Origin of the sequence: Haloarcula salina (genome assembly GCF_049603855.1) — an archaeon.
Classification (GTDB): domain Archaea; phylum Halobacteriota; class Halobacteria; order Halobacteriales; family Haloarculaceae; genus Haloarcula; species Haloarcula salina_A.
Map to the genome: position 1 here is coordinate 1871732 of NZ_CP187146.1, position 112744 is coordinate 1984475.

Here is a 112744-nt window from a genome sequence, read left to right on the forward strand (position 1 = left end):
CCTCGGCAGTTCTTTCCGGTTCCGGTGCGGTCCGAGGTCAGCGAGCGTGTCGCTGGGAGCCTACCGTGGTCCGCCGACCACTTCCCGCAGCCGATCGGCGACGACCGACGAGTCCTGTGGCGACGCTCTCTGCTTGTATCATAAAAAAACGAGCTGCCCTGACGGACAGCGATCCCTCTCCGCGTGCATAACGACAAACGGCCCACAGCACGCGCTGTGCTGTGGGCCGTGTAGGTATGAATGGTGGCGGCGAACCGGTTTTCCCAGAGGCTCGCGCACTCCAGTACTCGCCGGAACGCTGGCGGGCTTATCTTCCGTGTTCGGGATGGGTACGGGAGGCAACCCCGCCGCTATGGCCGCCTAACGCCGAGTCGCGGAATCGAACCGCGAGATTACCAGTCTCGGTTGGTCTCCACCGTGTGTTCGTGCGATCCAGTTTGCGCCTGGACTCGTTCAGCGACGAGTAAATCGTCGGTGAATGAGTCACAGTGCGTATGAATGATGGCTTGGTCTGTTAGTGCTCGTGGGCTTAACGTCTCGTTACCTCGACGCGCACACCCCGAGTCTATCGACCCCGTCTTGTACGGGGGACCTCAGCGGTGTCTCTTTTCCAGGTGGGTTTCGAGCTTAGATGCGTTCAGCTCTTACCCCGTGTGGCGTGGCTACCCGGCACGTGCTCTCTCGAACAACCGGTACACCAGTGGCCACCAACCGTAGTTCCTCTCGTACTATACGGTCGTTCCCGTCAGACACCTTGACACACCCAGTAGATAGCAGCCGACCTGTCTCACGACGGTCTAAACCCAGCTCACGACCTCCTTTAATAGGCGAACAACCTCACCCTTGCCCGCTTCTGCACGGGCAGGATGGAGGGAACCGACATCGAGGTAGCAAGCCACTCGGTCGATATGTGCTCTTGCGAGTGACGACTCTGTTATCCCTAGGGTAGCTTTTCTGTCATCAATTGCCCGCATCAAGCAGGCTAATTGGTTCGCTAGACCACGCTTTCGCGTCAGCGTTCCTCGTTGGGAAGAACACTGTCAGGCTATCTTTTGCTCTTGCACTCGTCGCCGGGTCTCTGTCCCGGCTGAGATAGCCATAGGGCGCGCTCGATATCTTTTCGAGCGCGTACCGCCCCAGTCAAACTGCCCGGCTATCGGTGTCCTCCTCCCGGAGTGAGAGTCGCAGTCACCGACGGGTAGTATTTCACTGATGTCTGGGTGGCCCGCTAGCGCGGGTACCTCTGTAATGACTCCTACCTATGCTGCACATCGGCGACCACGTCTCAGCGACAGCCTGCAGTAAAGCTCCATAGGGTCTTCGCTTCCCCCTGGGTGTCTCCAGACTCCGCACTGGAATGTACAGTTCACCGGGCCCGACGTTGGGACAGTGAAGCTCTGGTTAATCCATTCATGCAAGCCGCTACTGATGCGGCAAGGTACTACGCTACCTTAAGAGGGTCATAGTTACCCCCGCCGTTGACGGGTCCTTCGTCCTCTTGTACGAGGTGTTCAGATACCCGCACTGGGCAGGATTCAGTGACCGTACGAGTCCTTGCGGATTTGCGGTCACCTATGTTGTTACTAGACAGTCCGAGCTTCCGAGTCACTGCGACCTGCTCCGTTCCGGAGCAGGCATCCCTTATTGCGAACGTACGGGACTAACTTGCCGAATTCCCTAACGTCGGTTGCTCCCGACAGGCCTTGGCTTTCGCCGCCATGGACACCTGTGTCGGTTCTCGGTACGGACACCACACTCCCTTTTCACGGGCCCCAGGTTGAATCACGTTTCCCTATCTCGCCGTTCGTCCGCTTCGTGCCATTACGGCTTCCACGGAGTTTGACGATTCGACCGGGCGAAGGCCCGGCGTGATCGACCCCAGGGCGTCGGTTTCACTGTGTGGTGGCACGGGAATATTAACCCGTTTCCCATTTTGTCTCAGTCGAGTTGCGGTGAGACTTAGGACCGGCTAACCCTCAGCTGATCAGCAGTGCTGAGGAACCCTTATCCATTAGGCCGTCGGGGTTCTCACCCGACTATCGCTGCTACTATGGCCAGGATTTTCGTCACTCATCGGTCCACAGGAATTCTCACCCCTGCTTCCATCCAATGAGAGCGCCAATCTACTCGATTGCCCTGTAACGGGCACGGACAGGTCTCGGTGGTGGATTTGAGTCCCGATCATTTTGGGCGCCTCAAACCTCGGCCGGTAAGCTGTTACGCTTTTCTTAGAGGGTAGCTGCTTCTAAGCTCACCTCCCGGCTGTCTAGGGCTCGAGACCACCTTCAGAGGATTACACTTAATCCACACTTGGGGACCTTAACCTATCTCTGGGTTGTTCCCCTCCTGGTACACAGGCTTACCCCGCGCACCGGAATCCCCGCGTCAAACGGCGTCTGTAAGTTTGGAGTTTGACAGGTGTGCCGACTCCTCTCGGAGGCGGTCACACCAATCGGTCGCTCTACCTCACAGACTACCTCGGCGGAGGTCATGCTTCGACATGTTTCGATTGGAACCAGCTGTTGCCGGACTCGATGGGCCTTTCACCCCTACACGTAGATCACGAGAGGGTATTGTAGGACACCAACTCTAACAGGCTTCCACGTGCCTTTCGGCACGCTTCACCTTGTCCACGCGTAGATCGTCCGGATTCGGGTCGTGTCCACATGGCTCCCCGCGCTTGAACACGGCGGCCCTCGGGCAAAGCCCTGCGGCCATGTCGGTTTCCCTGTGCCTCCCCGGATACTCCGGTTAGACTTGCCATATAGACACACTCCCTGGCTCGTTTTTCAAAACGTACGATAGAACATCGGCTTCCCGTGAGTCTTACTGGAGACTCGCGTCTCGGTCATTCGTCAGGGGACCTTGTATGCCCTATCGCTCGATCGCCAGCTGAGTTCATGCTCTATTTCGCCTCCCTTCTGAGGGTACTTTGCAGCGTTCGTTCACACTACTTGTTCGCTATCGGTCTCAGGTCGTATTTAGCCTTCGCAGTCGATGCCTGCGACATTCGCGAGGGATATCCAACCCCCGCTACTCTGGAACTACCGCACAGCGTACTGGTCTCGAGTACGGGGTTGTCACCCTGTATCACGCTCTGTTCCAAGAGACTTCGTCGAGACGGTCGGCTGATGAGTGGTAGCCCTGACACCACATTGCCCGTGAGGGCTTCGGTTTGGGCTGTATCGCGTTCACTCGCGGTTACTAACGACATCACGTTGCGTTTTCTGTTCCGCCCGATACTGAGATGTTTCAGTTCTCGGGGTTCCTCATTGCGCGAAGCAATTGCAGAGGAGATTCTCATTCGGAAATCCACAGTTCTTAGCCTCCGTGCGGCTCCCTGTGGCTTATCGCAGCTTGGCACGTCCTTCATCAGCGCCTGAGCCGAGCAATCCACCAGCTGGCATAGTAGCCAACGTCATTGTGACTCGTTAAACTGAACGAGTCCAGTGGACGCCTGGATCGCACGTACACACGGTTTCATATTCGCCCCCAAGGTGGGAGTGGTGGGCGAATCGACCCTTCCCAAGCGCGGTTTGACCCGGCTTGGTGCATCTGTCGTCGTACCATATCCCATCGCCGTCCCACACTTAAGGGGCACGGTTCGGGACCGGCACGAGGTACGGACCTGTCGGGAGTTGCACCCGACCTCCCCGCGAGGGGATATCCGCCTCGGATAGGTCTCGTGAGCCCAGCGGGCCCATGCAATAGTCGGCGCTTGCCGACTCGCGGTGACTTGTGGTCACCAATCAGTGTAAGGTGGGTTGGGGCAGAGCCCCAATCCCGGTCAGTAGGAGGTGATCCAGCCGCAGATTCCTCTACGGCTACCTTGTTACGACTTAAGCCCCCTTGCGAAGCCCAGATTCGACCAGCGCATGCTGGCCTCATCCGGACCTCACTCGGGTGCTTTGACGGGCGGTGTGTGCAAGGAGCAGGGACGAATTCACCGCGCGCTTCTGACACGCGATTACTACCGAATCCAGCTTCATGCGGGCGAGTTTCAGCCCGCAATCCGAACTACGACTCCGTTTCGAGATTAGCTTCGCCTCTCGGCGTCGCATCCCTTTGTCAGAGCCATTGTAGCCCGCGTGTTGCCCGGTCCATTCGGGGCATACTGACCTACCGTTGCCCGTTCCTTCCTCCGCTTTAGCAGCGGCAGTCTCCGTAGTGTACCCAACTACCACGTGGGTATTGCTGGCAACTACGGATGCGGGTCTCGCTCGTTGCCTGACTTAACAGGACGCCTCACGGTACGAGCTGACGGCGGCCATGCACCTCCTCTCAGTAGCGTCGGGTAAAGTCGTCAACCTGACCGTCATTACTACTGTCGGGACCGGTGAGATGTCCGGCGTTGAGTCCAATTAAACCGCAGGCTCCTCCGGTTGTGGTGCTCCCCCGCCAATTCCTTTAAGTTTCATCCTTGCGGACGTACTTCCCAGGCGGCTCGCTTATCGTCTTCACTACGGCACATCACGTGCTCATGGCACGTGACATACCTAGCGAGCATTGTTTACAGCCAGGACTACCCGGGTATCTAATCCGGTTCGAGACCCTGGCTTTCGTCCCTCACCGTCGGGTCCGGTCTCTCGACGTGCTTTCGCCATTGGTGGTCCGTCCAGGATTACAGGATTTCACTCCTACCCCGGACGTACCCGTCGAGTCTCTCGGCCCCAAGCTGTGCAGTTTCCACCGGACGCCGACCAGTTGAGCTGGTCGATTTCCCAATGGACTTACACAGCAGGCTACGGACGCTTTAGGCCCAATAATATCGGCCATCACTTGGACTGCCGGTATTACCGCGGCGGCTGGCACCGGTCTTGCCCAGTCCTTGTTCCTGCACCACCTTACGGTGCAGAAAAGCGAGGGCTATATGCCCTCGCACTCGGAGTCCCCCTATCGCACTGTCGTGCAGTGTAAAGGTTTCGCGCCTGCTGCGCCCCGTAGGGCCCGGTATCTTGTCTCAGATACCGTCTCCAGGCTCTTGCTCTCACAACCTGTACCGATTATCGGCATGGTGGGCCGTTACCCCACCATCTACCTAATCGGCCGCAGCCACATCCTACAGCGCCGGAACGTTTCCAACTCTCGACACTCCAGTCTGAGAGTCGTATCCGCTATTAGCCTCAGTTTCCCGAGGTTATTGCGGTCTGTAGGGTAGTTTGGCCACGTGTTACTGAGCTATATGCCACGAGTATGAACTCGTGCGACTAGCATGGCTAAATCGGACTCCGATAGCAATGGCCTCCGGCAGGATCAACCGGAATGTGCTGATATACATCAGCGGCGGAAGTGGTTGCACTCCGTCGGAAGCTAACCCATCGATTCCTACGTCGATGGTGACTACTGCATGGGTCCGTGGGCTCACATCAGATTCCATCTTGACGGCGGACCGCAGGGGTGGAATCCTCATGGGGTGAGCAGTCGCCAGCCCCAGACGGGGAAGGCGACGAACTCTCGTAGCCCGATCGGCCAGGTGGCCGATTGGGCTGTGTCGTCCCGGGCACGCCGCCCGGTGCGACCTTCGCATTCATTCGGATGGGTGGGGTACATATAAATGAATCGTCTCGCAGCCGCCCTGTGTTGGTTGCACACGACGCATACGTAACGTGATGCCCACACACACGAAATCGCAAGACTGCGACCAGATAGTGACAGGCCGACACACATACATTCTCGATATCTTTCACATTAGTTCTGTCGTCAGCGGCGTGGCGGCATTACATATCAATAGGTAGCGGTATTGAGTGGGCAGGTATCAGGGAAATCGTGTGCGCGTGGCGGATCGCTACGCGTCACGAAACTCACGGGTAGTCGCGGAGAAGCCGCACCGGCGTGGCGTTCGTCGGTCGATACGAGTCAGTACAGCGTGACTATGCGGTCAGGGAGTCGATGTGGCCCTCGGCCCGGAGCTGGTCGGCGTCCTGGCCCTTGTAGCGCCACTCGATGTTGGCCTTCTCGTCCTGCCAGTCCCAGGGCTCTGCGAGAACGATGTCGTCCTCGTTGATCCAGGTTCGGAACTTCATCCGGCCCGGGATTCGTCCCATTCGGGTCTCTCCGTCCTCACAGAGGATTCGGACGTGATTGCCGCCGAGGTGTTCTGTGACCACTGCAAACAGTTCGTCGCTTGTAGGCATGCGGAGATTCCGCCGCCCTGTATCATCGCTCACAGAATAAATACGTGCGCCCGCTGTATAAGTTGTTTGAGAGTTACGATAGCGTGTGGCATGCATTGGGCGAGCTGCGAATCGAGCGCCGATACACGAAAGCAGCCATTGAACTTCAGGCACGCACGATCGCAGGACTGCAGTGCGATCGAAAAGCCACTCTGTCAATTGGTACTGTAGCTAATCGAAGAAAACGAAACGTGTGGAAAGGAGAATCGTCGGAGAGAGTCGATCTGCGGACGAACGACGTCAGTCGGCCGCCATCGGGCGGGGCTCGTCGGTCGCCTCGGCCATCTCCGTCGTCAGTTCATTTGCGAGAGCGAAAACAGCGTCCTTGTGGTCAGTTTTCGACTTGTGAATCGATGTCGGTTTGACACCGAGGTCGGCGTATCGATCGTGTTCGACTTCAGAATCGGCTTCGGCCTCGTAGTGGTGCTGTACCTGTGCGAGAAGGCTATGAAGGTGAATGAGCTCTTGTTTCTTCATTAGTGTCCAACCCTTGTAATTGGAGGGTAATAGTACTACCTTGCCAACGGTTATCACGTTACTTCGCCGATATTTATTCTAAAACCAGTATCAGAATGAAAGAAGCCCCCTCTAAATCATCGTACTTAGCGGCTATACCTCCTCAATGTTTATTTCTATTTTTAATATTCCCTACACAGTAAGTGATATTAACCGAACGTTCAGATACGTAGACAGGATCGCGGCGCGCAACGAAGCGTCCGAGAGTTGCGACGGAGGGGATCCCCGGCGGCGCGCGCGAACAGGAAAAGAGCGGCGTTCATCGGCGTAGTGACCGGGATAGGTGGCAGCTACCATGTCGAGTGCCAGGGCTACCCTCAAGAGATCGTCCGAAGGCTGACTGACGTGTTGTGTATCACGGCACGATCGATGCCCGTACACCGATAGGTGTACGACTCGCTCGGATGGGGATCCCAGTGAGGCGCATTTCTCTCGAAGAGTCGCTGCCACGCCGCAGGATAGGCTGTGTTGGAGACGTTAACCGAGACCGTCGCTGCAGTCGGAGCGTCGCCGGCCTTCGGCGAGACGAGTGTCTCGTCCCGAAGCGACGTCTCCAGGGTCACGCGATTCGCCGCGGAGAAGTTCGTCTGGCCCGTGAGCGTAAGGACTGAGAGATACGCGCTGTCGGGACTACACCTGAACGACGGCTCTCGGGAGACGACCAGCCCTTCTGGTTGCACTCTGAACACCGCCCCACTGGTGTAGACGATGTCGCTCCCGCCGTCGGTCTCGCGGACGAGCGTTCGACTCTGAATTATCGTCGAGTCGCCGTCGACCGTCACGTTGAGGGCAGACGATCGCTGGGAGAGACCGTGCCCCTGTAGCTTGATGCTGGTCGTTCGACGCGGCGCGCCGTCGCGAATGTGGTCGCTCGTGGTCTCGGCGAATCCGACCATCGTCGTCTCCGCGACGTCGACCGCGGCCCCGCGTTGCACCGTCTCGAACGCGCCGAGGCCGCCGAGGGAGACCAGTGCGATCCCACCCACGATGATGCTGAACGTCAGGGTGAACGCGAGCAGGTCAGAGACACCGCGCTCACCGCGGGCGATCTCGTTGTCCCTCATCCGCGGACCACCTCCATGCAGTCGGTGGTCGCGTTGTACCTGACGATCATCGGCCCGCTGCTGGCGAAGGACCGACAGACTGCCGTCTCGTTGTCGAACCGGACGACCGCGAACCGATCCATCGCCGTCGCGTTCACGTAAACGCGCGTGCGCGAGGCGTCGGCGGTCACCTCGACGTTGTACGTCTGGTCGGCGATCCGATCGGGATATGTCGCCCGGAAAGCCACCGAGCCGTTGAGATCCGACGTGGCGAACGCGTCGAGGCGGAGCAAGTCCCTCGCGACACCGTCGCCGACGTTCTCGAGCGCTTCCTCGGTCACGCGCTCGCGCTGGGACTCGACCATCTGGCTCCCGCCGATGAGGAGCCCCGTCACCAACAGCGCAGTGATACCGATCGTCAGCGCCTGCGTCACGGCTGGCGAGACGCCGCGGTCGTCCCGACGGAATCCGTCGATCACGTGCTGTTCACCTCCACGAGGACCGTCCGATTGTAGCTCGCCGACGGCGTGTCGTACGTGGTGTCGACCGCGGGGACAACCGGGTAGGGAGCAGTGTCGCCGGCGTCGTAGCTCGTACCGGGGAAGTCACCGATCGCGGCGAACCGATACGACCCGCGCACTCGGTTGCCCTTCTCGATGCGAACGGTGTAGGGGGCGTCGAGCGTCGACGTGAAGGGCGCAAACGTGCCCGTCGTCCCGTCGATCGAACAGGTACCCTCGAGCACGTCGATCTCGGCGTCGCCGGTGTCGGCACACGCGCTCGGCCCGCCGTTGACGGTCACGTGCTTGACGGCACCGGGGTTCGTTTCCGTCACGTCCATCGTCCAAGTCCCGCCACCGTCGCCCTCGACGACGAGAGTGAACGGCGTCCCGGCACCGGGGACGTCCTTGACGGTCAGATTGAAGACGACGATGCGAGGGGCGTCCGAAGCGATCGTCCAGTCGACGTTCGATCCGGTTCCACCGGGTCGCGTGAACCGTGCCGATCCCGTCTGATTGACCTCGGTCCCGAGCGAGGCGGTCTCGTTCAGCGTCGCGTTGAGGTACGTCCCGTCACGGCCGCCGACGACCCGGTTGTGGGTCACCGTGTAGTTCACGAGGGCGTCCCGATAGCGCGTCTCGTACCCGTCGAGGTCGTCCCCGCGAGCCTCCACGGCCAGCCGTTCGAGGTCACGGTTCACGGAGGCTTCGCGATCAGCAAGTCGCTCGATGCTGTGAGCGCTTCCCGTCGTCGCGATCGCGTCGGTGACGGCCAGACTGTGGGCGAAGAGGATCGTACTGAACACGACGATGGCGATAGCGACCCCGCCGATCAGCAGTAACTGTCCGCGGTCGCGCGCTACCATACGACCAGACGCACCTCCACGACGTTGTAGACGATCGAGTCCGGCCTCGCGTCCGGGGCGAAGTAGTCGCCGACGGCAGAGAGCGGCGGGCCGGTGCCACTACAGTCGCCGATTCGGGTCGGCATATCGTCGGTCAGGGTGACCGTCTCCGTCGCGACGGCCGCGTCGGCGGGATTGTCGGCGGCGTTCTGATTCGCCGCCTGCGAGACGAGATCGGTTTTCCTGTCGTTCGCGTCCCGGTCCCAGTAGCTGAGATAGACGTTGTACTCGTCGCCTTGCCGGTCGAACGTGTAATTCAGCATTCGCTCGAACTCGGTCGAACTCCCGGTCTGGTTCCCGTTGAGCGTCGGGGCACCGACGCTGTAACACCGCGTCGCGTTCTGCAGTGCCCCGGTCTCGGCAGCCAGCGAGAGGAGGTCCGCCGCGCGCGCGTCGAGCTCGGCCGTCCGCTGCTCCGCACCGGTCTGGAACGGGCCGGTGTCGACCGCCGAGAGTCCGTAGACCGTCGCCGTCACGACGACAATGGCCGCGAGCACGCCCTCCAGCGTGTACGCTTGTCCCCGCATGTTACCACACCCGTACCACGAGCCAGCACACCGGGTCGCACTGGTCGGTGTTGGTCAGTTTCACGACGCGGGTCGCTCGCGCGACGTTCTGTCTGTCCGTCGAGTCGGGTCCCCAGGCGAGCGTGTCACCGTCGTCGACCGCCGGCTCGCGTGTGCCCTCGTAGAGCGTCGACGCGTTGATGATCGTCACGTTCACGCGCGGATTCGCCCGTCGGTCGGTCGCGACGAGGAGTCCCGCGTCCGCTTTCAGCGCGTCGAGTTCGGCCGTGTCCGCGTCGAGCGACGCGTTGATCCCGCCGGTCGTGTTGTAGGCGAGGTGGTTTCGCGTCCCCTCGACCGTGAAATTCTCGACCAGGTAGGTCGCAGTACGGTCCGCGATCGGTTGGCTGCGCTGTACGTCCGGGGACTCGTACACGGCGATAGCACTGCCCTGTACGAACGCTAACACCCCGATTATCGTCACGAGCAGGACGCTCACCCCGACGGCGAAGTCCTGCGGAGTTTGTGCTCTTGTATCCATATCCCACACACCCTATTTTCCGTCTGATACGTCTGCTGTCGAACCGCGGGGCGTCCGTTACCCCACGGCGATCCACACCACCAGTGCGATCGTCGAGAGGATGACCGCGAATTTGACGCCGGCGACGAGTTTCACCTCGCGGATGTAGCCCGCGATGAACGACGACAGCAGCGCCTGCAGCGTCACCGCGTGGAAGAACAACATCGACAGGAGGTCCGTGTCGACGCTGCCCCCGAAGTTACCGCCGGGCGCGCCGCTGCCGCTCGATCCCGAGGCCTGCGTGGCGAGTCCGGCCATCACGTCGAGGAACTGCGTCTTCAGCAGCGCCATGACGCCGAGCAGCGTCAGGTACGTCATGATGATGATGACCGTCTGCATGCGCGTCCGCGACTTGCGCTCGCGCTCGATGTCGTCCTGGTTCTCCGAGGCCTGTGCGGCCGTCGAGAGCACGTCCTGAATCTGGCTGGAGGCTTCCTGGGCCTCCGCGATGAGCTTCACCGTCCGGGCCAGCCGCGGGACGTGATACTTGTTGTTGAACTCTCGGAGCGCGTCTTTCAGGCTCGTCCCGTAGTTCACCTTCGCGTGGATCGTCTCGAACTCGTCGGAGAGCTTGCCCGCGGAGGTCTCGGAGACGACCTTGATCGACTCGAGCAGGGTCATCCCGGTGTCGTTTGCGGACGCGAGCTTGCGGAGGTTCTCCGAGAGGTTCCCGATGATCGCCTTCCGCGAGCGGAGGTTCCACTCGTAGAAGACCATCAGCGGGACGAAGTTGATGTACATCGGGACGTACACCCAGAAGAACGTCGAGCGGACCGGAACCGCGATCATCCCGTCCAGCGAGAGCGGTGCCCACCCGAGGACGATGGCGACGACGATCGCGAGTATCGAGGTCGGGATCGTCAGCCCGAGGACCAGCAGCGGGTGGTCGCGGAAGAACAGGTCCGGGCGCTTGAGGATCTCCATGAGTTCGTAGGTCCCCTCGCGACGCTTGATCCGGTCGAAGACGCCGTAGGTCCCGGCGTAGTTTTCGATGAGACCGAGGTTGAACACGCCGACGCCCTCGTCGACGACGAGCTCCTTCTCGCCGGCGTTCGACCGGAGGTAGCCGTCGCCGATTGAGTCCTGCGTGACCGTCGAGACGAGCACGAGAAAGCCCAGGCCGGTCAGCGGGATCAGCCCGTAGACCGTCCCGTAGATGAGCGACTGCTGGGCGTTGCCCATCATCGACATGATGACGAGGATGATGATGAGAAGCAGCGGGAACAGCGAGAGCGTCATGTACATCTCGCCGAACAGCTCGAGCGTCTCCAGCTGCTTGTTCTGCTCCTGTCTGGCGGTCCGCATGTGCTTTTCCTTCTGGTCTTCGAGGAAGGAGGTCATGTCCCCGCCGGAGTTGATGATCGAGAGCATGTCGGTCAGGAACTGCGACAGCTCGTCAGAAGGGGTCTGAATCGCCTGATTGCGGACCGCGGTCCGGTAGTCGGTGTCGAAGTACTCCGTTTCGAGGACGATGGACTGGAACTCCTTTGCAACCTCGCCGTAGGTGTCCTCTGCCTGTCCCATCGCCTGCAGAATTTCGAGTTGATTGAGCCCACCGACCGACAGCGCGTACATGAACGAGACGGCGTCGGAGAGGAGGACGTTGATCTCACGCTTTCGGGCGCTCGCCCGGAAATATGGGATGGAGACGAGCGAGCCGAACCCGATGGCGAACCCGATCGCACCGAATATCACGCCGGTCACAAGCACCAGGAACGGGATCTTCAGCACGTCGAGGATGGCGGAGACGTTCTCCGGGACCGGAATGCCGATCAGCGTCGGCGCTTCGCCGCCGGCGAAGAGCAACTGGACGAGGAGGTAGCCGAGCAGCGTCCCGACGAGCCACAGCGCGAGGCCAGCGATGACGCCCACGGCGAGCGCACGCGCGAGGAACATCTCCACGTTGTCCGCCATCCTGGCCTGGGCCAGCTTGTTCTCGACGCTGTCGACGAAGTCGCCCTCCTCGTCGAACACCATTTTGTACACCGGGTAGAACGTGTCGCCGAGCGCACCGCCGCTCCCGAGCTGTTTCTGTCCCGGTGTGTCCATGCTCATTCGCTATCTGCCTCCGCGCCGGCCTTGGGAACGAACTGGCCGAAGTCGATGCCGTCGTCCTCGCCAGTGCCGTCGGCATCCGCGTCCCCGTCCATCAACGCCGAGACGATGTCCGGCGTCTCGCGGCTCTTGTAGGTGTCGAACAGCGGCTGCGCGTTGTCGAGGACCTGCTTGGTCTCCTCGACCATCTCCGGCGGGGCGTCGGGCCGCGGGACCATCTCCTCTTTCTCGGGCTCGATGTCGATCTTGACGGACTCCATCTCGCGGAGGTCTTCGAGCGACAGTTCGAGCTGCTCGTTCGCGATGAGCGTCAGGATGGTCTCGGGGTCGTTGACGAACGCCTGTACCGTCGCGGCCACCTGCGTGTACGTGTTCAGCCCCTGCTCGATGAGATACGCCAGGACGACCTTGCGCTTGAACAGTTCCTCGTCGAGCTTCTCCTGTGTCCAGCCCCGGTCGAACTTGATCTCCTCTAAGGTGTTCGAGTTCCCCATCTGGATGTACTCGTCCGTCTCGGCGCGCCACTCGTAGACGTCCCTGACGTTGATCTCGTCGTTCTCGGCGGAGTACTCGTTGATCTCGGTCAGCGACTTGTTCCGGCGCACCTTGTTGCCGTCGACCCGGGTCTGGGTCTGGATCGAGACGAGGTCCAGCGCGGTGAACAGCGTCTTCGAGACGTTGATCGGTTCGGTCGTGAACCGCTTGATGACCTCGCCCACGGAGTCGGCGTGGAAGGTCGTGTACGTGGTGTGGCCAGTTGACATGACCTGGAAGAGGGTCCGCCCCTCTTCACCACGGATCTCACCCATGACGATGTAGTCGGGCCGCTGGCGAAGCGCGGCCTCCAGCAGGTCGAACTCGTCGACGTCGCCCTTGTCGTCCTCCCCGAAGGAGGGGCGAGTGACGCTGGCCACCCAGTTTCGCTGGGGGAGTTCGACCTCGCGCGTGTCCTCGATGGAGACGATCTTGGAGTTCGACGGAATGAACAGCGACACCGCGTTCAGCGAAGTGGTCTTCCCGGACGCCGTCCCGCCGGCGAAGATGAGGCTCTTGTTGTTCTCGATACAGAGCCAGAGGAACGCCATCTCGTCTAAGCTAAAGGTGTTCCAGTTGATGAGGTCGATTGGGGTAAAGGGCACGTCCTTGAACTGACGGATGGTGTAGTTCGTCCCGTGATCCGACACCTCGCGGCCGAGGGTCAGCTGGGCGCGTGAGCCGTCCGGCAGGGTCGCGTCCACCTGCGGCTGGCGCTTCGAGATGCCCTTGCCCGAGCGCTGGGCGAGTTTGACCACGAAGTCGTCTAGTTCGCCCTTGCCGTGCTCCACGTTGGAGATGATTTGCTCGTAGTCAGTGTGGTAGACGAACACCCGGGAGTTGTATCCGTCACAGGAGATGTCCTCGACGTTGATGTCGTGTTTGACCGCGTCGATGCGGGCGTAGCCGACGAAGTCCCGCTTGAGCATGTAGAGCAGTTTCTCGACCTGGTACTCGTTCAGTGTCGACTTGTCGTCCTCGATGACGGCCGGCTCCGGGCGGGTCGAGAGACCGGTCAGTGGTCCCGTCGTCTCGTCGTCGTCGCTCTCGTCGAGACCGAACAGTTCCATGACCTGACCAAAGACGCCCTCGCTCCCGCCGCCGGCGTTGACCGGTCCGTCGTAGAGGTCGTACCGCGAGAGGAGCTGTTCGGCCTCGCGCTGGATGACTTGCGCACGGTCCGCGTCCGTCCCCTGAACGATGACGTCGTCCTCGGAGTATTTGATGGCGGTCTTGAGTTTGCCCGAGAGGAACTCACGGAGGTCGATCTCGATCGCGTTGAGGTACGGTTCGACGACGTAGTACTTCTTCTCGTTCTCCTTTCGCGAGTGGAAGATGACGACGCAGGCGTAGGGTTTGTTCACCCAGTAGCGTTCGAGTTCAGAGAAGTGGGTCTTCTTCGACTGTGGGACCGCCTTCTCGAGGTCGTATCGGTTGACGACCGTCGTGTGTCCCTCGCGCGTCGAGAAGAACTCGTCTTCGTCGAGGTCGGGATTCACGTCGACCGTGTTCTCGTCGACGTACTCGTGGAGTTCGCTGGCAATGTCCTCCGCGGCGGACAGTCTGTGTTCAGTGTGATCCGGGTCGAAGCCGAGGTACTCGCTGGCGTCGAACGGTACGACCGCGCCGTCGCCGTCGCGCGGGCGACTGCCGTCCTCGTAGTAGTACTCCCGTTTGAAGTGCTCCCACGAGTAGACGTCCTTGGCGACAGGGGTGGTCTTCGGATCCAGAAACTGTTGAAAATGGTCGTCGAGTGTCTTTCCGGCGCTCGCAGCGTCTTCGAGGCGGTTGGGGAGTTCTCGGGGTTCGAACCCGAGGTACTCGCTTCGATCGAACCGGCCGCCGTCGTGGAGTTCACGGCGGAGGTCGTCCCAGGTGTACTCGCCGACCCGGGCCGAGCGGTCAGTCAGGCCGCCCCCACTGACCTGATCCGAACCGCCCCCACCGGTATCATCGATAGCCATTGTTATTCATCTCCTTGTACGCAGGAAAAAACTTTACCCCCGATAAGTGTATGATAATATATACGTTTCGGCGAGTGCATCGCGATCTGTCTACAGTAGTAAGTCAGCCATACTGAACGTTTCGGCGAGAGTAACGGGTTCCTACTACGCGATGAATCTCTCGATCCGGGCCATCGCTTCCTTGAGATCGTCGAGTCCGGTCGCGTATGAGACGCGGAGATGGCCCTCGCCGCCCGCGCCGAAGGCCGACCCCGGGACCAAGGCGACCCGCTTCTCTTGTAAGAGTGCCTCCGCAAACTCGTCGGCGTCCTCCCACGGGCACTCCGGGAACGCGTAGAACGCGCCGGCGGCGGGGAAACAGTCGATCCCCATCTCCTCGAAACGGGTGAGGACGTACTTCCGTCGGCGGTCGTACTGGGCGGTCATCTCGGTGACCTCGTCGCGGCAGTTGTCGAGTGCCTCGATCGCGGCGTACTGGGCCGTCGTCGGGGCCGACAGCATCGAGTACTGGTGGATGCGGTTCATCGCCTCGATCGCTTCGGGCGGGGCCATCGCGTAGCCCAGACGGAACCCCGTCATCGCGAACGCCTTCGAGAAGCCGTTGAAGACGACCGTTCGCTCACGCATCCCGGGGAGCGACGCGATCGAAGTGTGGTCGTGCTCGTAGGTGAGGTCGGCGTAGATCTCGTCGGCGAACACGACGAGGTCGTTCTCGCGACAGAACGCGGCGACCTCGGCGATCTCGTCGCCAGTCATCGTCGCGCCGGTCGGATTGTTCGGGTAACAGTAGACGAGCGCGTCGGCGTCGGCCGCACCAGACGACTCCAGCACGTCGCGTGTGAGTTTGAACTCGTCCTCGGCGCGAGTCGGGACGTCGACCACGTCGACGCCCGCGAACGTCGCGCCGGGCACGTAGGAGACGTAACAGGGCTGGGCGATGGCCACGCTGTCGCCGGGGTTCAGCAGCGCCCTGAACGCCAGGTCGAGCCCCTCGCTCGCACCCGCGGTCACGAGAATTTCCTCGTCGGGGTCGTACTGGAGACCGTGGGTCGCCGCTTCGTAGTCGGCGATGCGTTCCCGCAGCTCCCGCTTCCCGCGGTTGGCGGTGTAGGACGTCCGCCCGCGTTCGAGAGAGGCGATAGCCGCTTCGCGGGCAGCCCACGGCGCGGAGAAGTCGGGCTCGCCGACGCCGAGCGAGATGATGTCGTCCATCTCCTCGGCCAACTCGAAGAAGCGCCGAATCCCGGACGGGGGGACGCTGTCGACGCGTTTGGCCGGTTCGAGCGTCATGGTGAGACCGACAGCCTGTCGTCGTCGTCGTGGTCGTCGAACTCCATGCCCTGTTCCTTGTAGGACTCCATGATGTAGTGGGTCACCGTCTGCGTGATCTCCGGGATCGGAGCGATCTTGTCGCTGATGAAGTGCGAGACCTCCCGCATCGAGTCGCCCTCGACCTCCAGATCGAAGTCGTAGTCACCGCTGACCAAACGGAGCGAGGTCACCTCCGGGAACTTCGCGATGCGTTCGGAGATGTCGTCGTAGCCCGTCTCGCGGTCCAGCGTGACGTTGAGTTCGACCGTGGCGCGGACGCGCTCCTCGTCGGTCCCGACGGCGTTCCAGTCGACGACCGCCTGATAGCCGCGAATGACGCCTGCCTCCTCGAACTCCTCGATGATCTCGGCTACCTCGCTCTCGGAGAAGTCCGTCAGCCGAGCGATGTCCTCGGTGGTGTAGCGAGCGTTCTCCCGTAGCAGGTCCAGTATCTCGCGGCGACTGCTCATACAGAGGTGGCGGAGCGAGGCGGACAAAAGCCTTGCTCAATGGTGAGAGAGTGTCGCATCCGGGCCGTAGATGGTTTTAATACCGTTCACGGTAAGGATCGGGTAATGTTCGAAGAGGGTGAACGACGCAGCGACTCGCAATCGGGGTGGGCATTCATCGCCGCGTACGACGGGGCCGCGGCGGTGATCGACGCGGTACTCGAACTCGATCCGACCGAGCGGTACACGAAGACTGAACTGAGCGACGAGGCAGGCGTCCCGCTGAAGTCGCTGTATCTGGACGGCACGCTCGAAGAACTGGTCACCGTCGGTCTGCTGGAGAAGCACGGAGACGAGGGCGAGGAAACGGTGTTCTCCGTGGACGACGGGAGTCCAGTGTTCGAGGCGGCTATGGCGTTCGACGACGCGGTCCGGGACCAGCAGTCCGACGCCTGAGGGCGACCGCCCGTCCTGTCGGCGACGGTACTATCCGTGGGATTTTATTCGGGGCGACCGAAATCACGGCCGATGGTCTCACTCGACTCGGAATCCGACGTGCTCCAGCGCGGTGACGAGGCCCCGTCGTTCGAACTCACCGGAACAGACGAGGAAACGCACTCGCTGGCCGAGTTCACCGACAACGAGGCCCTGCTCGTCGTGTTCACGTGTAACCACTGTCCGTACGCGAAGGCCAAGATCGACGAACTGAACCGTCTCGCGGCGGACTACGACGACCTCGCCGTCGTCGGGATCAATTCGAACGACCCCGAGGAGTACCCGGACGACTCCTTCGATCAGATGCAGGAACTCGTCGAGCGCGGCGAGATCGACTACGACGCGTACCTCTTCGACGAGTCACAGGAGGTCGCGGCGGCCTACGGCGCTCGCTGTACGCCCGACCCGTTCCTGTTCCGCAACGACGGTGGGACGTTCAAACTGGCCTATCACGGCCGCCTGGACGACGCGCCGAACCCGGACGACGACCCGAGCGAACGGGAAATGGCGGCCCACATCGAGACGCTGCTCGCGGGCGAGGACATCACCGCCGCCGAGAAGCCGTCACGGGGCTGTTCGATCAAGTGGAAACCCGGGAACGAACCGGACTACTGGGACGCCTGAGTCGGCGTCACTCGATCTCGTCGAGCGAGTCGAACCCGCTCCAGCACTCGCAGTCGAGGTCCTCGATCGACGTGACCTCGTCCGGGAGCGAGGAGATCGGCATCCCGTCGTCGAACTGGTCACACCCGTCGGCGTGGATGGAGAAGTCGTCGCTCGCCATGACCGGCATGTCCGTACTGTTCGCGTACCCTCGCAAAAATCCTCTGTCTCGCGCCAGAACTGCGCCGCCCGCGTCCGGTCGGTCGGCGAATTCGGCGCGCTGAGATCTGTCGTCGTTGCGTGAGGGGGCCCTCCCCGGAAAATTCCTGCCCGAAGCGAACCGGCATCCCCGTGTGAGTCATGAACGTTCCGGTAGTGTTGCCTGTGAACACTGAACAATTAGATGTCACGAACCCCGAACTATTTTTGATTGATGGGTTTATGGTTGCTGGTACGATACAATATCCAATGACCGGCGGGTCAGAGACACCGAACGAGTTCATCGACAGCGCGTCTTCGGTCCTGTTACTGGCACGATCTGGGAGCAACGCCGAGTGCGAGGGCTGTACCAGCCTCCTGTCCGAGCACGGACTGCGCGAGTCGAGAGCCATCTGCGTCACGATGGCGGAGTCCCCGGACTCACAGCTCTCACTCTGGCAGCAGCAACTTGACGACGAGATGCCGGAGGAGGCAGTCATCCTCGACGCGGGAAGTCAGCTCCCGGCCGAATCCCAGGCTGCCGGATCGGGCGCGTTTCCCTCACTGACGCTCGAAACGCTCCAGTCGTCCGTCGAGCCGATCGACATCGGGCTCGCAGTCGCCCGTCACCTCGGACGCTGGGAGGCCGCAGACGGCCCGTCGGTCCTGTGTCTCAACTCGCTCACAGACCTCCTGAACGAGTGGGAGCGCGACCGCGTCATCTCGCTCGTGACCGCGCTCAACAGACAGTGTAGCGAGATGGGCGTGATGTGTCACCACCACATGGACCCGGAGGAGAGCACCGAGGAGACCATCGAGATGTTTCGCCCGCTGTACGACGTGGTCTGCGAGTACATCCCGGACCACGGCTGGACGATAACTGGCTCCCCGAACGACGACGCGCCGACGTTCCGGGACTCGGTCGCACCGCCGGGCGGGGTCGCGAAGGGCAACCCGCAGGAACCGGAGACCATTCCGATCCCCTACTCCTTCGATCAGGTGCTCGAACTGATCTCCTCGCCCCGGCGCCGCTGTCTGCTCTATCACCTGAAAGACCGCACGGAACACACCATGGACCTCGACGAACTCGTCGAGCGAGTGTACGAGCGCGAGAAGTCGATTCCCGCGCGCAGGACGCCGAAGTCACGCGACGAGGTCAGCGTGTCCCTGGCGCACAATCACCTCCCGCGACTGGACGACCTGGGAATCCTCTCGTACGACGCCGACGACAACACGGTCGAGTACTACCCGAACCCCGCGCTAGAGTCGGCGATGCGGTACGTCGAGCGTCTCGAACTCGGATAGTCGCCGCCAGTCGTACCTTTATGTCACCGCTGGCGGCATACACCGACATGGACGAGACACCGCTACCGGCGGTCACCGAGCAGTTCGCCAGAACCATCGCCCCCGACGCCGACGACGTCATCACGGAGATGGACGCGAAGGCCGACCGCGAGGGATTTCCGACGGTCGGCCCGGCGGTCGGCGGTTGGCTCCGCCTCGTCGCGCGGATGGTCGACGCCGAGCGCGTCTTCGAGTTCGGGTCCGGGTTCGGCTACTCCGCGTACTGGATGGCTCCCGCGATCCCCGACTTGGGACGCATCGTGCTGACGGAGATCGACGCCGACGAACTGGACGAGGCGCGCGAATTTCTGGAGCGCGGGGGCTTCGCCGACCGGGCGGCCTTCGAACACGGCGACGCGATAGCGATCGTCGAGGACTACGACGGCCCCTTCGACGTGGTCCTCATCGACAACGAGAAGCACCGCTACGCCGAGGCGTTCGAGGCCGTCCGTGAGAAGGTCCCCGTCGGCGGAGCCGTCGTCGCGGACAACATGATCGAGGCCGGCCCGCTCGACTTCGAGGCGGTGCGCGCGCTCCTCGACGGCGAAGACGTCGACGCCAACGAGATGAGCCACGGCATCGCCACCTATCTCGAACGCGTGGGCGAGGACCCGGCCTTCGAGACCGGCCTGCTGCCCCTCGGCGAGGGCGTCGCGGTGAGCGTCCGCGTCGACTGAGCCGGCATTCGACTAGGCGCGACGGTGTACCCAAATGCTATGGTCGTTCGTTAACAACTAGCGTGCACTATGGCGAACGCCGACACCGGGACGGCAGCGACGGAATCGGGGCTCGACAGCGCCGTTATCGAGCGTGCGTCCGAGTGGGCCGGCGTCGACGAGAGCGACCTGTGCGACGCGCTGGTCGTGCTCCACGCCGACCTCATCGGTCGACACGGCCGGTTCGAGCGGACGTACGACTACGTTACCGTCGACGGGACCCGAGCATACCGTGTCGCCGACGAGGCCTGGGAGGAACTCCTCGGGGAGTTCGAGTTCGAGGGCGCGGTGGCCGACGCGGCCAGGCTCGCCCACACCGAACAGGCGAAGTTGCTGTTCGCGTCGTCGGTGCGGGGCGACGACAACTTCGATGCCGACGAGAGCGGGATCGTCATCGGAATCGACACGGCCGAACAGTTCTGACGCGCTCGCGGTCCGTTCACGGGCCTCCGATTCTCGTCTGCGAAAATGCGGGTGCATAGCTTATGTAGGAGGCAGGGTAACTGAGGGCCAACGGCTAGTCCTAACGCATGAGTCTGATGATAGATATACGGAAGCTCGGGTTGTTCAATCAGATGGCAAAGGAGGGCGGAAACACCGTCGCGAACCACCTGAGCCAGATGACGGGGATGGAGACGGAGATGGAGATCACCAAGATCAATTTCATCGACATCCCCGACATCAAGACCCACGTCGGCGACCAGAAGCAGATCGGTATCAGTATCGAGATGGTCGAGAAACCGCACGGTCACATCCTCTTTCTGTTCAACGCCGCCAGCGCGAAGGACCTCGCGAGCGGGATGATCGGCGACATGGGCGAGACCGACCCCAACGCCAGCGGCTTCACCGACATGGAACGCTCCGCCATCCAGGAGATCGGCAACATCATGACCAGCGGCTTCATCGACGGCTGGGCGAACGTCCTCGATACGACCATCGACATCTCGACGCCGAACTTCACCTTCGGACCGGGCAGCGGCATGGTCGACCAGCTCGTCGGCGACCGCGAGAACGAGATGGCGTTGATGTTCGACTCGCGCGTCCACGCACTGGAGTCCGACATCAACGTCAAGGTCTACACGTTCCCGGAGCTCGAGGAGCTCGTAGATCTGATGCAAGAGATCGAAGTGTAGGAATCGACCCACCGATAAACTCTGTTTCCCTCATGAACAATTTAGCAGGACTTCATGTATCATGCGCCCATGGAGCACGGTATGCCAGGAGGTTCTCCCCAGCAGCTGCGACCGTTCCTGTGGCGCGCCGAGCAACTGTACCCGGACACGGAGATCGTCTCGCGGACCAACGAGGGACTCGTCCGGTACGACTACGCCGAGTACGGTGAGCGGACGGCACAGTTAGCCAACGCCCTCGACGCCGCCGGGTACGGCGACGGGGAGCGCCTCGGGACGTTCTGCTGGAACACCAGCCGACACTTCGAGACGTACTTCGGCGTCCCCGGGATCGGCGCGCAGCTACACACGATCAACCCGCTCCTCCCGGACGAACACGTCCAGTACATCGTCGAGAACGCACAGGACCGGATTATCTTCGTCGACGTGTCGCTGTTACCGAAACTCGAAGGAGCCGTCGCCGACGACCCCGAGCCCTTCGACTCGGTCGAGCGGTACGTGGTGATGAGCGACGACCTACCGGAGACGGACCTCGACGCGGTCGCCTACGAGTCGTTCATCGCGGACCAGCCCACCGAGTACGACTGGCCGACGCTCGACGGAGACCGACCCGCCGGCCTCTGTTACACGTCGGGGACGACCGGCCGCCCGAAGGGCGTCGAGTACACCCAACAGATGCTCTGGGCGCACACGATGGGTATCCAGTCACCGCAGGGCATCCCGCTGGCCGACGACGACGTAGTGATGCCCGTCGTTCCGATGTTCCACGTCAACGCCTGGGGGTTGCCGTTCTCGGCGACCGCCGGCGGCGCGAAGCACGTCTACCCCGGCCCACAGCCCGACCCGGGGGACCTGGCCCAGCTCATCGAGGAGGAGCGCGTCACGGTCACCGCCGGTGTCCCGACGGTGTGGCTCGGGCTGATGGAGTACGTCGAGGAAAACGACGTCGACCTCTCGTCGCTCGAGCGCCTCGTGGTCGGCGGCAGTGCGGCCCCGGAGGCGATGATCCGCTTGTTCGACGACCGCGACGTGGAACTCGTCCACGCGTGGGGGATGACCGAGACGGCACCCGTCGGCGCGGTGGCGACTCTCAAGAGCGACCTACAAGATGCCGACTACGAGACGCAACTGGCCAAGCGCTCGAAGCAGGGACTCGTCTCGCCCGGACTGGAGTTCCGCGTCGTCGACGACGACGGCAACGAGGTCCCGCACAACGGCGAGGACTTCGGCGAACTGTACATCCGCGGGCCGTGGGTGACGACCGAGTACTTCGAACGCCCCGACGCAACCCGGACGGACTTCGAGGACGGCTACCTGAAGACCGGGGACGTGGTCACCGTGGACGAGGACGGGTACATGGAGATCGTCGACCGCGCCAAGGACGTCATCAAGAGCGGCGGCGAGTGGATCTCCTCGGTCGAACTGGAGAACGAACTGATGGCCCACGAGCACGTCGCGGAGGCGGCGGTCATCGGCGTCCCCCACGAGCGCTGGCAGGAACGTCCGCTCGCGATGATCGTGCCGACGGCGGACGCCGACGAGGACGCGCTCGGTGACGAACTCCGCGCGCACATCCTCGACTCGTATCCGAAGTGGTGGGTCCCGGACAACTTCGTCGTCATCGACGAGGTGCCCAAGACGGCGACGGGGAAGTTCGACAAGAAGGCCCTCCGCGAAGAGTACGGCGACGAGTCGCTCGTCGAGGGGCACGTGCCCGACGATGCCGCACCGGAGTGAGCAATCGGGGAGCGGCGGCCGAGAGTGCACCGCTGGGTCGGCGCGGTTACTGGACGCCGGCGACGAGCCCTCTGATCTCGGTCCGGTACGCCTCCGGTTCGAGGCCGAGGTCCACGTCGACGGTCACCGTGATTCCCTCGCTCAGGGAGTTCTCGACGACCTGGTCGAAGTTCTGGGCCGGATAGGCACCGCCGGAGATGAGGACGTAGTCGCCGTGGTGCCAGACGGCGAGCAGCGCCGAGATGTCGATGTCGGCCGGCGGAATCTCGACGGACTTGTCATCTGTCACGTCGAAGCTGATGCCCTGGAAGGGGTAGGCGGCCGAGAGCCGGATGGTCTCCGCCGTCTCGCCGGTGTCGATGTCGATCGTCCCCTCGCCGGACTTCTCGATGTCGGTGAGTCCCTGGTTCCGCATCTGCTGTTCGAAGGTCTCGCGGGCGTTCGACTGCACCTGGCTCAGGAGTTCTGCCCGTCCCGCCCCGGCGGGGAGGTTGTCGAGGTTCGGACTGAAGTCGACGCGGGTCGCGAAAAACACCGACAGCGCGGTCTGGACCTGATCGAGCGTGCGGCTGGTGACGCGCTCCTGTAACTGCTCGTCGACGTACTGGACCGTGTTCGACACCGCTTCGATGGTGACCGGGCCGTAGCTTCGCTCCAGCACCGTCTCCGAGGCCTGGTTCGTGCGCGTCCAGCCGCCGTCGTCGAGTCGCTGTTCCGGGACGTTCGGCGCAGGTGTCGCGGCGGCGGCCAGGAACGAACAGCCGGCGAGTCCGGCCGTTCCGAGGCTCGCGCCGGTGAGGAGATAGTCACGACGGTTCATATCCGACCCTGGCTACTGGCACGCAAAAGCGTGCTGGCCGATTATCAGCAATTTTCCGAAAACAATTTCGTCGTGGTTTGTCCGAGTTTCACGAATTATATGCCAGTTCGAGCCATGATGGAAATATGGAGCTACTGTCCGAGACACTCGTCCCGGAGCGCGCACGCGAGGTCAAGCGAGCCGCCCGCGAGTTCGCGACGGAACACATCGAACCCGCGGCGGCCGAGTACTACGCCTCCGGCGAGTACCCGTGGGAGGTCCTCGAAGCCGGCATGGACGCCGGACTCGTCGCACAGGACATCGGCGAGGAGTGGGGCGGCCGCGGCTTCGACCTCCACCAGGTGCTGGCCATCGCCGAGGAGTTCTACAAGGCCGACGCGGGCATCGCGCTGACGCTCCAGCTCGCCAGTTTCGGGGCGGAAATCGTCGAGGACCACGGCGACGAGTGGCAGAAGGAGGAGTTTCTGCGTCCAGTCGCGGAGAACGACCAGCTCACCGGGCTCGCGGTCTCCGAACCGGAGACCGGAAGCGACCTCGCCGGGATGTCGACCACCGCAGAGAAGGACGGCGACGAGTGGGTCCTCGACGGCGAGAAGTACTGGATCGGCAACGGCGTCGAGGCGGACTGGGTCACGCTGTACGCCAAGACCGGCGACGATCCGAACAATCGCTACGGGAACTACTCGCTGTTCATCGTGCCGACCGACGCCGACGGCTACCACGCCGAGCACATCCCGGAAAAGATGGGTTTTCGGGCGTCCAAGCAGGCCCACATCGTCCTCGACGACTGTCGCATCCCGGAGGAGAACCTCATCGGCGTCGAAGGGGCTGGCTTCTACATGCTCGCGGAGTTCTTCAACCACGGCCGGATCATCGTCGGCGGGCACGGCGTCGGACTCGCCGCCGCGGCCATCGAGGAGGCCTGGGCGTTCGTCCACGACCGCGAGGCGTTCGGCAAGACCGTCGACGAGTTCCAGGCCGTCCAGCACAAACTGGCCGACATGCAACTGGACTTCCAGTCGGCCCGGACGCTGACCTGGCACGCCGCCGACCGCGTCGCCGAGCAGGACAACGCCGGCTACTGGGCGGCCCTCGCGAAGACGCAGGCGACCGAGGCCGCCATGGATTGTGCCGAGCGCGGGATGCAGCTCCACGGCGGCCGCTCGGTCCTGACGGAGAATCGCATCTCCCGTGTGTACCGCGACGTTCGCATCCCGGTCATCTACGAAGGGGCCAACGACATCCAGCGGAACCTCATCTACAACCAGGCGCCCCAGTGACGGGCCGGATCGCGGGGGCGAATGGGACACTCCCGCCCGTGGAACGTGGTGTCCTCACACACCACGCTGCAAGTGTTCCTGGTCGCCGACGTATCGGCCGTTGAAATCGCTGAGACACCACCCTGCAAGTGTTTCTCGCGGACATCGGTGGCTCATGGTGACAGTCCCAGTCCCCGAGCCCGAAGGGCGCTCCCAGTCAGACACAGAACTGACCGGTGCACCGGGCCACACCACCTTGCAAGTGTTTTCCAGTGGGTTCGTGACGACTCTGTCGGTCTCGTCACTCGTACCCGAGAGCGAGGGACACCACCGTGCAAGTGTTCCGCAGGGCTGGTATCGCCCCCGTGTCACACCCTGAACCGCCGAGTTCCGGGACCACACCACCCTGCAAGTGTTTTCAGTGATATCAGGAGAAGTCTCGTTCCGTCCCGACGTGGGCCAGCCACCAGACACCACCCTGCAAGTGTTTCCACAGGTAATCGGGCCGCTAGCATGGAATTTCTTCGAGGAACGAGTTCACGAACAGCACAAAGACACACCGGCCTGCAACTGTTCTCCGTCGCGATAGCCCCTGGTACTACCGGTGGCTGACGGACACCCACACACCACGCTGCAAGTGTTCTTCGGTCCTGCGACGGACCGTCCACAGGTGAACTGCCAGAGATTCTGTTCGTGCTCAGGTGAACTGCCAGAGATTCTGTTGCTCGTCGTCGGTCGTGTCCGGCGCTTCGAACTCGGTCGCTTCACCCTCCAGATAGTGTTCGAGGATGCCGTCGACGTTGCTCGGAACGGCGTCGCTGTAGGAGGACTGGAGCGCGGCGCTGATGATGTCGGCCGGGTCGTCGGTGACCTCGTAGATGTACTTGCGGCCACCCTTCCGACCGAGGTTCCGCTCGGCGGAGCGGACGAGCCCCTGCATCGAGAGCTGATCGAGGAACTCGTAGATCTTGCGCTCGGACTTGACCCGACGGCCGCTCGATTCCGCAATCGAGGAGTAGAGGTTGTAGATGCGCTTCGTCGACGCTTCGTGTTTCGGTTCGATAAGCGCCAGCGTCGTCGCCAGATAGGTCAGCGCCTGCTGGGAACTGAGGTCGTGCTCGAAGTAGTCGAGGAGTTCGTCGGTCTCGATCGTGTCTGTCGCGCGGCGCGTGTGAGCTTCCGTCACGCCCTCCGCACCCTCCATCCGGGCGTACTCGCCGGCCTTCTCGAGAATTCGGAGTCCCTGGCGCACGTCACCGCGCTCCTGTGCAGAGAACGCGGCCGCCAGCGGGACGACCTCGTCGCCGAGGACGCCGTCCCGGAACGCGATGTCGGCGTAGTAGCCGAGAATGTCCCGCAGTTCGTTCGCATCGTAGGGACCGAACTTGATCTCACGTTCTCCAAGTGTCGACTTCACCTTCGGTTCCAGCACGTCGACGAACTTCAGGTCGTTCGAGATACCGATGAGCCCGACCTTCGCGTCCGTGATCGGCGTGTTTTCGTTGGCCTCCGCCCGCGGAAGCTCGTAGAGGAAGTCGTTTCGGGCTTCTGCGGGGATGTTGTCGATCTCGTCCAAGATGATGAGGACGTTCCCGCCGACAGCCTCGATCTCCTCGTAGAGAAACTCGAAGACGCTGTCCGTGCTGTAGCCGCTCTCCGGAAGCTGGTCCTCGGGGTCGCGGAACTCGTTGACGAGCGTGTTGACGAGTGCGTAGGCCGACCGGTAGTTCCGGCAGTTGATCGGGCCGACGACGGTGAGCGGAATCTCCTCCGCGTCGGCCTTCTCTTCGAGTTTGTCCCGGACCCACTTCGTGACGGCGGTCTTCCCGACGCCGGTGGGGCCGTAGACGAAGACGTTGTTCGGGTCGTGGCCGACGATCACGTCCTGCAGCGCGTTGATGTAGAACTCGATCTCCTCGTCGCGGTGAAAGATCGTGTCGGGAGTGAACGTGTCCTTCTTCAGCGGCTGCTTCCGCTCGAAGATCGCGTCGGTCCCGTCGAAGGGGTTCTCGTTCACGTCGACCATCCGTAGGCAGTCTTCCGGACGATGGTATATAAAGCCCTCGACCACCGTTCAAGTGTTTCAAGTGTTCTAGACAGGGACAACCACACACCACCCTGCGAGTGTTTTCCGGAGACGAGGTTTCGACAACCCCTCAGAGAATTGCTCTATCGGAGAGCACGAGTCACGACACTTCAGTCCTGTGATTTCTCGCTACGACGGACGAAGGAGAGGTCTTTGAATATATAGTTTATTTCTTTTGGTAGAAGAATATTCAACCGCTACCGTAGAAACAGGGACCAAACGTACGATAGTGGATGAGGGCTATATCCCTGCCGAAATCGACCATCTAACATCCATCTCGCAGAGACGGGTCACAGGAGAGGCCGACGGCAGGACCAGGATTTATATATGGACCTGCGCACGGGGGCCGCGTCTCCCCACCCCCCACCACTCTGACGCGGAGAACACTTGCACGGTGGTGTGTGCGTCCGGCCCAACGAGACGGGGCGGGCGGACCGAATCACCAGTGTAGATCAGACGACGGCGCGTACACAGGACCGACGCTGCGAACGGAGCGTCCGCTCACTGTTCCAGATAGCCGTAGGTCGACTCCAGGTAGTCGATGATCCAGTCGACCGTCGACTCGTCGTAGGTCCAGAACCCGTAGAACTCCCGGGGCTCCCGTTCCTCGGCCAGCAGCGCGCACTTCTGTCGGGGGTCGCCACCGCCGTCGAAGACCACGAACCACGAGTCAGCGATCTCCTGACTCCGTTCGAGATGGAGAGTGAACGCGCTCGATTCCGGGGGTTCGGTGTCCGGGACGGCGTAAGCGTGGACCGAGACGTCCGTCTCCCCGAGTCGCTCGTACAGGTCGAGTTCGCCCTGCAATGTCGAGAGCGTCTGGAAGCCCGCGTGTAACGACCCGTAGCCGACGCGCCACGCGCGGTCTTCGATCTCGCGGGAAGCCGCGACCATCCGTTCGATGGACCACGAGGTGAACATCGTCTCGTCCAGGTGGTCCAGAATCGACCGGTAGGGACTGCTGTCGCGCGTGATGTAGCGCTCGCCGTCCGAGAGTGTCTCGGTGAACGAGTCGAGGCTCGCGGCCGCGACCACCTCCTCGCCGTCGCTGAGCGTGATGAACTCCCCTGGGCGTCCGCTCTCTGTCCGCTCTGGCAGCACCCGTACGTTTCGGTCGGCGAAGCGCTCGCGCAGGTCGTCCACGACCGACTCCCCGGCGTTGAAGACCGTCAGCGTCTTCTGGTGGTCCTCGACGCCGGCGATGAGTTCCGTTAACGACATCCTCGACTAGACATCGGTTCTCACTGTGTTAGTCGTTCCGACGACTCTCATCGAGAGTCACCCGACGCGTCGTGGATCACGGGCACTGTGAGCGACATATTGCGGCTATATTCTCCACAAAATCGCGGTATTCTCCGACATACCACGGCGAGACGTTCCGAAAATCGAAATCCGGCCCGTGAGCGCCTGAGCCGAAAGATAACGATTAATGAACGGTGATGTAGTGGAAAATCTTTAGTCACGGCCCTCCAATTGGCGAGATACGGCACCAGAGCTGGGGCCGAGGATTTCACCATGACAGACAACGAACTAATCTGGCGCATCGCTGGCGGTTCCGGTGACGGGATCGACTCGACGAGCCAGAACTTCGCGAAAGCCTTGATGCGGTCGGGGCTTCACGTGTTCACACATCGCCACTACCCGTCGCGCATCCGTGGCGGCCACACGTACGTGGAGGTACGCGCGAAAGACGAGCCGGTACAGTCACGCGGTGACGGCTACAACTTCCTGCTCGCGCTGGGCGACTCCTTCGCCCGGAACCCGCAGGAAGAGGCCTATTACGGGAAGGAAGAGCTGAAGCCGCTGTACGAGAACTTCGACGACCTCCGCGAGGGCGGTGTCCTCCTCTACGACGAGGGGCTCCTCGACGAGGAGGACGTCGAGGAGATCGAACTCGAAGAGGCCGCCGAGGAGAACGGCTGGCACGTCGTTCCGATGGATCTTCGGGGCATCGCCAAGGAACACGGTCGCGAGATCATGCGGAACACCGCCGGTATCGGCGCGACCGCCGCCATCCTCGACATCGACACTGCGGAGTTCGAACAGCTCATCGAGCAGAACATGAGCGGCGACATGCAGGAAGCGAACCTCAACGTCCTGCACGACGCCTACGAGGCCGCGGCCGAACTCGACATCGACCACGATATCGAGGTGCCCGACAACTCCCACGACGAGGAGCAGGTCATCCTCTCGGGTTCGAACGCCATCTCCTACGGCGCACTCGACGAGGGCTGTCGGTTCATCTCGGGCTACCCGATGACGCCGTGGACCGACGTGTTCACGATCATGTCTCAGCACCTGCCGGAGTTCGGTGGGATCTCCGAGCAGGTCGAGGACGAGATCGCGGCCGCCGCGCTCGCGCTCGGCGCGTCTCACGCCGGCGTGAAGGCCATGTCCGGGTCGTCCGGCGGTGGCTTCGCGCTGATGTCCGAGCCGCTCGGACTCGCCGAGATGACCGAAACGCCGATCGTGCTGGTCGAAGCGATGCGTGCCGGTCCCTCGACCGGGATGCCGACCAAGCCCGAGCAGGCCGACCTCGAACACGTCCTGTACACCTCACAGGGCGACTCCGCTCGCGTCGTCTTCGCGCCCGCGAACATCCGCGAGTGCTACACGCAGACGCGCTCCGCGTTCCGCATCGCCTACGAGTACCAGATTCCGGCCATCGTCGTCTACGACCAGAAGATCCAGGGCGAACTCCGGAACCTCCCGGCCAGTCACTTCGACGAGGAGCCGAACGCCGACCCCGGATCCGTCCTCACCGAAGAGGAGATCCAGGAGGCCGCACACCACCCCTCCGGGAAGTTCCAGCGCTTCCTCCACGAGCCTGAAGACGGCTCGAACGTCAGCCCGCGCTCCGTGCCGGGCCAGAAGGACGGGCGCTACCTCGCGACCGGCAACGAGCACAACCCCTCGGGCCACATCAGCGAGGACCCCGACAACCGGATCGCGCAGATGAACCGCCGGCTGAACAAGCTCGACGACATCCGCGCCGACCTAGACGAGAACGCGGCCCACCAGACCTACTACGGTCCGGAGGACGCAGACCACGGACTCCTCGTCTGGGGGAGCCAGCAGGACACGGTCTTCGAGGCAGTCGACCGGCTCAACGAGAACGGTCACTCCGTGAAAGCGCTGGGCGTCTCCGATATGATGCCCTACCCGGTCGAGGAAGTCAGCGAGTGGCTCGAATCCGTCGACGAAGCGCTCGTCGTCGAGATGAACGCCACCGCCCAGTTCCGCGGGCTGACCCAGAAGGAACTCGGCAGGTACGGCGAGAAGCTCTCGAGCCTGCTCAAGTACAACGGCAACCCCTTCGAGCCCGCCGAGATCGTCGACGGGTTCGAGTCCAGTATCGACGGCGAGGAACTCGCCGCGAGTAACATGAAGTTCGTACCCGCGGCAGGTGACTAACCCATGAGTGCATTCAGTGCAATCGGCGAAGAGCGAGAGATCGACCGCGACGAGTTCACGCCCGGCATCGAGCCGCAGGCGACCTGGTGTCCCGGCTGTGGCGACTTCGGCGTCCTGAAGGCGCTGAAACAGGCCATGCCGGAAGTCGGCCGCAACCCCGACGAGATCGCCCTGTTCACGGGCATCGGCTGTTCCGGGAAGCTCAACAGCTACTTCAACAGCTACGGCTTCCACACCATCCACGGCCGCTCGCTGCCCGTCGCCCGGGCCGCGAAGCTCGCGAACCCCGAACTCGAAGTCATCGCCGCCGGCGGTGACGGTGACGGCTACGGGATCGGTGGGAACCACCTCATCCACACGGCCCGTGAGAACCACGACATGACGTACATCGTGTTCAACAACGAGATCTTCGGGCTGACCAAGGGCCAGACCTCGCCGACCTCGCCGAAGGGCCACAAGTCCAAGACCCAGCCCCACGGCTCGGCGAAGTCGCCGATCCGCCCGCTGAGCCAGTCGCTCAACGCCGGTGCGACCTACATCGCTCGCACCGCCGCCGTGAACCCGAACCAGGCCAAGGAGATCATCGCCGAGGCCATCGAACACGACGGCTTCGCGCACATCGACTTCCTGACCCAGTGTCCGACCTGGAACAAGGACGCGAAGCACTACGTCCCGTACACGGACGTCCAGCAGTCCGACGATTACGACTTCGACCTCTCGGACCGCGCGGAAGCCGCCGAGATGATGCGCCAGACCGAGGAAAAGCTCTACGAGGGCGAAGTACTCACCGGGCGGATGTACGTCGAAGACGCGCGCCCCTCCTACGGACAGGAGAAGCGCCAGATCGGCGAGATGCCCGAAGAACCGCTCGCGGAGCGGTACTTCGACGAGGACGCGGAGTGGGAGCGGACCTACGACAACCTCCTCGAGCATCACAAATAAGGGTCCCGTCGGCTCGGTCGACGGCTTCCCGAAACCGGCTTTCCGGTTCGGAAGATATTTTTTCATGCACCGAAAAGATAGCTCCATGAGTTCCGAGTCTACGGAGCGTCGAATTCTTTCGGTCCTCGAAGAGGACGCACAGGCTTCGTACGCGGAGATCGCAGAGCGTGCAGAGGTGTCGAAGCCCACGGTGCGCAAGTACATCCAGAAGCTCGAAGAGGAGGGCGTCATCGTCGGCTACTCCGCCGACATCGACCCGAAGAAACTGGCGGGACAGTCTATCGCGCTCGTCGGCATCGACGTGGCGAGCGAGCGCTACGTCGAGGCGACGCGCCAGCTCAAGGACATCCCGGCGGTCGAGGAACTGTACACCTCGAGCGGCGACCACATGCTGATGGCCGAGGTCCGCGCGCTCGACGGGGACTCCCTGGCCGAGGTCATCGAAGACAAGATCCTCTCGCTCGACGGGGTAACGGCGGCCCATCCGTCTTTCCTCCAGGAACGGCTGAAATAACGGGATTTTAGGCGCTCCAGAGCCGACTGCGAGTATGCTTTCTCGGCTGGTGCTCGGACTCGGGCCGACGGCGCGAACGCTCCTCGATCAGGTTAGCGACGACGCCGGCGATCTCGTGGTCGTCACCGACGACGAGCACCGGGCCGAGACGCTCCGCGCGTCAGGGATCGACGTCCACGAGGCCGACCCGACCGATCGGAGCGTCCTCTCTGCGCTCGAATTCGAACCCGAGAGCGTCGTCGTCGCCGACGAGGACCCGGCACGGAACACCGCGGCGGCGACCCTCGCGGCCGACCTGTTCCCCGACACGTTCCGACTCGTCTATGCCGGGACCGGCGCGACGGCGGACCAGCGCGAACGTCAGGAGGCCGTGGCCGACCGCGTTGTCGACCCCGACGCGGTCGTGACCGAGCGGCTCCAGCAGATTGTCGGCGACGAGGGGACGCGCGCACGAAAGCTCCAGCAAGTCCTCCGGGACGTCGACGACCACCTTGCGGTGGTAACGCACGACAACCCCGACCCTGACGCCATCGCGAGCGCCGTCGCGCTCGGTGAACTCGCCGAGCGGGCCGGCTGCGAGGTGACGATCTGTTACTACGGCGAGATCTCCCACCAGGAGAACCGCGCGTTCGTGAACGTCCTGGAGTTCGACCTCACGAACCTCGACCCTGCGGACCAGGATGCGCTGGAGCCGTTCGACGGCTTCGCGCTGGTCGATCACTCCCGACCCGGCGTCAACGATCAGCTCCCGGAGGAGACCCCGATCGACATCGTGATCGACCATCACCCCCCGCGCGTGCCCGTCGAGGCGCGTTTCGTCGACCTCCGAAGCGGCGTCGGGGCGACGAGCACGCTACTCGTGGACTACCTCCGTCGGTTCGGCGTCGACATCTCCGGGCCCATCGCCACGGGCCTGCTGTTCGGCATTCAGGTCGACACGAAGGAGTTCCGGCGCGAGGTCGTCGCGAAGGACTTCGAGGCAGCCGCCCACCTCGTCACCGACGCGGACATGGAGGCGCTCCAGCGCATCGAGAACCCGAGCGTGAGCGCCGAGACGCTCTCGGTCATCGGGCGGGCGATAACGAACCGACAGCGGGAGGGGTCGGTACTGTCGAGCGGTGTCGGCGTGATCGGCGACCGCGACGCACTCGCGCAGGCGGCGGACCGGCTCCTCAACCTCGAAGGGGTGCAGGCGACGATGGTGTACGGCGTCATCGACGGCGTGATCTACGTCTCGGCGCGCGCCCGAGGGGCCGACATCGACCTCGGTGAGGCGCTGCGGGACGCCTTCGGCCAGATCGGCTCCGCCGGGGGCCACGCCGACATGGCCGGCGCGCAGATCGAACTGGGACTGCTGGAGACGGTCGACGACCGCGAGGAGTCCCTCGAAGCGGTCGTCGAGTCCATCGTCTCGGACCGCTTTCTCGACGCCGTCCAGTCGCGGTCGAATCGACTCCTCGGGCGGATGTACGGTCGCGCGGGCTACGACGGCGAAGCCTTCGCGGAGGCGACGGGACTCGGTCGAACCATCGACGGGGACCGCGACGGATCCGAGAGTGCGACGGACGACCCCGATGCGACCTCGGACGACGACGGAACCGACGCCACGGTCGACAGCACGGCGGAAGAGGCGGCCGACGACTCCGATGCGACCGAGGAACTGGCCGACGCCGAGCCGGACCGCGACGCCGGGTAGGCGAGCCTTTTTTGCCGTCGGTCGAGAACCCATCGGCGATGGACGAATCGAGTCGACCGACGGTCGGTGATTACATGAGCCGCGAGGTTGCCACCGTCGAACTCGACGATACCGTCGGCGAGGTGGCCCGACGTATTGCCGATAACGACCACTTCAGCGGCTTCCCGGTGACCGACGGCCGGCGCGTCGAAGGGTTCGTCAGCGCCCGCGACCTGTTGCTCGCGGAGGACCACGAGCCGATGTTCCGCGTGATGACCGAGGACATCCTCGTGGCCCACCCCGACATGGCCGTCCAGGACGCCGCGCGGGTCATCCTGCGCTCGGGCATCCAGAAGCTCCCGGTGGTCGACGACGCCGGCCACCTCGTCGGCATCATCTCGAACGCCGACGTGATCCGCTCGCACATCGAGCGGGCGACGCCCGGCAAGGTCGACAAGCTCAGCCGGACGCTGGAGAACATCCACGGCATCACCACGCACGAGGGCAGGCGCGAGGTGAAGCTATCTGACCTCACACCGACGCAGACGACGGTGTACGCCGACGAACTCGAAGGACGGGTGTACGAACTCGAACGCGGGCTGGCCGAACCGCTGGTCGTCATCGACAACGGCGGGGACCTCCTGCTGGCGGACGGCCACCACCGGGTGAAGGCCGCCGCGCGCCTCGGCATCGAGGAGATGGACGCCTACGTCATCGTCCTCGACGAGACGGTCGAACTGGGGATGGCCGAGACGGCCGCAAACTCCGACCTCGAATCCATCGCGGACATCGAAGTCGTCGATTACGCCCACCACCCCCTCGTCCAGACGACCGAACGTCTCCAGGAGTAGCGCCGCCGCGAGTGCCCACGTGAGTCAGTGATCGACGGCGTTCCGCTCGACCGCCCGAACCTTCTTGCTAAATCGTGACATACTCGCACACATGTACGACGAGGCGGACCTCCAGCGGATCCGCGAGCAGCGCGAGGAGTGGGAAGCAGAGACCCTCGATCCGGTACTGGACGCCTACGGCGAGCGCGACGACCGCTACGCGACGGTGTCGAACCACGAGGTCGATCGGCTGTACACGCCGCTGGACGTGGCGGACCTCGACTACGACGAGGACATCGGCTTCCCCGGCGAGGAACCGTACACCCGCGGTGTGTACCCGACGATGTACCGCGGTCGGCAGTGGACGATGCGGCAGTTCGCCGGTTTCGGGACCGCCGACGAGACCAACGAGCGCTTTCACTACCTCATCGACGAGGGCCAGACCGGCCTCTCGACGGCCTTCGACATGCCGACGCTGATGGGCATCGACTCGGACGACGCGATGGCCGACGGCGAGGTCGGCAAGGAGGGCGTCGCCGTCGACACGCTGGCGGACATGGAGCGGCTGTTCGACGGCATCCGCCTCGACGAGGTGTCGACCTCGTTCACCATCAACCCCAGCGCGCCGGTCGTCTACGCCATGTACATCGCGCTCGCCGACCAGCAGGGCGTTCCGCGCGAGGAGGTGCGCGGGACCCTGCAAAACGACATGTTCAAGGAGTTCATCGCACAGAAGGAGTGGGTAATCCCACCGGAGCCGTCGCTGAAGCTGGTCACCGACGTAGTCGAGTTCGCCTGTCGTGAGACGCCGAAGTTCAAGCCCGTCTCGGTCTCCGGCTATCACATCCGCGAGGCCGGCTCGACCGCGATCCAGGAGCTCGCGTTCACGCTCGCCGACGGGTTCGCCTACGTCGAGGACTGCCTGGACCGTGGCCTCGACGTCGACGAGTTCGCGCCACAGCTGTCCTTTTTCTTCAACTCGCACAACTCAATCTTCGAGGAAATCGCGAAGTTCCGGGCGGCGCGGCGCATCTACGCCCGTATCATGGACGAGTGGTACGGCGCGGAGGCCGACGCCAGCAAGCAACTGAAGTTCCACACCCAGACCGCCGGGCAGTCGCTCACCGCCCAGCAGCCGCTCAACAACGTCGTCCGCGTGACGATTCAGGCGCTCGCGGGCGTCCTCGGCGGCACCCAGAGCCTCCACACCAACAGCTTCGACGAGGCGCTCGCGCTCCCATCCGAGGACGCCGTCCGCGTCGCCCTGCGCACCCAGCAGATCATCGCGGAGGAGTCCGGGGCCGCCGACATCGTCGACCCGCTCGGCGGGAGCTTCGCCGTCGAGGCGCTGACCGACGAGGTCGAGGAGAAGGCGATGGCCTACATCGAGCACGTGCGCGAGGAACTCGGCGACGGGTCCGTCCGCGACGGCGTACTCGCCGGCATCGAGGGCGGGTACTTCCAGCGCGAGATCCAGGACGCCGCCTACGAGTACCAGGAGCGCGTCGAGACGGACGAGGAGGTCGTCGTCGGCGTCAACAAGTACACCGTCGAGGAGGACACCGAGCCGGAGATTCTGACCGTCGACGAGGACGTCCAGGAGCGCCAGCGCGACCGGCTGGCCTCGGTGAAGGCTGACCGCGACGACGCGGCCGTCGAGGCGGCGCTCTCCGACCTCCGCGACGCCGTCGAAGCCGACGACAACGTCATGCCGGCCATCGTCGACGCTGTCAAGGCGTACGCGACGATGGGCGAGATCATGGCCGTCTTCGAGACAAAATACGGGACGTACCAGGAGACGGCGAGCGTGGCCTAGTTCGCGGCCGCGTCGTCGAACCGCGCGGAGACGTACATCACGAGCGCGAGGAGCGCGCCGAGGCCGACGCCGACAGTGACGAGCCCGTAGATCGCGACGCCGAACGGCGTCGGCGGCAGTGCGACCACGCCAAAGAGCTTCGGCTGGAGGTTTTCGGGGCGAATGCTCCCGAGCACGAATCCCATCACGCCCGCCAGCGCGACGATACTGACGTACAGCCGGACGACGATCTGCTGTCCGGAGCGGCCCGCCACTCGCTGGGTCATACTGGACGGAAGGGTCCGAGACGATTAGCCTTTTTCACTTCGACCCCGTAGTCTGCGTATGTCCCAGAAGGAACTGCTGTTTCTCGTTCTCTCGGGTATCGCGCTCATGATGTTCGTCACCGCCATCGTCCTCGTCTCGGGCGCGAGCTAGGTCGGGACAGCCGGTTCCGCTCAAGCCGGTCACAGCACTGCTATCGGTTAGGTCCGAACGAGAGAAACCGCGGTCGAAAAATGGCCGCCCGCTTACGAGTCCGTCTGGTCTTCCTGGCCGCCGTCGGCGAGCAGCGACGGGTCGCGCTCGTGTTCGTCGGCTTCGAGCTGCTCGTCGAACCACTGGAACTCGCGGTCGAGCATCCCGTCGCGCTCGAGGTTCCACGGGTCGCCGTCCTCGACCTTCGGGCCTTCGAGCCAGGACTGGACGAGGTTCCAGACGAAGATGAGCTGGCCGACCAGCAGGATGACCGCGCCGACCGTCGCCAGCTGATGGAACGTCGTTACCTGGGCCAGCGGCGCGATGGCGCCGTCGAACTGGTAGGTGGCGTACCGGCGCGGCATCCCGAGATAGCCGAGCGCCAGCATCGCGAAGAAGGTGAGGTTGGTCCCGACCATCGAGAGCCAGAAGTGCGCCTTCCCGAGGGTCCGCTGGTACATCCGGCCGGTGAAGACCGGGAACCAGTAGTAGATGCCGGCGAAGGTCGCAAAGCCGATGGCACCCATCACGATGTAGTGGAAGTGACCCACGACGTAGTAGGTGTCGTGGAGGATGAGGTCGACCGGGACGGCGGCGAGGAACACGCCCGTGACGCCGCCGATGATGAAGTTCGAGACGAAGCCGATACAGAACAGCATCGGCGTCGTCAGGCGGAGCCGACCGTTCCACATCGTCGTGATCCAGTTGAACGTCTTGACGGCGCTCGGGATGGCGATGGCGAGCGAGACGGCCATGAACGAGGCACGCAGTCGCGGGTCCATGCCCGTCGAGAACATGTGGTGGGCCCAGACGCCGAAGGAGAGGACGCCGATGGCCAGCGTGGAGTAGACGACGAACTTGAAGCCGAACAGCTTCCGACCGGAGAACTTCGGCAGGATGAGGCTGACGAGCCCCATCGGCGGCAGGACGAGGATGTACACCTCGGGGTGGCCGAAGAACCAGAACAGGTGCTGCCACAGCAGCGGACCGCCGCCCTCGACGGCGAAGAAGGTCGTCTGGAGGTTCCGGTCCATCAGCAGCATGACGAGCGCGCTCCCCAGCAGCGGGAACGCGAAGAGGATGAGCGCGGACTGGGTGAGGATGGTCCACGAGAAGATGTCGAGGTTCGCCCAGCTCACGTCACTGTCGCGCTCGGTGAAGATGGTCGCGATGAAGTTGATCGCCCCCATGGTCGCCCCGACCCCGGAGAGGTGGAGTCCGAGCAGCATCAGGTCGACGCCGGGGTTCGTCTGCTCGACCGAGAGCGGCGTGTACATCGTCCAGGCGGTCCGGGCCGGCTCGATCATGTTGTCGGTCACCGGCGCGAGGAAGAACCCACCCCAGATGAGAAGCGCGGCGGGCGGGAGCACCCAGAACGCGATGGCGTTGATGCGCGGGAACGCCATGTCGTCGGCCCCGATGAGCAGGGGAATGAAGTAGTTCGCGAACGCCGCGATGATGGGCGTCCCGAACAGGAACAGCATCGTGATGCCGTGGCTCGTCAGGATGGAGTTGTAGGCGTTGTTGCCCAGGATCGCCCCGCCGGGCGTGACGAGCTGGACGCGGATGAGAAACGCCATGATGCCGCCGACCGCGAAGGCGATGATGGCGTACAGCCCGTACAGCATCCCGATGTCCTTGTGGTCGACGGTTGTCAGCCAGCGAATGATACCAGCGGGTTTCTCTCGATGAACCACGGTCTCACCCGTGGCGGTCCCGCCCCCGGCGAGGGGCGTATAGGACCGCCAGTTCTCGATGCGCGTGAGAAGCGCGGCGATGCCGACGAGGAGGACGGCCATGAGCCCCGTCAGCACAATATCTCCTGCTACCATGGACGAGTCTCAGGACTGGGCCATAATGAAAGGGTCGATTCACGCGTCACGTGCGCCCGCCGTGGCCCGCCGGGACCGGCACACAGCACTGGCGTGTGGACGCCGCCGTCGCCACTTTCCGGGGTGTCGCTGGAGTGGAATTCGCCGAACCGTAGAAAGGCTCTCGTGGGTCCTCTGGCGACCGGGTATCGGTCACTTCTGGGTCGCTTCGCCGTCCTCGAGACCGGTGACTTCGCCTGGCGGTTCCTCGACGGCCGTCGCCTCGTCGACGCTCTCCTGTCGTGCCTCGGCGTTCTCGATGGCGCGGCCCGCGTAGTACGTCAGGACGGCGAGCAGCAGGAACATCGAGACCATCAGCGCGAACTGCATCCCGGAGAAGACGGGGTCCGTTCCGAAGGCCGGGAACACGGCGAACGCGGCGATGAAGAAGAGGATGATACCCAGCGGAATGACGTTCACAGTGAGGTCGAGCAGGGTGTCTTTTTCGAACCCAAACAGTGCCATGGCTGGGCCTTTGTAGAGGCCGGTAAATAGGCTGTTGGTTTCGCTCAGGCCGCGGTCTGTTCGAGGAGCGACGCGACGCTCCCCATCGCGGCCATCACGAGGCCGGCGACGGCGACGGCGACGAGGCGGGTCAACAGCGGCCCTTCACCGACGTTCGACAGCGCGATGTCGGCCAGCGGAATCTGCCAGAGTGCCAGCGCTGCGGCGAGCACCGTCAGCACCGTGCCGACACCGAGCAGCGTCGGCCACGGGCGCTCGGCGTAGCCAGACTCGGTCAGAATCCCGGCGACGCTCCCGCCGAACAGTATCAGCCCGAAGACGGCGACCGGAAAGAGCCCGATGAACACGCCGATTTCGGACAGCGTCAGCCCGAGAGCGACGAACAGCGGCCACGGGCTCGCGGTCGGATACTGGTCGCTCAGTCCCGGCTCCTCTGCCTCTGCCATACTGTCACTTGCGACCGCCCGGTGATATGTCCATCGGACCGCCGGCACGCCGGTGGCTCTGACCTGGTCCCGACAGAGCCGACTCACGGCGGTCTTCGGGAGCTACTTACGAACGCCAGGCCCAGCAGCCATGTATGCCGCCCTTCGTCGACCCCGCGTCCGGGGACCTCAACGTCGCACAGATCCTCTCGGAAGCCCGACCGCTCGCGAAGCTCATCGGCGCGTTCGCCGCCGTCGCCCTCGTCCCGTACGCCCTCGTGTACACAGCCTTCGGGAGTTCCCCGCTGGGTGCCGTGCTGGCGTTGCTCGGTCAGTTCGTCCTCGCTGTCGGGACCGGAATCGTCCTCATGTACGTGGTGGCCCGCGGCCGCTACCTGTCCGACTCCTGACTGCCGTCCCGATCCGTTTCGGGCCCGATAGCGCGCCTCGCCGACCGAATCGGGGTCCGTAACGTGTTCCGACCCGGGCACAAACTATTTGTCTACCATCCGGCTTGAGTGAGGTAATGAGTACACGCACGGTCGAGCGGATCGACGGCTGGGAGTCGGTCCCGTTCGAGGGCGGGTACGCGGGCCTGCAGGCCCTCGCCGGGGAGGAATTCTCCGGCGCGGTGACCGCCGGCCCCACCCGTCTGTTCATGTTGAACGGGACGGTCGTCGGCGTCCTCGACGGCGACATCGAGGACTTCGAGGCCGCCGAGGGGACCGCCAGGCGCGCGCCCCACGAGGCCCTGGCCCTCCTCGCAGTGATGCAGGAGCGCGCCGACGAGGTCAAGGCGAAGTACTACACCGAGGACACGCCGCTCTCGGAGGTCGACCGGACGCTGAGCGACGGCAGCTTCACCGGGTTCATCGAGCTCTCCGAGAACGTCCTCTCCGGGGACTACTACACTGTCTATCACCAGGGTCGCTCGATGAGCGTCGCGTGGGTCGGCAACGCGGAGAACCTGCTCACCGGGGACGAGGCCTTCGAGACGGCCGACGACGAAGTCGGCATCTACGAGGTCATGCCGGTCGACATCGACCCGGTCGAGATCCCCGACCCCGTCGACGACGATCCAGCCGACGCAGCGGCCGCCGGGCACGACAGCGACGAGAGCGGTGCGGCCGATGACGCCGATGACGCCGCTGCAGCGGCCGCTCCGGGAGACGACGAGCCAGCCGACATCACCGACGACGCGACCGACCCCGACGAGTCGCCGAGTGACGCCCAGTCGGCAGCGACAGAGCCGACCGATGGGACGGCGGACGACGAGCCAGCGAGCCGAGAGCCCTCCGAGCGCGGATCGGGAGGTGCGGCCGGAGGACCCCCGGGGACGAAGGGGACGAGTCCGAGCGCCGCGCGCCAGCGCACCGCGGACGACCGGGCGGACGCGGCGGCGTCGACCGACCGGACCGCCGACGCGACCGGAGCGTCCCCGGCTACGGACGACTCGGAGGACGATGTGACCGAAGGCGCCGGCTCCTCGTCACGGGTCGGTCCCGACCCAGAATCGGACAACGAGCAGCCGGACGCCGGACAGCCGTCGAGCGCGCGCGAGCAGTCCGACGTGCGACCGTCCCGTGACTCGGCCCCGGACGCAAAGGACACGCATGATCGCGTGCAGGAGAGCGAGTCAGACCGTACCGCCGCTGGCGCAGACGCGGAGCGCGGTGGTCGAACGCCGAAGCAGCACCGCGAACCGCGGCAGCCCCCAGAGCGAGCCGACTCGGCGGCGGCCGCGCCGGAGCCGTCGAGCGCCGATCTGGAGACCCGCTCGATCCCGTCGCTCGACCCCGGCAAGTCGGCAAGCGCGCGCGAGCAGTCGGGAGGTGGGACACAGATCCCGCCGGCGGCGGGGACGACCGCGACACCGCGGCGAGACCAGTCCGCCGGAGAGGCGAACGCGAGCGCGTCCCAGTCGTCGGCCGCAGGACCGTCCCAGGACCGGCCCCCGCAACGCGAGACGCCGACTGCTGCCGAGGGGCGCGCCTCCGAACCGGCGGCCGTCGAACGGGACCCACAGCCGACGGAAGCGGCCGAACAGGAGTCAGAGCCCCAGCCGACACCCGACCGTAGCGAACCATCCACCGGTGCCGACGAGCGCGTGGCGGAACTGGAGACGGAACTCGAAGCGCGTGCCGAGGCAGTGTCGGAACTCGAATCGGACCTCGCGGACCTCGAAGCGACGAACGAGGAACTGCGGGCCGAACGGGATCGACTGGAGTCGGAACTGGCCGACGCACGGGCTGAAATCGAGCGACTCGAAGACCGCCTCGCCGAGCAGGCCGGCGACGGAGCCCAGGAGGGGCCGCGACTGAGCGTCGCCGAGGCGATCAACGGGACGAACCTCTTCGTCAGGTACCACTCCAAAGGGAAGGCGACGCTGGAGAAGGCCCGCGACGGGGAGGCGACCCGCGAGCAGGTCGAGGAGAACCTTCGACTGGAACACCACACGCAGTTCGAGGCTGAGGGCGCGACGGTCGACGGCACGCCGTTCGAGGAGTTCCTCTCGGAGAGCATCCAGTACCGCTTCGTCAACTGGCTCGTCCGAAACCTCCTCTACGAGATCGCGAGCACCGGCCACGCCGGTTCGATGAAGGATCTCTACGAGGGACTGCCAGAGATCGACCGCGCGGAACTGAACGGCCAGGTCTCGGTGACCTACACGGAAGACGGCCAGGAGACCCGGTCGCAGGAGCGCTTCGACGTGGTCGTCCGCGACCGGATGGGGAACCCGCTGGTGGTCGCGAACATCAACAACTCCCGCGATCCGGCGACCGACAGCCAGATGACCGACCTGGTCACCAACGCCGAGCGGGTCGGGAACGCCTCCGATTCGCTGGCCGCGGCGTTCCTCGTCACCAGTAGTTTCTTCGAACCCGGGGCGCTCGAAACCGCCACGGAAGCCACGTCGAGCGGTCTGTTCAGTCGTGATAAGCGAAAGAGCTTCGTGAACCTCTCGCGCAAGGAGGGATTTCACCTCTGTCTGCTAGAAGCGAGAAACCAGGAGTTCCACCTGGCGGTCCCGGAGCTCTGAACGGAGAAGAAGTTAGCCTTCGATCTCGGCCGCGTCTTCGATTTTCATGCCTTCGAGCTTCTCGATGATCTCGTCGATCTTCTCGTCGAGGTCGTCGACGAACTCACCGGTCTGCTCGGTGGTGATCGCACCCTGGCTGGAGGGTTCGATGAGGTTCTCCTCCTCGAGGACGCGGAGGGAGTAGCGCACCTTGTGGTGCGGGTATCCCGTCTCGTTCGACATCTTCACGATACCGATAGGCTCGTTCTCAATAACCATGCGCAGCACCTGCAAGTGGCGCTCCAGCATGTCGACTTCCTTTTCAAGCCTGTCTATCATGGCAATTGTTAACTTGTGTTTGCGGGATTTAAATGTTCCCCTCACATACCCGCCTTTGCCGGTTTTTACTTCGAACAGGTGTGTATTAAAGGCGTCGTAACGGTTCACATGGGTACTGCTGGCGAGGGTGACGTGTGCGGACCGTAATCTGTTTATCACGGAGGCTGGAAGGTCCGTGCGATGACCGTAACCATCGTCGGCTCACAGCTCGGCGACGAGGGGAAGGGCGGCATCGTCGACCTGTACGGCGACGACGTAGATGTCGTCGCGCGCTATCAGGGCGGCGATAACGCCGGCCACACCGTCGTCCACGAGGGCGAGGAGTACAAGCTCTCGCTGGTTCCGAGCGGAGCCATCCGCGGCAAGGTCGGCGTGCTCGGCAACGGGTGCGTCGTCAATCCGCGAACGCTGTTCGACGAGATCGACACGCTGCAGGACCGCGGCCTCGACCCCGACGTCCGCATCGCCGAACGGGCCCACGTCATTCTCCCGTTCCACCGGGTGCTCGACGGCATCGAAGAGGAGGTCAAGAGCGAGTCAGACCAGGAGGTCGGGACCACCGGCCGCGGCATCGGCCCGACCTACGAGGACAAGGCCGGCCGTCGCGGCGTTCGCGTCGGCGACCTGCTCGACCCCGACGTGCTCCGCGAGCGCCTCGAATACGTCGTGCCCCAGAAGCGCGCCGTCGTCGAGGACGTCTACGGCCTCGACATCGAGGACCTGGAGGACCCGGACGCCCTCGACGTGGACGCACTCTTCGAGGAGTTCCGCGAGTTCGGCCGCCGCTTCGAGGCCGAGGACATGACCGTCAACGCGGGCGCGTACCTCTCGGCCGCGATCGACGAGGGCCAGAACGTCATGCTGGAGGGCGCACAGGGGACGATCATCGACATCGACCACGGGAACTACCCCTACGTCACCTCCTCGAACCCGACCGCGGGCGGCGCGGCGACCGGGACCGGACTCAGCCCCGGCGTCGTGGGCGGCGGCGAGATCATCGGTATCGTCAAGGCCTACCTCACGCGCGTGGGCAGCGGCCCGCTCCCGACAGAACTCGGCGGCGTCGTCGGCGACACGCCCGGCTACGACGAGCAGGGTGAGGGCGAGAACGAGGAACTGGCGAACTACATCCGCGAGGAGGGCGGCGAGTACGGCACGGTCACCGGCCGGCCGCGCCGGGTCGGCTGGCTCGACCTGCCGATGCTCCGGCACTCGACGCGGGTCTCCGGCTTCACCGGTATCGCCATCAACCACCTCGACGTGCTCGCCGGCCTCGACGAGGTCAAGGTCGGCCACACCTACACGCTGGACGGCGAGGAGCTGGCGTCGATGCCCGCGACCACCGAACAGTGGGCGCGCTGTGAGGCGAACCTCCGCTCGTTCGACGGCTGGCCCGAAGCCGACTGGCAGGCCATCGCCGACGAGGGCTACGACGCGCTCCCGGAGAACGCGAAGGCCTACGTCGAGTACATCGAGGACGAACTCGACACGCCGGCGTACGCAATCGGCGTCGGCCCCGGTCGCGGCGAGACCATCGTCAGAGAACAGCCGTTCTAGCCGCAAAGCGCTTTTCTATCGGTTCAACACGTCGTCTTCGAGATTCGAGACCGCCGACAGCACCGCGTCCCGGTCGGCCGCCGAAACGCCCGCCGACCGGAGCGCGTCGTCGAGGTGCCCCGCCACCGCCTCGAAGTCGCCCGCCGAGAGGTCGAGGTGGGCGTGGGCCGCCCGCATGTCGTCGCCGTCGTAGGTCGCCGGCCCGCCGGTAACCATCGACAGGAACGACCGCTGGTGCTCGCGCAACGCTTCCACGTCGGTGTCGTCGAAGTACCCGCGCAGGTCGTCGTCGGCCAGCACGCGCTCGTAGAAGTCGTCGACGACCGCTTCCAGTCCCTCATCCCCGCCCAGTCGGTCGTACAGGGTGTCCTCGGTCATACCTGAGCGGTCTCTCCTCCGGGAGATAATGCCTGCTGATGGCGGCAAAGCGTCGACGAGACGGTCAGTATATGGGGTCGAACCGCCGATTCGGGGAACACGCGGCCACGAGTCACGGGAGAGCGGCAGACTTTTGCGACCGCCGGACCTGGCCCAGCGTATGAAAGAGGACCTGATGGAGATTATCTGCTGCCCTCTGGACAAACACGACCTCGACCTGGACGTGACCGAGCGCGAGGACGGCGAGATCATCTCGGGCGAACTGGTCTGTACCGAGTGCGGCGAGGTGTTCCCCATCGAGGACGGCATCCCGAACCTGCTCCCGCCGGACATGCGCGACGAAGCACCGGCATAGGGCCGGGGACTGCGCTCCTCCGCTCCGGGGGCGACAATCGGTTCGAAGCAAGACAGTCAACAGTATGAACCTTTTTCTCCTCGCCCCGTGCAGACAGGTCCGTGCCTGACTCCCTGCCCGTGCACGTCAATCGGACCGGTATCCACAGCCTGGAGGTCCCACACGAGTTCGACGCGACAGGGAGTTTCGACGTGGACATCGTGAACCACGGCGAGTCCCTCCACGTCCATCTCCACCTCGACGACGCGCTCTCGTCGGTCGCGTCCATCGACGCCGCGAACCACCACATCGAGGCCGACAGCGAGCGCCGTATCCGCGTGACCGTCCACGATGACGGACCGGTCCGCGGGAAGCTCAAGATCGTGACCGCCTACGGCGCTGAGACGCGGTACGTCGACATCGTCGTCCCCGAGGGCGGGCCCGAGAACGAACCGGTCATCGTCGACGAGGACCTGGCGAAGCCCCAGCCGAAGACCGAGACAGAGTCCGAACCGCTCCTGGAGGTGCTATCGACCGAGACGCTGTTCGCCGCCGGTGGCGGCATCGTCGCGCTCGTCGTCGGCCTGCTGACGCTGGCACTCACCAGTAATCTCCTTCTCACCCTCGGCGCACTGGTCGCCGTGGCCGGCGTGCTGGGTGCGCTGTATCTCGCCGTCGTGCAGTGAGCGCGGACCGCCGCGCGAGACCCTTCCCACCGCCGCACCCGCTCAGTCGTCCGTCTCCACGCCAGCGAGGTTCCCGTCATCGTCGAACAGCTTCGCGCGGAGATACCGCACGCGGTAGCGGTTCGCCCCCTCGTAGATGTCCGCCTCGCGGATGTCGTCGGCCTCGCCGTCGGCGACGGCGTCGATGACCGCTTCGAGTTGCTCCTTCTCGCTCGGCGTCAGTTCGAACTCGTAGGTCCGCGTCTCCTCGCCTTCGAGCTTCGTCCACTTGCGGGCCGCGGCGATGACCAGCGAACAGGGCTCGCGACAGGGGAACGCGCCCGACCCGCCATCCACGTCGAGGTCCGTCTCGTCGTCGTACTGCCACTCGCGGCGCTTGAGACACTGGGAGTCGTCACAGCAGGCCTCGGCGACCCAGTCGACGTGCTCGTGGCCGTCGCCGCGGTCCCAGGTGTCGATGACGCCGTAGATGCCCGTCTGCCGGGAGACGGTGTCGCGCCAGTGGCTCACGTCGAGGTCGCCCTCGCGCTCGCGGTGCCAGTTCGTGACTGTCGCCGGGTAGAACGCGTCGACGGTCGCGACGAGCTCGTCGGCGGTCAGGCCGGGAAACGCCCAGCCGGTCCGCAGGGACGGCGCGGTCTTGAGCGGGCGATACTGCCCGTCGTCGTCGTGTTTGGCGATCTCGCGCGCGTCGAGCGGATCGTCGTACGCGTCGAGGTCGTCCGAATCCGTCTCGGCGTCGGCCACGTGGCGGACCTGGTACCGTCGCGCACCGTCGGTCAGCGCGACGCGCAGGTGGAGCTGGCCCCACGTCGCCGCGACGCCGTCGGCCAGCGCGTCGTACCGCTCGGCGACGCCGCGCTCGTCGGCGCCTTCGAGCCAGCGGAGGAACGCCCAGCGGTCGTCTTTCTGCGGGGCGACGGCGTGCCAGAAGTACCAGTTGCGGACGTACGGCGAGTCCGTTGCCGCCTCCCGGAGCGTCTCCTCGTCGATGCCGCTTCGCTCCGTCTCGGGCGTTCGGAACGTGTAGCCGTCGGGCTCGCGGTCCACGTGGAGGTCGTCGAAGTCGATACCGTCCGGGGCGGTGTCCACCAGCGCGTCCACGTACTCGCCGTCCATACCCGAAATCGGGGCTCGGCGGGCAAAAGTCGGCTGGTTCCGCCTCGTGCTGCCGGGAGCTGGCGACGTGGCCCGGCGGACGGACAGCGGACCGTCTCAGTCGCCGGTCGCCGGCCGCGCGCCGCCGGTCTCCTCGCGGACCTGCTCGATGGCGGCGCTCACGTCGGCCCCCGCGTCGGCGGCGCGCTCCAGTACCACGTCGGCCATCAGCGGCTCCGTGCCGACGGCTCCGGCGTACCAGATGTCGTGACCGTCGACGGTCGTCGGCACGTCGTAGCCGGTCCGGTAGTCGTCGGTCAGCCCCATGTCTTCCGGGATATCCTCCTGCGTGTGGAAGCCGTCGGCGATGAACAGCGGGACGACGACGATGTCGTCGCTCTCGAAGTGATCCGTCACGTCGTCGACCTCCGGCTCCTCGTCCATGAACAGGGACTGGACCTCGTCGAAGCGGTCGCGCTCGCGGATGCGGTCCGCGTGGTACTGGATGGCCTTCGCGGAGTTCTCGTTGCGCTCGGTCCCGTGGCCGACGACGGCCAGGCCGAACCCCTCGCCCACGTCGGAATTACCCGTGACGGACTGGGCCCGCTGGACGATGACGTCGCTCATCGTGTCGTGGGTCCCGACCGGGCCGCAGTAATGGACGGTCTGGCCCGTGTCGGCGGCGGTCAGCGTCGCGTTCGTGGCGCTCGTGCCGTCGGAGTCCCACAGTTCGGGGTCCCAGCCGTCGAGGCGGAACTCCCGCGGGATGACCTGCTCGGTGAAGTAGCCCTCGGAGATGAACAGCGGGACGAGATACACCTCGTCGGCGTCGACGGTCCGCAGGACCTCCCGGAACGACGGCTCTTCCTTCCAGAACGACTCGCGCACCTCGGCGAACGCGCCGGTCGCACGGATGGTGTCCGCGTGGTCGTAGGTCGGCGTACTCGACTCGGCGTTCAGGTGGGAGCCGTGGGCCGCGATGACGAGCGCGTGGTCCATACGCTCGGTTGGGACGAGCCGGTCTTAGGGCCTTCGCTGGCGGCATCTGGGCACGTTTTTATCCGCCGGGCTCGCGGCTTCGGATATGTCACTCGCAGCCGCCACCCGCGAGGCCGTCCGCGAGCGCCCCGTCCTCTACGACGCGCTCCGGGCCGGCGTCGTCAACTACACCGCCGCCGCGCGCACGCTCGACGTGGACGGCGATGAGGAGGCCATCGCGACCGCTCTCAGACGCTTCGCCGAAGAACTGCCCGACGGTCCGCCCCACGACGCGGACGCTCGGGTGTCGATGCAAAGCGGGCTGGGTCGAACGGACGCCGCCGAGTCGACCGACGAGTGGGTGCTTGCTGTCGGCGACGCCCGGTTCGCGGCGGACGCCGGCTCGCTGACCGGTATCGTCGCCACCGGCGACCTCGGTCCGGCGGCACTGGGGGACGTGCTCGGCCGATTGCGGGCCGCCGACGTGTCCGTCGAGGCGGCCGGCGTCACCGAAGCGTCGCTCGTCGTCGTCGTCACGCGCCGCGACGGGCCCGACGCGCTCCGTGTCGTCGAGGGCGCGGTCGGCCGGTGAGTCGGGGACCGACGAGCCGTTCCGACGCCTTGAAGCGGCCCGGCGCAGTCTCGTTCGACAATGACGCTACGCGTGACGAACACGCTGACCGGCGAGAAAGAGCCGTTCGAGCCACGCGACCCCGACTCCGTTCTGCTGTACTACTGCGGCCTGACGACCTCCGACCCGCCGCACCTCGGCCACGCCCGCGGCTGGGTCCACGTCGACGTGATGTGCCGCTGGCTCGACTGGCTCGGCTACGACGTCCGCCACGTCGAGAACTTCACCGACGTGAACGAGAAGATCGTCGCTCGCGTCGGCGAGGACGGCGACAGCGAGGCCGAAGTAGCCCGCCACTACGTCCGCCAGGTCATCGAGGACATGCGCTCGCTCAACCTCGACCGCGCCGAGGTGTACCCCCGCGTCTCCGAGCACGTCCCCGAGATCATCGACCTCGTCGAGCGCCTGCTCGACCAGGGCCACGCTTACGAGGCCAACGGCTCCGTCTACTTCGACGTGACCAGCTTCGAGGACTACGGGAAGCTCTCGAACCAGTCCGTCGAGGACATCGAGTCCCAGGGCGAGGAGAGCGAGGGGGAAAAGCGCCACCCCGCGGACTTCGCGCTCTGGAAGGCCGACGGCGTCGCGCCCGAAGACATCGCCGACCACCAGCACCCCGGGGCCGCACCGGCCGAGGAGGCCTGCGCGACCGCCCAGACGTGGGACTCGCCGTGGGGCGAGGGCCGGCCGGGCTGGCACATCGAGTGCTCGGCCATGTCGATGACACATCTCGACGAGTCCATCGACATCCACGTCGGCGGACAGGACCTCGTCTTCCCGCACCACGAGAACGAGGTGGCCCAGAGCGAGGCCGCGACCGGCGAGCAGTTCGCGAAGTACTGGCTCCACGTCCGCCTGCTGGAGACCGACGACGAGAAGATGTCCTCATCGCTGGGGAACTACTTCACCGTCAGCGACGCCGTCGATGAGTTCGGCCCCGACGTGCTCCGAACCTTCCTGCTGTCGACGGCCTACACCTCGCGGGCCACCTACAGCGACGAGACCATCGCCGAGGCACGCGAGCGCTGGGACCGCCTCTCGCGGGGCTACGAGCGCGCCGTGGCGGCCTGCGACGACGTGGACGCCTACGCGAAAATGACTGACGAGACGCTCCGGGATGCCGTCGACGCCGCCCGAGACGACTTCGAGGCCGCGATGAACGACGACTTCAACACTCGCGAGGCGACGACGGCGCTGCTCGACCTGACCGCCGCGGTCAACACGCACGTCGACGACCACGAGGAGTACGACTACCGGGGCCTCCGGCGCGCCGTCGAGACCTTCGAGGCGTTCGGCGGCGGGGTGCTGGGGCTGTCCTTCGGCGACGAGGACGGCGGCGACGTCTCGCTCGCCGGCGACGTGATCGACCTCGTGCTCGAACTCCGCGAGCGCGAGCGCGCGGCGGGCAACTACGACCGCGCCGACGACCTCCGGGACGAACTGGAGGCCCTCGGCGTCGAGGTGCAGGACACCGACGACGGGCCGACGTACCGTATCTGAGGACCTGTTTCTACACCGTCACTAACGGCAGACATCCTTTTCCCCTCGCATACACTCGGTAGGGGTACGATGCGCAAGGGGATACTATCGGTACTGATCGGGCTACTCGTCGTGTCGGCCGGCTGTTCGAGCCTGTTGACCGGAGAGACACTGACCTTCGAGTCCTCGCCGGCGGCAGTCGGCGACGGCGCACTCGAGGAGACCGGCTACGAGGAGACGGTCGCGAACGAATCGACCATCGAGCGGACCGTGACCGTCGCCGGGCAAGAGCGAACGGTCCGCATCACGAACCACATCCGGCAGTACCAGCGCGGGATGGAACTGGGGCCGGTCGGCGAGGTCACCGCGGGCCAGTTCATGGTGCTCTCGACGCCGAGCGCCAGCGTTGCCGGGCAGTCGCTGAACCCCGCGGCGAGCTGGTCGAACCAGCGGCTCGTCCGGGAAGTGGCGAGCCGGAGCCGCGGCGTCAGCGACGTCCAGTTCGAGCGCAACCGGACGGTCCAGACGCTCGGTGACTCCCGCGAAGTCTCGGTGTTCTCGGGGACCACTACCATCGAGGGTCAGGAGGTCGACGTACTGGTCCACCTCGCGAGCTTCGAACACGAGGGCGACGTAGTCATCGCGGTCGCCGTCTACCCCGAGGAGGTCGACGAGGAGGGTCGGGTCGACACGCTCCTGTCCGGGCTCACCCACTCGGGGAACTGAGCGCCGCGTGGGACACTGTTTTCTCTCGGGCCGGCGATAGCGGAGTCATGAATCGGGTGTTCGCCGCGGGCGCGGGACTGACGCTCGCGGGTATCGCGGGCTACCTGCTCGGCGTCGTCGCCGCCTATCCGGGCCGCTCGCTGTCGGTGACGGCGGTCATGGTCGGGCTGACGGTGGCCGCCGTGGGATACTCCACGCCGACGGAGGGATCGACGTGATCTCCGCACTGGTGTATGCGGACAGACACGCCGAGGAGTACGACGATCTGACGGCCGCCCGGACGGCGGTGGGGACCACGTGGGTCCACGTCGGGAACGCGAACGCCGAGGAGATCGACGCAGTCCGGTCTGCGTTCGACCTCCACCCGCTCTCCGTCGAGGACGTACAGAACGACGTTCGAGCGAAGGTCCAGGAGTTCGATGCCTACACCTTCGTCCTCGTCAAGTCCGCGTCGCTCACCGCCGGCGACACGACTTTCGACAAGGAGGTCAGGACGACGCCGCTCGGCGTGTTCGTCGGCCGCGACTGGGTCGTCACGCTCTCGACGGGCGAGGTGCGGCCCGTCAAGCGAGTGATGGACGCCGCCGCCCGCGGCGACGAACGCCTCCTTCACCGCGGCCCGGACTTCACCGCCTACCGGGTCATCGACGTCATCGTCGACGCGTACTTCGACCTGCTCGACGAGGTCGAGACGGACATCGAGGCCATCGAGGAGGAGGTGACCGTCTCGACCGACATCGAGACGCTCGAACGCATCAACGACGTGCGTCGGGACCTGCTGTCGTTCCGCAAGCAGGTCTGGCCGGCCCGCGAGGCGGTCGGCGTCCTGGCCCGCGGCGACCCCGACCAGATCCAGCCCCAGACGGAGAAGTACTTCCGCGACGTGTACGACCACCTCGTCCAGATCGTCGACCTGACCGAGACCTACCGCGATCTGGTTGCCGGCGCGCGCGACATCTACCTGAACACCGTCTCGCAGTCGACGAACGAGGTCATGAAGGTGCTCACCGTCGTCGCGACGATCTTCATCCCGCTGACGTTCGTCGTCGGCGTCTACGGCATGAACTTCGCCGACAGCCCCTACAACATGCCGGAACTGGGGTGGCCACTGGCCTACCCCGCAGTCATGCTCGGGATGGGGCTCATCGTCGCCGTCCTCCTCGCTCACTTCCGCCAGCGCGGCTACCTATAGCGCCAGCGGGACGAGCAACACCCCCATCAGCGCGGCCCGCCGGGAGCCAAAGCGGGGCGGCAGGTGGCCCACCGCAGTCGCCGCCCCGAAGGCCCCCACGCCGAGGAGTCCGGCGAAGAGCGCCGAGAGACAGACGAGCAAGCAGACGACGGACAGCGAGAGCCAGCGCGGGTCCAGCCGGCCGACCGTCCGGAGGTAGCGGTCGCCGAGAACGGGAACGAGCACCGCGCCGGCCGCCGCTGCGACGACGACCGCCGCGAGCAGCGCCGGCAGGACGAGCGGAACGGCTGCGCGGTCGAGCGCCACGAGGACGCCCGTTCGCGGCGTTCCGAGCGCGATCAGCGCGAAGAGCGCGAACACTGCCGTCGCCGTGTTGACGCCGCTCGTCGTCACGACGAACGCCCGCGGCCCGCCGTCGGCGACGAGGCCGAGCGCCAGCGTGGCGGCGACGGCGCTCGACACGCCGGGGAGATAGCCGACCGCGCCGCCACAGAGCGTCCCGACGCCGGCGAGCGCGAGGACCGTTCGCGGCGGCGTGGTCACCGCCGCGTCGGCCTGGGCCGGGACACCGGCCCCCTCCAGCGCGGCGAGCAGCACCGGCGCGCCGAACAGCCCCGAGAACAGCGGGACCAGCACGTCAGAGACCGGCAGCGGTCCGGAGACGGGCGCGTCGAGCAACGCGATCCCGAGCAGCCCGCTCGCGGCGAGCGAACAGCACGCGCCCACCTTCCGACGGAGCCCCCGTTCAGTGACCACGAGTAGAGCGGCGATTCCCAGCAGAACTACCGAGAGCCAGCGCTGGAGCAGCGGGTACAGCGCTTCCATCGCCATCGTCAGCGGTACGGCCAGGGGAGCGGCGAACGCCACCGCGAGTCCGCTTCCCAGCGCCGACAGGCGGAGCGCCTCGCGACCCCGGCCTTCGATGACGAGGCGGTGGCTCGGGAGCGCACCGGCCGCCATCGCGGGGTCGGGGACACCGAGTGCCAGCGCCGGGACCACGTCGAGGAAGGTGTGGGTGACCCCGGCAGCGAGCATCGCGACGCCGACGTAGAGCCGGGGCCCCGGGAGCGCGCTCGCGGTGGCGGCGAGCAGGAGCGCGAACGTGTTGGCGTGCAGGCCCGGGACGAGCCCGCTGACGGTGCCCAGCGCGACGCCGCCGCCGACGGCGAGGAGGAGGGCGAGCGTCCCCGCGAAATCGACGGTCGGCGTCACCGGGAGCATACCGGGTCGTCGCCGCCTCCCCGTATTTGAAGGTCAGCACGGGACGGGGAGACAGCGGTCGCTCACTATCGCGTTCGCGTCACTCCGCCGGAACGACCGTCCTCACTCGGCCGAACTGTCGTACAGCTCGTCGAACGTCCGTTCGCCGCGGATCAGTTCGTCGACCCCGTCGGAGAGCGTCACCTCGCCGAAGACGGTCGCCCGGTAGTACGTGTACAGGCCGTCCCGGTCCCGCTCCGTCCGCTGGCGTTTCTCGACGAGGCCGGCGTCGACGAGTTCGTTGAGGTGGTAGTGGAGCGTGCTGTCGTCGATCTCCATCGCGGCCGCCAGTTCCGTCGGACTCGTCTCGCCGCCGTGAACCAGCCGGTAGAGGACCTCGTATCGAGTCCGGTGGCCGACGGCGGCGTGCATCGCCAGGTACTCGTCGAGAGAGAGCACGCTGTCGTCGGGCAACAGTTCGGACGGGTCGTCCGGGAACTCCCCGTCGAACGGACGCGTGTGATCCGTGGCCATCTCGTCCTGTCGTACGAGCGGGGCACTCTTAGCAGTTATCAAGCCGATAAACGCTGAAAACACGTTCTTTTATATATTCGTGTGCGATACGAGACACTATGTCGACCGCGATCACGCGCGATCTCATCACCGACCGGGTCGGGGCCGTCACGTACGACCGCTTTCTCTTCTATCTGATGGGGCCGTACAAGTCGTTCAATCTCAACTACGTGCTCAGCGAGGAGGAACGACGGGACATCGAGGTCGCGGACCTCCCCGGTCCGCTCAGGAAACTCTTTCGCAACAGGGAGGACATCGACGCGGCGCAGGCGCTCTTGCGACGTGTCCAGGGCGCGCTCAGATCGGACCCCGGCGTCAATGCGTTTCTAGCGCTCGATATCGACGTGGACACCGACGACGTGGACGCCGTCACCCAGAGCATCGAGTACGCCCGGTGTAGCAACGCGACGGCGTTCGTGCTCCCGTTCCTCGGACACAACTTCGGCGTCGGCGAAGAGGCCGGGAGCGTCCTCGAAGCGCTGTCGGAGTCGCACGGCGAGCGACTGGTCTTCGTCCACGAAGACGACGTGACGAGCGCGATGATCCGCTCGGCGTCGGTCCGCTGGGACCTGCGGATCGAGACCTACGAGACCGAGGCGGAACTCGTCGACCGGCTCCGGCTGTTCGCGGCCGAGATCATGCATCGGGAACGCCGCGGCGATCTCGACCGCCTCGGTTGAGCGAGGCGACAATTACCTCACCGCTCGACGGCGTGGTGCGGCCCGACCGGCCCGTGCTCGGGACAGGCTCCGGCGATGGGCGTCGCGTTGAGACAGCAGTGCCGGCTGTCGGTCGCAACCAGCCCGGTCGACAGCCGGTTCCCGCAGAGACGACAGTACAGATCCGACTTGGACATGGGTGACAGAGGGGGCCACGGGACCTAAACGTGGCGAGCTTTTTGGTGTGGCGACCGCTCTGAGGAACATGAGCAACGAGTCACGCAGGTCGGCCGGCTTCAAGGACCGGACGCCCGTATCGGCGGCGAGGGAGGCGCTGCTGGCGGCTGTGACGCCACACGAGCGGACCGAACGGGTCCCGCTCCGCGACGCCGACGAGCGCGTGGTCGCGTCGACGGTCACCGCGGAACGCCCGGTCCCGCACTACCGCCGGGCGGCGATGGACGGCTACGCCGTGCGGGCAGAGGACACGTTCGGCGCGAGCCGCCGGTCACCGGCGAATCTCAGAGTCGACGAGGCGGTGGCGGCCGGGACGACGACCCGGGTCCACACGGGGAGCGAACTCCCCGAGGGGGCCGACGCCGTGGTGATGGTCGAGGAGACGGACGCGACCGGCGACTCCGTCGCCGTGTTCGACGCGGTGGCCGGCGGCGAGAACGTCGCGCCGGTCGGCGAGGACGTGGCGGAGGGACAGACGCTGTACGAGGCGGGCCACCGGCTCCGCCCGTCGGACCTCGGGCTGGTGAAGTCCGTGGGCCGCGACGCCGTCGAGGTCTACGAGCGTCCCCGCGTCAGCGTGCTCCCGACCGGGGAGGAACTGGTCCAGGACGACCCCGACCCCGGCGAGGTCGTCGAGACGAACGGCCAGACCGTCGCCCAGTACGTCGAGCGCTGGGGCGGCGAGGCGAGCTATCGCGACGTGGTAACCGACGACGCCGACGCGCTCCGAGACGCCATCAGCGCGGACCTCGATCACGACCTCGTCGTGACGACGGGCGGGTCGTCCGTCGGCGAGCGCGACCTGCTCCCGGAGGTCGTCGACGACCTCGGCGAGGTGCTGGTTCACGGCGTCGCCCTGAAGCCCGGCCACCCAGTCGCGCTCGGCGTCGTCGAGGGGACGCCGGTCCTGACGCTGCCCGGCTACCCCGTGGCCTGTATCGTCAACGCCGTCCAGTTCCTCCGGCCGGCGCTACGGTGTGCGGGCCACCTCCCCCAGACCGCCCCGCCGACGACCGAGGCCGAACTCACCCGGAAGATCGCGAGCGAGCCGGGGACACGGACGTTCGCCCGGGTCGAACTGGACGACGAGAGGGAGCCGACCGCGACGCCGACACGCACCGGCGGCGCGGGCGTCCTCTCCAGCGTCGCGCTGGCGGACGGCTGGGTCGTCGTTCCCGAGTCAATCGAGGGGTACGACGGCGGAACCACTGTCGCGGTCGAGCACTGGGAGTGGTCACAGTGAGCGACCGACGCGAGTTCCGCGACCTCGCCTCGCCCGAGGCGGCCCAGGACGCCGTGGCCGGCCTCGACATCGCCCCGGAACCGGAGACGGTCCCGCTCGACGCGGCCCGTGATCGCGTCCTGGCCGAGCGGATCGACGCGGCCATCGACGTGCCCGGATTCGACCGCGCGAGCATGGACGGCTACGCCGTGCGGGCCCGGGACACCTTCGGCGCGGACGAGGCCGACCCGGCGACGCTGTCCCTCGCCGGCGTGGTCCACGCGGGCGAGGAGCCCGACGTGACCGTCGAGCCCGGAACGGCGGCGGAGATCTCGACCGGCGCGGTGATGCCCCCCGGCGCGGACGCCGTGGTGATGGTCGAGCGGACGACCGAGACCGACGACGGCGTCGAGGTCCGAACGGCCGTCGCGCCCGGCGACCACGTGATGCTGGCCGGCGCGGACATCGCGGCCGGCGCGCGAGCGCTCGGGCCCGGGACGCGGCTCACGCCCAGAGAAATCGGCCTCCTCTCCGCGCTGGGCGTCGACGAGGTCCCGGTCCGCGGCCGCCCGCGCGTGGCCATCCTCTCGACCGGCGACGAGCTGGTCCGCCCCGGCGACGAACTGGACAGCGACGCCGGCCAGATCTACGACGTGAACAGCTACGCGCTCGCGAGCGCCGTCGAGGAGGCCGGCGGCGACCCGGTCATGTATCCTCACGCCGGCGACGACTTCGAGGAGATGGAACGGCTCCTCCGCGAGGCCGCCGACGAGTGCGACCTCGTTCTCTCGTCGGGGTCGACCAGCGCGAGCGCGGTCGACGTGATCTACCGCGTCATCGAAGAGCGCGGCGACCTCCGCCTCCACGGCGTCGCGATCAAGCCCGGGAAGCCGATGCTGGTCGGCACCATCGGCGACTCTGCCTACGTCGGCCTGCCGGGCTACCCGGTGTCTGCGCTGACCATCTTCCGGACGTTCGTCGCGCCGGCGCTCCGCGACGCCGCCGGACTGCCGGCTCCGGAGACGGCCGTCATCACTGGCCAGATGGCGGTCGAAGAGCGCTACGGCGAGGGCCGCAGACGCCTGCTACCCGCCGGTCTCGTGGAGGACGGCTCGGGGGCGACGCTGGTCTACCCCGTCGACAAGGGCAGCGGCGCGACGACGAGCCTCGTCGACGCAGACGGCTTCGTGGACGTATCGCCGGGAACCGATTATCTGGCCGAGGGCGAGGAAGTCGAGGTGACGCTGTTTTCGCCCGCCGTCAGGCCGCCGACGCTGCTGGGGATGGGCGAGGACGACCCGCTGCTCTCGCGCCTGCTCGACGCGGTCGACCGGCCGCGGTATCTCCCGGTCGGGACGGCCGAGGGGCTCCGACGGCTCGGCGAGGGCGTGCCGGACGTGGCCGTCGTCGCCGGCCCGATCGACACCGAAATCGACGCGACCGACATCGGCGGGTGGACGCGCGAGTGGGGCCTGGTCGTCCCCGACGGGAGCGACGTGACTGGCCTCTCGGCCCTCGTCGACGACTCGGTCCGGTTCGTCAACCGCGACAGCGGCTCCGGCCTGCGACGGAGTTTCGACCGCGCGCTCGACGCGCTTGCCGACGAGCGTGGCGTCGACCGGGCCGCTCTCACAGAGCATATCGAGGGCTACGGACTCACGGCGAAGGCCCACGAGAGTCCGGCTCGCAAAGTTCGAGATGGCGACGCCGACGCGGGACTCGGACTCCGCACGACCGCGACGAAACTCGGGCTCGGGTTCGTCCCGCTCGGAACCCAGTCGGTCCGTGTCCTCGCCGCTCCAGACCGCCGCGAGAAGCCGAGCGTCGCCGGCTTCGAATCGACACTCGACGACCTCGAAGCGCGGATGGACGGCCTGGACGGGTTCGACCCTCGCTGACGACGTCGGTACCGAGCGCCACCGAGCACTGACTCTGTCCAGAAGTAACACTCCCGAGAGTACTTTCACCATCGGTACCGCCATACGGTGGGGGGATAGGATCGAACTATCTCAGATAATCCTCACTACGTCTAATTATCCCGATAGTCGAGTTTTATACAACTGAATAGGTACATATTACTATATTATACTGGCAATTGGGCAGGATTGAAACCATACTCGGAAATACGACGGGCGATTCGATGTATACAGCGGAAGGATTGGCAAAAGTCTGACCAGATCTGCGTTTGTTCCCCAGCACTCGGTCACGACAGTCCCAGAATCGACCGCGCCTCCGCCGTCGAGGCGACGGGGCGGCCCAGTTCGTCGGCCACGCGCACCACGCGCTCGACGAGGCGGGCGTTGCTCTCCGCGAGTTCGCCGCGCTCGTAGTAGACGTTGTCTTCGAGGCCGACGCGGACGTGGCCGCCGAACAGCGCACCCATCGTGGCGAAGGGCAACTGGTGGCGGCCGAACCCGAGCGTGTTGAACAGCGCGCCGTCCGGGAGATTGTCGATGGCGTTGAGGAAGTTCGCCGGCGTCGGCGGGGCGAGCGTCCCCGGTCCGAAGATGAGCGTGGCGTACACCGGGTCGGCCAGGTCGCGCCGGTCGAGCAGGCTGTGAACCTCGTTCAGATGGCCGTCGTTGAACACCTCCAGTTCCGGCTTGATGCCGCGGTCGACCATCTCGGCGTGGAGCGAGTCGACCAGCGCGCGGGTGTTCTCGCTGGTCAGGCGGTCGTAGCGGTTCAGCGGCCCCATGTCGAGCGACGCCATCTCCGGCGGCGGGTCCGTCCGCAGCGGCCGGTGGCGAACGTCGTCGGGCGCGCCCGTCCCGCCGGTCGAGTGCTGGATGATCACGTCGTCGGTGTGCCGGCGGACGGCGTCGTCGATCTCCTGGAACCGCGCCGTCTCGAACGAGCGCTCGCCGTTCGGCCGGCGGGCGTGGAGATGGACCACCGACGCGCCCGCGGCCTCTGCCTCGGCGGCCGCTCGCCCGATCTCTTCGGGCGTCTCCGGGAGGTTCGGGTTCGCCTCCTTGCCGTGGACACCGCCGGTCAGCGCCGCGGTGACGATCATCGATTCCTCGGCGAGGTAGTCGTCGTAGCTCACGAGTCCCCGACCTCTGCGTGGGCGCGGTAGATCTCGCAATGGGGCTCGTGATCGAGGTCGTAGCGGTCATTGCAGATGTCGGCCCGCATCGGCTGGACGAACGACGCCGTCGCGGTGCAGTACGCCCGCTCGTGGTCGAACGACGCGTCCCCGTCGGCGTCGCGGTATTCGAGATAGGGGCAGGCCATGTCAGATGATACGAGACAAGTCGTGTTAACGCTTCAGTTGCCTCCGGTGACGTAGTAACACAGGCGTCCACCGGTGACGCGGGGGTGAGAAAAGCTACTCAACCGTGGGTTCCGTACTCGTGGGTATGCCACCAGACGCGGGCGGACTCCACCACGTCACGGCGATCGCCGGGGACCCGGAGCGCAACGCCGAGTTCTACGTCGAGACGCTCGGACTCCGGTTCGTCAAGCGCACCGTCAACCACGACGACCCCGGGACCTACCACTTCTACTACGGCGACGGCGAGGGGACGCCGGGGACCAACGTCACGTTCTTCCCGTGGACCGACGCCGGCCGGCGGGGGACCTTCGGTGCCGGCCAGACCCAGACGACGGCGTACCTCGTCGACGAGGGCTCCCTCGACTACTGGCTCGACCGCCTCGGCGACCGCGGCGTGGACGTGACGCGGACCGAACGGTTCGACGAGACCGTCCTCCGGTTCGAGGACCCGGACGGTATCACCCTCGAACTCGTCGCGACCGACGCGCCGTCGGACGCCGTCCCGTGGGACGCCAGTCCGGTCCCGGCCGAACACCAGCTCCGTGGCTTCCACGGCGTCACGCTGGCACTCAGTGATGTCGAACCCACGGCTGAAGTGCTCACGGACGTGCTTGGATACGCCCACGAAACAACCGCGGACGGCCGTCGCCGCTACCGAAGTGCGTCCGACGGCCCCGGTTCGGTCGTCGATCTGGTCGAGACGGACCTCGAACGCGGACGGATGGGCGTCGGGACGGTCCACCACGTCGCATTCCGGGCGGAGAACACTGCGGAACTGGAGGGCTACCGCGAGGCGTACCAGGAACGCGGTATCTCGCCGAGTCCGATCATCGATCGCACGTACTTCCACGCGCTGTACGCCAGAGAACCCGGCGGCGTCCTGTTCGAGATATCGACGATGGGGCCGGGATTCACCATCGACGAGGACCAAAACGACCTCGGCTCGCGGCTGACGCTCCCGGAGAAACTGGAGCCTGACCGCGACGCCATCGAGCGACAGTTGCCCCCGTTCGACGGGCCGAACCCCGAGGGGGACGACTGAGTCGCGATGCTCGGCGACGCACCAGCCAGCGCGGACCTCGCCGCGCCGTTCCGGTTCGACTACGACCCGGCCGTGCTCCGGTATGGCCCCGGGAGCGCGGCGTCGCTCGGTGAGGAACTCGCTGCGCACGACTGCGACCGCGCGCTCGTCGTCTGCGGGTCGACCGTCGGCGAGACGGCGGCTGTGATGGACCCCATCCGCGACGGCCTCGGCGACCGCCTCGCCAGTGTCTTCGCGGAGACGACGCCGGAAAAGCGCCTCGGGACCGCCTCCGACGGCCTGGACGCCTATCGAGCGGCCGACGCCGACTGCCTCGTGGCCGTTGGCGGGGGGAGCAGCCTCGACGTGGCAAAGATCGTCAGCGTCCTCGCCGCCACCGACCGCGACCCCCACGCCGTCGGTCGCGCGCTCGTCGACACGGGGACGATTCCGGTCCCAGACGCGGGGCTGCCGCCCGTCGTCGCCGTCCCGACGACGCTCGCCGGCGCGGACCTCTCCTCGGTGGCCGGCGTCACCGCGGCCCCCGACACCTGTCCGGTCGACGAACCGGCCAGCGGCGGCGTCGGCGACCCCGACCTGATGCCGGCCGCCGTCTGCTACGACCCCGAGCTGGTGGCGACGACGCCGCGAGCCGTCCTCGCCGCCTCTGCGATGAACGGCTTCGACAAGGGCGTCGAGACGCTGTACGCCGCCAACGCCACGCCGATCACCGACGCGACGGCCTCGCGCGGTCTCGAACTGCTCACCGAAGGGCTGCTGGCGTACGGCGACGGGACCGAGGAGCCGTGGGTGTACCGCGCGCTGACGCAGGGCGTCATGCTCGTCCAGTACGGCATCTCGCGGGCCGACGGGACGACGCTCTCGCTGATTCACGCCTTCGGTCACGGGCTGACTCGTACGTACGAGGTCCAGCAGGGCGCGGCCCACGCGGTCGTCGCCCCGCACGCGCTCTCGTACCTGTTCGGGCGGGTCGACGGCCGGCGGGCCCTGCTCGCCGACGCGCTCGGCGTCGGCGACGCCGACGACCCGGCCGCCGCGGTGGTCGACCGGGTGGCAGCAGTCGCCACTGCGCTGTCGCTCCCGACGCGACTCCGCGACGTGGACGGCCCGGACCGCGAGGCGTTCCCGGCCGTCGCCGACGCCGTGCTCGCGGACTCGTTCATGGCGAACGCGCCGCCGGGGCTGGACCCGACGACCGACGACCTCGAAGGCGTGCTCCGCTCGGCCTGGTAGGTCAGCGGACGGTCTCGACCAGGAGCTTCTGCTCGACGCGCTTGACCTCGTGTTGCACGTCCCGCACCGCGTCGACGTTCGGCGACAGCGACGTGATACCGGCGTTGACCAAAGACTGCACCATCGCCGGCTTCGAGGCCGCCTGCCCGCAGATGCTCGTGTCCACGTCGCTCGCCCGGCACGTCTCGATCACGTCGGTCAGCAGCGTCTGGACCGCCGGGTGCAGTTCGTCGTAGCGGTCCGCGACGTTGCTGTTGTTCCGGTCGACCGCCAGCGTGTACTGCGTGAGGTCGTTCGTCCCGAAGGAGACGAAGTCGACGCCCGCGTCGACGATCTCCTCGATGGAAAGGGCGCTCGCCGGCGTCTCGATCATCACGCCCCAGCGGCGCTTGTCCGGGTCGATACCGACGTTCTGCATGTGCGACTTCGCCCGCAGCACGTCCTCCGCGTCGGTCACCAGCGGGAACATCAGTTCGACGTTGTCGTAGCCCATCTCGTGGAGCCGGCGGACCGCCTCCAGCTGGAGTTCGAACACCGCCGGCTTGTCGAGGCTCCGGCGGATGCCGCGGTAGCCGAGCATCGGATTGTGCTCGGTCGGCTCGTCCTCGCCGCCCTCAAGTTGGCGGAACTCGTCGGTCGGCGCGTCGAGCGTCCGCGCGCGGACGGGCCGGGGATAGAACGCCTCGGCGACGGTCCGGATGCCGTCGATGATCTCCTGTCTGAACGCCCGCTCACCGTGGTCGGCGACGTACTTCCCGGGCGTCTTGCCCAGCGACAGCACCATGTGCTCGATGCGCAGCAGGCCGACGCCGTCGGCCCCCGACGCCGCGGCCCGCTCGGCGGCCTCCGGAATCGAGACGTTGACCTTCACCTCCGTCGCCGTCATCGGCTTCGGGGCGTTCGCCTGACCCGAGCCGGCTGCCCCGGCGGACCCGCCGGCACCGCCGGATTCGGCCGACGGCGACTCCCCGTCGCGCAGTTCCGCCTCGGTCGCCGCGCCGTCGACGACGGTCCCCCTGTCACCGTCGACGGTCACGTACTGGTCGTCGGCCAGCGTCGCCGTCGCCGACTCCGCGCCGATGACCGCGGGGACACCGAGTTCGCGCGAGACGATGGCGGCGTGGCTCGTCATCCCGCCCTCGTCGGTCACGATGGCGGCCGCGCGTTTCATCGCCGGGACCATGTCCGGCGTCGTCATCTCGGCGACGATGACGTCACCGTCGGTCACCGCATCGAGGTGGTCGAGCTTGCCGACCGAGCGGACGCGTCCGGAGACGGTCCCCGGGCTCGCGCCCAGGCCGGAGACGAGAATCTCGCCGTCGCTGTCGCCGTTTTGCGACGCCGCGCCGTTCGTCGACTCGTCGATGGTCGTGATGGGACGGGACTGGAGCATGAACACGTCGCCGTCGACGATGGCCCACTCCACGTCCTGTGGGTCGCCGTAGTGTTCCTCGACCAGTCTGCCAACCCGCCGGAGTTCGTCGAGTTCGGCCCCGTCGAGGACGCGCTCGTCCCGCCGCGCCTCGTCGACGGCCTTCTCGACTGTCTCGCCGGTGGCCGCATCGCGGACGCACTTGGTCTTCTTCGTCGTGACGGTCACGTCCTCGATCTCGCCGCTCTCCTTGTCGATGATGTAGTTGTCGGGCGAGACGGAGCCGGAGACGACGGCCTCGCCGAGGCCCCACGCGCCCTCGACGACGATTTCGGCGTCCCCCGTCGACGGATGGCTCGTGAACATGACGCCCGATTTCTCCGCGTCGACCATCCGCTGGACGACGACGGCGATGTCGACCGCCTCGTGGTCGAAGCCCTGCTCGTCGCGGTAGTAGATGGCGCGCTGGGTGAACAGCGACCCCCAGCAGCGCTTGATGCGGTCCAGTAGGTCCTCGCGGTCGACGTTCAGGAACGTCTCCTGCTGGCCGGCGAAGGAGGCGTCGGGGAGGTCCTCGGCCGTCGCGGACGACCGCACGGCGACGAAGGGGTCGTCGCCGAAGTCGCCGTAGGCGTCGAGAATCGTCTCCCGGACGGGGTCGGGCCACTCGGTGTTCATGATGAGTTCGCGGGCGCGCTGTTCGGCCGATGCGAGGGCCGTCGAGTCCTCGCTGTCCACGTCGACGGCCTCGAACAGGTCCTCGGCGATGCCCGCTTCGTCGATGAACGTGCGATACGTGTCGGCCGTGACGATGAACGCCGACGGGACGGGCAAGCCGGCGCCGCGGAGTTCGCCCAGCGACGCCCCCTTCCCGCCGGCGGTATCGATGTCACTCCCGCTGACTGCGTTCAGCCAAGCTACTGGCATTGTCCAATTACACTGGATCGAATAGTATGAATGTATGGGTTCCCCGATTAGCGGCGCGCCGAAGCCGTTCGAGAACGGTGCCGAGAGCCGAATTACATGTCGGGCCAGGCCTTGGCGGCCCGGCCGACTCCGGTCACGTCCGCGATCCAGCGTGCGGCGATACCTTTCTTCAGCACTTTTGCCGGCAGTCCGCCGAACGTCTCGACAGGGATGTTCATCACGTCGTGGGCGACGGCCTTCTCGCCCACCGAGACGACGGTTCCCTTGTCTTTGTGCGTCCAGGTCGTCAGCGGCTGGCCGCGCACCGCACGCGCGAGGTTCTCGCCGGCCACTTCCGCGGCCTGCCAGGCAGCCTGGGCGGTCGGCGGCGCGGGCTGGTCGCCAGGCTGGTCGATCAGCGCGGAGTCGCCGATGGCGAAGACCCGCTCGTCGTCGGTCTGGAACGTGCCTTCCGCGTGGATGCGGTGGTTGCGCTCGTCCTTGTCCAGGTCCACGTCGGCCACGCAGTCACGGCCCGTGATGCCGCCGGTCCACACCAGCACGTCGTAGTCCAGTTCGTCCTCGTCGCCGATGTAGACGGTCTCTTCGTCCACTTCGCCGATGAACTCCCCGCACTTGATGTTCACGTCGCGCTCTTCGAGGCGCTTGCGCAGCGCGCCCTGCAGTTCCGGATCGCTGTTGGGCAGCACCTGGTCCAGCCCCTCGACCAGGTGGATGTCGATCGGCGCGCTGTGCTCGTCGCGGAACTCCGCCACCTCGCCCGCGGTCTGGATGCCCGACAGCCCAGCGCCGCCGATGACCACCTGCGCCGGGTCGTTCGTCGAGGCCTCCCGCGCCGCCGACTGAATCGCGTCGTGGATCGCCAGCGCGTCGTCCAGACTCTTCAGCGTCAGCGCGTACTCCTCTAAGCCCTCGATGCCGAAGAAGGCGGTCTGAGAGCCCAGCCCCACCAGCAGGTAGTCGTACTCGATCGACTCCGAATCGGCCAGCTCTACTTCACGGCTCTCCGTGTCGATGTCGACGACCTCGTCCTGGATGAACGAGGTCGAGGGCTGTTTGATCTCGTGAACCGGAATCGCAATTTTCTCTTGAACGCTCGGGTCCCGGATACACCGGTGGGACTCGTGCAGCACCAGGTGATAGTCCGTGTCCGAAATCCACGTCACGTCTGCCTCCCCGTCCAGTTCCGCTTCCAAGCTGGCGATCGCACCAGCGCCTGCATATCCTGCTCCGAGTACTACTACGTTCTCCGTCATGGGAACTCCTGCGACGGCAACCGATACAAAGCCTTTGGAATCCGGCCACGGATTCGGCACGCCGTCCCGGCGTCGCCGCCGGTTCGGAACCGCCTACGACTTCGCTCAGGTGGGAAGCCCGTGACTAACCATGTACGGGGACGCGATTGCGGCCGGGGTGACGACCGTCGCCGGCGAACTGAGCGACTGACAGCGGGAGGCACAACAGTTAATGGAGTCGTGACCGAACACTGGAACCATGTCGGAGACCATCGACAACGTCATGCTCGCAGTCGGACCGAACGACCGGGACCACGTCGAGCGGTTGCTCGAAAGCGTGATTGCGGTCGCCGGACCGACGAACGCGACGGTGTACCTCGTGCACGTCTTCACGAACGACGAGTACGATCAGCTCATGGAGGACCTCGACCTGGACCCGACCTCCGGGGCGCTCCAGCCGGACGAGATGGCGTCGCGACACGAAGGCGTCAGGACGCCGGCGGGCCGCCTCGACGAACTGGGAATCGACTACGAGATCCGTGGTACCGTCGGCAACCCCGAAACGGAGGTCGTCCGTGTCGCGGACGAACTCGACATCGACCAGCTGTTCATCGGCGGTGCGGGGCGCTCGCCGGCCGGGAAGGCGATATTCGGCGACCACGCACAGCAGATACTCCTGAACGCGGACTGCCCGGTGACGTACGTCCAGCGGGAGTAAATCGACTCAGTCGCACGTCGTTCTCCAGTCGGAATCGTGCACTCCAGAACGAAGCCATCCGAGACGCATCGAGACGGGCTCTCGGTCCGAGCATGACCGTTCGTTCGCCGCACCCGAACGATAGGCGGGGCCTCGGACGGATCGACGGAGGTCGATGTGACGTGGCGCCGTGCTCGAAGGTCGTGTGATTGCATAGACACTGGTAGCTGCCGTCGAACTTTTGAAGTAACACGAGTACGGATGTTATTTCACTCGAATCGATCGTTCGGACAGTGCGAACGGAGTGAGAGAAATTCGCACGAATGGAGCCGGCCGCGACCACCACGCCGTCGAAACCGCGGACTTCATTCGCGGGGAGCGATTATCGTTCGTCGTACGCGAACAAAGTGGCCGGATAGCTCAGGTGCTATTGTGAGTCGACTGGTGGAGCGGAGCGAGGAGCGGCGTCATCGAGCGTGGTGCGCGCCGCCGGGGGCGTTCCCCAATTTATATATCGATCTGGGATGTGGTAGGTCGTATGGGAGTCGGATTCACGACTATCATGTACGGCGAGGAATCGCTGCTCGACGGACTCGCGGACATCGGCGCCTGCCGGTACGACGGCGTCGAGACGAGCCTGGGCGAGATCGAGGCCGTCGGCGCGAACGCGTTCGCCGAACAACTGGACGCCTACGACCTCGACCTCTACTGCACGATGGGCGAGTGGCTGGAAACGCAGGGGGCGGCCGACCGTATCGCGGCCGGCGCTGAGACCGCGGCCGACCTCGGTGCGCCGTATCTCGGCATCCTCCCGCCCCATCGCGGCACGACCGACGACGACGACTTCGAGCGCTGGCTCGGCGAGGTCTGCGACGCCGCTGCCGACGCCGGCGTCACGCCCGTCCTCCACCACCACGGCGGGACGAAGGTCGAGCAACTCGACGAAATCGAGGAGTGGCTCGACCGCGCGCCGGACAATCTCGGCCTCCTGTGGGATTCGGCACACCACTTCCCCTACGACCCGGAGAGCGCCGACGGCGACGTGTCCGGCGGCGTTCGCCGATTCGCCGACGACATCGAGTACGTCCACCTCAAGGACGTTGCTCCGGGCGCGAACTTCGACGACCTCGTCGAAGCGATTTCTGCGGGAGAGTTCAAGCTCGACACGGTCTTCCTGTACTACGACGCCTTCACCGACCTGGGCGAGGGCGTCATCGACTTCGCCGCCGTCCACGAGGCGCTCGACGAGATCGGCTACGACGGCCACATCACCATCGAGGTCGAGAACCAGAACAAGCCGCCGGTCATCCACGCGAAAGAGAACCTCGACTACTGGTGGTCGATCACCGGGCAGTAAGCGCATCGTCGGTCATTCCTCGCGCGTCTGCAGGTCCGTGCGTCCGAGGCAGTCCGGCTCTCGATCACTGGTGCGCCGGCTCGTGTACAAAACGTTTTGTCCCTGGCCCGTGTGAGGTGTACCCGTATGGGAACCGGATACGCGACCATCATGTACGACTCGGAGGCGGTCGTCTCCGAGGGCATCGGCGACTTCGCGGCCTGCCGCTACGACGGCGTCGAGATCGGTCTCGGCAAGGCGGAGGCCATCGGCGAAGCGAAACTGAACGACCTGCTCGAAGAGTACGAACTCGACCTGTACTGCGTCATGGCCGGCTGGCTCAACACCGAGGCGGACCTGCAAGCGGCCGTCGACGGCGCGGGGCTGGCCGGCTCGCTCGGCGCTGACTTCCTCGGCATCCTCCCGCCGCCTCGCGGCGTCGTCGACGACGAGACGTTCGCCGACTGGCTCGACCGGATAGGGACCGCCGCGGCCGAGGCCGGCGTGACACCCGTCGTCCACCACCACTGCGGCGCGCACGTCGAACAGCCCGAGGAGATTCGCCGCTGGCTCGACGAGGGACCGGACAACCTCGAACTCCTGTTCGACACCGCCCACTACTACGCGTACGGCGACGTCGCGGAGGGCATCGAGCGGTTCGCCGACGACATCGCCTACGTTCACCTCAAGGACATCGACCCGCCCGCGGAGTTCCAGACGCACGTCGAGAACCTCACCGCCGGCAAGAAGGACTACGACAGCATCGTGAACTACATCTGGGCCTTTACGGACCTCGGCAAGGGCGTCCTCGACTTCGGAGAGATCTCGGAGACCCTCGACGCGGTGGGCTACGACGGCCACCGGACCATCGAGATCGAGAACCAGAAGGACCACCCGCTGGTCCACGCGAAGGAGAACATCGACCACCTGCGGTCGGTCACCGGGCGCTGAGCGGCATCAGAAGCGGTCCGATAGTGTTCTTTTCAGGAAGCGAACCGAGCGCGGAGCGTTACGTCCGTGCGTCGCCGACGAGGGCGTTGCCCTCGAACTCGCGGAACAGGTCGGCGATGAGTTCCACGTCTCGCTGCGCGTCGGTCGGCGTCGTCCGCGGCGTCGCGTCGCCCTCGACGCAGCGCGCGAAGTGTTCGAGTTCCCGCTTGAACGCCTCGTCGTACGACGGCGTGTGTATCGTCTCCGTGGTCTCCTCCGTGCCCTGCTTCACGCGCACGTCGGCCGGCGTGTTCTTGATGAACGCGTTGGAGAAGCCGATGGAGACGGAGCGGTCCGGCGCGTCCACCTGGATGCGTTCGTCGTACCACAGCCGGTCCGTCGCGCCGGATTCGAGCATGCAGCGGAGGTCGCCCTCGTAGCGGAGCTGTGCCGTCAGGTACTTCCAGCCGTTGAACACGTCGACGTGGTCGATGCCCGTGACGGAGCCGAACACGCCGCGCAGGGCGTTCACGTCGTGACAGATGCTCTCTAAGTGATAGCCGTAGGCGCGCCCGAGCGTCTCGTCGTCTGTCCCGATGGCCTCGGCGCACTGTCGCTGTCGAGCGGCCATGCTCTCCTCGATGAACGCGTCGTCCAAGTCGGCCTGGACGAGGTCGTACGTGTCTTCGAGGACGGCCCCCACGTCCGGCGGGATGACGACGCTGGTCGCGAGGTCGATCTGGTCGAGGTCGTCGACCAGTTCGGCAAAGCGCTGGAAGCCGGGGTCGTAGCGCTTCATGTAGCCGACCATGCACTCGGCGTCGGCGCTCTCGGCCGTCTCGACGACGCGCTCCGCGTCCTCGGGCGTGACCGCGATCGGCTTCTCGACGAACGTGTGCAGACCCGCTTCGAGCGCGGCGATTGCGAGGTCGGCGTGGGTCTGCATCGGCGTGGCGATGACGACCGCGTCGAGATTCTCTCGTTGCTCGTCGATGAGCGCCTCGCTGTCCTGGTAGCGGTTGGGGACGTTGTACCGGTCGCCCAGCGTCTCAGACGTGTTCTCGCCGGGGTCCGCCAGCGCCTCGATTTCGACGCCGGGAAGCTCCGCGAGGTACGGAAGGTGCATTATCTGGGCGATACTCCCTGCTCCGATCATCCCTACTCTCATGACGTGCGAAACTGCGGGAGACGGTCACAAATAGGTTTCCCTCGGCGAGGCGAACTGACGCGCAGCGAACGACGGACTGGCCGCTGAAACGGGCAGCGAGACGAAAAACGAGTCGGGACTGCGGGACGGCGTTACTGGATGGCGCCGGTCATCCGACCGACGAGATCCTCGCGGTCGATCGTCCCGTCGTTGTCCAGTTCCGCGACGAGGTTACCCGAGCGGAGCACGGCCACGCGGTCGGCCACGTCGAAGACCTCCTGGAGGTTGTGCGTGATGAAGATGACCGTCTTCCCGGAGGCCTGGAGCTCCTCGATCAGGTCGAGGATCTTCTGTGACCCCTCGACGGACACCTCGGCCGTCGGCTCGTCGAGGATGACGACCCGTGGGTCGGAGATGAGCGCGCGGGCCACCGCGACGGCCTGCTGTTGCCCGCCGGAGAGTTCCTCGGTGATGGCCCGTGGGTCGATCTCGAAGCCGATCTCGTCGAGCGCTTCGATGGACCGCTCCTCCATGTACTCGCGGTCGATCCGCCGGAAGAGCTTCCCAGAGAGGCCGCCTTTCAGCGGCTCTCGGCCCATGAACACGTTCGAGGCCACGTCGTGTTGCAGCGAGAGCGACATGTCCTGAAACACGGTCTCGATGCCCGCCCGCTTGGCCATCGACGGGGACTCGAGGACGATGTGTTCCATCTCGCCGGTCTCCGGGTCGCGCATGTGGAACGACCCGGAGGTGGCGGGAATGACGCCCGAGAGGAGCTTGATGAACGTCGACTTGCCGGCCCCGTTGTCGCCGACGATCGACAGCACCTCGTTCTCCTTGATAGAGAGCGACACGTCCTCCAGGGCGACGACGCCGCCGTAGTGCTTCGAGACGTTCTCGACGGAGAGGATCGTGTCGTCGTCCGTCTTCGACGCGCTGGCGGTGCTCACGTCAGTACTTACCGTGGACTCGTCTGCCTTTGACATGGTACAAATCTCGGCATCCACCATCATAAATGTGGTGGGTTACGGGGTCCACTTGGGATGTGGCTGAGCGTCTGTATCGGGTGTTCGCGACGCTCAGTGACTGTGACCGTGACCGCTGAGACGGAAAAGCGACCGCCGCTCAGTTGACGCCCGAGACCTGCGTCAGCGTGAAGGCGGCGACCAGCGCCCAGAGGACGACCATCGTCGCGACCGACAGCGCCGCGTCCCGTCCGCCGAACTCGTGGAGGACCCGCGTCGACCGGTACAGCAGGTACAGCGCGGGGAGGAACACGAGCGCGGCCGTTCCGAGCACGAGCGGCGTGAGGAAGCTCCATCCGGAGAGGAGGATCGGAACGAACAGCAGGACCGTCGGCGCGAAGCTGTAGATCACGCCCTGGAGCGTGGTGTCGAAGTCCCGTCGGGTCCCGACGGCCTTCACCCCGGCGTGCAGGAAGACGGTCGACAGCAGGATGAGGCCGGCCATCATCATGAACGTGACCAGCGGGAGCGTCCCGAGGGCCGCGACGCCCGGCCGAACGATCGTGAACGAGAAGCCCCAGCCGACCGCGAAGTCGACGACGGTCATGGCGACCAGCGTCACCAGCGTCAGGATGAGGGTCCCGATGGTCGCGAACATGAGCGGCTCGTCGATGCCCTGCACGTCGCTGCGGACGTACTCGAAGAAGGACTCCGCGTCGTCGGCGAGGTCCGTGATCGGGTCGATGTACTCCTCGGTCAGGTACTCGATGCGGACGTCACGGCTCAGCACCTCTATCAGCACGGCCGAGATGATGAAGATGCCCGTGAACACCTGGAACAGGCGAACGCCCAGGCCGGCGAGCACGAGGATGTTCTGCGTGAGCGCGAACACGAGCGCGCCGAGGAACGTGCCGGGCATCGAGCCCTCGCCGCCGAAGAGGTTCGTCCCGCCGATGACGACGCTCGCGATGACGATCAGTTCGGTGCCCTGGCCGGTCGACGGCGAGACGGCCTGCGTGAACGCGAGCTGGCCGATGCCGGCGAAGGCCGCCAGCAGCGCGACCAGCATGAAGTTGATAATCTTGACGTGGTCGGTCTTGATCCCCGTCCGGGTCGCGCTCTCCTTGCTCCCGCCCGTGAACATCGCCCGGTAGCCGAAGGCGGTCTTGTTGAGGACGTAGTAGCCAAGAAGCAGGAACGCGATGGTCCAGACGATCTGTATCGGGAACTGATTGAGCAGGGCAGGTCCCTGTCCGAGTTCCGCGACGCCACCGATGTAGTAGATGAGCCGCGGGTAGTTGTCGCTCGAAATCGTCGCGGTCTGGCCCTGCAGGATGACGAGGTTCGCCCCCCGTAGCAGGGTCAGGGTCCCGATGGTGACGATCAGCGAGGGGAGTCCCAGCTTGGTGATCATCAGCCCCTGGAACAGCCCGTACAACCCCGCGAACAGGAGCACCAGCAGCACGACGAACAGGATGGGGTAGCCGGTCCCGTACATCGTCGCGACCAGCGCGCCACAGACGGCCATCAGCGACCCGACCGACAGGTCGAACTCGCCGGACACCATCAGCAGCGTCATCCCGTAGCCGATGATCGCCGTGACCGCCGTGTTCCGAACGATGCCGACGAGGTTGTCGGCGCTGAGGAACACGTCCGCCCGGACGACCGTCCCGAGGACCAGGAGGACACTCACCGCGAGTATCGCCCCGACTTCCCGGCTCTGTAACAGTCTCGATACGTTGCCTAGTCCGCTGTCTCTTGATACCGAGGCGTCGACCTCTGCCATACAGTGACGGTTGTCGTCATCAATTATAAAACATTGGTATCTGTGAAGGTTGAACGAGCGGTCGCGACGAGGACCGCCGCCGCGCACGCAGCGGTATCGGTCCGTTACCGGTCCCCGAAACGGGGAGAGAAGGGGGTCTGCGGGTCGTCACCGGCGAATGCCAACTGATGGGCCGGTGATCGGTGGTCAGTAGTTGCTGTCCTGCCAGCTCTGCAGCGCGCCCCAGGACCCCGAGCGGCGCCGGGCGAACTCGAGGTTCGACTGGTCGATGACGGAGATGCCGGTGTTGAAGTCCTTCATCGGGATGCCACGCTCCATGTAGTTCCACATCATGTTGACGGGCATGTTCCCCTGGCTGTAGGGGTCCTGTCCGGCGGTGAAGTCGATGGTTCCCTTGCCGATTCCTTCGAGCGTTGGTTCGGGCAGGTCGAAGCCACCGACCGTCATCTCGCCCTGCAGGCTGTTGTTCTCCACGAGGCGGCCGCCGGCGATGGCGCCCTGCAGGGCCGTCCCGAGGATGAGGTTGATGTCTGGCGAGGAGCTGTACTTCGTGTCCACGCGGTTGATCGCCTGCGAGAGGTCCCCGCTGACGTTCAGCGTATCGAGGACTCGAACGTCGTCCTGCGCTTCGAGTGCCATGCGGATGCCCTCGCCTCGCGCGGAGAGCGCCGGGTGGTCCGGCGCGGAGGTGGTCGGTAGCGCGACGATCTCGCCGTCAACCTTCTCCTTGGCGCGCTCGTAGCCGGTCAGTCCGACGGCCACGCCGGCCGGAACGAACTTCTGGCCGATGTAGGGGATGACGGTGCCGAACGTCTCCATCATCTCGTTGAACTGGCCGGCGTAGACGCTCGTGTTGAACGAGGCGACCGGAATGTCGTTGTCGATGGCGTTCTGGATCGGCCCCGTGTACTGGTCCTTGTTGAGGATGCTCGTCGCGAGCGCGTCTTGCCCGCTTCGGAGGCGCGAGACGGTCGTGTTGAGCGTCTCGATCTGCTGGGCCGGGGAGTGGCTCGACGGTCCGATGAACTCGCCCGACCACCCCATGTTGTGCAGTGCGTCGTTCATCCCGACGATGATGCCGGTCATGAACTCGTCGACGACGTGGGTGACGAACACCATCTCGCGGTCCTCCTGGGTCGGGTTCGAGAGGTCCATGCTGTCGGCGGTTGGCGGGGGGACGAGCGGGACCCGGAGCGCAGCAGGCAACGAACTCGAACCGCCGCCGCCGTCGCTCTGGCCGCCGGATCCGTCGCCGTCGTTCTCCGTCTCCTCGCTGGTCGGCGTCTGACTGTCAGAGCGAAGGCCGCCACAGCCGGCGAGCGCCGACAGGCCGCCCGCGAGGCCGACTGCACTCATCTGTTTCATCAGATTACGACGCGAGACGCCGAGGTCGATCGACACGATGTCGTCTCCATGGTCGGGTGCGTTACCGTCAGGCATACACCTACCACATTAGAGAACACACAGATAAACATTTCTATTAATCACCCATAATTCGCCCAATCGGCGACGACCGACTCCCCCGAGCGGGAGCGCGAGCGCTCAGACCCGGACCCACTCGCCGCGGTCGTCGCTCTCGCGGACGGCCTCGACGACGCGCTGGACCGCGACGCCGTCCTCGAAGTCCGGTCGGTGCCGCTCGCCGTCCGCGACCGCCGACAGGAACTCGTAGTTCTCGTGGACGAAGGTGTGCTCCCAGCCGACGATGTGACCCGCCGGCCACCAGCGGTCCATGTACGGGTCGTCGTCGTCCGTCACCAGGACCTGCTGGTAGCCGCGGTCGTCTGCTCCCTTGACCTGAAGTTCGTTCAGCCGCCGGAGCGAGAACTTCAGCGCGCCCTCGGAGCCGTAAATCTCGATTGCGTTGTCCGCCTTCCGCCCGGTGGCGATACGGGAGCCTTCGAGGACGCCCTCCGCGCCGTTCTCGAACTCGACGAGCGCGGAGTACTCGTCGTCGGTCGTCACCGGCCGTGTCCCGTCGCCGTCGGGATCCGGACGCTCGGTGACCTGCGTCACGAGCGAGCCGCTGAGGCGGTCGATATCGCCGACGAGCCAGCGCGCGAGGTCGATGGTGTGCGAGCCCACGTCGCCCACGACGCCGGTGCCGGACACCCCGGCGTCACAGCGCCAGTTCCAGGGGAGACTCGGGTCGGCCAGCCAGTCCTGGAGGCATCGGCCCTTGAGGCGGTAGATCTCGCCCAGTTCACCCGCATCGACCAGTCGCTTGGCCAACTGAAGCGCGGGCACGTAGCGGTAGTTGAACCCCGTCGCGGCGATAGCGTCGCTCTCGCGGGCCGCGTCGCGCATCTCGATAGCCGTCTCGATGTCCGGCGCGAGCGGCTTCTCGCACATGACGTGAACGTCGGACTCCAGGGCCGCGATGGTCGGCTCGGCGTGGACGTGGTTCGGGCCGAGGTTGTAGAACACGTCCACCTCGTCGATCACGTCGCGCCAGTCCGTCGCCACCCGGTCGAAGCCGAATCGGTCCGCCGCGTCGCTGACCGCCGCCTCGTTGCGCCCGACGAGCACGTCCCGGTTGGTCGCCGGCGCGTCGGGGAAGAACATCGGGAGTCGGGCGAGCGCGTTCGCGTGAGCCTTGCCCATGAATCGATAGCCGAGGAAGCCGACGTCGAGAGTCATGCGGTCACCTCGATCCTGCCGCGAGCGAGCGCGGATGGTGGCCTGCCCCACGAGCTGTTCTCTGCTGACACGTTCGAGTGACGGCGAACACCGTCAGTGTGGAACTCTGCGCACATCGGATGAAGTCTCGGTAGCCCGCGAGATAAAGATTTGGAGCCTCCGGGCGGCCGACTCACCGAAGCCGGTACCACTTTACCACTCGCATCTGTACGCGCTGGTATGCTCGAAGGCGAAACGAGGCTCGGACTCGGGACGTACACGCTGACCGACGCACACGGCGTCGAGACCATCAAAACGGCCATCGAACACGGCTACCGCCACATCGACACCGCCCGGCTCTACGGGAACGAAGAGGAGGTCGGCGAGGCCATCGCCGCCGCGGACGTCGACCGCGACGACCTCTTCGTCGCGACGAAAGTGGCGCACTTCGAGGAGCCCGAGAAGACGACCGAGTACGTCGAGCGGGCCGTCGACGAGAGCTTCGAGAAGCTCGGCCTCGACCGGATCGACCTGCTGTACCACCACTGGCCGCGCGGTCAGGACGACATCGAGACGGTCCTGCCGGTGCTTGCCGACCGCGTCGACGACGACCGGATCGACACCCTCGGCGTGAGCAACTACACCGTCGACGACCTCCTGCTCGCCGACGACCTGCTCGACCGCCCCGTCGACGCGCTCCAGGTCGAGATGCACCCCCTGCTTCAGCAGGACGAGATTCGAGCGCACCTGGACGGAACCGACACCGACCTCGTGGCCTACTCGCCGCTGGCCCAGGGCGAGGTGTTCGACGTGGCCCCGATCTCCGACATCGCCGAGAAGCACGGCGTCTCGGAGCCGGTCGTCTCGCTCGCGTGGCTCCTCTCGAAAGAGCGCGTGACGGCCATCCCGCGGACGAGTTCCGTCGACCACCTCCGCGACAACTTCGGCGCGCTGGACCTCAAACTCGACGCCGAGGACATCGAGCGCATCGACGCCATCGAACGGACCCACCGCTGTGAAGATCCCGACTGGATGACCTGGTAGCCCAGTCGAATCGTCGAACCGACCCCGGTGTTTTTCTCCCCGTCGCGCTAGTCGGCCTGTATGGGTACCGGATACACCACTATGATGTACGACAGCGCCGAGGTCGAGCAGGGATTCGAAGACATCGCCGCGTGTCGCTACGACGGCGCGGAGATCGGACTCGGAAAGGTTCGCGCCGCCGGCCCGGACACGGTCGAGCGCGCGCTCGACGAGACGGGGCTGGACCTCTACTGCGTCATGAGCGACTGGCTTGAATCGGAGGCGGCGGTCGAGCGCGTGGCCGACGACCTCTCGCTGATCGCCGACCTCGGTGCCGAGTTCGTCGGGCTGCTCCCGCCACAGCGGCACCGCCACGACGACGCGACCGTCAAGCAGTGGTTCGGTCGCCTCGCCGACGCAGCCACCGCGGTCGGCGTGACGCCGCTCGTCCACCACCACGGCGCGACCCACGTCGAGCGCCCGGCCGAGACCCGGCGGCTCCTCGACGCCGTCGACGACCTCGAACTCCTGTGGGACTCGGCCCACCACTACCCCTACGGCGAGCACTTTCCCGCGGGTGACGTGTCCGACGGCGTCGAGCGGTTCGCCGACGACATCGCCTACGTCCACCTCAAGGACGTGGCCCCGCCGACTGGGTTCGACGAGGTCCGGGACAGCCTCACCGAGGGCGACTTCCACCTCGACAACGTCATCAACTACTTCCGCTCGTTCACCGACCTCGGCGAGGGAATTCTGGATTTCGAGGGGCTGTCCGACGCGCTCCAGGCGGTGGGGTACGACGGCCACTGCACCATCGAAATCGAGAACCAGACGGAGAAGCCGCTCGTCCACGCCAAGGAGAACTTCGACTACTGGCGGGCGGCCCGCGAGGGGCGCTGAGGCGAATCGCGTTCGCCGTCCGACCGCTCAGGACAACTGCATCAGCGTGGCCCCGGCGACGATGGCGGTGATTCCGGCGAGCACCCGCGGCGACTTCGGGAGGCGCCGGGCCAGCCCGTACGACAGCGCGACGATGACCAGCGGGTAGACGTTCGAGAGCGGGACGACGGTCACGACGGTCCCGAACTGGAGCGCGGAGAACCAGGCGAGCCAGTTCCCGGCGACGAACACCCCCGCAAGGACGAACGCCAGCAGCGCCGTCCGGTCACGGATTCTGACGCGCCGCCGGGAGTCCGAGGAGACGCCGAAGAGGGCGACGAACGCGACGAGCGCGGTCGTCTGTCCCACCGCGGTCGCGACCAGCGGCTTCGAGTAGGCGTTGAGCCCGATTTTGACGAGGACGAACGAACAGCCGAGCAGCGCCATCGCGGCGAGCGGGAGGACCAGGTCTTTCGGCGTCATCGCTCCGAGCTCCTCGGAGATGAGGTCGCCGGACTCGCCGGCCCCGGTCCCCGAGAGCTGGAGCAGGGCCCCGCCGCCGACGATACAGAGCAGTCCGACGCCCGTGAGGACGGTGAACGGCTCGCCCAGCAGCGGCAGGGCGAGCATCGCGGCGACGGCCGGGTTCGCACTGACGACCGCGGCCGAGACGCGCGCGCCGATCCGGTCGATGCTCCGGAAGTACAGCAGCCGGAACGCCGCGGGGTTGGCGAGGCCGGCGAGGGCGAACGGGGCGAGTTGCAGCGCCTCGACGCCGGCGAGCGACGTGCCCCGCGCGAACAGCAGCGCCCAGAACACGACGACGCTGACGACGATGCTGAGGACCGCCGCCGTCAGCGCCGGCTCCCGGTCCTCCAGGAACGACCCGTTGTCGAGGCCGTACTCCACGGAGAGCGACTGGAGCGCGGAGAGCACCGACGCCAGCAGCGCCAGTCCGGCGCTCAGTTCCAGCAGCGCCATCGCTCCGCGGCGCGTTCGACCGCAGTCATGGTTCGACGAGGATCTTGACGTGGTCGGTGTCCGGGGACCCCAGTTCCTCGATGCCCTCGGCGACGAGGTCGTCCAGCCCGATTCGCCGCGTGACGAAGGTGTCCGCGGCCACGTCGCCGTCGCCAAGCGACTCGACGACGGCGTCGAACTCCGTCCGGGTCGACCGCGGCGGGAAGCCGTAGCAGTAGGTGCCGCGGAGGGTCCGCTCGCCCGTGACCACCTGCTGGAGGTCCACGCTCGTCGTCCCGCTGGTCATGCTCCCGACGGTCACACCGCCGCCACGACGCGTGCTCTCGATGGCGGCGTTGACCGCCGGGGCGACGCCGGCGAACTCGAACGACGCGTCCACCCCGCCGTCGGTCGCGGTCGTGATTCGCGCCACGGCGTCCTCCGACGTGGGGTCGACGACCGCGTCCGCCCCGAGTTCGAGCGCGACCTCGCGACGCGCGCGGTTCGGTTCGGAGGCGAAGACGCGCTTCGCGCCCGCCTCGCGGAGCGCACGGACGACGGTCAGCCCGATCGGACCGCAGCCGAAGACCGCGGCGGTGTCGCCGGTGCGCAGTTCCGACCGGCGGACGGCGTGGAGGCCCACGGCGAGCGGTTCGACGAGCGCGCCCTGCCAGACGGGCACGTCCGCGGGGAGCCGGTGGACCTGCTGTGCGGGGACGACCGCCTCCTCGGCGAAGCCGCCGGCCCCGGTCTGGAGACCGACCGCCAGGACATCCGCACAGCGGTTGTAGGCTCCGTCCTCGCAGTAGCGACACGCGCCACAGGGGATGTTCGGGTGGACGGCGACCGGGTCGTCGACCGCGACGCTGGTCACGTCGTCGCCGACCTCGCTGACGGTCCCGCTGAACTCGTGGCCGATGGTGATGGGGCGGCTCGCGCCCGACCGCGGGTGTGGCTCCGCCGGCGTGTACTCGGCGTGCTCGTACTCGTGAACGTCCGTGCCGCAGATGCCACAGGCCGTCACGTCGATTCGCACGTCGGTCGGCCCGACCGCGGCCGGCTCCACGTCGTCGATTCGTACGTCGCCCGCGCCGTAGAAGCGCGCGGCTCTCATGGCTGTCCCACCGCTGTGTCACTCGATTGCATGTGCAGTCTATCGACTCTCCCGGAAGCGTGCTAACACTTTCGATCGGACGGTCGCGAAAACGAACCAGCGTGCGCGGTCGGCGTTACTCCTTGCGGTGTTGCTCGACGACGTCCCAGTCCAGTTCGATGCCCAGGCCCGGCGCGTCGGGGATCTGGATGCGACCGTTCTGGATGAAGTCCTCGTCGCGCGCGAGCAGGTCCTCCCACCACGAGACCTCGCGGGCGTGGTACTCCAGCGCGACGAAGTTCGGCACCGTCGCGCCGACGTGGGCCGTCGCCGCGGTGGCGACCGGGCTGCCGATGTTGTGGGGGACGAGCGCCTGGTAGTAGGCCTCGGCCATGTCGGCGACCTTCTTCGTCTCGGCGATGCCGCCCGTCTTCGGCACGTCGGGCGCGAGGAAGTCGACGGCCTGGTCCTCGATGAGGTCGCGGAAGCCGTGGCGGCCGTAGCGGTTCTCGCCGGTGAGGATGGTCGCGTTCACCCGGCGCTTGAGTTCGCGCATCGCGTCTGTGTTCTCCGGCGGCAGCGGGTCCTCGATCCACGCGAGGTCGTACGGTTCGAGCGCGCGACAGAGCCGCTCGGCCGTCTCGGGACTGAAGTTCCAGTGGAGGTCCACGGCGACCTCGGCGTCGTCGCCGATCTCCTCCATGACGGCGGCGACGACGCGCTGCTTGTGGTCGATCTCCGGCGGGTCGAAGTGACGCGACAGCGTGTCGATTTCGCGGCCCGAGGGCACGTCGAGGTCGAACTTCACGATGTCGAAGCCGTCTTCGACGGCGGCGCGCGCGGCCGTCGCGTAGGCCTCGGGCTCGTAGGTCTCGTCCTCCTGGCCCTCCTCGGCGGACTCGACCATCGCCTCGCCGGCGTGACAGTCGGCGTAGACGGCCACTTCCTCGCGGACCTTCCCGCCGAGCAGCTGGTAGACCGGCTGGTCGAGCAGCTTGCCCGTCGCGTCCCACAGGGCGAGTTCGACGCCGCTGATCGCGATGGTGCCGACGCCCTCCTGGGAGCCGCGCCCGGAGAGACTCTCGCGCATGAGGTTGTAGAGCCGTTCGACGTCTGTCGGGTTCTCCCCGACCAGGACGGGCCGGAGGTAGTCCGTGATGATCTCGTGGACGCCGGGCGAGGGGTAGGCCTCGCCGATGCCGGTGACGCCCTCGTCGGTCTCGACGGTGACGATGGTCCACGGGAAGTTCCCGTCGATGACCAGCGTGTTCAGGTCGGTGATCTCTGCCGGTGGGCCGTCCGCGCGGCGCGGCGTCTCGTCGAAGTCGGCCCACATCGTCGCTGCGAGCTTGGATGCGAAGTCTTCGTACATGGTTTGTGTGTCAGTCCGCACCTGGGTCGGGTACGGGATGGGTGTGTCGGAACGCGAGGCGACCGCCCGTGGTTCCGTCTCGGCAACTCGGCCTCGTCCGGTTCGGGGTCTCCGCGCGGGAGTCGCCGAACCCGACGATACCGAATCGCATCGTTTGCGATATATACGTTTGTCCTGTTATAAGTTCCGATGAGGTGGGCGGTCCGGCCGGTCCCGAGACCCCGCCCCCGCGTGCGACGCGCACCCGCATTTTTTTATGCTTTGACCCGAATAACCATCATAGACAATTCGACTGACAGCCGAGACTAGTCGGTCGTGACACCGGCTGTCGCGGCAAGGATCTGATACACATGACCCACATCAAAGACGCAATCGAATCAGCCGACAACCCTCTCGGAACCTGGATCTCGGTCGGGCATCCGACGATCGCCGAGGCGACGGCTCAACTCGACCTGGACTTCCTCCTCGTCGACATGGAGCACACGACGATGGACCTAGAGACGATAGAGAGCATGGCCCGCGGCGTCGACGCCGCGCCCGGCGACACGGACATGATCGTCCGCGTGCCGTGGAACGACCCGGTCCGGCTCAAGCGCGTCATCGACATCGGTGTCGCCGGCGTGATGGTCCCGATGGTCGGCTCCGCCGAGGAGGCCGAAGAGCTCGTCCGCTCGCTCCGGTATCCCCCGGACGGCATCCGCGGCATCGCCGGCAGCCGGGCGACGCGCTACGGGAAGAACTTCGAGGAGTACGTCACGAGCGCCAACGGGTCGATCCTCACCATCGCACAGATCGAGACTGAGCGGGGGATGGAGAACGCCCAGGAGGTCGCCGCCGTCGAGGGAATCGACTCGCTGTTCGTCGGTCCGGCCGACCTCTCTGGCTCGCTCGGAATGTTCGCCGAGTGGGACTCGGCGGAGTTCGACGAGGCCGTCCAGTCGATCATCGACGACGGCCACGCGGCCGACGTGCCCGTCGGGACGCTGACGACCGACATCGGCGCCGACGCCATCGAGTCCCGGGTCGACCAGGGCTTCGACTTCCTCATCGCGGGCAAGGACGTGGCCCTGCTGATGGACAGCGTCGAGGTGGCCATCGACAACTACGCCGACGCGCTCGACAAACCGGTCTCCGCCTCCGACGACTGACCGCGCGACTTCTGTCCGCAGACTTCGACGACCAGCGAACCGACGGCCGCGAGCCTGTCGTTCGTGACATGGCGTGACGCCGAGACGGAGACCGGTGGCTACCGTGGTCCGAAGGCGCGAAACAAAGAGAGACGACGTAGTGGAGCTGGGGCTACGGTGGCCGGGAGTTCAGTGGCTGTAGTAGCGCTCGATGGTGATGGTCTTGTCCGTGTAGAAGTTGATGGCGTCCTCGCCCTGGGCGTGGAGGTCCCCGAAGAAGGAGTCCTTGCGCCCGCCGAAGTGGAAGAAGCCCATCGGCGCGCAGACGCCGACGTTGATGCCGATGTTGCCGGCGTCGACCTCGTAGCGGTACTTCCGGGCTTCCGCGCCGTTCTCGGTGTACAGCGACGAGGCGTTGCCGTACTGGGTGCTGTTGACCATCTCGATGGCCTCGTCGATGTCGTCGGCCTTGGTCAGCGCCATCACCGGGCCGAAGATCTCGGTCTGGGTGATGTCCATGTCCGTCGTGACGTTTTCGAGCAGCGTCGGCCCGAGGAAGTTCCCGTCGGGGTAGTCGGGATGCTCGAAGTCGCGGCCGTCGACGACCAGGTCCGCGCCCTCGTCGATGGCGTCCTCGATCATTCCCTTGACGCGCTCCGCGGACTCGCCCGTGATGAGCGGGCCCACGTCGGTGTCCTCGTCGAGGCCGTTGCCGACTGTGAGGTCGTCGACGGCGTCGAGGACTTCCTCGCGAAGCGGCTCGTAGCTGTCGCCGACGCCGACGACCACGTCGTTGGCGAGACAGCGCTGGCCGGCGTTGCCGTACACCGAGCCGATGACGTTCGGGACCGCGTCCTCGAGTTCGGCGTCCTCGGAGACGACGGCGTAGTTCTTCGCGCCGCCCTGGGCCTGCACGCGCTTGCCGTGCTCGGCGGCGGTCTGGTAGATGTGCTGGGCGACGGGGGTCGACCCGACGAAGGAGATGCCCTCGATGTCGTCGTGTTCCAGCAGGGCAGTGACCGTGTCGACGCCGCCGTTGACGAGGTTCACGACGCCGTCCGGGAAGTCGACCGCGTCGACGGCCTCGAAGATGAGCTGGGAGCTGAGCGGGACCTTCTCGCTCGGCTTGAGGATGAACGTGTTGCCCGTGGCGACGGCGTAGGGCAGGAACCACAGCGGAATCATCGCCGGGAAGTTGAACGGCGTGACCGCGGTGAACACGCCAAGCGGCTGTCGGATGGCGTGCTCGTCCATGCCGCTGGCCACGTCCTGGACGTTGCCGCTGCCCTCGCGCAGCATGTTGGGGATGCCGGCGGCGACTTCGACGTTCTCGATACCACGACGAATCTCGCCGCGCGCCTCGTTCAGCGTCTTGCCGTGCTCGCGCGTCAGCGCCTGCGCGATGTCCTCCTGTCGCGCTTCGAGTTCCTGCTTGAGGTCGAAGATGTACTGGACGCGTTCGACCGGCGGTGTGCGCGACCACTCCTCGAAGGCCTCGCTCGCGGTCTGGACGGCTTCGTCGACATCCTCGGCGGTCGCGAACGGCACGTCCGCCAGCGTCTCGTTGGTCGCCGGGTTGACGACGGGCTGGCCCTCGTCTGAATCGACCGAGACCCACTCGCCACCGACGTAGCTGTCTACGGTGTCTGGGACGGCAGTCGCGTCTGGCGACTGCTCTTGCTTGCTCGTCATACGTAAAACACCTCTCGGTCCACCCATAAATGTGTTACGCCATCAACACCGGCTGCGACACAGTCGCACCACTCTTGGTGATCCAGCCGTAACTGAGCGTATGGGTTCAGTAAGGTACGATTTCGACGGAGAAACGGTTATCGTCACCGGCGGCAGTTCGGGTATCGGACGGGCGGTCGCGCTGGCGTTCGGGGACGCCGGCGCGACGGTCGTCAACGCTGACATCACGCCCGAGACGAAAGACGCCGACGCGACGCGGCCGACCCACGAGGCCATCGAGGCTGACGGCGGGCGTGCGGTCTTCGTCGAAACCGACGTATCGGAGCGCTCGGACATCGAATCCGTCGTCGAGGCGGCCCGGGAGTTCGGCGGCGTCGACGTGATGGTGAACAACGCCGGCTGGTTCACCCGCGGCGACCTCTTCTCGGTCGACGCCGAGACGTTCGACCGGATCCACGACATCAACACGAACGGCGTGTTCTTCGGCTGTCAGGCCGCGGCGGCGGACATGCGCGACCGCGGTGTGAGCGGGACCATCGTCAACACCGCGTCGATCAGTGCGACGCACGCCCAGGTCGGCCAGATCCACTACGATTCGACGAAGGGCGCGATCAAGATGATTACCCGCGGCGCGGCGCTCGAACTCGCGGCCGACGACATCCGCGTCAACGCGGTCGCGCCCGGCCACATCGCCACCGAGTTCGGCTCCGGGGCCGAGCAGAAAGAGGAATCCGTGGCAGCGGGCGACCTGATGAAACCGATTCCGCTCGACCGGCCGGGCTACCCCGAGGACATCGCGCCGGCGGTCCTGTTCCTCGCGAGCGACCAGGCCGGCTACGTGACCGGCGAGATGGTCTACGTCGACGGCGGCTGGCAGACGTACTGAGTCGGTCGGAACGGTTTTGACAGGCAGTGGCCGACGAGCGACGACGGCCCGAAGACGCGGGCGACCGGTGAAGGAGCGGCCGACGGGAGAGGTTCGTTCTCCCGGTGTGTGAATCCAGTACAGTTATGTCACCGGGAACCACACTGAGAACCATGCGTGCACTAGTGCTCGATGCGGAGTGGAATCCGCAGTCAAGCTACGACCTGACGGACGACGAGAAGCAGCGCAAGCGCGCGATGGACAGTTCCAGTATCTGGCAGAATCCCGAGTTACGTGTCGAGGAGCGCGAGCGGCCCGAACCGGCCGACGACGAGGTCCTCGTCCGCGTGAAGTACGCCGGCATCTGCGGCAGCGACGTGGCCATGACGGAGACGGACGACGACGGCTACATGCACTACTCGGCGTACACGCAGCTCCCGAACGTCATCGGCCACGAGTTCTCGGGTGAGGTCGTCGAGACCGGGGACGACGCGGACTTATTCGAGGTCGGCGAGCCCGTGACGGCCGAGGTCACCGACTACTGCGGTCGCTGTCAGATGTGCCGCCAGGGATTCCACGGCCACTGCGAGAACTTCGAGCAGCTTGGCTTCACACTCGACGGCGCGTTCGCGGAGTACGTCGCCGTTCCCGAGAAGATCCTCTGGGGCGTCTCGGAGCTGTCTCAGCAGTACGAGGACGAAGACGAACTGTACCGCGCCGCCGCCACCATCGAGCCGAGCACCATCACGTTCTACGGCCTCTTCGGGCGGGCGGAGGGCATCTGGCCCGGCGACTACCACGTCTACCACGGCGTCGGCCCCATCGGCCTGACGGGGATGAACGTCTCGCGCGCCGCGGGCGCGGGGAAGGTCATCGCCTTCGAGCCCTCGGACGAGCGCCGCGAGATCGCCCACGATCTCGGCTTCGAGCACGTCTACAACCCCATCGAGGTCGACGCGGTCGAGAAAGTCGACGAGGTCACCGGCGGCGAGGGCGCTGACGTCCACGTCGAGACCAGCGGCGCTGTCGGCGCGACCTACCCCGTCATCGAGGACACGCTGGCCGAGCGGGCGAACGTCGTCCACATCAGCAACGCCGGTAGCGACCCGGACATCGCGCTCCGGAAGTACCAGGGATCGAGCGCGCAACTGTACGGTTCTGAAGGCCACACGGGTCAGCAGGTGTACCCGCGCACTATCCGGCTGATGGCCAGTGGCCGACTGGACAACCTCCCGATCGTCACGTCGACGTTCGACCTCGAAGACGCCGACGAGGCCGTCGCGCAGGCCCGCAAGCGCGTCGACGGCAAGGTCCTGATCGAAGTCTGAGAACGCCCCAGAAACGAGTCGCTGGCAGCTTTTTCATTCATCGACGCGTCGAGCGTCGCGGCTACGGAACGGTCAGCACACACGAGACGGCGGAAAACGGCCGAGCGCGGTCAGTGTTCGAGGTCGGCGAGGTCCCACTCGCCGGTGATGATCGCGCCGGAGTCGGGGTTGTCGGGCTCGACGACCGCTTCGACGAACGACGGCCCGTCGTGGGCGAACGCCTCTTCGAGGACGCCGTTCAGGTTCTCGGGCTTGACGACGCGCTCGGCGAAGCCGACGTTGAACGACTCGGCCATGTCCATGAAGTCGACCATCGTCTCGTCGTCGAACTCCGTGTCGAGGACGCGGTCCCAGCCGTACTTGTTCACCTGGAGGTTCCGGATGGACTTCCAGCCGTTGTTGTTGACGACGACGTAGTTCACGTCGATGTCGTGTTCGACGGCGCAGGCGACCTCCTGGTTGCACATCAGGAAGCTGCCGTCGCCCTCGAAGTCGACGACCGTCCGCTCGGGATCCGCCAGCTTCGCGCCGATGGCGGCCGAGACGCCCCATCCCATCGTCGAGAAGCCGCCACAGGAGATGTTCGTCCGGGGCTCGTACACCGGGAATTCGGGGTTGATCGTCTCCTGGGGCTGGCCGGCGCTGGTGACGATGCTCCCGTCCCGCGGGAGCACCTCGCGGACCGCTCGGGCCACGCGCGAGATACTCATCGGGACCTCGTCGCTCTCCCAGCGCTCGTCGACCTGCGCCTGCCAGTCCTCCCACAGCGCCTGAATCTCCTCGTAGTACTCGTTGTCCTCGGTCGAGACGGGGTCGACGCGGTCCTGGACGGCCTCCGTGATCTGACGGGTGACGACCTTCGCGTCGCCCTGGATGCCGACCTCGACCGGGTAGTTCTTCCCGATCTCCTGGGGGTCGATGTCGACGTGGACCAGCTTGCTCGGCGGGATCTCGAAGCTCACGCCCTCCTCGAATGAGGAGGTGTGCATGTCGGTGAACCGACAGCCGACGGCGAGGATTACGTCCGCGTTCGCCGCGAGTTCGTTCCCGGCCGAGGAGCCGATCCAGCCCGCGTAGCCGACGAACAGGTCGTGGTCCTCCGGGATGATGCCCCGCGACTGGAACGTCGGAATGACGGGGGCCTGGAGGTGTTCGGCGAGGTCCTGTACCTCGTCCCAGGCCTCGGCGAGCATCGTCCCGCCGCCGGGGACGATGACCGGTCGGTCGGCCTCGGCCAGCAGGTCCGCGGCGTCCGAGACCGTCTCTGGGTCGCCGCCGGGCCGGCTGTGGGGGCGGTGCTTGGTCGGCTCTGGCAGTTCCACGTCCGCTGCCGCGCCCTGTACGTCCATCGGCACGTCGACGTGGACGGGACCGGGACGGCCGGACAGCGCGCACTGGAACGCCCGGCGAAGGATGCGCGGGAGCCGCTCCACGTCGTCGACGACGAAGCTCTTCTTCGTGACGGGTTCCATCACGCTGGGGAAGTCGCCGGGTTTCTGGCGCTCGATCTCCTGGAGGATCCCCTGCCCGTACTCGTGGGTCTGGGGCGCGCCGGTGAAGATGACCATCGGGATGGAGTCGACGTAGGCCGTCGCTGCGCCGGTGACGGTGTTCGTCGCCCCTGGGCCGATGGAGGTGAACACAGCCAGTGGGTCCCCCGTCGCTCGCGCGTATCCGTCCGCGAGGTGTGTCGCGCCCTGTTCGTGCCGGGGTTGAATGACCTCAACCTCGGAGTCGTTGAACGCGTCGAGCAGGTTCGTGCTCCCGTGGCCGGGAATGCCGACGAGGTACTCGACGCCCTCTTTTTCCAGATAGTTGGCGATGATCTCGCCACCGTTGAGTCTAGGCATCTCATCACAAACGTACACGCCGGTTTTATTAAACGTTCCCCCACGGCCCCCTCACAGTGAGGGGATGACCTCGTCGCCCATGACCTCGAAGAGCCGCTCGGGCTCGGGGCTGGTGTTGCCGAGCGCGATGCGGTCGAAGCCCATCTCGGCGTACTCCTCCAGTTGGGCGGCGATAGTCGATGGGTCGTCGGCGATGAGGAACTTCGCCTCGATCTCCTCCTCGGTCGCCTTCTCGCCCTCCTGCTCGATGTCCTTCGGGTTCGCCATCGCGCGGTCGAAGACGTTCTGCGTGGTCGCCCACCACGGGCGGGTGGCCGCCCGGGCGCGCTCGAAGTCCTCGTCGTAGGAGGCGATCACGAGCAGCGTCGTCTCGATGCTGTCGGGATCGCGGCCCTCTTCTTCGGTGTAGCGGCGAATGGCGGGATAGAGCCGGTCGGTGTACTCCTCGCCCTTCTTGACCGTGATGAAGCCGTCGCCGTAGACGCTGGTCAGCGAGGCTGTCGTCGGCCCGTTGGCGGCGAGGTGGATCTCCGGTCGGTCCTCGGGCATCGTGTAGAGCTTCGCATCGTCGACCTCGTAGTGCTCACCCTCGTAGCTGAAGAAGTCCTCCGAGTCGTAGAGGCCGTGGACGATCTCCAGGGTCTCTTCGAGCCGGTCGCGTCTGACCGGGTACTCCGGCCACTCGTGGCCCAGCGGCTTCTCGTTCATCGCCTCGCCGGTCGAGAGGCCGAGCACGACCCGCTCGTCGTGCATCTCCTGGAGCGTCGCGAAGGCCTGGGCCATCATTGCCGGGTGGTAGTGCTCGCCGGCGGGCGTCACGCAGGTCCCGATCGGGATGTCGACCCGCTCGGTGGCGGCCCCCAGCCACGACCACGCGAAGCCGGCTTCGGCGTCCGTGTGGAACCACGGGTGGAAGTGGTCCGAGGTCCAGATGAAGTCGTAGCCGTTCTCCGAGGCGAGTTCGGAGTACTCCAGCAGCTCCGACGGGCTGTACTGCTCCTGATGGGCCATGTAGTCGATGCTGACCATCGTACCTCCGACTTGTGGTGTCCGTGTAATATCGTTTTCCCCACGCGACCGGAGTTCGTGAGCGTCTGCGTCGCAGATACCCAACGTGCAGGCACTTCACCCACCGTTTGAGAGAGGCGAACGTTATTGGGCCACCCATCTGGTGTGCGGACGTTTATCACGCTGCTGCCCGGGAAAGACCGGCGATATGCGACTTCGCTCGTCGTGCCCGGACAATGACGTTCGCATCTTCCGAACGCCCCCAATCGTTCGTCGCTGACGAACAGTTTTATGATGGACGATGCCAAACTACGTGGTATGGCAACGCACGACGGCTCTCGAACGGTGGAAGCGGTCCAGACGACACTCGACATCATCGAACTGCTGCTCGAGCGAGACGGGGCCGGAATCACGGAAATTGCCTCGGAACTGGACCGGTCGAAGGGGACCATCCACGGGCACATGGCCACGCTCTCGCAGAACGAGTTCGTCGTGAAGGAGGGCGATACGTACCGTCTGAGTCTGCGGTACCTCGAACTGGGGGAGAAGGTACGGAACCGACTCCAGATCTACGACGTCGTCACGGAGGAACTCGACGACCTCTCCGCGTCCTGTGGCGAGCTCGCTCAGTTCGCGATGACGGAACACGGGCGTGCGGTGTACATCTACAAGAGCGCCGGCGAGAACGCCATCCAGTCCGCGTCGTCCCCGGGCAAGCGAGAGTACATGCACTGCCTCTCGCTGGGCAAGGCGATGCTGGCACACATGCCCAGAGAGCGCGTCGAGGAGATCATCGACCGCCACGGCCTCGTCGGCTACACCGAGAACACGATCACCGACCCGGAGACGCTGTTCGAGGAACTCGAAGCCATCAGAGAGCGCGGCTACGCCTTCGACCGCGAGGAGAAGATCGAGGGCCTGCGCTGCGTGGCCGCCCCGGTGACGACCAAAGACGAAATCGTCGGCGCGATAAGCATCTCTGGGCCCGCCAGCCGATTCGAAGGCGAGTTCTACGAGGAGGAACTCCCCAGCATGGTCACGCGGTCGGCCAACGTCATCGAGATCAACTCCCAGTTCTCGTAATCCAGCCCACATCCGCACCCCCGTTCGCGAAGTCCGAACGACAGGGTTCGTCGACGGCCGGTCGTCTCCGACGGAACGGACTGTGGGCCGATCAAGACGACCGCTCACATTCGATGTAACACACGTACAGGTGTTATTCTCTCGGCGTGACGATCAGGACTCGATCGGACAGAGTGACTGCTCGCCGCGGACGGACACCCGTCGACCCCTGTTATCGCTGCCTGTCTGTGGTACGACTCACAGGGCGTCGCACCCGCGCAACCGTCGATCCTCGGTACCGAACCGCCACCAAATAATAAAATTTCCAGTAGTCACAGAAATCTGAGAATATCTCTATCGAGACTGGTCTCCCGTCTCTACGGAACGGTACTGATCGGCGGTTAGGGCCGTGTTACATCCGAATATGACGTTCACCCTATGACAGCGGTTACTCCGATGTGATCCCCGAGAAGTACCAGACAGCCGATTTGGGGTCCCATTGAACGGTTCTCAGAGTAAGGGCAAGAAATTCCCCAAAATATGATCGAATTCTGCTAATTTTGGATAATAGTAATATATCAGACATTAACCCATATCGCTGTTCGACGATCACCGAGGCGCCGACTGACGCGACGTAACGGCCTAACCAGGGGTAACCTATTAGCGGCCCGCGAGTGAACTGTCACCAACAATGACCGACTCCCCGGAGAAGCTCTCCGTGTGGTGTGCCGGCGAGGAGTGGTGTCCGATCACGACGACGGCTTCGCTCATCGGCAAGAAGTGGCACCCCGTCATCGTCCATCGACTGCTGGAACACGGGCCCTCGGGGTTCAACGAACTCAAGGAGAACGTCGACGGCATCTCATCGAAGGTGCTGTCCGACAGCCTCGAGGACCTCCAGGAGAAGGGGCTCGTCGACCGCGAAGTCATCAGCGAACAGCCGTTTCGGGTCAACTACTCGCTGACGGAGCGCGGGGCGTCGCTCGAACCGGTCATCACCGAGATGGCGAAGTGGGGACAGGAACACCTGGAAGAACCGGTGGAGGCGGACGACGGCATCCGGTGACGGCCGCCGGGCAATAGCTTTTGGCGCTGCCCGGCGAATCGGTCGATATGCCCGTAACTGACGAGGCGGAACTCCGAGAGATACTGGAACTGGACCGCGTCGCCGTCGTCGGCTGTTCTGCCAGTCCCGGCAAAGACGCCCACGAGATCCCGAAGTACCTCCTCGAACAGGGCTACGACGTGATTCCCGTCAACCCCTTCGCCGACGAGATATTCGGCCGCGAGGCGTACGACTCGCTGGCGGACGTGCCGGGCGAGATCGACATCGTCGACGTGTTCCGGCCGAGCGAGGAGGTCAGCGACATCGTCGACGCGGCGCTGGCACGCGACGACGACGCCGTCATCTGGCTCCAGCTTGGCATCCACGACGACGAGGCGGTCGAGCGCGCCGAAGCGGCCGGTCGCCGCGTCGTGCAGGATCGGTGTATGAAGCCGACCCACCAGCAGCTCATGGGCTGACGTGACCGGCCCGGATGGCCGCGTCCCCCAGCGCCCGATACGTCTATGACGATGGCCGGACGATAGCCGACCATGCTCCCGTGGGACGCGGGGTCCTACTGGCTCGTTCGGTTCCTGTTTCACCGGGGACTCGCGGCGATCTATCTGCTCGCCTTCCTCGTCGCGGCCAGGCAGTTCCGGCCGCTCGCCGGCGAGGACGGCCTCTTGCCGATAGCGCGGTACGTCGACCGCCACTCGTTCCGAGAGCGGCCGAGCCTGTTCTACTACTACCCGAGCGACCGCGTCGTCGTCGTCGCAGCGTGGGCCGGGGTCGCCCTCTCCGTGGTCGCACTCGCGGGCGTGCCGTCCGTGCTTCCGAGACCCTACGCCGTCCCGGCGTCGATGGCGCTCTGGCTCGCGCTGTGGGGGCTGTACCTCTCCTTTGTCAACGCCGGCCAGACGTTCTACGGCTACGGCTGGGAGTCGATGCTGCTGGAAACCGGGTTTCTGGCAGCGTTTCTCGGAGCCGGGCCGACGGGACCGCCGGTGGTCGTCGTCTGGCTCCTGAAGTGGGTGCTGTTTCGCAACATGTTCGGCGCGGGGCTCATCAAACTCCGCGGCGACGACTGCTGGCGAGACTGCACCGCGCTCGACTACCACTACGAGACTCAGCCGATTCCCAACCCGGTGAGCTGGTACGCCCACCACCTGCCCGACCGCTTCCACCGGGTCGAGGTGCTGGGCAACCACGTCGTCGAAGTCGCGGTCCCGTTCCTGTACTTCGCTCCCCAGCCCTGGGCCTCGGTGGCGGGCGCGGCGACTATCGGCTTCCAGGGCTGGCTCATGGTCACGGGGAACTTCTCGTGGCTCAACGCCCTCACCATCGTCCAGGCCGTCGCGACGTTCAGCGACGGCGTGCTCACCGCTGTCCTCCCGGTCAGTGCACCGACGGCGTCCAGTCCGCCGCTGTATCTCCAGGCACTCGCCGTCGCGCTCGCCGCCGTCGTCCTCTGGCGGAGCGTCGGCCCGGCGCGAAACATCCTCTCGGAACGGCAGGTGATGAACACCGCCTTCGACCCCCTGCACCTGGTCAACACCTACGGCGCGTTCGGGTCGATCACCCGCGACCGCTACGAAATCGTCGTCCAGGGGACGACCGACGACGTGGTGACGCCGGACACGGAGTGGGAGACCTACGAGTTCAGGGGCAAGCCGACCGACCCGGACCGGCGACCGCGGCAGGTCGCTCCCTACCACTACCGGCTGGACTGGCAACTGTGGTTCGCGGCGATGGCCCCGACGCCCCACCGGAGTCCGTGGTTCCTCGCGCTACTGCAGAACCTCCTCGACGGCGACGAGGCGACGCACGACCTCCTCGACTCGGTCCCGTTTTCCGACGAGACGCCGACGCACGTCCGGGCGGTCCGCTATCGCTACCGGTTCACGACGCCCGAGGAACGCCGCGAGACCGGCCGGTGGTGGACACGCGAGCGGGTGGGGACCTACGTCAGCCCGGTCGGCGAGGGGGACCTGCGGCTCACGCGCGTCTGACCGCTCTAGCAGTTCGAGTCGCCCGTGCTCGCCGGCGGCGTCTTCGAGAGGTACTTCCCCCACCGGCTCCGGTCGTCGGCGACGCGGCGATAGGCGCGCTCGCGGAGCCGCTCGTAGTCGTCGAACTGATTGAGGAACTCCACCGCTGGCCGCGCCAGTTCGCCCGGGCCCGTCCGCGCGAGCGCCGCCTCGATGGACGCGCCACAGGAGTACACCTCGTCCTCGGTGACGAAGTGCGAGCAGGACTCGTAGTCCTCGGGAAGACGCGCCAGCAGATCCTCGTCGAGATCGGAGAATCCGACGATGTCGACGTCCGAGCGGGTGCGGACGAAGTCCGCGCACCAGGTACAGAAGCCGCAGTCATCGTCGTAGACGAGCGTGCCGTCACTCATACTCGATTCTAGGGCGGCGACGCACAAACCGTTTCCTCCGGTAGGTCTTTGTCACCGCTCGTGCCAGCGTGACGCATGGAGCGGTTCGTCGAACTCGTCGTCGCCGGCGGGCTGGCGACCGTCACCGGGCTCTGGGTGACGCGACTCACGGCGGCTCTCTCGACGCCGTGGCTCGCCGGGGCCGCGCTCGCGGGCCTCGGAGTGTTCGCGCTCGGCGCGGGCATCGCGCGCGAGGTGTCGCCCGACTGGTGACGGGTGCGATAGTGGGCTCGGCGTGGGCGACGCCAACTGTTTTGCCCGCCCGCGCCCTCGGGCCGGACATGGACAAAGCAGAAGTCGCCGCGCTCATCGAAAACGAACTGCCGGACGCGACGGCGACGGTCACCACGCCGAGAGACCCCGACGACGACAAGCACTACGCTGTCCGGGTCGTCTCGCCCGCCTTCGAGGGCGAGACGCTCGTCGACCAGCACCAACTCGTCCACGACGCGCTGGGCGAGCACCTCACCCGCGAGATTCACGCCATCGAGCTGCGGACGCTGACGCCCGAGGAAGCAGAGTAGCCGGACTCGTCAGGCCGACGGTCCGCAGTCGTCGATCCGACCGTCGGTACGCCTTTACCCGTGGTCGCGTTAGGGTGGGTATGGCATTCGAACCCGAAGAGGTCTCACCCGAGGAGGTTACCGACCACGTCGACAGCGCCATCGAGGACAACGAGGTCGTCCTGTTCATGAAGGGCGACGAGCTGATGCCCCAGTGTGGCTACTCGCGGAAGGCGCTCGGGCTGCTCACACAGTACCGAGAGGACGTGGAAACCGTGAACGTGCTGCGCGCGACCGACGCCTACCGCGAGGCGCTGGAGCGCCACAGCGGTCGCGAGACGATTCCACAGACGTTCGTCGACGGGGAGTTCGTCGGCGGCAGCGACATCCTCGAACAGCTCGACGAGCGCGGCGACCTCGAACCGAAACTCAGCGGCTGAGTCCCTACTCGTCGTCTTTCATCTCGCCGAGTTTGTCGACGAGGTCGCTCGTCGACGCCTCCGTCTCGAAGGAGACCGAGCCGTCGTGGTCGTTCTCGTGGACGGCGACGCCTTCGCTGTCGTCCGCGTCTACGTTGTTGTCCTTCTGCTCGGATTCGTCGTAGCTACCAAAACCCATGTCTCATACGGGGGGCGTGGTGTACTAAAATCAGACGATGTTTCGAGCCGGACGCCACCAGCTACCATCCCACGACACTCCGACATTCCCGCGACGACACCGAGAACCGGATGCGGGCGCGCGGTAAGCAAAGGTTCTTAACTGTCCTCGTTCTCCCACCTAGATAACGGCACCCGAGAGCCGTGGTTTTCCGACGGCTATCGCGCCTCCACCGGAATCTTCAAAGCTATGAGTTCAGCAGACGAGACACTTGAGAGAATCAAAGCACAGGTCGAAGCGGAGACGCCAGACGACATCGAGATCGAGTCCGTCGAGTTCGAAGGACCGGAGCTCGTCATCTACACGCCCGACGCGCGGACCGTCGCCAGCCGCGACGGCATCGTCAGGAACCTCGCACAGACGCTCCGCAAGCGCATCAACGTCCGCCCCACGCAGGAGGCGCTGGTCCCGCCCGAGGAAGCCCGGGTCCGCATAACCGAGACGATCCCGGAAGACGCCGGCGTCCAGAACCTCGACTTCGACCGCCAGACCGGCGAAGTGTTCATCGAGGCCGAGAAGCCCGGCCGCGTCATCGGCCGCCACGGCGCGACGCTCGACGAGATTTCGGGGTCGGTCGGCTGGACGCCCGAAGTCGTCCGCACGCCGCCGATGGAATCCTCGACGGTCTCGAACGTCCGGAACTTCCTGAAACAGGAGCGCGAGGACCGCCGCGACATCCTCCAGCGAGTCGGCCGGCAGATCAACCGCCCGATGACGAACGACGACGACTGGGTGCGGCTGACGACGCTTGGCTGCTGTCGGGAGGTCGGCCGCGCGTCGTTCATCCTCTCGACGCCCGAGTCGCGCATCCTCATCGACTGCGGCGACAAGCCCGGCGCAGAAGGCGAGGTCCCGTATCTCCAGGCCCCCGAGGCGCTGGCCGCGGGGCCGAACTCGCTGGATGCCGTGGTCCTGACCCACGCCCACCTCGACCACTCCGCGCTCATCCCCATCCTGTTCAAGTACGGCTACGACGGCCCGATCTACACGACCGCGCCGACGCGGGACCTGATGGGCCTGCTCCAGCTGGACTACCTCGACGTGGCCTCGAAGGAGGGGCGCACGCCCCCCTACGAGAGCCAGCAGGTCCGTAACGCGCTGAAACACACGATTCCGCTGGAGTTCGGCAACGTCACGGACATCGCCCCGGACGTGAAGTTGACGATGCACAACGCGGGCCACATCCTCGGCTCCGCGGTCTGTCACTTCCACATCGGCGAGGGCCGGTACAACGTCGCGTTCTCCGGCGACATCCACTACAAGGACACCCGCCTGCTCGACGGCGCGGTCAACGACTTCCCGCGGGTGGAGACGCTCGTCCTCGAGTCCACCTACGGCGGGAAAAACGACTACCAGACCGACCAGTCCGACTCCGAGCGGGTGCTGCGCGACGTGATCAACACCGCTCAGGAGAAGGATGGCCACATCCTCATCCCCGCCTTCGCCGTGGGCCGCTCCCAGGAGCTCATGCTCGTTCTGGAGGAGGCGATGCGGAAGGGCGACATCCCGACGATGCCGGTGTACCTAGACGGGATGATCCGCGAGGCGACGGCTATCCACACCGCTTACCCAGAGTACCTCCGCGACGACCTCCGCCAGCGCATCCTCTACGAGGACGAGAACCCCTTCCTCGCGGAACAGTTCGAGCAGGTCGACGGCGGCGAGGAGATGCGACGCGACATCACCGACGACGAACCGGCCATCATCCTGACCACCTCCGGGATGGTCACCGGCGGCCCGGTGATGTCCTGGCTCCGCCTGCTCGGCAGCGACCCGGACAACACGATGGTGTTCGTCGGCTACCAGGCCGAGGGGACCCTCGGTCGCCAGATCCAGCGCGGCCAGGACGAGATCACGCTCGGCGACGGCAGCGGTCCGCGCGCGGAACGGGTGAGCCTCAAGATGGACGTCGAGACGGTCGACGGCTTCTCCGGCCACGCCGACCGACAGGGCCTGGAGTCGTTCGTCGAGACGATGCACCCCCGCCCCGAGAAGATCCTCTGCGTCCACGGCGACGAGTCCTCGACGAACCAGCTCTCCTCGGCGCTGTACCAGAAGTTCAACATGCGGACGCACAATCCGAAGAACCTCGAGACGTTCCGGCTGTCCTGAACGCGGTCAGTCAGCTATTCCTCGGCGATGTTGAGTTCGGCCAGCAGGCGGGCCGTGATGACCTGCTCGACGATAGATACGAGCACCGCGTCGTCCGTCGTGTAGTCGGCGAAGATACCCAGTGGGACCTCGCCGCCGGCCATCTCGCGGTGGCCGCCGGCGCTGCCCACGTCGGCGAAGGCGTCCGAGAGTGCGTCGCCGACGTGGATTCGCGAGTCCGTCGACCGGGCGCTGAGGTGGATGCTGTCGTCGACGATGCCGAAGACGATGGCCGTCTCGACCCCTTCGAGCGTCGCCAGGTAGTCGGCGGCCTGGGGCAGGGCATCGCGCTCCGAGGTCCGGCCGACGTGCGAGATGAGGACCGAGCCCTTGACGGTCCGGTTCTCGATGGCGTCGCCGATGGCGTCGATGGTGGCCCCGCTGACCGACGGCGACGCCAGCGTCCGCAGGAGCGACGAGTCCGCCCGGTCGGTGAGAAAGCCCGCCGCCCCGTGCTCGTCCGGCGTCGTCCCGCGGAGGAACCCCAGCGTCTCGCGGCGGATGGCGAACAGCAGCGCCGTCGCCACCTTCGGATCGAGTTCGATGTCGAGGTCGCGGACGTACTCGGTCAGTATCGTCGCCGTCGCGCCGACGTGCTCGCGGTGGTCGACGAAGCGACCCTCGACGTCGTCGGCGGGGTGGTGATCGATGACGATGTCGACCGGTACATCCTCGGGGACGCGGTTGTTCGCGCCGGGCAGGGAGTGGTCGACGAACGCCAGCAACTCCGTCGAGGGGCGGTCGCGGACGACGTCGGGGTCGAACTCCCGGAGGTCCATGTCGAGGACGTTGACGAACGAGCGGTTCTGCTGGTGGGATATCTCGCCGCTGTAGAGGATCCGCCGCTCGTCGATGCCGACGTGACCCGCGATTCGGCCCAGCGCGAGCGCGCTCGCCAGGCAGTCCGGGTCGGGGTTGTTGTGACAGACGATAGTGAGCGCTTCCGCCTCGCCGAGCAACTCCGCCAGTTCCATTGCGGGACGCATCTTCTGGTCTACGTTGGTGCTCCCGATACAAGCGTCTATGGGCAGGTTCGAGTTCGCCCGCGTCTCTCGGCGGGCGCGAGGCGACTACTCGGAGTACTCGTAGGGGTCGCGGTCCCCGTCGGTGTCGACGTACGCGTCGTTGCGCTCCCACTCGCCGTCGTCGGTTTCGACGAGGTACTCGCCGTAGTAGGGGACCCGCGTGTCGACCGTCTCGCGGAACGCCGCCCGCATCGACGCCTTGGTGTCGCCGATGTCCCTGAGGTCGTCGTTTCGGTTCAGACAGCCCTTGAGGTAGCCGTCGTGGGTCAGGCGGACGCGGTGGCAGTTGGCACAGAAGTCCGCGTTGCCGACTGGGTCGACGATTTCGACCATGCCGCTGTTCTGTGCGTCGACGGGCGGCGTCCGGACGCCGCCGTCCGAAGCCGCGAGCGAGGTCCCGGTTCGGGAAGCCGTCTCCGCGTCGGCGTCGCTGGCGCTGTGGATCCAGTAGCGCTTGCGGTCGTGCATCTCACGATGTTCGACGCGGTCGGCGCGGTCTTCGAGCCAGTCGTGGACGCGCTGGATGTCGATTGCCCACTCCGGGTTGCCGGCCAGTTCGGGCATGTACTCGATGAGCTGGAGCTGGAGGCCGGGGTTCTCGGCGACGTGGTCGACCATCTTCGGGACGTAGCCCGCGGTTGGCTCGAAGACGACCATGTTGAGCTTCACCGGGGCCAGTCCGGCGTCCAGTGCCGCCTCGACGCCTTCGAGGACGCGGTCGTAGGCCCCGCTCTGTGTCAGTTCCGCGAACGCGTCGGCGTCGAGCGCGTCCTGGGAGACGTTGACTCGTTCGAGGCCGGCGTCGACGAGGGCCGGTGCGCGACCGGGGAGGAAGGTCCCGTTGGTCGTCATCGAGACCTCCATCTCGTCCGGTGCGCGACGGACGATGTCCTCTAAGTCCTCGCGCAGCATCGGCTCCCCGCCCGTAAACTTCACCGAGTCGACCCCGAACTCGGCCGCGACTTCGAGAAAGGCGACGACGGTGTCCGCCGGGAGTTCGTCGTCTTGCGGCTCCATCGGCCCGCGCGTGTCCCCGAGTCCTTCGTTGTGGCAGTAGACGCAATCGAAGTTACACCGGTCGGTGAGTGAGACGCGTACCCCCGTCACCTCGCGGCCGAAGTCGTCCTCGAGCATTTCCTTGGTACGGGTTCACAGCACAGCGCCTTAAATGGCGTGAATGTAACAATACGACCCGGTCGATTGTGGCGACGTGTGGCGATCGGGACACGCGCGACAACACTGTCACAAACGCGACCGCGCGCTCACAATCGCGTCGCGACCGCGTCCAGTTCCGCTGGCGTATTGACGTTCTCCAGCGACGCGAGTGAACCGTGTCGACGGATCTCCTCGCGCTCGACGACGGCGTGTTCCAGTTCCGCCACCACGTCCCGGAGTCGGCGCTCTCCCCGATCCAGCGCGCTCCGACAGGCCGCCAGTGTCGGTTCGGTCCGGTAGACCGCCTGTGCCGGCTGGAGCCACTCGTCCGGCTGGGGGACCGCGGCGTCGCGTCCGCGAGCCCGCTCGAACAGGTAGGTGACGAACGATGGATCGACCAGCGGCATGTCGCAGGCGACGACGACGGCGTACTCGCTCTCGACGGCGTCGAGACCCGCGGCGACGCCGGCGACGGGACCCTCGTCCGGCCGCTCGTCGGTGGCGAACGTCACGTCGTCGAGTCCCTCGAGCGCGACCTCGATGGACGGGACCTGATCCTCGCGACAGTTGACGACGAGCGCGTCCACTGCGTCGTCGAGTCGGTCGGCGACGCGACGGATCATCGGTGTCCCCGCGAGATCGGCGACCGCCTTGTCGCCACCACCGAAGCGCGTCGAGCGACCTCCAGCAACGACGACGCCAGTTCGCATATCCCCTCCTTGTCGCACACGGTAGATAGGTCCTTCGCGAAACCGATCGCCGAACGGTGAACTCCCGAGTCGGCCCCGCGCGAACATCGCCTGCGGCCGTCTATTCGTGCAATTTCGGAGATAGTTGTTGGATATTAGAATCTAAAAATCGAATATTAGAGTCCTGAATCGAAATAACATATCAAAATCTTCGATATATGGGATCATTATAGAAATTCGATTTTCATATCTCGATTTTTCAATCACTACTACGGCAAAGACGTATACAGAAGGCCGCAAAGTGCCATAATAACAGGTGTACCTGTGTTATGCAAGATCGCACTCGCGCTTGGTCGCATCGACCTGACCACTCGGCCAGCAGTGTAGGAATCTGTTCCATATTGATGAACACACAGACACCTATCAATCCCTACTCACGACGCTCGAATAACTCGGTCTTTCAGAATAAATAGGAAAGATAACCAGTCACACACCCGATCTCTGGGGAGAAAAGTGAACGTATCCGAAGGCGTAGGAGTATCGCGGACGATCGGTTCCGAAGCGGACCACATGGGTACTCGGATCCGAATCAACATTATAAACCATGACTGGAACGTCTACTGCGCGTTCGGCAGATCGCGATTCGCCGCACCCACCGCGTTCGCTAATACTGAACAGCCGTGTCACGAATAGGTGACGTTCAGTTCGATCACGTTCGCCACTTCGAGGACCTTCTGTGCGAGTTCCTCGCGGAAGCGCTCGCCGCGGAACCGGTTCGTCGGGCCGGAAACGCTGATCGCGCCGATAACCTCGTGGTCGTGGTTGAGAACCGGGGCAGCCACACAGCGGAGGCCTTCGAGTCGCTCCTCGTCGTCGAAGGCCACACCGCGGTCGCGAACGTCGGCAAGCGCGTCGGCCAGTTCCTCGCGGGTTTCGATCGCCTTCGGCGGTTCGCCGCCGAGGCCGTGACGGTCGACGATTTCGTCGACGCGCTCCGTCGGTAAGTGGGCCAGGATCGCCTTCCCGAGCGCCGTCGTGTGCAACGGGACCCGCGTGCCGACGTGGGCCTTGACCCGGACCGCTTTGTCCCCCCTGGCCCGGTAGAGGTACGAGCCGCGGCCGTGTTCCTCGACGAGGATGTTCGCCAGTTCACCCGTCTCTTCGGCCAGGCGATCGACTTCCGGCTTCGCGATCCTGAACAGTTTCCGGTGGTGGCGCGCGTACGCGCCGAGTTCCAGGAACCGGAGGCCAACCTCGTAGACGCCGTCGTGCTTCACTACGTACTCCTCCTGTTCGAGCGTACTGAGATAGTTGTGAATCGTGCTCTTGGGCACGTCGAGGTGCTGTGCCAGTTCGGTGACCCCTGCGCCGTCCAGGTCACGGAGGGCGTTGAGGACCTTGAACGTGGTCTCCACGGACTTTACCGGATTCCGGGCGGTGTTGGCCATAGCAGACATATGGGGGCTCTACTACTAAACAGTTGTTCACCCATATGGGACGAGTCCGGGACGGGAGTGTGAAAGTTCGCAGTCGAAGCGACCCCGGTAAGGATTGCTGCAGGTGGCCGATGCAGGGAGTTCAGGTGACCTGAACGAACCGTGGCGGTTTCCGAGCTACTCGATCACTGCGAGCGCGGTGGCTCGGTCTCTGCGATCCCGAACGGCGGCTTCGGGCGCTCTGTACCTGACTCCGCGCTCGGCGTTCGTTCTCCTCATCCAGTTTCCGAGAGATCGTAGTAAACATCCGTTCCATTTTATGGAACACATATCCGAGACAGACGCCGGTCGAAACGCGGTGAACGGCTCTCTCAGGAGTGCGTCACGTTCAGTTCGATCACGTTGGCGGTTTCCAGCACCTTCTGGGGGAGCTCCTCGCTGAAGCGCTCGCCGCGCAACCGGTTCGTCGGGCCGGCGACGCTGATCGCGCCGAGCACACGACCGTCGTTGGCCAGGACTGGCGCGGCCACACAGCGGAGGCCGTCGAGGCGCTCCTCGTCGTCGAAGGCCACACCGCGGTCGCGGACCGCTTCGAGCGACGCGTCGAGAGCGTCGCGGGTGTCGATGGACTGGGCCGTCGGCCCGCCCAGGCCGTGACGGTCGACGATTTCGTCGACGCGCTCCTCCGGCAGCTGGGCCAGGATGGCCTTCCCGAGCGCGGAGGTGTGCAGGGGAATCCGCGTGCCGACGTGGGCTTTCACCGTGACGGCATCTGCACCACGCGCCCGATAGAGGTAGATCCCTCTGCCGTGTTCTTCCACCAGGACGTTGGCGAGTTCACCGGTTTCGGCAGCGAGTCGGTCCACGTCCGGTTTCGCGATTCGAAAGAGTTCCTCGCGGTGTCTCGAGTAGGCACCCAGTTCGAGAAATCGGAGTCCGACCCGATACCTGTCTCCCGATTTCGTGACATACTGCTCCTGTCTGAGAGTACTGAGATAGTTGTGGACGGTGCTCTTCGGAATGTCGAGGTGTCGCGCCAACTCAGACAGTCCCGCGCCGTCTAGCCCCTTCAGTGCGTCGAGGATCACGAACGCCGTGCCGACCGACTTGACCGCTGGTCTCTCAGATCTCGCCATGCAAATCAGTGCTCGTCACTTCACAGCCAACAATATATAACGATTTTTGGTTAGAGAGGCGATCGGCCGGGACTGCTCCGTCGCTCGACTTCAGTCCCAGATTTGCGACACGTCGAACACCGGCTTGCACGTCTCGCCGGCGATGAACGCCTCGAAGGCCTCGTCCGCGGTTTCGAGCGAGAAGCGGTCGTCGACGAACGTCTCGCAATCCACATCGCCGCTGTCGATCAGTCGCAGCGAGCGTTCGAAGTCCTCGTACATCGACGCGTAGGAACACTGAAGATCGATCTCCGAGCGGACCAGCGGCGAGTACTCCATCGTCGTCTCGCCCGTCTGGCCGACCAGCACGATCTGTCCGCCCTTCCGGACGGCGTCGACCGCCGACGGGAGACCCGAAGGGTGGCCCGTGGTGTCGAAGACCACGTCGTAGCCGATGCCGTCGGTCTGCTCCGCGCGGCGCGCCTCGAAGTCGTCCTCGGCGACGTTGATCGTCTCGAAGCCGAACTCCTCGGCGAGCGGGAGGCGGTATTCCGCGTCGGGGCCGACGCCGGAGACGGTGACGGTTCCGCCCTGGGCGCTGGCGATCTGGGCCGTCAGCTGGCCGATCGGGCCCGGCCCCTCGACGAGGACGCGGTCGCCGGGGGAGACTCGGGAGTTTTCGATGACGGCGCGCGCGGCGATGCTCGTCGGTTCGACGACAGCCGCGTGTTGCTGTTCGACGGAGTCCGGGACCGGGTGCAGGGCCCGCTCGGGGACGGCGACGAACTGCTCGTACGCGCCGTCGTGGTCGACGCCGGTGATGACCGCGTTCTGGCAGACGTTCGGCGATCCGATCTCACACTGGTAGCAGTCGCCACAGCCGCGGATCGGGCGCTCGACGACGCGGTCGCCGACCTCGAACTTCGTGACGGCGTCGCCGGCCTCGACGATGCGGCCGGCGTACTCGTGGCCGATGACGGTCGGCAGGTTCATCCGCTCGAAGGCCGATTCGAACTCGTAGATACCCGCGTCGCTGCCACAGAGACCGGCGTAATCGACTTCGACGACCGCCTCGTCGGGAGCCGGCTCCGGCCGCTCTCTGTCGACGAACTCCATCGCGCCGCTGGTACGGCTAACCTTGGCTAATCCACGCATGTCTATATCGTGTTCACCGGTCCGTATAATTCTATGGAATCGCGCCGAACGGTCCACAAGCGTAATATACGAACCCTCCGTCGAATTGCATATGGTTTCCTACGAACACACGCCGGTAACGGTCAGTGACAAGCGCGCCGTGGTCGTCGGCGGGACCAGCGGCATCGGACAGGCAATCGCGCTCGGGTTCGCCACCGAAGGGGCGGACGTCATCGCTACCAGTCGGAGCGAGGACGCTGTCGACGAGACGGCCGACGCCATCGAGGAGCGCGGGGCGAACACCGCCCGCGTCACCTGCGACGTGACCGACGCGGACTCGCTCGAAGCGGTCCGCGAGGCGGCCGTCGACGCGTTCGGCGGCGTCGACGTGGTCGTCGCTTCGCAGGGCGCGATCTCCCGCAAGTCCGTCCTCGGCATCGACGACGACGACTGGGACTTCGTCACCGACGTGGCCCTGGACGGTGTCCGCAAGGTCACACAGGCGTTCGCGCCCGCGATGGACGAGGGCGGCTCGATCGTCAACATCTCGTCGCTCGCCGCTCGGCTGGCGATGTCGAACCTCCCCGCCTACTCTGCCGCGAAGGGCGGGGTCGAGGCGTTCACGCGCGTCTCCGCGAAGGAACTGTCACCCGACGTGCGCGTCAACGCCATCGCGCCCGGATACGTCATCACGCCCCAGAACGCAGACACCTACGCCGAGGGCACCGAGAAGCGCGAGCGCATCGACGATCGCTGTCCGCTCGGGCGCGTCGCCGAGCGCGAGGAGATCGTCGGCGCGGCGATCTTCCTCGCGAGCGACGCCTCCTCGTACGTCACCGGTGAAGTGCTCACCGTCGACGGCGGCTTCGCGGACAGCACCTTCTGAACGGGTCTTTCCGTTTTCCGTCTCTGTCACCGCCAGCCGGCGCTCCATCGTACGAAACTAGTGGTCGGTATCGAAAGAGCGGTGAGCGCCGAGAGAACGGGAAAACGGACAGCGGCGAATGTCGAGCGTGCCGGGTCGTCCTCAGAGGCGCAGCGTCTGCGCGGAGAGGTCGAGCTGGCGGTCGTGCAGCGCGTCACCGGTCCGGTTGTCGAAGACGTGGACCGTGTCTTCGGGGATGCGGATCGTCGCCCGCGATCCCTCGGCGACCTCGCGCAGTCCCGAGGTGACCGCGACCATATCCTCGGACATGTCGTCGGTCCCCGGGAACGAGAGGTGGACGACGTTCTGGTCGCCCATCGGCTCCACGACGGTCACGTCCATCTCGTACTCGTGGTCGGGGTCGTCCCCGACCGCCGCGTCGTCGAGGACGACGACTTCCTCCGGCCGGACGCCGAGGACGATGTCCGACGCCTCGCCGACGTCGTCGTTGATCTGCGGACCGAACGGGTACTCGAAGTGGTCGTGGACGAACGCCGAGCCCTCGTAGCGACCGTTGAAGAAGTTCATCGACGGCTCGCCGATGAACTCCGCGACGAAGAGGTTGTTCGGCTCGTGATACAGCTCCAGCGGCTCGCCGACCTGCTGGAGTTCGCCCTGGTCGATGACGGCGATGCGGTCGGACATCGTCATCGCCTCCGTCTGGTCGTGCGTGACGTACACCGTCGTCACGCCGAGCTGGCGCTGGAGCTGCTGGAGCTCGGTGCGCATCTCCGCGCGCAGCTTCGCGTCGAGGTTGCTGAGCGGCTCGTCCATCAGGAACAGTTCGGGGTCCCGGACGATGGCGCGACCGAGCGCCACGCGCTGTTGCTGGCCGCCCGAGAGCTGACCCGGCTTTCGGTCGAGCAGGTCGGAGATGCCCATCATCGACGCGACCTCCTCGACGCGCTCCTGAATGTCGCTGTCGGGCAGGTCCGTCGACTGCTCCAGCCCGAAGGAGATATTCCGCCGGGCCGAGAGGTGCGGGTACAGCGCGTAGGACTGGAACACCATCGCGATGTCGCGGTCCTGCGTGTCCACGTCGTTGATGACGCGGTCGCCGAGGCGAATCTCGCCCTCGGTGATCGTCTCCAGACCGGCGATCATCCGCAGCGTCGTGGACTTGCCACAGCCCGAGGGCCCGACGAGCACGAGGAACTCTTCGTCCTCGATCTCGACCGACACGTCGTCGACTGCGACGACCTCCTCCTCGTCGTCCTGATACACCTTCGTCACGTGATCGAGTGTCAGACTGGACATTATACGTTTCGCACCTCCAGCTCGGTTTCGAGACGCCTGTTGTGCAAGGCGTCGCCGGTCGCCGTCTCGAAGACGTGGACCGCACCGGGGTCGATCGAAACGACCACGTCGGTCCCAGCGTCGACGACGGTCGTCCCGGACGTGACCGCGTGCAGCAGTTCGTCACCGCCCGTATCGTCCGGGTGACGCAGGTGGATCACGTTCTGGTCGCCGTGGGGCTCCACGACGGAGACGGTCATCTGGAACTCGTGATCGGCGAGCGAGCCCGACCCGTCCTCCGGGAACCGCCGGAGGTTGATGTCCTCCGGCCGGACGCCGAGGACCACGTCCTCGACGCCGCCGACGTTCTCTCTGATCGGTTCGTCGAACGGGTACTCGATGTACGTTCCGACGAACGTGCCGTTCTCGTTGGTCCCCTCGACGAAGTTCATGGCGGGCTCGCCGATGAACCCGGCCACGAACCGGTTTGCCGGCGCGTGGTACAGCTCCAGCGGTTCGCCGACCTGCTGGAGGGTCCCGTCGTTCATCACGGCGATGCGATCGGACATCGTCATCGCCTCCGTCTGGTTGTGCGTCACGTACACCGTCGTCACGTCGAAGCGATGCTGGAGCTGCTGGAGTTCGGTGCGCATCTCCGCGCGCAGTTTCGCGTCAAGGTTGCTGAGCGGCTCGTCCATCAGGAACACTTCGGGGTCCCGGACGATGGCGCGACCCAGCGCGACGCGCTGTTGCTGGCCACCGGAGAGCTCTCCGGGCCGGCGGTCGAGCAGGTCGGAGATGCTGAGCAGATCGGCGATCTCCTCGACGCGGGCGTCTCGTTCCTCGCTCGTGTACCCCGGTTCCTCTTCCAGCCCGAACCGGACGTTCTCCCGGACGGTCATGTGGGGGTACAGCGCGTAGTCCTGGAACACCATCGCGATGTCCCGGTTCTGGGGCACGCGGTAGTTCATGTGCTCGCCGCCGATGTAGATGCTCCCCTCGGAGGCGGTCTCCAGTCCCGCGATACAGCGCAGCGTCGTGGACTTGCCACAGCCCGAGGGCCCGACGAGCACGAGGAACTCGCTGTCGGGGATGTCGAGCGACAGATCCTCGACTGCCGTGGTGTCGCCGAACCGCTTCGTCAGATTCGATATTTCGATTCGTCCCATTGTTATCCTCCAGATTTCAGGCCTTCAGCGAACTGTTCAGCGAACGCCACGTAGATGATCAGCGTCGGCAGCGCCGCGAGGAACGCCGCGGACATCCGGATACCGAAGTCGATCCCGGACGTCGACGCCCCGACGGCCGGCAGGATCAGCGTCACGACCGCCTCGGGCGTGTCCGAGCCAGTGATGAGCGTGAACGCGAACAGGAACTCGTTGTAGATCTGGGTGAACTGGTAGATGAACACCACGCCGAACATCGGCTTCGAGATCGGCAGGATGATCCGGCGGTAGATCTTCGTGATCGACGCGCCGTCGATCTTTGCTGCCTCGACGTACGACGAGGGCAGTCCCTGGTAGTACGACCGGAACAGGATCGTACAGATCGGGATCCCGTAGGCGATGTGCGTGATGATCAGCGGCACGAGGTTCGCGTGGTAGTCCTGCAGGAAGGGAACCGCGACGAACAGCGGTTGGACCATCGCCGCGAGCGGGAAGATGTTGTTCCAGAACCGCGCGAGCGGGACCAGAACAGCCTGGTACGGCAGGAAGATACCGATGAGGAACAACACGAGCATCCCCATCTGACCGCGCCAGTCGACCATCGTGAGGCCGTAGGCGGCCATACTCCCGAACAGGACGCTCCCGATGGTCGCCGGGATCGCCATGAACAGAGAGTTGAAGAACGCGCCCGAGAGCGCGTTCAGCGCGAACGTCATGTTGTCGAGCGTGAAGCCCTCGCCGAGCGGCGGCATGAGCGGGATCGTCTCAGCGACGGCGCGGTTCGTCTTGAACGCCGTCATGATCCCCGTCTCGAGCGGTGCGAGGAAGAACCCGATGAACATGATGACGAGGACGTACTGCCCGATCCGGTTGAGATCGAAGTCCTCGACGAGCGATGCCACGTCGAACGTCTGGTCTGATGATGAACCTGCCATTGTCAGAGGCTCCCCTGTCTGTACTGGTAGTAGAGGTACGGTGCGATGACACCCAGCGCCAGGATGAGGAGGTACGTGGCGATGGCAGCCGAGTACGCCCACTTACCGAGCTTGAACGCCTGGCGGACCATCAGCGTCGCCAGGATGTCGGTCCCGTTCGGCGGCCGGTAGCGACCGGTGAGCGAGTACAGGAAGGTGAACGCTTTGAGCGCGAACACCATCAGGACGACGGCCGCACTGACCGACGCCTCCTTGAGCTGCGGAATGATGATCTTGATGTAGGTCGTGAGCGTGCTCGCGCCGTCGACCCGCGCCGCCTCGAACTGATCGTCGGGCAGCGACCGCAGGCCGGCGAGATATACGACCATCGTGTAGCCGCTGAACTGCCAGATGAGCGCGAAAATCACCGATCCGAGCGCGATCGATGGATTCCCGATCCAGTCGATCGGCCCGATGCCGATCCCCCTGGTGATGATGTTCATCAGCCCCACGTCGTAGTTGTATAGCCAGAGCCACACCTGCGCCGTGATGACGAACGACAGTGCCATCGGCAACAGGTAGATCGTCTGGACGGTGTTCTCGTGTCGGATGCCCTGATCCAGCAGGACGGCCAGAAACAGCCCCAGTAACAGACAGACCGTGGTAAACACGACCAGCAGTACGAGGTTGTTCTGTGCAGCGCTCAAAAACGCGCTGCTCTCGAACACCTGGGTGTACATCTCGAAGTCCAGGTTACTGTAATCCGGCGACTGCAGCCCCCGCGCGTCCGTCAGCGAGATCGCGGTGTTGAACCCGATCCCGCCGTAGACGGCGATCCCCATGAGGAGGAACGGAATCCCCCAGTACGGCGACGACCGGACGAGGTCGTTGTTGAGGAAGTACCGTACCTTGGTCTCCCAGCCGACCTCCTCCGTAGCCGGTGTCGTTGATTCTGTTGTGTCTGTGGTACCCATAGATTGAATTGGTTGTATGCTAACAAGTAAAGGTGCCGGTCAGGGCAACTTAGTTCGAGACGGCGCTCAGCAGCGCGTCGGCGGCGGCCTCGACGTCGTACGGACCCATCATGTTCTCGCTCATCGCCGTCTTGCAGTTACCCATCTGCTCGGGCGTGACCGCAAGCCCGTGGGCGATGGTCGGCGGGTATCGGTCGGAGCTGGTGAGGTCCTCGTAGGTCAGCGCGATGAAGTCACCGAGCTGGCTGGAGTCGACGTCCGTGCGAAGCGGCACGGAGCCCTTGAGGTTGTTGAACGCCACCTGGGCGTCCGTCGTGCCAACGAACTTCTCCCACGCGATGGTCTCGTCCTTGCTCGGGTTGTTCGCGGGCGCGACGATCGCGTCGATGTGGTACCCGTAGGTACCCTCGGTGCCCGGGAACGGAATCCAGTCCCAGTGCTCCCCGAAGTTGAACGAGTCGTCGGTACGGAACTGGCCGGCGAGCCAGTTACCCTGGTGCATACAGGCGACCTCGCCGGCGATCATCTTCCCGCCCATGTCCGTGAAGCTGGACGTGGACGCGTCGTTGGTGATGTAGTTCTGCTGGATCTCCTTGACGAGTTCGAGCGAGTCGACGAGGGCCTGTCGGTCGCCGTTGCCCTCGATGAAGTTCATGTAGGCGTCGACGCCGGCCTGGCTCTGCAGGACCTGCGCCCACAGCTGGAGCACCGTCCACGGCGCGACCATCGCCTGGCCCATCGGCGCGATGTCCGTCTCGGACTTGATCGCGTCGAGTGCGTCCATCAGGGACGGCATGTCGGTGAGGCTCTCGGGGTCGACACCGGCCTCTTCGAACGCCGAGATGTTGTAGAACAGGTTGTTCATCCGGTGCGAGCCAAGCGGCACGGCCGGAATCTGGTCGTTGAACGTACAGAGCTCGACGGCGCGGTCCTGCATCACGTCCTTGTACCCTTCTGCCTCCCACACGTCAGCTTCGAGGTCCATCAGGTTGCCGCGGTAGCGCTCGAGGTTGTTACCCGGCCAGTTGGCGAAGGAACTCATCGGGTTCCCGTTGACCATCCGCCGAAGGATTGTCGCGTTCAGGTTGACGTTCGCGCTCGCACCGACAGCCTGGAACTTCGTCGGCATGTCGGGGTACTCTTCCTTGAACGCGTCGATGAGGGCGTTAATCGCGGCCTCACCGTCCCCACCGGCCCAGCCGTGGAGGACTTCAAGCTGCGTGTCCCACTGGCTGCCACTGCCGCCGTCGGAGCTCGTGCTTTCACCGTCGCCACCGCTTCCGTCGCTTCCGTCACTGCTTCCGTCGCCGGAGCTCGTGCTTCCACCGTCACCGCCGTCGCCACCAGAACAACCGGCCACACCTGCAGCGATCCCCGCGCCGAGGGCCGCCATGTACTTTCGCCGGTCCGTGCTCACGTCTGGTCTGTCATTATCAGCCATACAGTATCCAGAAGAGAGGGACATACAAATAAATCTACCGGATCTTTATGGTAGATAATGGATTTATTCAGCATCTCCAACACGAGTACGGCCGTTTCACGGTTTGTGAATTCAGAAGGGGTGCCGAAATAATGGGTTGTGGGGCAGTGTGGCGCAGTGCGTGCGTTGGCGCGCGCTCGGAGTAATAAATAATATCGCTCGTGACAGGACTCGATCGAGACCGGCAAAACAGTCGGCTCCCGCGCCGACGAGAACAGAGCGGCACGGCTCTCCGCGTGACCGGTCGCTACAGCGACGGCACCACGTTCGCGCCGGCGTCAGAACGGTGGGTCGAGCGACCCAGACCGACGAGCCGCAGCCGTGCGCGACGGGACTGTCGATAGAGAGGGGCCGGTGCGGCGTCTCGAATCGCTACCGCATCGGTGCCGACCCGCTCACTCGTCGAACAGTTCCTGACCGTCGGCGAGGTGCTCCTCGACGGCGTCGAAGTCGAGCGTGAGGCCCAGGCCCGGCTCCTCGGGGATGGGCATGTAACCGTCCTGGATGAGGTCGTCCTGCTCGACCAGGTCCTCCCACCAGCCGAGTTCGTAGGAGTGGTACTCGACGGCGAGCGCGTTCGGGATGGCCGCGCCGACCTGAGCGGAGGCCATCGTCCCGATGGGCGAGGAGACGTTGTGCATCGCGACGGGCACGTAGAACATGTCCGCGAGCGTGGCGATCTTCGCCGTCTCGCGCATGCCGCCGACCTTCGGGCAGTCGGGGGCGATGATGTCGACGGCCTGGTCCGTGATCAGGTTGCGCTGGCCGTGGGTCCGGTAGACGTTCTCGCCGACCGCGATGGGCGTCCCCGTGGACTGCGTGACCTCGCGCTGGACGTCGTGGTTCTCCGGCGGGACGGGGTCCTCGAGCCACCACACGTCGTACTGTTCGAGTTCCCGTGCCAGGCGCTTGGCGCTCCCGCTGGCGAAGGCCCAGTGGCAGTCGAAGGCAGCGTCGGCCTTGTCGCCGACGCGCTCGGTGACCCGCTTGACGATCTCGGCCTTGTGCTCGATCTCCGGCTGGCGGAGGTGGCGGTTCGCGCGGTCCTTCTCGTGGCCGCTCGGCACGTCGAGGTCGAACTTCAGGGCGTCGTAGCCCAGTTCGTCGACGACGCGCTCTGCCTCGTCGGCGCAGGCCTCGGGGTCGGCCTCCTCCTCGGTGTGGCAGTCACAGTAGGTCCGGACCTCGTCGCGGTACTTGCCGCCCAGCAGCTGGTAGGCCGGCACGTCGAGGATCTTCCCGGCGACGTCGTGCAGGGCCAGTTCGATGCCGGAGATGGCCGCGATGTCCTTGCCGGCGACGGAGCCCTCGCCGGACATCTTCTGGACCATGTGCTCGTAGAGGCGGTCGATGTCCAGCGGGTTCTCGCCGACGACGAACGGCTTCAGTCGCTCGATGATCTCCGGGATCGCGCCGCCCCAGTAGGCCTCGCCGTTGCCGGCGACGCCGGCGTCAGTGTACACGCGGACGAGCGTCCAGGGGTAGTTCCCGTCGACGATGACCGTCTGTACGTCCGTAATCTCCACGTCGCGCCGCTCGCCGCGGGAGTCTGTGAGTCCCATGGTCTCCGCCGAGAGGTCGCGCATGGTGTACTCTGCATTCGGGTCTCGTAGGTCTGCGTAGCTCATGCGTCACCCGAAACTCTCCGTCCACGATAAAAACAGTTCCGGGTCAGGCCGTGTTCACGGCCGCACCGCTGGCAATCGTAGCCACTCGAACCTCGGCGAAAACGCAGTGTCCGACCGGATTAGACGACCGTGACGGTGTTCTTGAGCGTGCCGATCGACTCGATGCTGATCGCGACTTCGTCGCCCTCCTGCAGGGTGAAGTCGTCGTCGGGGACGAGACACGTCCCGGTGAGCAGCACGGACAGTTCCGGGACGGCGTTGTGGGCGGTGTACGTCGAGACGAGTTCCTCGCAGGTGCGGTCCATCTCGCTCGTGTTCGTCTCGTCGCTGTACAGACACTCGCCGTCCCGGTGGATCGTCATCGAGAGCGTCAGGGAGTGGGGGTCCTCGATGTCGGTGACGACCGTCGGCCCGACGGAGCAACAGCGGTCGTACACCTTCGCCTGGGGGAGATACAGCGGGTTCTCGCCCTCGATCGACCGGCTGCTCATGTCGTTGCCGATGGTGTAGCCGACGATGTCGCCCTCGTAGAGCACGATCCCGAGTTCGGGTTCGGGAACGTCCCACTCGGAGTCCGCGCGAATGCCGACGTCTTCGTCGGGACCGACGGTTCGATTGGGCGTCGACTTGAAGAAGATCTCCGGTCGCTCGGCGTCGTAGACGTTGAGATACATCTCCGGCATATCGCTCTCGTCCTTGCGGGCCTCTTCGCTGATCTGGTATGTGACGCCCGCGGCCCACACCTCGTCGGCGGTGACGGGGTCTGCGGTGTCGGCTTCCAGTTCCTCGGTGGAGATCGTCTCCGCGGCGGCGAAGTGTCTCGACGCGATTTCGTCGGGTCCGGTGTCGGCGATCGATGCCGCCCTGAGAAGATCACGAAAGGTCCGAAGCTGTGATTTGGCGCTGGTCAGATCGTAGGTGTCCTCGCCCGCCGACACGGCTAACCGCTGGGAATCGCCGTCGCGTAGCTGGTAGTACCTCATAAACAGTAGCAGACTATAATTATACAAAAATATTGTGTTGCCGGCAGTAAACCTCGCTCGCGTGCATTCTCGCTCTCGGGGGATGAGACGTCGCGATCTACCGCTCACGTCGTGAATCGCGTGTTTCGTCCCGTCCGAGCGGTTCGACCGCCGAGTTGATCTCGCTCTAGCGCCGATCGGTGGTGTGCTCTCGCCGTCCTGGGCTCCGGTTTCGCCTATTTCGACCGACAGGACCGTGACCCGAACCACTGTTCAGAATAGTTGAACGGGCTGGATGACAGACGTACATTAGTTATTTTGTCCCCCGCTGGCTGGGCCGCCGTTACCACGTACTGTGGGGCCGAGCGGTGGATAACGACGCGGGTCGGAGCCGCCGCGAATGCGATCGATGCGGTCGTGGACTCAGCAGATATTGTTCCACATAACCGAACGCACTTTCATCAAACGTGATCGTATCCCCCGTTTTCGGGAATGACTGTGTGGGAAGGAGGTACTATATAATACTATCGCCCGGTCCCGACGAGTTGCTGGTCGACAGGGGGCCCGTGTCAGCGTGTCGAACACGGCCGGGCTGGCCAATCCGATCAGCGCAGTCACGAACCCTCTCCTCTGAGAAGTCCCTGTCACCTGAATCCCCTCAAACGGTTTTTGAACTGATGAGAAAAACTCCCACTACGCACTTATTTGTGCATTCGATAGCTGTTTATGAGTGTATCTGTGCCAAATCGTATTTGTATTTCCAATACCACCAGTATATTCCCCTACTACCATACTATCTATGTCTCTGCCAGAACTATATTGCCGTATTCAATCCAACCTTCTGCTTATCGACGTGTGCTGATCGTTCTGGACTACTCTCTGCCGAACGCGGCCGAGGTGCACCGCGGGAGCGGTCGTCACTCGGTATCGGTCCCGTTCGGCACCGTACTCCCGCGGACGACGTGGCTGTATTTCAACACGGCGACGAAGATCGAGCCGCCGATCGCGTTCCCGATCGTGGCCGGGACGAGGAACCGGAGGAAATCCAGTCCCGTGAGCGACGGGGAGACGAACACGCCCGCGAGGACTTCCACCGTGCCGGCGATGCTGTGCGGGAGGTGTGCGAAGCCGATCGCGGTGGCGATGATCCAGACGAACAGCAAGCGCGCCACGGACTCCTGTGCCGCCGCGACCAGCCACGAGAGCAGTCCCATGAGCCAGCCGGCCAGGACCCCGGCCGCGAGGATAATCTGCCACCTGTGTTCTGTCAGCGACGTCGCGATCTCGACGAACGCGCTCGCGTCGGCGACGCCGAGGCCGGGGGCGACGAAGACGACGATCGCCGCGAACACTGCGCCGCCGACGACGTTCGCTCCGTAGACGATCCCCCAGAGGCGAGCGAGCTGTCCGAGGCTCGCCCGTCCGTCGAGGACCGGGAGCACGGCCAGCGTCGTGTGTTCGGTGAAGAGTTCGGACCGGCCGAGCACCACGAAGACGAACCCGATCGCGTATGCGTTCGCCAGGACGAGTTCCTCGACGAGCGGCGTGGTTCCTGCGGATTCGGACACCGTCAGTACGACGGCCATCAGCAGGGGCCCGAACCCGATGTCCAGGCCCGCAGAGAGCCCGGAAAGCGCCAGACTG

At 65.4% G+C, this 112744-nt stretch carries 103 protein-coding genes and 3 rRNA genes (1 of these 106 only partly in view); 46 read left to right on the plus strand and 60 right to left on the minus strand.

Going from position 1 to position 112744, the window contains the following annotated elements:
* Positions 1–241 precede the first annotated feature (241 nt).
* The 14 genes from rrf to ACOZ4I_RS09630 form a co-directional block, all read right to left on the minus strand.
* Positions 242–364, minus strand: a 5S ribosomal RNA gene (rrf, locus tag ACOZ4I_RS09565).
* Positions 365–496: 132 nt separating this feature from the next.
* A 23S ribosomal RNA gene (locus tag ACOZ4I_RS09570) occupies positions 497–3421 on the minus strand.
* 371 nt (positions 3422–3792) lie between these two features.
* Positions 3793–5264: ribosomal RNA gene (locus ACOZ4I_RS09575) — 16S ribosomal RNA — on the minus strand.
* The 16S, 23S and 5S rRNA genes sit together here, the layout of an rRNA operon.
* A gap of 606 nt (positions 5265–5870) precedes the next feature.
* Positions 5871–6134 carry a translation initiation factor eIF-1A gene (locus ACOZ4I_RS09580; protein ID WP_241692729.1) on the minus strand — a complete coding sequence of 88 codons (264 nt, stop codon included), beginning with the start codon at positions 6132–6134 and terminating at the stop codon, positions 5871–5873.
* A gap of 279 nt (positions 6135–6413) precedes the next feature.
* Positions 6414–6650 (minus strand): UPF0058 family protein, encoded by a 237-nt coding sequence (locus ACOZ4I_RS09585; RefSeq protein ID WP_423998906.1) that lies wholly within the window; start codon positions 6648–6650, stop codon positions 6414–6416.
* 356 nt (positions 6651–7006) lie between these two features.
* The gene (locus ACOZ4I_RS09590) at positions 7007–7753 is read right to left on the minus strand and encodes a DUF7289 family protein (protein WP_423998908.1); all 747 of its coding nucleotides are present in this window, start codon (positions 7751–7753) and stop codon (positions 7007–7009) included.
* Positions 7750–8211: a DUF7266 family protein gene (locus ACOZ4I_RS09595; RefSeq protein ID WP_423998910.1), complete on the minus strand. Its 462-nt coding sequence runs from the start codon at positions 8209–8211 to the stop codon at positions 7750–7752. The genes ACOZ4I_RS09590 and ACOZ4I_RS09595 overlap by 4 nt, the downstream gene beginning before the upstream one ends.
* Positions 8208–9098 (minus strand): hypothetical protein, encoded by an 891-nt coding sequence (locus ACOZ4I_RS09600; protein ID WP_423998912.1) that lies wholly within the window; start codon positions 9096–9098, stop codon positions 8208–8210. The genes ACOZ4I_RS09595 and ACOZ4I_RS09600 overlap by 4 nt, the downstream gene beginning before the upstream one ends.
* Entirely contained in the window at positions 9092–9664 is a 573-nt protein-coding gene (locus ACOZ4I_RS09605) for a DUF7288 family protein (RefSeq protein WP_423998914.1), read from the minus strand. Before ACOZ4I_RS09605 ends, ACOZ4I_RS09600 begins: the two co-directional genes overlap by 7 nt.
* Position 9665: 1 nt before the next feature.
* Positions 9666–10184 (minus strand): DUF7287 family protein, encoded by a 519-nt coding sequence (locus ACOZ4I_RS09610; protein WP_423998916.1) that lies wholly within the window; start codon positions 10182–10184, stop codon positions 9666–9668.
* 57 nt (positions 10185–10241) lie between these two features.
* The gene (locus ACOZ4I_RS09615) at positions 10242–12278 is read right to left on the minus strand and encodes a type II secretion system F family protein (RefSeq protein WP_423998918.1); all 2037 of its coding nucleotides are present in this window, start codon (positions 12276–12278) and stop codon (positions 10242–10244) included.
* The gene (locus ACOZ4I_RS09620; RefSeq protein WP_423998920.1) at positions 12275–14776 is read right to left on the minus strand and encodes a type II/IV secretion system ATPase subunit; all 2502 of its coding nucleotides are present in this window, start codon (positions 14774–14776) and stop codon (positions 12275–12277) included. Before ACOZ4I_RS09620 ends, ACOZ4I_RS09615 begins: the two co-directional genes overlap by 4 nt.
* 144 nt (positions 14777–14920) lie before the next feature.
* Positions 14921–16066, minus strand: coding sequence for a pyridoxal phosphate-dependent aminotransferase (locus ACOZ4I_RS09625; protein WP_423998922.1), 1146 nt, complete (start codon positions 16064–16066; stop codon positions 14921–14923).
* Positions 16063–16557 carry an Lrp/AsnC family transcriptional regulator gene (locus ACOZ4I_RS09630; RefSeq protein WP_423998924.1) on the minus strand — a complete coding sequence of 165 codons (495 nt, stop codon included), beginning with the start codon at positions 16555–16557 and terminating at the stop codon, positions 16063–16065. The genes ACOZ4I_RS09625 and ACOZ4I_RS09630 overlap by 4 nt, the downstream gene beginning before the upstream one ends.
* A 105-nt stretch (positions 16558–16662) precedes the next feature.
* Between ACOZ4I_RS09630 and ACOZ4I_RS09635 the strand changes: the two genes are divergently transcribed.
* Together ACOZ4I_RS09635 and ACOZ4I_RS09640 are read left to right on the plus strand one after the other, a co-directional pair.
* Positions 16663–16992, plus strand: coding sequence for a hypothetical protein (locus ACOZ4I_RS09635; protein WP_423998926.1), 330 nt, complete (start codon positions 16663–16665; stop codon positions 16990–16992).
* A gap of 72 nt (positions 16993–17064) precedes the next feature.
* Positions 17065–17655 carry a thioredoxin family protein gene (locus ACOZ4I_RS09640; RefSeq protein ID WP_423998928.1) on the plus strand — a complete coding sequence of 197 codons (591 nt, stop codon included), beginning with the start codon at positions 17065–17067 and terminating at the stop codon, positions 17653–17655.
* 7 nt (positions 17656–17662) lie between these two features.
* On the opposite strand, the gene ACOZ4I_RS09645 is transcribed toward ACOZ4I_RS09640, so the two are convergent.
* A complete protein-coding gene (locus ACOZ4I_RS09645; RefSeq protein ID WP_174242951.1) occupies positions 17663–17824 on the minus strand; it encodes a hypothetical protein in 162 nt (53 codons plus the stop codon).
* A 278-nt stretch (positions 17825–18102) separates the two neighbouring features.
* On the opposite strand from ACOZ4I_RS09645, the gene ACOZ4I_RS09650 reads away from it, so the two are divergent.
* From ACOZ4I_RS09650 to ACOZ4I_RS09670, 5 genes are all read left to right on the plus strand, one after another.
* Positions 18103–19137: a DUF7504 family protein gene (locus ACOZ4I_RS09650; protein WP_423998931.1), complete on the plus strand. Its 1035-nt coding sequence runs from the start codon at positions 18103–18105 to the stop codon at positions 19135–19137.
* 47 nt (positions 19138–19184) lie between these two features.
* A complete protein-coding gene (locus tag ACOZ4I_RS09655) occupies positions 19185–19853 on the plus strand; it encodes an O-methyltransferase (protein ID WP_423998933.1) in 669 nt (222 codons plus the stop codon).
* Positions 19854–19922: 69 nt separating this feature from the next.
* Complete coding sequence (locus ACOZ4I_RS09660) at positions 19923–20315, plus strand: hypothetical protein (RefSeq protein WP_423998935.1); 393 nt, start codon at positions 19923–19925, stop codon at positions 20313–20315.
* Between the two features lie 107 nt (positions 20316–20422).
* The gene (locus ACOZ4I_RS09665) at positions 20423–21025 is read left to right on the plus strand and encodes a chemotaxis protein CheC (protein ID WP_423998937.1); all 603 of its coding nucleotides are present in this window, start codon (positions 20423–20425) and stop codon (positions 21023–21025) included.
* 81 nt (positions 21026–21106) lie between these two features.
* Positions 21107–22759, plus strand: coding sequence for a long-chain fatty acid--CoA ligase (locus ACOZ4I_RS09670; RefSeq protein ID WP_423998939.1), 1653 nt, complete (start codon positions 21107–21109; stop codon positions 22757–22759).
* Between the two features lie 46 nt (positions 22760–22805).
* Here ACOZ4I_RS09670 and ACOZ4I_RS09675 read toward each other — a convergent pair whose 3' ends face one another.
* Positions 22806–23579: a hypothetical protein gene (locus ACOZ4I_RS09675; protein ID WP_423998941.1), complete on the minus strand. Its 774-nt coding sequence runs from the start codon at positions 23577–23579 to the stop codon at positions 22806–22808.
* A gap of 125 nt (positions 23580–23704) precedes the next feature.
* Here ACOZ4I_RS09675 and ACOZ4I_RS09680 point away from each other — a divergent pair, with 125 nt between their 5' ends.
* On the plus strand, positions 23705–24859 hold the full coding sequence (locus ACOZ4I_RS09680; protein WP_423998943.1) for an acyl-CoA dehydrogenase family protein: 1155 nt from the start codon (positions 23705–23707) through the stop codon (positions 24857–24859).
* 676 nt (positions 24860–25535) lie between these two features.
* On the opposite strand, the gene ACOZ4I_RS09685 is transcribed toward ACOZ4I_RS09680, so the two are convergent.
* Both ACOZ4I_RS09685 and ACOZ4I_RS09690 read right to left on the minus strand, forming a co-directional pair.
* The gene (locus ACOZ4I_RS09685; RefSeq protein ID WP_423998945.1) at positions 25536–26864 is read right to left on the minus strand and encodes a Cdc6/Cdc18 family protein; all 1329 of its coding nucleotides are present in this window, start codon (positions 26862–26864) and stop codon (positions 25536–25538) included.
* A gap of 561 nt (positions 26865–27425) precedes the next feature.
* Positions 27426–28145: a DICT sensory domain-containing protein gene (locus ACOZ4I_RS09690; RefSeq protein WP_423998947.1), complete on the minus strand. Its 720-nt coding sequence runs from the start codon at positions 28143–28145 to the stop codon at positions 27426–27428.
* 294 nt (positions 28146–28439) lie between these two features.
* Between ACOZ4I_RS09690 and ACOZ4I_RS09695 the strand changes: the two genes are divergently transcribed.
* The 6 genes from ACOZ4I_RS09695 to ACOZ4I_RS09720 all read left to right on the plus strand — a co-directional run bounded on the left by ACOZ4I_RS09695 (position 28440) and on the right by ACOZ4I_RS09720 (position 36115).
* Positions 28440–30338 carry a 2-oxoacid:acceptor oxidoreductase subunit alpha gene (locus ACOZ4I_RS09695; RefSeq protein ID WP_423998949.1) on the plus strand — a complete coding sequence of 633 codons (1899 nt, stop codon included), beginning with the start codon at positions 28440–28442 and terminating at the stop codon, positions 30336–30338.
* A 3-nt stretch (positions 30339–30341) separates the two neighbouring features.
* Positions 30342–31280 carry a thiamine pyrophosphate-dependent enzyme gene (locus tag ACOZ4I_RS09700; protein WP_423998951.1) on the plus strand — a complete coding sequence of 313 codons (939 nt, stop codon included), beginning with the start codon at positions 30342–30344 and terminating at the stop codon, positions 31278–31280.
* A gap of 85 nt (positions 31281–31365) precedes the next feature.
* Entirely contained in the window at positions 31366–31794 is a 429-nt protein-coding gene (gene lrpA1, locus ACOZ4I_RS09705; RefSeq protein ID WP_423998953.1) for an HTH-type transcriptional regulator LrpA1, read from the plus strand.
* A 34-nt stretch (positions 31795–31828) separates the two neighbouring features.
* Positions 31829–33490 (plus strand): DHH family phosphoesterase, encoded by a 1662-nt coding sequence (locus tag ACOZ4I_RS09710; protein WP_423998955.1) that lies wholly within the window; start codon positions 31829–31831, stop codon positions 33488–33490.
* Positions 33491–33528: 38 nt separating this feature from the next.
* The gene (locus tag ACOZ4I_RS09715) at positions 33529–34320 is read left to right on the plus strand and encodes a CBS domain-containing ParB/RepB/Spo0J family partition protein (RefSeq protein WP_423998957.1); all 792 of its coding nucleotides are present in this window, start codon (positions 33529–33531) and stop codon (positions 34318–34320) included.
* Between the two features lie 91 nt (positions 34321–34411).
* On the plus strand, positions 34412–36115 hold the full coding sequence (locus ACOZ4I_RS09720; protein WP_423998959.1) for a methylmalonyl-CoA mutase family protein: 1704 nt from the start codon (positions 34412–34414) through the stop codon (positions 36113–36115).
* Here the strand turns inward: ACOZ4I_RS09720 and ACOZ4I_RS09725 are convergent.
* From ACOZ4I_RS09725 to ACOZ4I_RS09740, 4 genes are all read right to left on the minus strand, one after another.
* Entirely contained in the window at positions 36112–36381 is a 270-nt protein-coding gene (locus tag ACOZ4I_RS09725) for a DUF7520 family protein (protein WP_423998961.1), read from the minus strand. The genes ACOZ4I_RS09720 and ACOZ4I_RS09725 overlap by 4 nt on opposite strands.
* Positions 36382–36624: 243 nt before the next feature.
* Positions 36625–38403, minus strand: coding sequence for a cytochrome c oxidase subunit I (gene ctaD / locus ACOZ4I_RS09730; RefSeq protein WP_423998963.1), 1779 nt, complete (start codon positions 38401–38403; stop codon positions 36625–36627).
* Positions 38404–38595: 192 nt separating this feature from the next.
* A complete protein-coding gene (locus ACOZ4I_RS09735; RefSeq protein ID WP_423998965.1) occupies positions 38596–38907 on the minus strand; it encodes a DUF6684 family protein in 312 nt (103 codons plus the stop codon).
* A gap of 44 nt (positions 38908–38951) precedes the next feature.
* On the minus strand, positions 38952–39353 hold the full coding sequence (locus tag ACOZ4I_RS09740; RefSeq protein WP_423998967.1) for a DUF7541 family protein: 402 nt from the start codon (positions 39351–39353) through the stop codon (positions 38952–38954).
* Positions 39354–39487: 134 nt separating this feature from the next.
* Here ACOZ4I_RS09740 and ACOZ4I_RS09745 point away from each other — a divergent pair, with 134 nt between their 5' ends.
* Positions 39488–39742: a hypothetical protein gene (locus ACOZ4I_RS09745; RefSeq protein WP_423998969.1), complete on the plus strand. Its 255-nt coding sequence runs from the start codon at positions 39488–39490 to the stop codon at positions 39740–39742.
* Positions 39743–39858: 116 nt separating this feature from the next.
* Positions 39859–42372, plus strand: coding sequence for a DUF7527 domain-containing protein (locus tag ACOZ4I_RS09750; protein ID WP_423998971.1), 2514 nt, complete (start codon positions 39859–39861; stop codon positions 42370–42372).
* Between the two features lie 12 nt (positions 42373–42384).
* On the opposite strand, the gene ACOZ4I_RS09755 is transcribed toward ACOZ4I_RS09750, so the two are convergent.
* Entirely contained in the window at positions 42385–42690 is a 306-nt protein-coding gene (locus ACOZ4I_RS09755; RefSeq protein WP_135304560.1) for a hypothetical protein, read from the minus strand.
* Between the two features lie 180 nt (positions 42691–42870).
* On the opposite strand from ACOZ4I_RS09755, the gene ACOZ4I_RS09760 reads away from it, so the two are divergent.
* On the plus strand, positions 42871–44247 hold the full coding sequence (locus ACOZ4I_RS09760; RefSeq protein ID WP_423998974.1) for an adenylosuccinate synthase: 1377 nt from the start codon (positions 42871–42873) through the stop codon (positions 44245–44247).
* A 15-nt stretch (positions 44248–44262) separates the two neighbouring features.
* Here ACOZ4I_RS09760 and ACOZ4I_RS09765 read toward each other — a convergent pair whose 3' ends face one another.
* Complete coding sequence (locus ACOZ4I_RS09765) at positions 44263–44625, minus strand: group I truncated hemoglobin (RefSeq protein WP_423998976.1); 363 nt, start codon at positions 44623–44625, stop codon at positions 44263–44265.
* A gap of 160 nt (positions 44626–44785) precedes the next feature.
* Between ACOZ4I_RS09765 and ACOZ4I_RS09770 the strand changes: the two genes are divergently transcribed.
* Both ACOZ4I_RS09770 and ACOZ4I_RS09775 read left to right on the plus strand, forming a co-directional pair.
* The gene (locus ACOZ4I_RS09770) at positions 44786–44980 is read left to right on the plus strand and encodes a methytransferase partner Trm112 (protein ID WP_423998978.1); all 195 of its coding nucleotides are present in this window, start codon (positions 44786–44788) and stop codon (positions 44978–44980) included.
* A gap of 101 nt (positions 44981–45081) precedes the next feature.
* Positions 45082–45645: a DUF7524 family protein gene (locus ACOZ4I_RS09775; RefSeq protein WP_423998980.1), complete on the plus strand. Its 564-nt coding sequence runs from the start codon at positions 45082–45084 to the stop codon at positions 45643–45645.
* Positions 45646–45687: 42 nt separating this feature from the next.
* Here ACOZ4I_RS09775 and ACOZ4I_RS09780 read toward each other — a convergent pair whose 3' ends face one another.
* Together ACOZ4I_RS09780 and ACOZ4I_RS09785 are read right to left on the minus strand one after the other, a co-directional pair.
* A complete protein-coding gene (locus tag ACOZ4I_RS09780) occupies positions 45688–46764 on the minus strand; it encodes a DR2241 family protein (protein WP_423998982.1) in 1077 nt (358 codons plus the stop codon).
* Between the two features lie 96 nt (positions 46765–46860).
* Complete coding sequence (locus ACOZ4I_RS09785; protein ID WP_423998983.1) at positions 46861–47742, minus strand: CbiX/SirB N-terminal domain-containing protein; 882 nt, start codon at positions 47740–47742, stop codon at positions 46861–46863.
* An 85-nt stretch (positions 47743–47827) separates the two neighbouring features.
* Between ACOZ4I_RS09785 and ACOZ4I_RS09790 the strand changes: the two genes are divergently transcribed.
* From ACOZ4I_RS09790 to corA, 5 genes are all read left to right on the plus strand, one after another.
* Positions 47828–48313 carry a DUF7523 family protein gene (locus ACOZ4I_RS09790; protein ID WP_423998985.1) on the plus strand — a complete coding sequence of 162 codons (486 nt, stop codon included), beginning with the start codon at positions 47828–47830 and terminating at the stop codon, positions 48311–48313.
* Between the two features lie 60 nt (positions 48314–48373).
* Positions 48374–49852 carry a cysteine--tRNA ligase gene (gene cysS, locus ACOZ4I_RS09795; protein WP_423998987.1) on the plus strand — a complete coding sequence of 493 codons (1479 nt, stop codon included), beginning with the start codon at positions 48374–48376 and terminating at the stop codon, positions 49850–49852.
* A gap of 69 nt (positions 49853–49921) precedes the next feature.
* The gene (locus ACOZ4I_RS09800) at positions 49922–50557 is read left to right on the plus strand and encodes a DUF6517 family protein (protein ID WP_423998989.1); all 636 of its coding nucleotides are present in this window, start codon (positions 49922–49924) and stop codon (positions 50555–50557) included.
* Positions 50558–50604: 47 nt separating this feature from the next.
* The gene (locus ACOZ4I_RS09805; RefSeq protein ID WP_423998991.1) at positions 50605–50775 is read left to right on the plus strand and encodes a hypothetical protein; all 171 of its coding nucleotides are present in this window, start codon (positions 50605–50607) and stop codon (positions 50773–50775) included.
* The gene (corA, locus tag ACOZ4I_RS09810) at positions 50772–51749 is read left to right on the plus strand and encodes a magnesium/cobalt transporter CorA (protein ID WP_423998993.1); all 978 of its coding nucleotides are present in this window, start codon (positions 50772–50774) and stop codon (positions 51747–51749) included. Before ACOZ4I_RS09805 ends, corA begins: the two co-directional genes overlap by 4 nt.
* Here the strand turns inward: corA and ACOZ4I_RS09815 are convergent.
* Positions 51744–52970 (minus strand): tripartite tricarboxylate transporter permease, encoded by a 1227-nt coding sequence (locus ACOZ4I_RS09815; protein WP_423998995.1) that lies wholly within the window; start codon positions 52968–52970, stop codon positions 51744–51746. The two genes, corA and ACOZ4I_RS09815, sit on opposite strands and share 6 nt — an antisense overlap.
* Positions 52971–53072: 102 nt before the next feature.
* Entirely contained in the window at positions 53073–53483 is a 411-nt protein-coding gene (locus tag ACOZ4I_RS09820) for an ArsR/SmtB family transcription factor (RefSeq protein ID WP_423998997.1), read from the minus strand.
* Between the two features lie 98 nt (positions 53484–53581).
* Between ACOZ4I_RS09820 and ACOZ4I_RS09825 the strand changes: the two genes are divergently transcribed.
* The gene (locus tag ACOZ4I_RS09825) at positions 53582–54202 is read left to right on the plus strand and encodes a DUF7509 family protein (protein ID WP_423998999.1); all 621 of its coding nucleotides are present in this window, start codon (positions 53582–53584) and stop codon (positions 54200–54202) included.
* A 17-nt stretch (positions 54203–54219) separates the two neighbouring features.
* On the opposite strand, the gene ACOZ4I_RS09830 is transcribed toward ACOZ4I_RS09825, so the two are convergent.
* Positions 54220–54378, minus strand: a complete 159-nt coding sequence (locus tag ACOZ4I_RS09830; RefSeq protein ID WP_423999001.1) for a hypothetical protein — start codon at positions 54376–54378, stop codon at positions 54220–54222.
* Positions 54379–54446: 68 nt separating this feature from the next.
* On the opposite strand from ACOZ4I_RS09830, the gene glp reads away from it, so the two are divergent.
* Complete coding sequence (gene glp, locus ACOZ4I_RS09835) at positions 54447–55661, plus strand: gephyrin-like molybdotransferase Glp (protein WP_423999003.1); 1215 nt, start codon at positions 54447–54449, stop codon at positions 55659–55661.
* Entirely contained in the window at positions 55658–57538 is a 1881-nt protein-coding gene (locus ACOZ4I_RS09840; protein ID WP_423999005.1) for a molybdopterin biosynthesis protein, read from the plus strand. Before glp ends, ACOZ4I_RS09840 begins: the two co-directional genes overlap by 4 nt.
* A 305-nt stretch (positions 57539–57843) precedes the next feature.
* Here ACOZ4I_RS09840 and ACOZ4I_RS09845 read toward each other — a convergent pair whose 3' ends face one another.
* Together ACOZ4I_RS09845 and ACOZ4I_RS09850 are read right to left on the minus strand one after the other, a co-directional pair.
* On the minus strand, positions 57844–58689 hold the full coding sequence (locus tag ACOZ4I_RS09845) for a 3-keto-5-aminohexanoate cleavage protein (protein ID WP_423999007.1): 846 nt from the start codon (positions 58687–58689) through the stop codon (positions 57844–57846).
* Complete coding sequence (locus ACOZ4I_RS09850; protein ID WP_423999009.1) at positions 58686–58877, minus strand: hypothetical protein; 192 nt, start codon at positions 58875–58877, stop codon at positions 58686–58688. Before ACOZ4I_RS09850 ends, ACOZ4I_RS09845 begins: the two co-directional genes overlap by 4 nt.
* A 125-nt stretch (positions 58878–59002) precedes the next feature.
* Between ACOZ4I_RS09850 and ACOZ4I_RS09855 the strand changes: the two genes are divergently transcribed.
* Complete coding sequence (locus ACOZ4I_RS09855) at positions 59003–59959, plus strand: ring-cleaving dioxygenase (RefSeq protein WP_423999011.1); 957 nt, start codon at positions 59003–59005, stop codon at positions 59957–59959.
* A gap of 6 nt (positions 59960–59965) precedes the next feature.
* On the plus strand, positions 59966–61192 hold the full coding sequence (locus tag ACOZ4I_RS09860; RefSeq protein ID WP_423999013.1) for an iron-containing alcohol dehydrogenase family protein: 1227 nt from the start codon (positions 59966–59968) through the stop codon (positions 61190–61192).
* A gap of 1 nt (position 61193) precedes the next feature.
* Here the strand turns inward: ACOZ4I_RS09860 and ppsA are convergent, their stop codons facing one another.
* On the minus strand, positions 61194–63491 hold the full coding sequence (gene ppsA / locus ACOZ4I_RS09865) for a phosphoenolpyruvate synthase (protein ID WP_423999015.1): 2298 nt from the start codon (positions 63489–63491) through the stop codon (positions 61194–61196).
* A gap of 92 nt (positions 63492–63583) precedes the next feature.
* Positions 63584–64747, minus strand: a complete 1164-nt coding sequence (locus ACOZ4I_RS09870) for an NAD(P)/FAD-dependent oxidoreductase (protein WP_423999017.1) — start codon at positions 64745–64747, stop codon at positions 63584–63586.
* Positions 64748–64985: 238 nt separating this feature from the next.
* On the opposite strand from ACOZ4I_RS09870, the gene ACOZ4I_RS09875 reads away from it, so the two are divergent.
* The 3 genes from ACOZ4I_RS09875 to ACOZ4I_RS09885 all read left to right on the plus strand — a co-directional run bounded on the left by ACOZ4I_RS09875 (position 64986) and on the right by ACOZ4I_RS09885 (position 67710).
* Entirely contained in the window at positions 64986–65444 is a 459-nt protein-coding gene (locus ACOZ4I_RS09875; RefSeq protein WP_423999019.1) for a universal stress protein, read from the plus strand.
* Positions 65445–65961: 517 nt separating this feature from the next.
* Positions 65962–66780: a sugar phosphate isomerase/epimerase family protein gene (locus ACOZ4I_RS09880; protein ID WP_423999021.1), complete on the plus strand. Its 819-nt coding sequence runs from the start codon at positions 65962–65964 to the stop codon at positions 66778–66780.
* Positions 66781–66906: 126 nt separating this feature from the next.
* Positions 66907–67710: a sugar phosphate isomerase/epimerase family protein gene (locus ACOZ4I_RS09885; protein ID WP_423999023.1), complete on the plus strand. Its 804-nt coding sequence runs from the start codon at positions 66907–66909 to the stop codon at positions 67708–67710.
* Positions 67711–67768: 58 nt separating this feature from the next.
* Here ACOZ4I_RS09885 and ACOZ4I_RS09890 read toward each other — a convergent pair whose 3' ends face one another.
* The 5 genes from ACOZ4I_RS09890 to ACOZ4I_RS09910 form a co-directional block, all read right to left on the minus strand.
* The gene (locus tag ACOZ4I_RS09890; protein ID WP_423999025.1) at positions 67769–68857 is read right to left on the minus strand and encodes a Gfo/Idh/MocA family protein; all 1089 of its coding nucleotides are present in this window, start codon (positions 68855–68857) and stop codon (positions 67769–67771) included.
* Between the two features lie 131 nt (positions 68858–68988).
* On the minus strand, positions 68989–69822 hold the full coding sequence (locus tag ACOZ4I_RS09895; RefSeq protein WP_423999027.1) for an ATP-binding cassette domain-containing protein: 834 nt from the start codon (positions 69820–69822) through the stop codon (positions 68989–68991).
* Between the two features lie 139 nt (positions 69823–69961).
* Entirely contained in the window at positions 69962–71587 is a 1626-nt protein-coding gene (locus tag ACOZ4I_RS09900) for an ABC transporter permease subunit (protein WP_423999029.1), read from the minus strand.
* A gap of 186 nt (positions 71588–71773) precedes the next feature.
* On the minus strand, positions 71774–73027 hold the full coding sequence (locus ACOZ4I_RS09905) for a substrate-binding domain-containing protein (RefSeq protein WP_423999031.1): 1254 nt from the start codon (positions 73025–73027) through the stop codon (positions 71774–71776).
* A gap of 102 nt (positions 73028–73129) precedes the next feature.
* Positions 73130–74227 carry a Gfo/Idh/MocA family protein gene (locus tag ACOZ4I_RS09910; protein ID WP_423999033.1) on the minus strand — a complete coding sequence of 366 codons (1098 nt, stop codon included), beginning with the start codon at positions 74225–74227 and terminating at the stop codon, positions 73130–73132.
* A gap of 219 nt (positions 74228–74446) precedes the next feature.
* Here ACOZ4I_RS09910 and ACOZ4I_RS09915 point away from each other — a divergent pair, with 219 nt between their 5' ends.
* Entirely contained in the window at positions 74447–75250 is an 804-nt protein-coding gene (locus ACOZ4I_RS09915; RefSeq protein ID WP_423999035.1) for an aldo/keto reductase, read from the plus strand.
* Between the two features lie 60 nt (positions 75251–75310).
* Entirely contained in the window at positions 75311–76129 is an 819-nt protein-coding gene (locus ACOZ4I_RS09920; RefSeq protein ID WP_423999037.1) for a sugar phosphate isomerase/epimerase family protein, read from the plus strand.
* 27 nt (positions 76130–76156) lie between these two features.
* On the opposite strand, the gene ACOZ4I_RS09925 is transcribed toward ACOZ4I_RS09920, so the two are convergent.
* From ACOZ4I_RS09925 to ACOZ4I_RS09935, 3 genes are all read right to left on the minus strand, one after another.
* On the minus strand, positions 76157–77089 hold the full coding sequence (locus ACOZ4I_RS09925) for an EamA family transporter (RefSeq protein WP_423999039.1): 933 nt from the start codon (positions 77087–77089) through the stop codon (positions 76157–76159).
* 25 nt (positions 77090–77114) lie between these two features.
* Entirely contained in the window at positions 77115–78182 is a 1068-nt protein-coding gene (locus tag ACOZ4I_RS09930; RefSeq protein WP_423999041.1) for a 2,3-butanediol dehydrogenase, read from the minus strand.
* A 115-nt stretch (positions 78183–78297) separates the two neighbouring features.
* Entirely contained in the window at positions 78298–79533 is a 1236-nt protein-coding gene (locus ACOZ4I_RS09935; protein WP_423999043.1) for a mandelate racemase/muconate lactonizing enzyme family protein, read from the minus strand.
* Positions 79534–79883: 350 nt separating this feature from the next.
* Here ACOZ4I_RS09935 and ACOZ4I_RS09940 point away from each other — a divergent pair, with 350 nt between their 5' ends.
* The gene (locus ACOZ4I_RS09940; protein ID WP_423999045.1) at positions 79884–80681 is read left to right on the plus strand and encodes an HpcH/HpaI aldolase family protein; all 798 of its coding nucleotides are present in this window, start codon (positions 79884–79886) and stop codon (positions 80679–80681) included.
* A 168-nt stretch (positions 80682–80849) separates the two neighbouring features.
* Here ACOZ4I_RS09940 and ACOZ4I_RS09945 read toward each other — a convergent pair whose 3' ends face one another.
* Positions 80850–82352 (minus strand): CoA-acylating methylmalonate-semialdehyde dehydrogenase, encoded by a 1503-nt coding sequence (locus ACOZ4I_RS09945; RefSeq protein WP_423999047.1) that lies wholly within the window; start codon positions 82350–82352, stop codon positions 80850–80852.
* A gap of 100 nt (positions 82353–82452) precedes the next feature.
* Between ACOZ4I_RS09945 and ACOZ4I_RS09950 the strand changes: the two genes are divergently transcribed.
* Both ACOZ4I_RS09950 and iolM read left to right on the plus strand, forming a co-directional pair.
* Positions 82453–83238, plus strand: coding sequence for an SDR family NAD(P)-dependent oxidoreductase (locus ACOZ4I_RS09950; protein WP_423999049.1), 786 nt, complete (start codon positions 82453–82455; stop codon positions 83236–83238).
* Between the two features lie 152 nt (positions 83239–83390).
* Positions 83391–84545 (plus strand): scyllo-inosose 3-dehydrogenase, encoded by a 1155-nt coding sequence (gene iolM / locus ACOZ4I_RS09955; RefSeq protein WP_423999051.1) that lies wholly within the window; start codon positions 83391–83393, stop codon positions 84543–84545.
* 110 nt (positions 84546–84655) lie between these two features.
* On the opposite strand, the gene ACOZ4I_RS09960 is transcribed toward iolM, so the two are convergent.
* A complete protein-coding gene (locus ACOZ4I_RS09960; protein WP_423999053.1) occupies positions 84656–86395 on the minus strand; it encodes a thiamine pyrophosphate-binding protein in 1740 nt (579 codons plus the stop codon).
* 51 nt (positions 86396–86446) lie between these two features.
* On the minus strand, positions 86447–87424 hold the full coding sequence (locus ACOZ4I_RS09965) for a TIGR03557 family F420-dependent LLM class oxidoreductase (protein WP_423999055.1): 978 nt from the start codon (positions 87422–87424) through the stop codon (positions 86447–86449).
* Positions 87425–87721: 297 nt separating this feature from the next.
* On the opposite strand from ACOZ4I_RS09965, the gene ACOZ4I_RS09970 reads away from it, so the two are divergent.
* The 4 genes from ACOZ4I_RS09970 (at position 87722) to ACOZ4I_RS09985 (ending at position 91519) form a co-directional block, all read left to right on the plus strand.
* A complete protein-coding gene (locus ACOZ4I_RS09970; protein ID WP_423999057.1) occupies positions 87722–88486 on the plus strand; it encodes an IclR family transcriptional regulator in 765 nt (254 codons plus the stop codon).
* A gap of 670 nt (positions 88487–89156) precedes the next feature.
* A complete protein-coding gene (locus ACOZ4I_RS09975; protein ID WP_423999059.1) occupies positions 89157–89531 on the plus strand; it encodes a winged helix-turn-helix transcriptional regulator in 375 nt (124 codons plus the stop codon).
* Positions 89532–89578: 47 nt separating this feature from the next.
* Entirely contained in the window at positions 89579–89989 is a 411-nt protein-coding gene (locus ACOZ4I_RS09980) for a CoA-binding protein (RefSeq protein WP_423999061.1), read from the plus strand.
* A gap of 72 nt (positions 89990–90061) precedes the next feature.
* Positions 90062–91519, plus strand: coding sequence for a lipase maturation factor family protein (locus ACOZ4I_RS09985; protein ID WP_423999063.1), 1458 nt, complete (start codon positions 90062–90064; stop codon positions 91517–91519).
* Positions 91520–91524: 5 nt separating this feature from the next.
* Here the strand turns inward: ACOZ4I_RS09985 and ACOZ4I_RS09990 are convergent, their stop codons facing one another.
* Complete coding sequence (locus ACOZ4I_RS09990) at positions 91525–91911, minus strand: thiol-disulfide oxidoreductase DCC family protein (protein WP_423999065.1); 387 nt, start codon at positions 91909–91911, stop codon at positions 91525–91527.
* A gap of 75 nt (positions 91912–91986) precedes the next feature.
* Between ACOZ4I_RS09990 and ACOZ4I_RS09995 the strand changes: the two genes are divergently transcribed.
* The 3 genes from ACOZ4I_RS09995 to ACOZ4I_RS10005 all read left to right on the plus strand — a co-directional run bounded on the left by ACOZ4I_RS09995 (position 91987) and on the right by ACOZ4I_RS10005 (position 92893).
* Positions 91987–92163, plus strand: a complete 177-nt coding sequence (locus ACOZ4I_RS09995) for a hypothetical protein (protein ID WP_423999067.1) — start codon at positions 91987–91989, stop codon at positions 92161–92163.
* Positions 92164–92231: 68 nt separating this feature from the next.
* Positions 92232–92474 (plus strand): BolA family protein, encoded by a 243-nt coding sequence (locus tag ACOZ4I_RS10000; RefSeq protein ID WP_423999069.1) that lies wholly within the window; start codon positions 92232–92234, stop codon positions 92472–92474.
* Positions 92475–92554: 80 nt separating this feature from the next.
* Positions 92555–92893, plus strand: a complete 339-nt coding sequence (locus tag ACOZ4I_RS10005; protein ID WP_423999071.1) for a glutaredoxin family protein — start codon at positions 92555–92557, stop codon at positions 92891–92893.
* A gap of 4 nt (positions 92894–92897) precedes the next feature.
* On the opposite strand, the gene ACOZ4I_RS10010 is transcribed toward ACOZ4I_RS10005, so the two are convergent.
* Positions 92898–93071: a DUF5786 family protein gene (locus tag ACOZ4I_RS10010; RefSeq protein ID WP_423999073.1), complete on the minus strand. Its 174-nt coding sequence runs from the start codon at positions 93069–93071 to the stop codon at positions 92898–92900.
* Positions 93072–93299: 228 nt separating this feature from the next.
* Here ACOZ4I_RS10010 and ACOZ4I_RS10015 point away from each other — a divergent pair, with 228 nt between their 5' ends.
* Positions 93300–95222, plus strand: coding sequence for a beta-CASP ribonuclease aCPSF1 (locus ACOZ4I_RS10015; protein ID WP_423999075.1), 1923 nt, complete (start codon positions 93300–93302; stop codon positions 95220–95222).
* 14 nt (positions 95223–95236) lie between these two features.
* Here ACOZ4I_RS10015 and ACOZ4I_RS10020 read toward each other — a convergent pair whose 3' ends face one another.
* The 6 genes from ACOZ4I_RS10020 to ACOZ4I_RS10045 all read right to left on the minus strand — a co-directional run bounded on the left by ACOZ4I_RS10020 (position 95237) and on the right by ACOZ4I_RS10045 (position 101836).
* Positions 95237–96247: a DHH family phosphoesterase gene (locus tag ACOZ4I_RS10020; RefSeq protein WP_423999077.1), complete on the minus strand. Its 1011-nt coding sequence runs from the start codon at positions 96245–96247 to the stop codon at positions 95237–95239.
* A gap of 84 nt (positions 96248–96331) precedes the next feature.
* Positions 96332–97420 carry a GTP 3',8-cyclase MoaA gene (gene moaA / locus ACOZ4I_RS10025; protein WP_423999079.1) on the minus strand — a complete coding sequence of 363 codons (1089 nt, stop codon included), beginning with the start codon at positions 97418–97420 and terminating at the stop codon, positions 96332–96334.
* 128 nt (positions 97421–97548) lie between these two features.
* Positions 97549–98151, minus strand: coding sequence for a molybdenum cofactor guanylyltransferase (gene mobA, locus ACOZ4I_RS10030; RefSeq protein ID WP_423999081.1), 603 nt, complete (start codon positions 98149–98151; stop codon positions 97549–97551).
* A gap of 662 nt (positions 98152–98813) precedes the next feature.
* Positions 98814–99578 (minus strand): IclR family transcriptional regulator, encoded by a 765-nt coding sequence (locus ACOZ4I_RS10035; RefSeq protein WP_423999083.1) that lies wholly within the window; start codon positions 99576–99578, stop codon positions 98814–98816.
* Between the two features lie 359 nt (positions 99579–99937).
* The gene (locus ACOZ4I_RS10040) at positions 99938–100702 is read right to left on the minus strand and encodes an IclR family transcriptional regulator (protein ID WP_423999085.1); all 765 of its coding nucleotides are present in this window, start codon (positions 100700–100702) and stop codon (positions 99938–99940) included.
* Positions 100703–100792: 90 nt separating this feature from the next.
* Positions 100793–101836, minus strand: a complete 1044-nt coding sequence (locus ACOZ4I_RS10045; RefSeq protein ID WP_423999087.1) for a zinc-dependent alcohol dehydrogenase — start codon at positions 101834–101836, stop codon at positions 100793–100795.
* Between the two features lie 91 nt (positions 101837–101927).
* Here ACOZ4I_RS10045 and ACOZ4I_RS10050 point away from each other — a divergent pair, with 91 nt between their 5' ends.
* Positions 101928–102701 (plus strand): SDR family NAD(P)-dependent oxidoreductase, encoded by a 774-nt coding sequence (locus ACOZ4I_RS10050; protein WP_423999089.1) that lies wholly within the window; start codon positions 101928–101930, stop codon positions 102699–102701.
* Positions 102702–102842: 141 nt separating this feature from the next.
* On the opposite strand, the gene ACOZ4I_RS10055 is transcribed toward ACOZ4I_RS10050, so the two are convergent.
* From ACOZ4I_RS10055 to ACOZ4I_RS10090, 8 genes are all read right to left on the minus strand, one after another.
* A complete protein-coding gene (locus tag ACOZ4I_RS10055; protein ID WP_423999091.1) occupies positions 102843–103997 on the minus strand; it encodes an ABC transporter ATP-binding protein in 1155 nt (384 codons plus the stop codon).
* Positions 103997–105145 carry an ABC transporter ATP-binding protein gene (locus ACOZ4I_RS10060; protein WP_423999093.1) on the minus strand — a complete coding sequence of 383 codons (1149 nt, stop codon included), beginning with the start codon at positions 105143–105145 and terminating at the stop codon, positions 103997–103999. Before ACOZ4I_RS10060 ends, ACOZ4I_RS10055 begins: the two co-directional genes overlap by 1 nt.
* Before the next feature lie 2 nt (positions 105146–105147).
* Positions 105148–106077, minus strand: a complete 930-nt coding sequence (locus tag ACOZ4I_RS10065; protein WP_423999095.1) for a carbohydrate ABC transporter permease — start codon at positions 106075–106077, stop codon at positions 105148–105150.
* A 2-nt stretch (positions 106078–106079) separates the two neighbouring features.
* The gene (locus ACOZ4I_RS10070) at positions 106080–107030 is read right to left on the minus strand and encodes a carbohydrate ABC transporter permease (RefSeq protein WP_423999097.1); all 951 of its coding nucleotides are present in this window, start codon (positions 107028–107030) and stop codon (positions 106080–106082) included.
* 49 nt (positions 107031–107079) lie between these two features.
* Entirely contained in the window at positions 107080–108423 is a 1344-nt protein-coding gene (locus ACOZ4I_RS10075; protein ID WP_424004802.1) for an ABC transporter substrate-binding protein, read from the minus strand.
* Positions 108424–108905: 482 nt separating this feature from the next.
* Positions 108906–110138: a mandelate racemase/muconate lactonizing enzyme family protein gene (locus ACOZ4I_RS10080; protein ID WP_336339538.1), complete on the minus strand. Its 1233-nt coding sequence runs from the start codon at positions 110136–110138 to the stop codon at positions 108906–108908.
* Positions 110139–110257: 119 nt separating this feature from the next.
* On the minus strand, positions 110258–111121 hold the full coding sequence (locus tag ACOZ4I_RS10085) for a fumarylacetoacetate hydrolase family protein (protein ID WP_423999099.1): 864 nt from the start codon (positions 111119–111121) through the stop codon (positions 110258–110260).
* 896 nt (positions 111122–112017) lie between these two features.
* Positions 112018–112744, minus strand: the 3' portion of a protein-coding gene (locus ACOZ4I_RS10090; RefSeq protein ID WP_423999101.1) for a formate/nitrite transporter family protein. It continues 125 nt past the right edge of the window; only the last 727 of its 852 coding nucleotides appear in the window; its start codon lies beyond the right edge, outside the window — the gene reads right to left on this strand; it ends in the stop codon at positions 112018–112020.

Coding starts and splice junctions, on each gene's coding strand:
- ACOZ4I_RS09650 (WP_423998931.1), top strand. CDS start 18,103: ATGACCGGCGGGTCAGAGACACCGAACGAGTTCATCGACAGCGCGTCT.
- ACOZ4I_RS10065 (WP_423999095.1), bottom strand. CDS start 106,077: ATGGCAGGTTCATCATCAGACCAGACGTTCGACGTGGCATCGCTCGTC.
- ACOZ4I_RS09715 (WP_423998957.1), top strand. CDS start 33,529: ATGGACGAATCGAGTCGACCGACGGTCGGTGATTACATGAGCCGCGAG.
- ACOZ4I_RS09625 (WP_423998922.1), bottom strand. CDS start 16,066: ATGACGCTCGAACCGGCCAAACGCGTCGACAGCGTCCCCCCGTCCGGG.
- ACOZ4I_RS09805 (WP_423998991.1), top strand. CDS start 50,605: ATGAATCGGGTGTTCGCCGCGGGCGCGGGACTGACGCTCGCGGGTATC.
- ACOZ4I_RS10060 (WP_423999093.1), bottom strand. CDS start 105,145: ATGGGACGAATCGAAATATCGAATCTGACGAAGCGGTTCGGCGACACC.
- ACOZ4I_RS09940 (WP_423999045.1), top strand. CDS start 79,884: ATGACCCACATCAAAGACGCAATCGAATCAGCCGACAACCCTCTCGGA.
- ACOZ4I_RS09850 (WP_423999009.1), bottom strand. CDS start 58,877: ATGGCCTGCCCCTATCTCGAATACCGCGACGCCGACGGGGACGCGTCG.
- ACOZ4I_RS09700 (WP_423998951.1), top strand. CDS start 30,342: ATGAGTGCATTCAGTGCAATCGGCGAAGAGCGAGAGATCGACCGCGAC.
- ACOZ4I_RS09790 (WP_423998985.1), top strand. CDS start 47,828: ATGTCACTCGCAGCCGCCACCCGCGAGGCCGTCCGCGAGCGCCCCGTC.
- ACOZ4I_RS09660 (WP_423998935.1), top strand. CDS start 19,923: ATGGCGAACGCCGACACCGGGACGGCAGCGACGGAATCGGGGCTCGAC.
- ACOZ4I_RS09770 (WP_423998978.1), top strand. CDS start 44,786: ATGAAAGAGGACCTGATGGAGATTATCTGCTGCCCTCTGGACAAACAC.
- ACOZ4I_RS09815 (WP_423998995.1), bottom strand. CDS start 52,970: ATGCTCCCGGTGACGCCGACCGTCGATTTCGCGGGGACGCTCGCCCTC.
- ACOZ4I_RS09720 (WP_423998959.1), top strand. CDS start 34,412: ATGTACGACGAGGCGGACCTCCAGCGGATCCGCGAGCAGCGCGAGGAG.
- ACOZ4I_RS09895 (WP_423999027.1), bottom strand. CDS start 69,822: ATGTCAAAGGCAGACGAGTCCACGGTAAGTACTGACGTGAGCACCGCC.
- ACOZ4I_RS09765 (WP_423998976.1), bottom strand. CDS start 44,625: ATGACCGAGGACACCCTGTACGACCGACTGGGCGGGGATGAGGGACTG.
- ACOZ4I_RS09635 (WP_423998926.1), top strand. CDS start 16,663: ATGTTCGAAGAGGGTGAACGACGCAGCGACTCGCAATCGGGGTGGGCA.
- ACOZ4I_RS10000 (WP_423999069.1), top strand. CDS start 92,232: ATGGACAAAGCAGAAGTCGCCGCGCTCATCGAAAACGAACTGCCGGAC.
- ACOZ4I_RS09880 (WP_423999021.1), top strand. CDS start 65,962: ATGGGAGTCGGATTCACGACTATCATGTACGGCGAGGAATCGCTGCTC.
- ACOZ4I_RS09900 (WP_423999029.1), bottom strand. CDS start 71,587: ATGGCAGAGGTCGACGCCTCGGTATCAAGAGACAGCGGACTAGGCAAC.
- ppsA (WP_423999015.1), bottom strand. CDS start 63,491: ATGCCAGTAGCTTGGCTGAACGCAGTCAGCGGGAGTGACATCGATACC.
- ACOZ4I_RS09875 (WP_423999019.1), top strand. CDS start 64,986: ATGTCGGAGACCATCGACAACGTCATGCTCGCAGTCGGACCGAACGAC.
- ACOZ4I_RS09925 (WP_423999039.1), bottom strand. CDS start 77,089: ATGGCGCTGCTGGAACTGAGCGCCGGACTGGCGCTGCTGGCGTCGGTG.
- ACOZ4I_RS09965 (WP_423999055.1), bottom strand. CDS start 87,424: ATGGTCAGCATCGACTACATGGCCCATCAGGAGCAGTACAGCCCGTCG.
- ACOZ4I_RS09860 (WP_423999013.1), top strand. CDS start 59,966: ATGCTCGGCGACGCACCAGCCAGCGCGGACCTCGCCGCGCCGTTCCGG.
- ACOZ4I_RS09780 (WP_423998982.1), bottom strand. CDS start 46,764: ATGGACGGCGAGTACGTGGACGCGCTGGTGGACACCGCCCCGGACGGT.
- ACOZ4I_RS09855 (WP_423999011.1), top strand. CDS start 59,003: ATGCCACCAGACGCGGGCGGACTCCACCACGTCACGGCGATCGCCGGG.
- ACOZ4I_RS09655 (WP_423998933.1), top strand. CDS start 19,185: ATGGACGAGACACCGCTACCGGCGGTCACCGAGCAGTTCGCCAGAACC.
- ACOZ4I_RS09980 (WP_423999061.1), top strand. CDS start 89,579: ATGCCCGTAACTGACGAGGCGGAACTCCGAGAGATACTGGAACTGGAC.
- ACOZ4I_RS09825 (WP_423998999.1), top strand. CDS start 53,582: ATGTCGACCGCGATCACGCGCGATCTCATCACCGACCGGGTCGGGGCC.
- ACOZ4I_RS09910 (WP_423999033.1), bottom strand. CDS start 74,227: ATGACTCTCGACGTCGGCTTCCTCGGCTATCGATTCATGGGCAAGGCT.
- ACOZ4I_RS09580 (WP_241692729.1), bottom strand. CDS start 6,134: ATGCCTACAAGCGACGAACTGTTTGCAGTGGTCACAGAACACCTCGGC.
- ACOZ4I_RS09725 (WP_423998961.1), bottom strand. CDS start 36,381: ATGACCCAGCGAGTGGCGGGCCGCTCCGGACAGCAGATCGTCGTCCGG.
- ACOZ4I_RS09590 (WP_423998908.1), bottom strand. CDS start 7,753: ATGAGGGACAACGAGATCGCCCGCGGTGAGCGCGGTGTCTCTGACCTG.
- ACOZ4I_RS10085 (WP_423999099.1), bottom strand. CDS start 111,121: ATGAGGTACTACCAGCTACGCGACGGCGATTCCCAGCGGTTAGCCGTG.
- ACOZ4I_RS09950 (WP_423999049.1), top strand. CDS start 82,453: ATGGGTTCAGTAAGGTACGATTTCGACGGAGAAACGGTTATCGTCACC.
- ACOZ4I_RS09685 (WP_423998945.1), bottom strand. CDS start 26,864: ATGGTCGACGTGAACGAGAACCCCTTCGACGGGACCGACGCGATCTTC.
- ACOZ4I_RS09945 (WP_423999047.1), bottom strand. CDS start 82,352: ATGACGAGCAAGCAAGAGCAGTCGCCAGACGCGACTGCCGTCCCAGAC.
- ACOZ4I_RS09755 (WP_135304560.1), bottom strand. CDS start 42,690: ATGATAGACAGGCTTGAAAAGGAAGTCGACATGCTGGAGCGCCACTTG.
- mobA (WP_423999081.1), bottom strand. CDS start 98,151: ATGCGAACTGGCGTCGTCGTTGCTGGAGGTCGCTCGACGCGCTTCGGT.
- cysS (WP_423998987.1), top strand. CDS start 48,374: ATGACGCTACGCGTGACGAACACGCTGACCGGCGAGAAAGAGCCGTTC.
- ACOZ4I_RS09750 (WP_423998971.1), top strand. CDS start 39,859: ATGAGTACACGCACGGTCGAGCGGATCGACGGCTGGGAGTCGGTCCCG.
- ACOZ4I_RS10010 (WP_423999073.1), bottom strand. CDS start 93,071: ATGGGTTTTGGTAGCTACGACGAATCCGAGCAGAAGGACAACAACGTA.
- ACOZ4I_RS09820 (WP_423998997.1), bottom strand. CDS start 53,483: ATGGCCACGGATCACACGCGTCCGTTCGACGGGGAGTTCCCGGACGAC.
- ACOZ4I_RS09990 (WP_423999065.1), bottom strand. CDS start 91,911: ATGAGTGACGGCACGCTCGTCTACGACGATGACTGCGGCTTCTGTACC.
- ACOZ4I_RS09610 (WP_423998916.1), bottom strand. CDS start 10,184: ATGGATACAAGAGCACAAACTCCGCAGGACTTCGCCGTCGGGGTGAGC.
- ACOZ4I_RS10035 (WP_423999083.1), bottom strand. CDS start 99,578: ATGGCCAACACCGCCCGGAATCCGGTAAAGTCCGTGGAGACCACGTTC.
- ACOZ4I_RS09785 (WP_423998983.1), bottom strand. CDS start 47,742: ATGGACCACGCGCTCGTCATCGCGGCCCACGGCTCCCACCTGAACGCC.
- ACOZ4I_RS09670 (WP_423998939.1), top strand. CDS start 21,107: ATGCCAGGAGGTTCTCCCCAGCAGCTGCGACCGTTCCTGTGGCGCGCC.
- ctaD (WP_423998963.1), bottom strand. CDS start 38,403: ATGGTAGCAGGAGATATTGTGCTGACGGGGCTCATGGCCGTCCTCCTC.
- ACOZ4I_RS09735 (WP_423998965.1), bottom strand. CDS start 38,907: ATGGCACTGTTTGGGTTCGAAAAAGACACCCTGCTCGACCTCACTGTG.
- ACOZ4I_RS10055 (WP_423999091.1), bottom strand. CDS start 103,997: ATGTCCAGTCTGACACTCGATCACGTGACGAAGGTGTATCAGGACGAC.
- ACOZ4I_RS09620 (WP_423998920.1), bottom strand. CDS start 14,776: ATGGCTATCGATGATACCGGTGGGGGCGGTTCGGATCAGGTCAGTGGG.
- ACOZ4I_RS09665 (WP_423998937.1), top strand. CDS start 20,423: ATGAGTCTGATGATAGATATACGGAAGCTCGGGTTGTTCAATCAGATG.
- ACOZ4I_RS09930 (WP_423999041.1), bottom strand. CDS start 78,182: ATGAGAGCCGCGCGCTTCTACGGCGCGGGCGACGTACGAATCGACGAC.
- lrpA1 (WP_423998953.1), top strand. CDS start 31,366: ATGAGTTCCGAGTCTACGGAGCGTCGAATTCTTTCGGTCCTCGAAGAG.
- ACOZ4I_RS10080 (WP_336339538.1), bottom strand. CDS start 110,138: ATGAGCTACGCAGACCTACGAGACCCGAATGCAGAGTACACCATGCGC.
- ACOZ4I_RS10075 (WP_424004802.1), bottom strand. CDS start 108,423: ATGGCGGCCCTCGGCGCGGGGATCGCTGCAGGTGTGGCCGGTTGTTCT.
- ACOZ4I_RS09630 (WP_423998924.1), bottom strand. CDS start 16,557: ATGAGCAGTCGCCGCGAGATACTGGACCTGCTACGGGAGAACGCTCGC.
- ACOZ4I_RS09585 (WP_423998906.1), bottom strand. CDS start 6,650: ATGAAGAAACAAGAGCTCATTCACCTTCATAGCCTTCTCGCACAGGTA.
- ACOZ4I_RS09680 (WP_423998943.1), top strand. CDS start 23,705: ATGGAGCTACTGTCCGAGACACTCGTCCCGGAGCGCGCACGCGAGGTC.
- ACOZ4I_RS09995 (WP_423999067.1), top strand. CDS start 91,987: ATGGAGCGGTTCGTCGAACTCGTCGTCGCCGGCGGGCTGGCGACCGTC.
- ACOZ4I_RS09645 (WP_174242951.1), bottom strand. CDS start 17,824: ATGCCGGTCATGGCGAGCGACGACTTCTCCATCCACGCCGACGGGTGT.
- ACOZ4I_RS09615 (WP_423998918.1), bottom strand. CDS start 12,278: ATGAGCATGGACACACCGGGACAGAAACAGCTCGGGAGCGGCGGTGCG.
- ACOZ4I_RS09690 (WP_423998947.1), bottom strand. CDS start 28,145: ATGTCGTTAACGGAACTCATCGCCGGCGTCGAGGACCACCAGAAGACG.
- ACOZ4I_RS09970 (WP_423999057.1), top strand. CDS start 87,722: ATGGCAACGCACGACGGCTCTCGAACGGTGGAAGCGGTCCAGACGACA.
- ACOZ4I_RS09905 (WP_423999031.1), bottom strand. CDS start 73,027: ATGCCTGACGGTAACGCACCCGACCATGGAGACGACATCGTGTCGATC.
- ACOZ4I_RS10045 (WP_423999087.1), bottom strand. CDS start 101,836: ATGCGTGGATTAGCCAAGGTTAGCCGTACCAGCGGCGCGATGGAGTTC.
- ACOZ4I_RS10020 (WP_423999077.1), bottom strand. CDS start 96,247: ATGCGTCCCGCAATGGAACTGGCGGAGTTGCTCGGCGAGGCGGAAGCG.
- ACOZ4I_RS09920 (WP_423999037.1), top strand. CDS start 75,311: ATGGGTACCGGATACACCACTATGATGTACGACAGCGCCGAGGTCGAG.
- ACOZ4I_RS10070 (WP_423999097.1), bottom strand. CDS start 107,030: ATGGGTACCACAGACACAACAGAATCAACGACACCGGCTACGGAGGAG.
- ACOZ4I_RS09640 (WP_423998928.1), top strand. CDS start 17,065: ATGGTCTCACTCGACTCGGAATCCGACGTGCTCCAGCGCGGTGACGAG.
- ACOZ4I_RS09760 (WP_423998974.1), top strand. CDS start 42,871: ATGACCGTAACCATCGTCGGCTCACAGCTCGGCGACGAGGGGAAGGGC.
- ACOZ4I_RS09870 (WP_423999017.1), bottom strand. CDS start 64,747: ATGACGGAGAACGTAGTAGTACTCGGAGCAGGATATGCAGGCGCTGGT.
- ACOZ4I_RS09935 (WP_423999043.1), bottom strand. CDS start 79,533: ATGTACGAAGACTTCGCATCCAAGCTCGCAGCGACGATGTGGGCCGAC.
- ACOZ4I_RS09975 (WP_423999059.1), top strand. CDS start 89,157: ATGACCGACTCCCCGGAGAAGCTCTCCGTGTGGTGTGCCGGCGAGGAG.
- ACOZ4I_RS09605 (WP_423998914.1), bottom strand. CDS start 9,664: ATGCGGGGACAAGCGTACACGCTGGAGGGCGTGCTCGCGGCCATTGTC.
- ACOZ4I_RS09830 (WP_423999001.1), bottom strand. CDS start 54,378: ATGTCCAAGTCGGATCTGTACTGTCGTCTCTGCGGGAACCGGCTGTCG.
- ACOZ4I_RS09745 (WP_423998969.1), top strand. CDS start 39,488: ATGCCGCCCTTCGTCGACCCCGCGTCCGGGGACCTCAACGTCGCACAG.
- ACOZ4I_RS09800 (WP_423998989.1), top strand. CDS start 49,922: ATGCGCAAGGGGATACTATCGGTACTGATCGGGCTACTCGTCGTGTCG.
- ACOZ4I_RS09890 (WP_423999025.1), bottom strand. CDS start 68,857: ATGAGAGTAGGGATGATCGGAGCAGGGAGTATCGCCCAGATAATGCAC.
- ACOZ4I_RS09960 (WP_423999053.1), bottom strand. CDS start 86,395: ATGCCTAGACTCAACGGTGGCGAGATCATCGCCAACTATCTGGAAAAA.
- ACOZ4I_RS09885 (WP_423999023.1), top strand. CDS start 66,907: ATGGGAACCGGATACGCGACCATCATGTACGACTCGGAGGCGGTCGTC.
- ACOZ4I_RS10005 (WP_423999071.1), top strand. CDS start 92,555: ATGGCATTCGAACCCGAAGAGGTCTCACCCGAGGAGGTTACCGACCAC.
- ACOZ4I_RS09675 (WP_423998941.1), bottom strand. CDS start 23,579: ATGAACCGTCGTGACTATCTCCTCACCGGCGCGAGCCTCGGAACGGCC.
- ACOZ4I_RS09710 (WP_423998955.1), top strand. CDS start 31,829: ATGCTTTCTCGGCTGGTGCTCGGACTCGGGCCGACGGCGCGAACGCTC.
- iolM (WP_423999051.1), top strand. CDS start 83,391: ATGCGTGCACTAGTGCTCGATGCGGAGTGGAATCCGCAGTCAAGCTAC.
- ACOZ4I_RS09740 (WP_423998967.1), bottom strand. CDS start 39,353: ATGGCAGAGGCAGAGGAGCCGGGACTGAGCGACCAGTATCCGACCGCG.
- ACOZ4I_RS10050 (WP_423999089.1), top strand. CDS start 101,928: ATGGTTTCCTACGAACACACGCCGGTAACGGTCAGTGACAAGCGCGCC.
- ACOZ4I_RS09695 (WP_423998949.1), top strand. CDS start 28,440: ATGACAGACAACGAACTAATCTGGCGCATCGCTGGCGGTTCCGGTGAC.
- glp (WP_423999003.1), top strand. CDS start 54,447: ATGAGCAACGAGTCACGCAGGTCGGCCGGCTTCAAGGACCGGACGCCC.
- moaA (WP_423999079.1), bottom strand. CDS start 97,420: ATGCTCGAGGACGACTTCGGCCGCGAGGTGACGGGGGTACGCGTCTCA.
- ACOZ4I_RS10015 (WP_423999075.1), top strand. CDS start 93,300: ATGAGTTCAGCAGACGAGACACTTGAGAGAATCAAAGCACAGGTCGAA.
- ACOZ4I_RS09600 (WP_423998912.1), bottom strand. CDS start 9,098: ATGGTAGCGCGCGACCGCGGACAGTTACTGCTGATCGGCGGGGTCGCT.
- ACOZ4I_RS10040 (WP_423999085.1), bottom strand. CDS start 100,702: ATGGCGAGATCTGAGAGACCAGCGGTCAAGTCGGTCGGCACGGCGTTC.
- ACOZ4I_RS09985 (WP_423999063.1), top strand. CDS start 90,062: ATGCTCCCGTGGGACGCGGGGTCCTACTGGCTCGTTCGGTTCCTGTTT.
- ACOZ4I_RS09915 (WP_423999035.1), top strand. CDS start 74,447: ATGCTCGAAGGCGAAACGAGGCTCGGACTCGGGACGTACACGCTGACC.